At 69.4% G+C, this 114,813-nt stretch carries 100 protein-coding genes and 3 tRNA genes (1 of these 103 only partly in view); 65 read left to right on the top strand and 38 right to left on the bottom strand.

Annotated features, from left to right (window positions below; genetic code table 11):
* Positions 1-204 precede the first annotated feature (204 nt).
* Together ACIA03_RS22505 and ACIA03_RS22510 are read right to left on the bottom strand one after the other, a co-directional pair.
* Positions 205-1,020: an ABC transporter permease gene (locus ACIA03_RS22505; RefSeq protein ID WP_396986664.1), complete on the bottom strand. Its 816-nt coding sequence runs from the start codon at positions 1,018-1,020 to the stop codon at positions 205-207.
* Positions 1,017-1,934 (bottom strand): ABC transporter ATP-binding protein, encoded by a 918-nt coding sequence (locus ACIA03_RS22510; RefSeq protein WP_396986666.1) that lies wholly within the window; start codon positions 1,932-1,934, stop codon positions 1,017-1,019. The genes ACIA03_RS22505 and ACIA03_RS22510 overlap by 4 nt, the downstream gene beginning before the upstream one ends.
* A gap of 159 nt (positions 1,935-2,093) precedes the next feature.
* Between ACIA03_RS22510 and ACIA03_RS22515 the strand changes: the two genes are divergently transcribed.
* From ACIA03_RS22515 to efeB, 4 genes are all read left to right on the top strand, one after another.
* Positions 2,094-2,789 carry a DsbA family oxidoreductase gene (locus ACIA03_RS22515; protein WP_396986668.1) on the top strand — a complete coding sequence of 232 codons (696 nt, stop codon included), beginning with the start codon at positions 2,094-2,096 and terminating at the stop codon, positions 2,787-2,789.
* Positions 2,790-2,881: 92 nt separating this feature from the next.
* Positions 2,882-4,426: an iron uptake transporter permease EfeU gene (efeU, locus tag ACIA03_RS22520; protein ID WP_396986670.1), complete on the top strand. Its 1,545-nt coding sequence runs from the start codon at positions 2,882-2,884 to the stop codon at positions 4,424-4,426.
* Entirely contained in the window at positions 4,416-5,621 is a 1,206-nt protein-coding gene (efeO, locus tag ACIA03_RS22525; protein ID WP_396986672.1) for an iron uptake system protein EfeO, read from the top strand. The genes efeU and efeO overlap by 11 nt, the downstream gene beginning before the upstream one ends.
* Positions 5,621-6,871, top strand: a complete 1,251-nt coding sequence (gene efeB / locus ACIA03_RS22530) for an iron uptake transporter deferrochelatase/peroxidase subunit (RefSeq protein WP_396986674.1) — start codon at positions 5,621-5,623, stop codon at positions 6,869-6,871. The genes efeO and efeB overlap by 1 nt, the downstream gene beginning before the upstream one ends.
* Positions 6,872-6,979: 108 nt before the next feature.
* On the opposite strand, the gene ACIA03_RS22535 is transcribed toward efeB, so the two are convergent.
* Entirely contained in the window at positions 6,980-7,549 is a 570-nt protein-coding gene (locus tag ACIA03_RS22535; RefSeq protein WP_396986676.1) for an O-methyltransferase, read from the bottom strand.
* A gap of 267 nt (positions 7,550-7,816) precedes the next feature.
* Here ACIA03_RS22535 and ACIA03_RS22540 point away from each other — a divergent pair, with 267 nt between their 5' ends.
* The 8 genes from ACIA03_RS22540 to ACIA03_RS22575 all read left to right on the top strand — a co-directional run bounded on the left by ACIA03_RS22540 (position 7,817) and on the right by ACIA03_RS22575 (position 16,800).
* Positions 7,817-7,987, top strand: coding sequence for a hypothetical protein (locus ACIA03_RS22540; RefSeq protein WP_396986678.1), 171 nt, complete (start codon positions 7,817-7,819; stop codon positions 7,985-7,987).
* 9 nt (positions 7,988-7,996) lie between these two features.
* Complete coding sequence (locus ACIA03_RS22545) at positions 7,997-9,052, top strand: 3-isopropylmalate dehydrogenase (protein WP_396986680.1); 1,056 nt, start codon at positions 7,997-7,999, stop codon at positions 9,050-9,052.
* 119 nt (positions 9,053-9,171) lie between these two features.
* A complete protein-coding gene (locus ACIA03_RS22550) occupies positions 9,172-10,251 on the top strand; it encodes a branched-chain amino acid aminotransferase (RefSeq protein WP_396986682.1) in 1,080 nt (359 codons plus the stop codon).
* 177 nt (positions 10,252-10,428) lie between these two features.
* Positions 10,429-11,934: a protein kinase gene (locus ACIA03_RS22555; RefSeq protein ID WP_396986684.1), complete on the top strand. Its 1,506-nt coding sequence runs from the start codon at positions 10,429-10,431 to the stop codon at positions 11,932-11,934.
* 176 nt (positions 11,935-12,110) lie between these two features.
* A complete protein-coding gene (cimA, locus tag ACIA03_RS22560; protein WP_396986686.1) occupies positions 12,111-13,721 on the top strand; it encodes a citramalate synthase in 1,611 nt (536 codons plus the stop codon).
* 64 nt (positions 13,722-13,785) lie between these two features.
* Positions 13,786-14,325: an NADPH-dependent FMN reductase gene (locus ACIA03_RS22565; RefSeq protein ID WP_396986688.1), complete on the top strand. Its 540-nt coding sequence runs from the start codon at positions 13,786-13,788 to the stop codon at positions 14,323-14,325.
* Between the two features lie 102 nt (positions 14,326-14,427).
* Positions 14,428-15,384, top strand: coding sequence for a GNAT family N-acetyltransferase (locus ACIA03_RS22570; RefSeq protein ID WP_396986690.1), 957 nt, complete (start codon positions 14,428-14,430; stop codon positions 15,382-15,384).
* A 9-nt stretch (positions 15,385-15,393) separates the two neighbouring features.
* Positions 15,394-16,800 carry an amidase gene (locus ACIA03_RS22575; protein WP_396986692.1) on the top strand — a complete coding sequence of 469 codons (1,407 nt, stop codon included), beginning with the start codon at positions 15,394-15,396 and terminating at the stop codon, positions 16,798-16,800.
* Positions 16,801-16,988: 188 nt separating this feature from the next.
* Here ACIA03_RS22575 and ACIA03_RS22580 read toward each other — a convergent pair whose 3' ends face one another.
* The 3 genes from ACIA03_RS22580 to ACIA03_RS22590 are packed head-to-tail and all read right to left on the bottom strand — an operon-like array spanning position 16,989 to position 18,896.
* Positions 16,989-17,594, bottom strand: a complete 606-nt coding sequence (locus ACIA03_RS22580; protein WP_396986694.1) for a CbiQ family ECF transporter T component — start codon at positions 17,592-17,594, stop codon at positions 16,989-16,991.
* Positions 17,591-18,295: an energy-coupling factor ABC transporter ATP-binding protein gene (locus ACIA03_RS22585; RefSeq protein WP_396986696.1), complete on the bottom strand. Its 705-nt coding sequence runs from the start codon at positions 18,293-18,295 to the stop codon at positions 17,591-17,593. The genes ACIA03_RS22580 and ACIA03_RS22585 overlap by 4 nt, the downstream gene beginning before the upstream one ends.
* Positions 18,288-18,896: a biotin transporter BioY gene (locus ACIA03_RS22590; protein WP_396986698.1), complete on the bottom strand. Its 609-nt coding sequence runs from the start codon at positions 18,894-18,896 to the stop codon at positions 18,288-18,290. The genes ACIA03_RS22585 and ACIA03_RS22590 overlap by 8 nt, the downstream gene beginning before the upstream one ends.
* Before the next feature lie 111 nt (positions 18,897-19,007).
* Here ACIA03_RS22590 and ACIA03_RS22595 point away from each other — a divergent pair, with 111 nt between their 5' ends.
* Complete coding sequence (locus ACIA03_RS22595) at positions 19,008-19,577, top strand: TetR/AcrR family transcriptional regulator C-terminal domain-containing protein (protein ID WP_396986700.1); 570 nt, start codon at positions 19,008-19,010, stop codon at positions 19,575-19,577.
* A gap of 127 nt (positions 19,578-19,704) precedes the next feature.
* Here ACIA03_RS22595 and ACIA03_RS22600 read toward each other — a convergent pair whose 3' ends face one another.
* The 6 genes from ACIA03_RS22600 to ACIA03_RS22625 form a co-directional block, all read right to left on the bottom strand.
* Positions 19,705-20,313, bottom strand: a complete 609-nt coding sequence (locus ACIA03_RS22600) for a pentapeptide repeat-containing protein (RefSeq protein ID WP_396986702.1) — start codon at positions 20,311-20,313, stop codon at positions 19,705-19,707.
* A gap of 54 nt (positions 20,314-20,367) precedes the next feature.
* A complete protein-coding gene (locus ACIA03_RS22605; RefSeq protein WP_396986704.1) occupies positions 20,368-21,453 on the bottom strand; it encodes an alpha/beta fold hydrolase in 1,086 nt (361 codons plus the stop codon).
* A gap of 110 nt (positions 21,454-21,563) precedes the next feature.
* Positions 21,564-22,190, bottom strand: a complete 627-nt coding sequence (locus ACIA03_RS22610) for a TetR/AcrR family transcriptional regulator (RefSeq protein WP_396986706.1) — start codon at positions 22,188-22,190, stop codon at positions 21,564-21,566.
* A gap of 74 nt (positions 22,191-22,264) precedes the next feature.
* Positions 22,265-23,056: a hypothetical protein gene (locus ACIA03_RS22615; protein ID WP_396986708.1), complete on the bottom strand. Its 792-nt coding sequence runs from the start codon at positions 23,054-23,056 to the stop codon at positions 22,265-22,267.
* A gap of 31 nt (positions 23,057-23,087) precedes the next feature.
* Positions 23,088-23,948 (bottom strand): alpha/beta fold hydrolase, encoded by an 861-nt coding sequence (locus ACIA03_RS22620; RefSeq protein ID WP_396986710.1) that lies wholly within the window; start codon positions 23,946-23,948, stop codon positions 23,088-23,090.
* 241 nt (positions 23,949-24,189) lie between these two features.
* Entirely contained in the window at positions 24,190-25,059 is an 870-nt protein-coding gene (locus ACIA03_RS22625) for a 3-methyladenine DNA glycosylase (protein ID WP_396986712.1), read from the bottom strand.
* A 61-nt stretch (positions 25,060-25,120) separates the two neighbouring features.
* Here ACIA03_RS22625 and ACIA03_RS22630 point away from each other — a divergent pair, with 61 nt between their 5' ends.
* The 6 genes from ACIA03_RS22630 to ACIA03_RS22655 all read left to right on the top strand — a co-directional run bounded on the left by ACIA03_RS22630 (position 25,121) and on the right by ACIA03_RS22655 (position 29,137).
* Positions 25,121-25,933 (top strand): fumarylacetoacetate hydrolase family protein, encoded by an 813-nt coding sequence (locus ACIA03_RS22630; protein ID WP_396986714.1) that lies wholly within the window; start codon positions 25,121-25,123, stop codon positions 25,931-25,933.
* A gap of 50 nt (positions 25,934-25,983) precedes the next feature.
* Positions 25,984-27,471: a glutamate--tRNA ligase gene (gene gltX / locus ACIA03_RS22635; protein WP_396987035.1), complete on the top strand. Its 1,488-nt coding sequence runs from the start codon at positions 25,984-25,986 to the stop codon at positions 27,469-27,471.
* Between the two features lie 171 nt (positions 27,472-27,642).
* Positions 27,643-28,581 (top strand): lysostaphin resistance A-like protein, encoded by a 939-nt coding sequence (locus tag ACIA03_RS22640; RefSeq protein ID WP_396986716.1) that lies wholly within the window; start codon positions 27,643-27,645, stop codon positions 28,579-28,581.
* Positions 28,582-28,691: 110 nt separating this feature from the next.
* Positions 28,692-28,763, top strand: a tRNA-Gln gene (locus tag ACIA03_RS22645).
* Positions 28,764-28,826: 63 nt separating this feature from the next.
* Positions 28,827-28,899: transfer RNA gene (locus ACIA03_RS22650), tRNA-Glu, on the top strand.
* Between the two features lie 165 nt (positions 28,900-29,064).
* Positions 29,065-29,137: transfer RNA gene (locus ACIA03_RS22655), tRNA-Glu, on the top strand.
* A gap of 21 nt (positions 29,138-29,158) precedes the next feature.
* Here ACIA03_RS22655 and ACIA03_RS22660 read toward each other — a convergent pair.
* Positions 29,159-29,671, bottom strand: coding sequence for a VOC family protein (locus ACIA03_RS22660; protein WP_396986718.1), 513 nt, complete (start codon positions 29,669-29,671; stop codon positions 29,159-29,161).
* Between the two features lie 56 nt (positions 29,672-29,727).
* Here ACIA03_RS22660 and ACIA03_RS22665 point away from each other — a divergent pair, with 56 nt between their 5' ends.
* Positions 29,728-30,357, top strand: coding sequence for a TetR/AcrR family transcriptional regulator (locus tag ACIA03_RS22665; RefSeq protein WP_396986720.1), 630 nt, complete (start codon positions 29,728-29,730; stop codon positions 30,355-30,357).
* Positions 30,358-30,458: 101 nt separating this feature from the next.
* Here ACIA03_RS22665 and ACIA03_RS22670 read toward each other — a convergent pair whose 3' ends face one another.
* Positions 30,459-30,953 carry an arsinothricin resistance N-acetyltransferase ArsN1 family B gene (locus ACIA03_RS22670; RefSeq protein WP_396986722.1) on the bottom strand — a complete coding sequence of 165 codons (495 nt, stop codon included), beginning with the start codon at positions 30,951-30,953 and terminating at the stop codon, positions 30,459-30,461.
* Between the two features lie 18 nt (positions 30,954-30,971).
* Here ACIA03_RS22670 and ACIA03_RS22675 point away from each other — a divergent pair, with 18 nt between their 5' ends.
* A complete protein-coding gene (locus ACIA03_RS22675) occupies positions 30,972-31,544 on the top strand; it encodes a helix-turn-helix domain-containing protein (RefSeq protein ID WP_396986724.1) in 573 nt (190 codons plus the stop codon).
* A 1-nt stretch (position 31,545) separates the two neighbouring features.
* Here ACIA03_RS22675 and hutU read toward each other — a convergent pair whose 3' ends face one another.
* The 3 genes from hutU to ACIA03_RS22690 all read right to left on the bottom strand — a co-directional run bounded on the left by hutU (position 31,546) and on the right by ACIA03_RS22690 (position 36,065).
* Positions 31,546-33,201 carry a urocanate hydratase gene (gene hutU, locus ACIA03_RS22680; RefSeq protein WP_396986726.1) on the bottom strand — a complete coding sequence of 552 codons (1,656 nt, stop codon included), beginning with the start codon at positions 33,199-33,201 and terminating at the stop codon, positions 31,546-31,548.
* A 138-nt stretch (positions 33,202-33,339) separates the two neighbouring features.
* Positions 33,340-34,881, bottom strand: a complete 1,542-nt coding sequence (gene hutH / locus ACIA03_RS22685; protein WP_396986728.1) for a histidine ammonia-lyase — start codon at positions 34,879-34,881, stop codon at positions 33,340-33,342.
* A 17-nt stretch (positions 34,882-34,898) separates the two neighbouring features.
* Positions 34,899-36,065 carry an LCP family protein gene (locus ACIA03_RS22690; protein ID WP_396986730.1) on the bottom strand — a complete coding sequence of 389 codons (1,167 nt, stop codon included), beginning with the start codon at positions 36,063-36,065 and terminating at the stop codon, positions 34,899-34,901.
* A 158-nt stretch (positions 36,066-36,223) separates the two neighbouring features.
* Here ACIA03_RS22690 and ACIA03_RS22695 point away from each other — a divergent pair, with 158 nt between their 5' ends.
* The 3 genes from ACIA03_RS22695 to ACIA03_RS22705 are packed head-to-tail and all read left to right on the top strand — an operon-like array spanning position 36,224 to position 38,630.
* Positions 36,224-37,711: an Ada metal-binding domain-containing protein gene (locus ACIA03_RS22695; RefSeq protein WP_396986732.1), complete on the top strand. Its 1,488-nt coding sequence runs from the start codon at positions 36,224-36,226 to the stop codon at positions 37,709-37,711.
* Complete coding sequence (locus ACIA03_RS22700) at positions 37,711-38,190, top strand: methylated-DNA--[protein]-cysteine S-methyltransferase (protein WP_396986734.1); 480 nt, start codon at positions 37,711-37,713, stop codon at positions 38,188-38,190. The genes ACIA03_RS22695 and ACIA03_RS22700 overlap by 1 nt, the downstream gene beginning before the upstream one ends.
* Positions 38,190-38,630 (top strand): hypothetical protein, encoded by a 441-nt coding sequence (locus ACIA03_RS22705; RefSeq protein WP_396986736.1) that lies wholly within the window; start codon positions 38,190-38,192, stop codon positions 38,628-38,630. The genes ACIA03_RS22700 and ACIA03_RS22705 overlap by 1 nt, the downstream gene beginning before the upstream one ends.
* A 38-nt stretch (positions 38,631-38,668) precedes the next feature.
* Here ACIA03_RS22705 and ACIA03_RS22710 read toward each other — a convergent pair whose 3' ends face one another.
* Positions 38,669-39,391 (bottom strand): IclR family transcriptional regulator, encoded by a 723-nt coding sequence (locus tag ACIA03_RS22710; protein ID WP_008358359.1) that lies wholly within the window; start codon positions 39,389-39,391, stop codon positions 38,669-38,671.
* A 144-nt stretch (positions 39,392-39,535) separates the two neighbouring features.
* Here ACIA03_RS22710 and leuC point away from each other — a divergent pair, with 144 nt between their 5' ends.
* Together leuC and leuD are read left to right on the top strand one after the other, a co-directional pair.
* Positions 39,536-40,948, top strand: coding sequence for a 3-isopropylmalate dehydratase large subunit (leuC, locus tag ACIA03_RS22715; RefSeq protein WP_396986739.1), 1,413 nt, complete (start codon positions 39,536-39,538; stop codon positions 40,946-40,948).
* 5 nt (positions 40,949-40,953) lie between these two features.
* Entirely contained in the window at positions 40,954-41,559 is a 606-nt protein-coding gene (gene leuD, locus ACIA03_RS22720; protein WP_160024554.1) for a 3-isopropylmalate dehydratase small subunit, read from the top strand.
* Positions 41,560-41,645: 86 nt separating this feature from the next.
* On the opposite strand, the gene ACIA03_RS22725 is transcribed toward leuD, so the two are convergent.
* Entirely contained in the window at positions 41,646-42,836 is a 1,191-nt protein-coding gene (locus ACIA03_RS22725; protein ID WP_396986741.1) for a hypothetical protein, read from the bottom strand.
* Positions 42,837-43,087: 251 nt separating this feature from the next.
* Here ACIA03_RS22725 and ACIA03_RS22730 point away from each other — a divergent pair, with 251 nt between their 5' ends.
* Entirely contained in the window at positions 43,088-43,822 is a 735-nt protein-coding gene (locus ACIA03_RS22730; protein WP_396986743.1) for a hypothetical protein, read from the top strand.
* Here ACIA03_RS22730 and cofC read toward each other — a convergent pair.
* On the bottom strand, positions 43,819-44,460 hold the full coding sequence (gene cofC, locus ACIA03_RS22735; protein WP_396986745.1) for a 2-phospho-L-lactate guanylyltransferase: 642 nt from the start codon (positions 44,458-44,460) through the stop codon (positions 43,819-43,821). The genes ACIA03_RS22730 and cofC overlap by 4 nt on opposite strands.
* Positions 44,461-44,520: 60 nt before the next feature.
* On the opposite strand from cofC, the gene ACIA03_RS22740 reads away from it, so the two are divergent.
* On the top strand, positions 44,521-45,279 hold the full coding sequence (locus ACIA03_RS22740; protein WP_396986747.1) for a lysophospholipid acyltransferase family protein: 759 nt from the start codon (positions 44,521-44,523) through the stop codon (positions 45,277-45,279).
* Positions 45,280-45,420: 141 nt separating this feature from the next.
* Positions 45,421-46,455, top strand: a complete 1,035-nt coding sequence (locus tag ACIA03_RS22745; RefSeq protein ID WP_396986749.1) for an NAD(P)H-dependent glycerol-3-phosphate dehydrogenase — start codon at positions 45,421-45,423, stop codon at positions 46,453-46,455.
* Between the two features lie 100 nt (positions 46,456-46,555).
* Here the strand turns inward: ACIA03_RS22745 and ACIA03_RS22750 are convergent, their stop codons facing one another.
* A complete protein-coding gene (locus ACIA03_RS22750; protein ID WP_396986751.1) occupies positions 46,556-48,190 on the bottom strand; it encodes a glycosyl hydrolase family 18 protein in 1,635 nt (544 codons plus the stop codon).
* Between the two features lie 173 nt (positions 48,191-48,363).
* Between ACIA03_RS22750 and ggt the strand changes: the two genes are divergently transcribed.
* Complete coding sequence (ggt, locus tag ACIA03_RS22755; protein WP_396986753.1) at positions 48,364-50,190, top strand: gamma-glutamyltransferase; 1,827 nt, start codon at positions 48,364-48,366, stop codon at positions 50,188-50,190.
* Here the strand turns inward: ggt and ACIA03_RS22760 are convergent.
* Positions 50,187-51,254 carry a trans-sulfuration enzyme family protein gene (locus ACIA03_RS22760; protein WP_396986755.1) on the bottom strand — a complete coding sequence of 356 codons (1,068 nt, stop codon included), beginning with the start codon at positions 51,252-51,254 and terminating at the stop codon, positions 50,187-50,189. The genes ggt and ACIA03_RS22760 overlap by 4 nt on opposite strands.
* Before the next feature lie 156 nt (positions 51,255-51,410).
* On the opposite strand from ACIA03_RS22760, the gene ACIA03_RS22765 reads away from it, so the two are divergent.
* The 3 genes from ACIA03_RS22765 to ACIA03_RS22775 are packed head-to-tail and all read left to right on the top strand — an operon-like array spanning position 51,411 to position 54,827.
* Positions 51,411-52,148 (top strand): alpha/beta fold hydrolase, encoded by a 738-nt coding sequence (locus ACIA03_RS22765; RefSeq protein WP_396986757.1) that lies wholly within the window; start codon positions 51,411-51,413, stop codon positions 52,146-52,148.
* A 23-nt stretch (positions 52,149-52,171) separates the two neighbouring features.
* Positions 52,172-53,692: a Mur ligase family protein gene (locus ACIA03_RS22770; RefSeq protein ID WP_396986759.1), complete on the top strand. Its 1,521-nt coding sequence runs from the start codon at positions 52,172-52,174 to the stop codon at positions 53,690-53,692.
* 19 nt (positions 53,693-53,711) lie between these two features.
* Positions 53,712-54,827, top strand: coding sequence for a hypothetical protein (locus tag ACIA03_RS22775; protein WP_396986761.1), 1,116 nt, complete (start codon positions 53,712-53,714; stop codon positions 54,825-54,827).
* Positions 54,828-54,930: 103 nt separating this feature from the next.
* On the opposite strand, the gene ACIA03_RS22780 is transcribed toward ACIA03_RS22775, so the two are convergent.
* Positions 54,931-55,887 (bottom strand): D-alanine--D-alanine ligase, encoded by a 957-nt coding sequence (locus ACIA03_RS22780; RefSeq protein WP_396986763.1) that lies wholly within the window; start codon positions 55,885-55,887, stop codon positions 54,931-54,933.
* A gap of 139 nt (positions 55,888-56,026) precedes the next feature.
* Positions 56,027-56,263 carry an Lrp/AsnC family transcriptional regulator gene (locus ACIA03_RS22785; RefSeq protein WP_008358330.1) on the bottom strand — a complete coding sequence of 79 codons (237 nt, stop codon included), beginning with the start codon at positions 56,261-56,263 and terminating at the stop codon, positions 56,027-56,029.
* Between the two features lie 233 nt (positions 56,264-56,496).
* Here ACIA03_RS22785 and ACIA03_RS22790 point away from each other — a divergent pair, with 233 nt between their 5' ends.
* Complete coding sequence (locus ACIA03_RS22790; RefSeq protein WP_396986765.1) at positions 56,497-57,453, top strand: thiamine-phosphate kinase; 957 nt, start codon at positions 56,497-56,499, stop codon at positions 57,451-57,453.
* Between the two features lie 201 nt (positions 57,454-57,654).
* Here the strand turns inward: ACIA03_RS22790 and rpmB are convergent, their stop codons facing one another.
* Together rpmB and ACIA03_RS22800 are read right to left on the bottom strand one after the other, a co-directional pair.
* A complete protein-coding gene (gene rpmB, locus ACIA03_RS22795; protein ID WP_008358326.1) occupies positions 57,655-57,840 on the bottom strand; it encodes a 50S ribosomal protein L28 in 186 nt (61 codons plus the stop codon).
* 125 nt (positions 57,841-57,965) lie between these two features.
* Entirely contained in the window at positions 57,966-58,994 is a 1,029-nt protein-coding gene (locus tag ACIA03_RS22800; protein WP_396986768.1) for a methyltransferase domain-containing protein, read from the bottom strand.
* 237 nt (positions 58,995-59,231) lie between these two features.
* On the opposite strand from ACIA03_RS22800, the gene ACIA03_RS22805 reads away from it, so the two are divergent.
* From ACIA03_RS22805 to ACIA03_RS22830, 6 genes are all read left to right on the top strand, one after another.
* Complete coding sequence (locus tag ACIA03_RS22805) at positions 59,232-60,866, top strand: DAK2 domain-containing protein (protein WP_396986770.1); 1,635 nt, start codon at positions 59,232-59,234, stop codon at positions 60,864-60,866.
* A gap of 13 nt (positions 60,867-60,879) precedes the next feature.
* Positions 60,880-63,144, top strand: coding sequence for an ATP-dependent DNA helicase RecG (locus ACIA03_RS22810; protein WP_396986772.1), 2,265 nt, complete (start codon positions 60,880-60,882; stop codon positions 63,142-63,144).
* A gap of 9 nt (positions 63,145-63,153) precedes the next feature.
* The gene (gene rsmD, locus ACIA03_RS22815; RefSeq protein WP_396986774.1) at positions 63,154-63,717 is read left to right on the top strand and encodes a 16S rRNA (guanine(966)-N(2))-methyltransferase RsmD; all 564 of its coding nucleotides are present in this window, start codon (positions 63,154-63,156) and stop codon (positions 63,715-63,717) included.
* A 27-nt stretch (positions 63,718-63,744) separates the two neighbouring features.
* Complete coding sequence (coaD, locus tag ACIA03_RS22820; RefSeq protein WP_396986776.1) at positions 63,745-64,236, top strand: pantetheine-phosphate adenylyltransferase; 492 nt, start codon at positions 63,745-63,747, stop codon at positions 64,234-64,236.
* Between the two features lie 90 nt (positions 64,237-64,326).
* The gene (locus ACIA03_RS22825; protein WP_396986778.1) at positions 64,327-65,025 is read left to right on the top strand and encodes a class I SAM-dependent methyltransferase; all 699 of its coding nucleotides are present in this window, start codon (positions 64,327-64,329) and stop codon (positions 65,023-65,025) included.
* A 15-nt stretch (positions 65,026-65,040) separates the two neighbouring features.
* The gene (locus ACIA03_RS22830) at positions 65,041-66,762 is read left to right on the top strand and encodes a hypothetical protein (protein WP_396986780.1); all 1,722 of its coding nucleotides are present in this window, start codon (positions 65,041-65,043) and stop codon (positions 66,760-66,762) included.
* A gap of 3 nt (positions 66,763-66,765) precedes the next feature.
* Here the strand turns inward: ACIA03_RS22830 and ACIA03_RS22835 are convergent, their stop codons facing one another.
* On the bottom strand, positions 66,766-67,941 hold the full coding sequence (locus ACIA03_RS22835; protein ID WP_396986782.1) for an acyl-CoA dehydrogenase family protein: 1,176 nt from the start codon (positions 67,939-67,941) through the stop codon (positions 66,766-66,768).
* 88 nt (positions 67,942-68,029) lie between these two features.
* Here ACIA03_RS22835 and ACIA03_RS22840 point away from each other — a divergent pair, with 88 nt between their 5' ends.
* Complete coding sequence (locus tag ACIA03_RS22840; RefSeq protein ID WP_396986784.1) at positions 68,030-68,629, top strand: TetR/AcrR family transcriptional regulator; 600 nt, start codon at positions 68,030-68,032, stop codon at positions 68,627-68,629.
* Between the two features lie 105 nt (positions 68,630-68,734).
* Positions 68,735-70,279: a phospholipid carrier-dependent glycosyltransferase gene (locus ACIA03_RS22845; RefSeq protein WP_396986786.1), complete on the top strand. Its 1,545-nt coding sequence runs from the start codon at positions 68,735-68,737 to the stop codon at positions 70,277-70,279.
* On the opposite strand, the gene ACIA03_RS22850 is transcribed toward ACIA03_RS22845, so the two are convergent.
* Together ACIA03_RS22850 and ACIA03_RS22855 are read right to left on the bottom strand one after the other, a co-directional pair.
* Complete coding sequence (locus ACIA03_RS22850; RefSeq protein WP_396986788.1) at positions 70,188-71,144, bottom strand: hypothetical protein; 957 nt, start codon at positions 71,142-71,144, stop codon at positions 70,188-70,190. The genes ACIA03_RS22845 and ACIA03_RS22850 overlap by 92 nt on opposite strands.
* Positions 71,141-72,181 carry a glycosyltransferase family 2 protein gene (locus ACIA03_RS22855; RefSeq protein ID WP_396986790.1) on the bottom strand — a complete coding sequence of 347 codons (1,041 nt, stop codon included), beginning with the start codon at positions 72,179-72,181 and terminating at the stop codon, positions 71,141-71,143. The genes ACIA03_RS22850 and ACIA03_RS22855 overlap by 4 nt, the downstream gene beginning before the upstream one ends.
* A gap of 538 nt (positions 72,182-72,719) precedes the next feature.
* Here ACIA03_RS22855 and ACIA03_RS22860 point away from each other — a divergent pair.
* A complete protein-coding gene (locus ACIA03_RS22860) occupies positions 72,720-73,028 on the top strand; it encodes a hypothetical protein (protein ID WP_396986792.1) in 309 nt (102 codons plus the stop codon).
* Between the two features lie 668 nt (positions 73,029-73,696).
* Positions 73,697-74,299: a HEAT repeat domain-containing protein gene (locus ACIA03_RS22865; protein WP_396986794.1), complete on the top strand. Its 603-nt coding sequence runs from the start codon at positions 73,697-73,699 to the stop codon at positions 74,297-74,299.
* Between the two features lie 311 nt (positions 74,300-74,610).
* On the opposite strand, the gene ACIA03_RS22870 is transcribed toward ACIA03_RS22865, so the two are convergent.
* Positions 74,611-77,364 carry a YfhO family protein gene (locus ACIA03_RS22870; RefSeq protein ID WP_396986796.1) on the bottom strand — a complete coding sequence of 918 codons (2,754 nt, stop codon included), beginning with the start codon at positions 77,362-77,364 and terminating at the stop codon, positions 74,611-74,613.
* Positions 77,365-77,542: 178 nt separating this feature from the next.
* Between ACIA03_RS22870 and ACIA03_RS22875 the strand changes: the two genes are divergently transcribed.
* Positions 77,543-78,940 carry a hypothetical protein gene (locus ACIA03_RS22875; protein WP_396986798.1) on the top strand — a complete coding sequence of 466 codons (1,398 nt, stop codon included), beginning with the start codon at positions 77,543-77,545 and terminating at the stop codon, positions 78,938-78,940.
* On the opposite strand, the gene ACIA03_RS22880 is transcribed toward ACIA03_RS22875, so the two are convergent.
* The 4 genes from ACIA03_RS22880 to ACIA03_RS22895 all read right to left on the bottom strand — a co-directional run bounded on the left by ACIA03_RS22880 (position 78,887) and on the right by ACIA03_RS22895 (position 83,479).
* Positions 78,887-79,642, bottom strand: coding sequence for a class I SAM-dependent methyltransferase (locus ACIA03_RS22880; RefSeq protein ID WP_396986800.1), 756 nt, complete (start codon positions 79,640-79,642; stop codon positions 78,887-78,889). The two genes, ACIA03_RS22875 and ACIA03_RS22880, sit on opposite strands and share 54 nt — an antisense overlap.
* Before the next feature lie 29 nt (positions 79,643-79,671).
* The gene (locus tag ACIA03_RS22885; RefSeq protein WP_396986802.1) at positions 79,672-80,649 is read right to left on the bottom strand and encodes a glycosyltransferase; all 978 of its coding nucleotides are present in this window, start codon (positions 80,647-80,649) and stop codon (positions 79,672-79,674) included.
* 263 nt (positions 80,650-80,912) lie between these two features.
* Positions 80,913-81,842, bottom strand: a complete 930-nt coding sequence (locus ACIA03_RS22890; RefSeq protein WP_396986804.1) for a lysylphosphatidylglycerol synthase domain-containing protein — start codon at positions 81,840-81,842, stop codon at positions 80,913-80,915.
* A gap of 23 nt (positions 81,843-81,865) precedes the next feature.
* The gene (locus tag ACIA03_RS22895; RefSeq protein ID WP_396986806.1) at positions 81,866-83,479 is read right to left on the bottom strand and encodes a hypothetical protein; all 1,614 of its coding nucleotides are present in this window, start codon (positions 83,477-83,479) and stop codon (positions 81,866-81,868) included.
* Positions 83,480-83,666: 187 nt separating this feature from the next.
* On the opposite strand from ACIA03_RS22895, the gene ACIA03_RS22900 reads away from it, so the two are divergent.
* The 13 genes from ACIA03_RS22900 to smc all read left to right on the top strand — a co-directional run bounded on the left by ACIA03_RS22900 (position 83,667) and on the right by smc (position 102,408).
* Positions 83,667-84,221 (top strand): YceD family protein, encoded by a 555-nt coding sequence (locus ACIA03_RS22900; protein ID WP_396986808.1) that lies wholly within the window; start codon positions 83,667-83,669, stop codon positions 84,219-84,221.
* Between the two features lie 68 nt (positions 84,222-84,289).
* Complete coding sequence (rpmF, locus tag ACIA03_RS22905) at positions 84,290-84,475, top strand: 50S ribosomal protein L32 (RefSeq protein ID WP_008358292.1); 186 nt, start codon at positions 84,290-84,292, stop codon at positions 84,473-84,475.
* A gap of 20 nt (positions 84,476-84,495) precedes the next feature.
* A complete protein-coding gene (gene rnc / locus ACIA03_RS22910; RefSeq protein ID WP_045548395.1) occupies positions 84,496-85,194 on the top strand; it encodes a ribonuclease III in 699 nt (232 codons plus the stop codon).
* Positions 85,195-86,064: a bifunctional DNA-formamidopyrimidine glycosylase/DNA-(apurinic or apyrimidinic site) lyase gene (gene mutM / locus ACIA03_RS22915; RefSeq protein WP_396986810.1), complete on the top strand. Its 870-nt coding sequence runs from the start codon at positions 85,195-85,197 to the stop codon at positions 86,062-86,064.
* Between the two features lie 437 nt (positions 86,065-86,501).
* Positions 86,502-87,575, top strand: a complete 1,074-nt coding sequence (locus tag ACIA03_RS22920; RefSeq protein WP_396986812.1) for a glycosyltransferase family 8 protein — start codon at positions 86,502-86,504, stop codon at positions 87,573-87,575.
* A 90-nt stretch (positions 87,576-87,665) separates the two neighbouring features.
* Positions 87,666-91,802 (top strand): glycosyltransferase, encoded by a 4,137-nt coding sequence (locus ACIA03_RS22925; protein ID WP_396986814.1) that lies wholly within the window; start codon positions 87,666-87,668, stop codon positions 91,800-91,802.
* A 33-nt stretch (positions 91,803-91,835) separates the two neighbouring features.
* A complete protein-coding gene (locus ACIA03_RS22930) occupies positions 91,836-93,944 on the top strand; it encodes an acyltransferase family protein (protein ID WP_396986816.1) in 2,109 nt (702 codons plus the stop codon).
* Between the two features lie 89 nt (positions 93,945-94,033).
* A complete protein-coding gene (locus tag ACIA03_RS22935; protein WP_396986818.1) occupies positions 94,034-94,828 on the top strand; it encodes an FkbM family methyltransferase in 795 nt (264 codons plus the stop codon).
* Complete coding sequence (locus tag ACIA03_RS22940) at positions 94,825-96,060, top strand: glycosyltransferase family 2 protein (RefSeq protein WP_396986820.1); 1,236 nt, start codon at positions 94,825-94,827, stop codon at positions 96,058-96,060. The genes ACIA03_RS22935 and ACIA03_RS22940 overlap by 4 nt, the downstream gene beginning before the upstream one ends.
* 85 nt (positions 96,061-96,145) lie before the next feature.
* On the top strand, positions 96,146-96,943 hold the full coding sequence (locus ACIA03_RS22945) for a DUF6576 domain-containing protein (protein WP_396986822.1): 798 nt from the start codon (positions 96,146-96,148) through the stop codon (positions 96,941-96,943).
* A gap of 192 nt (positions 96,944-97,135) precedes the next feature.
* The gene (locus tag ACIA03_RS22950) at positions 97,136-97,333 is read left to right on the top strand and encodes a hypothetical protein (protein ID WP_045548398.1); all 198 of its coding nucleotides are present in this window, start codon (positions 97,136-97,138) and stop codon (positions 97,331-97,333) included.
* A gap of 237 nt (positions 97,334-97,570) precedes the next feature.
* On the top strand, positions 97,571-98,686 hold the full coding sequence (locus ACIA03_RS22955) for a polysaccharide pyruvyl transferase family protein (RefSeq protein ID WP_396986824.1): 1,116 nt from the start codon (positions 97,571-97,573) through the stop codon (positions 98,684-98,686).
* A 182-nt stretch (positions 98,687-98,868) separates the two neighbouring features.
* Entirely contained in the window at positions 98,869-102,408 is a 3,540-nt protein-coding gene (smc, locus tag ACIA03_RS22960; RefSeq protein WP_396986826.1) for a chromosome segregation protein SMC, read from the top strand.
* Positions 102,409-102,450: 42 nt separating this feature from the next.
* On the opposite strand, the gene ACIA03_RS22965 is transcribed toward smc, so the two are convergent.
* Genes ACIA03_RS22965 through ACIA03_RS22980 form a run of 4 tightly spaced genes read right to left on the bottom strand, consistent with a single transcriptional unit; the run spans position 102,451 to position 105,565 of the window.
* Positions 102,451-103,125, bottom strand: a complete 675-nt coding sequence (locus ACIA03_RS22965) for a hypothetical protein (RefSeq protein WP_396986828.1) — start codon at positions 103,123-103,125, stop codon at positions 102,451-102,453.
* A gap of 51 nt (positions 103,126-103,176) precedes the next feature.
* Complete coding sequence (locus ACIA03_RS22970) at positions 103,177-103,935, bottom strand: ABC transporter permease (protein WP_396986830.1); 759 nt, start codon at positions 103,933-103,935, stop codon at positions 103,177-103,179.
* Positions 103,932-104,846, bottom strand: coding sequence for an ATP-binding cassette domain-containing protein (locus tag ACIA03_RS22975; RefSeq protein ID WP_396986832.1), 915 nt, complete (start codon positions 104,844-104,846; stop codon positions 103,932-103,934). Before ACIA03_RS22975 ends, ACIA03_RS22970 begins: the two co-directional genes overlap by 4 nt.
* Positions 104,843-105,565, bottom strand: coding sequence for a hypothetical protein (locus ACIA03_RS22980; protein ID WP_396986834.1), 723 nt, complete (start codon positions 105,563-105,565; stop codon positions 104,843-104,845). Before ACIA03_RS22980 ends, ACIA03_RS22975 begins: the two co-directional genes overlap by 4 nt.
* Positions 105,566-105,700: 135 nt before the next feature.
* Here ACIA03_RS22980 and ACIA03_RS22985 point away from each other — a divergent pair, with 135 nt between their 5' ends.
* The 7 genes from ACIA03_RS22985 to ACIA03_RS23015 all read left to right on the top strand — a co-directional run.
* Positions 105,701-107,656 (top strand): sensor histidine kinase, encoded by a 1,956-nt coding sequence (locus ACIA03_RS22985; protein ID WP_396986836.1) that lies wholly within the window; start codon positions 105,701-105,703, stop codon positions 107,654-107,656.
* Positions 107,644-108,294, top strand: a complete 651-nt coding sequence (locus ACIA03_RS22990) for a response regulator transcription factor (RefSeq protein ID WP_396986838.1) — start codon at positions 107,644-107,646, stop codon at positions 108,292-108,294. The genes ACIA03_RS22985 and ACIA03_RS22990 overlap by 13 nt, the downstream gene beginning before the upstream one ends.
* Before the next feature lie 292 nt (positions 108,295-108,586).
* Positions 108,587-109,663, top strand: a complete 1,077-nt coding sequence (locus tag ACIA03_RS22995) for a glycosyltransferase (protein ID WP_396986840.1) — start codon at positions 108,587-108,589, stop codon at positions 109,661-109,663.
* A complete protein-coding gene (locus tag ACIA03_RS23000; RefSeq protein WP_396986842.1) occupies positions 109,660-111,387 on the top strand; it encodes a glycosyltransferase family 2 protein in 1,728 nt (575 codons plus the stop codon). The genes ACIA03_RS22995 and ACIA03_RS23000 overlap by 4 nt, the downstream gene beginning before the upstream one ends.
* Positions 111,384-113,447, top strand: a complete 2,064-nt coding sequence (locus ACIA03_RS23005) for an acyltransferase family protein (protein WP_396986844.1) — start codon at positions 111,384-111,386, stop codon at positions 113,445-113,447. The genes ACIA03_RS23000 and ACIA03_RS23005 overlap by 4 nt, the downstream gene beginning before the upstream one ends.
* 11 nt (positions 113,448-113,458) lie before the next feature.
* Entirely contained in the window at positions 113,459-113,911 is a 453-nt protein-coding gene (locus tag ACIA03_RS23010; protein ID WP_396986846.1) for an acyl-CoA thioesterase, read from the top strand.
* A 118-nt stretch (positions 113,912-114,029) separates the two neighbouring features.
* Positions 114,030-114,813, top strand: the beginning of a protein-coding gene (locus ACIA03_RS23015) for a glycosyltransferase (RefSeq protein WP_396986848.1). The gene runs 2,354 nt beyond the window's last position; 784 of the gene's 3,138 nt are visible here — the first part of the coding sequence; its start codon is at positions 114,030-114,032; its stop codon lies off the right edge, out of view.

Here is a 114,813-nt window from a genome sequence, read left to right on the forward strand (position 1 = left end):
CGACTCGGCCGTTGTGGGTGGGACAGTCGCGCCGACTCGGCCGTTGTGGGTGGGACAGTCGCGCCGACTCGGCCGTTGTGGGTGGGACAGTCGCGCCGACTCGGCCGTTGTGGGTGGGACAGTCGCGTCGACTCGGCCGTTGTGGGTGGGACAGTCGCGCCGACTCGGCCGTTGTGGGTGGGACGGTCGCGCCGACTCGGCGGGTTATTTGACCTCGGAGCGCAGGACGAGGCGGAGGCCTACGAGCATCGGGATCACTAGCCAGATCAGGCCCGCCACTCCGAGCTGGGCCCACATCTTGTCGGTCATCTCGGAGTAGAGGTTCATGGTCGCCCAGTTGAGGTCGAACCAGGTGGCGTGCTCGGCCCACCAGGTGTTCGTCGAGGCCAGTGCCGAGGAGACGCCGGGCAGGACGAGGGCGTAGACGAAGTAGGCCACGATCGCTCCCGGCGAGCTGCGGAACACCGTGCCGAGCATGAAGCCCATGAACATGCCGATCTCGCTGGCCAGGGTGACCTGGGCGAGCTCGGTGAACGAGATGTTCCACACCGGGTCGAGATCCATGACGGCAGCCACGCCGAGGTAGCCGAGGGCTCCGACGGCCGCCGCGACCGCGATGGCGACGACGCCCACCACGGCGGTGACCAGCGCCTTCGCGGCGATCACGCGGCCCCGGCCGGAGACCAGGGTGAACGTGGTCAGGGCGCTGCGTGCGCTCCACTCGCTGGTGACCGCGAGCACCGCGATCATCGGCAGGAGCACCGACATCGGCATGCCCCAGGCGCTGGCGAAGCCCTCGTAGTCGAGGTTGTCGGCGTCGACGAAGATGATCGTCACCGCGGTCGCGGCCAGGGAGAGCACGACCAGGCTGGCCATCAGCCAGAACCCCGAGCGGGTGTCGAACATCTTGCGCAGCTCGACGCCGGCGATGCGGCCGAAGGGGATGGGGGCCGGTACGGCCCGCTCGCGGCGCACTATGGCCGGGTTGACCGGCTCCGGGGCGAGGGTCGTGGTGGTCATGCTGCATCCCTTTCCGGGGTCTGGAGGTGGTCACGCTGGGTCTCGGCGGTCAGCTGGAGGAACATCTCCTCCAGGCCGGCGCCGTCGGCGGCGCGGAGCTCGGTCAGCACGAGTCCGGCGTCGAAGGCGATCTGGCCGACGGAGGTGAGGTCCGCGTCGCTGACGACGGCGCCCTCGGTGGTGATCTCGGCGGTGTGGCCGGCCCGCTGGAGCGCTCGGCCGAGCGAGGTGGCGTCACTGGAACGGGCGTATGTCTCGCCGCTGGCGAGCAGCTCGTGCTTGGTGCCCTGCGCCACGATCCGGCCGTTGCCGATGACCACGATGTCATCGGCGATGACCTCGATCTCGTGCAGCAGGTGGGAGGAGAGCAGGACGGTGCCGCCGTCGTCGGCGAAGCCGCGCAGCAGGTCGCGCATCCAGCGGATGCCGGCCGGGTCGAGGCCGTTGGCCGGCTCGTCGAGGATCAGCACCTCGGGGTCGCCGATCAGGGCCGTCGCGATCCCGAGCCGCTGCCGCATCCCGAGGGAGTAGTTGCGTACCCGGCGTCCGGCCTCCTCCTCGGTCAGGCTGACCCGCTCCAGGGTTTCGGTGACACTCGACGTCGGCAGCCCCATCGTGCGGGCGGCCAGAGTGAGGATCTCGCGGCCGGTGCGGCCGCCGTGCTGGGCGGAGGCGTCCAGGAGCACCCCGACCTCGCGACCGGGGTTGGGCAGCTGGGAGAAGTGGCGGCCGAGGAGGTGCGCGCTGCCGGAGGACGGATCGGTGAGTCCGACCAGGATGCGCATGGTCGTGGACTTACCGGCGCCATTGGGGCCGAGGAAGCCGGTCACCCGGCCGGGCTCGGCTGTGAAGGTCACGTTGTCGACGGCCGTGAACCTGCCGTACCTCTTGGTGAGGGCATCGATCTGGATCATGCTCCGAGCCTCGCGCCCCGGCGGCCTCGCGCGCTTCGGGCAGATCCCTGGCAGATCCCTGGCGGTCTCCGGGGCCTTCCCCTGACCTCCCCTGAGACCATCTCGGGGTAGATCGGTCCGTTGCGGAATGTTTCGTACCGAATCAAACGTTCCGACGGCATGCGTATTGATGTCTGGTCCGACGTCGTCTGTCCGTGGTGCTACATCGGCAAGCGCCACCTCGAGGAAGCCCTGGAGCGCTTCGCGCACAGCGACGACGTCGAGATCGTCTACCACTCTTTCGAGCTCGACCCGACCGCTCCGCAGGTGCCGGTCGAGACCACCGTCGAGGCCCTGGCCAAGAAGTTCGGTGCCTCCGTCGACCAGGCCCGCGAGCTGATGAAGCAGGCCAACGTTCCCGCCGCCGCGGCCGGGCTCGAGTTCCGTCACGAGGACACCCCGCACGCGCGCACCATCGACGCCCACCGGCTGCTCCACCTGGCCAAGACCGAGGGCAAGCAGGCCGTGCTCAAGGAGGAGCTGCTCGCTGCGTACTTCACCCGTGGCGAGTCGATGGGCGACCACGCCATCCTGAAGCAGTCCGCCGTGGCCGTCGGTCTCGACGCCGACCGGGTGGACGAGGTGCTCGCGAGCGAGGAGTTCGCCGGCGACGTCCAGGCCGACATCGACCAGGCTCGCGCCTACGGCGCCACCGGGGTGCCGTTCTACGTCGTCGAGGGGAAGTACGGTGTCTCCGGCGCCCAGCCGACCGACCTGTTCAGCCAGCTGCTGGAGAAGGTGCACGCCGAGACCAGGCCGGCACTCACGATCCTCGGCGACGGTGACGCCTGCGGTCCCGACGGCTGCGCGATCTGACCACGCCTGAGCACCGGGGGCGGACGGGACCCAGAGCAAAGTTCTGGGTCCCGGTCTACAAGGTGAGCCTTACCTAAGGTTACGCTGCGAGCATGCTGCCAACGTTCGTCATCGGTCTCCGTGAGGGCCTCGAGGCGGCGCTGATCGTGTCGATCATCGCCACCTTCCTGCGCCGCAACGGCGCCCCGCTGCGCGGACTGTGGGTCGGCGTCGGTGCCGGCATCGGGCTGAGCATCGCCGTCGGGGTCGCGCTGCGACTCCTCGAGCAGGCGCTGCCGCAGCGGCAGCAGGAGATGCTCGAGTGCGTGATCGGTGTGATCGCGATCGTCTTCGTGACCGGGATGATCCGCTGGATGCACACCCACGCCCGCAGCCTCAAGGGCGAGCTCGAGAAGGCGGCCGCCGCCGCGCTCGGCGCCGGCACGCTGACCGCGATGGCGCTGATGGGCTTCCTGGCCGTGCTGCGCGAGGGTTTCGAGACCTCCGTGTTCCTGCTCGCCACGATCCAGAACGCCACCAGCGCGCCCGCCGCGATCGTCGGCGCACTGCTCGGGCTGGCGATCGCCATCGGCCTCGGCTGGGGCATCTACGCCGGCGGGCTGCGGCTCAACCTGAAGATGTTCTTCCAGGTCACCGGCGTGTTCCTGGTGTTCGTCGCGGCCGGGCTGGTGATGTTCGCGCTGCGTACGGGCCACGAGGCGGGCTGGGTGACCGTCGGTCAGGGCCGCACCGTCGACCTGTCCTGGCTCATCCCCAACGGCTCGGTGCGCTCGGCGGTGATCACTGGCATCCTCGGCGTTCCCGCCGACCCGCGGGTGATCGAGGTGCTCGGCTGGATCGCCTACCTGGTGCCGATGCTCGCGATGCTCGTCCTGCCTGCCAGTCTCCGTCCCGGCACCGCACTGGCGCGACGACTGCGGATCGGCGGCGCCGTCGCCGCCGTGGCGGGAGCCGCCGCGCTCTTCGTCCTCGTCCCGCTGCCGAGCGTCGACGTGCCCCGCGACGCACCGCTGGCGGACGGGCGTACGGCAGTGCTGGCCGTCGCCGGCGACCGAGCGACCCTGACCGCGGACAGCGACAAGATCGAGCTCGCAGATCCCACCGGCCACACCGGCATCGCCGACACCGCCTGGCACGCGAAGGGCTCCGGCGACCTGCCGGCCACCCTCACCGCCCAGGATCTGCTGACCTACACCGGCAACCGCGTCCCGGTCGGCCTCAACCTCGCCACCGCTCCGGGCCCGTACGAGGCCCGTTGGACCGACACCATCCGGCACACGGTGCTGAGCCGTGACGGCGGTCTGGTCGACGTACGCACCACCGGCAGGCTCCTGCTCACGATCGAAGGCGGCGGCCTGACCTCGCCGCGCACCTTCACCGTGGACGGCTCCGCGCTGCAGGTCGAGAAGACCTACGCGACGGACCTGTCCGCGAAGATCGCCGAGGCGGACAGAGCCGCCCACGATCGGCTGCTGTGGAAGCACTGGGTGCCGGTCGCCCTCATCGTCCTCGCCGGGCTGCTCCTGTGGCTGTCCCTGCGCAGGCCCGGCCGCGCCACCGAACCGCGCGCCGTCAACGACCCCGGCCGCGACGCGCGCCAGGAGTCACCAGTGGAAGGAACCACCCATGTCGCGTAAGGCGATCTCCGTTGCAGCACTCACCGCGCTGTGCCTGACCGGCCTCGCTGCCTGTGGCAGCGACTCCGACGACTCGGCGGCGCCAAAGAAGAAGGGCGCGAGCCAGGTCGCGGTGACCCTGGTCAGCGGCGCCGACGGTGATGTCTGCGAGCTCGACACCGACACCGCCGCGGCGGGACCGGTGACCTTCACGGTCACCAACGAGTCGGCGGCCGGTCTCACCGAGGTCGAGCTGATGGACGGCCAGAAGATCCTCGGCGAGAAGGAGAACCTCGCCCCGGGCCTTCCGGGTGCCTCCTTCACGCTCACCCTCGGTGGTGGCGACTACGAGATCTACTGCCCGGGCGCCTCCGCCGAGCGGGTTCCCTTCGAGGTCACGGGTGAGGCCGCGGCCGAGCCGACCGGCGACGCCGCCGAGCTGCTCGCCTCCGGGTCCGAGGAGTACACCACGTACGTGCGCACGCAGATCGACGCGATGGTCGTCGGTGTCCAGAAGCTGCAGAAGGCCGTCGACAGCGGCGATGTCGCCGCTGCACAGAAGGCCTACGCCGACGCCCGGCCCTTCTACGAGAAGATCGAGTCCGACGTCGAGGGCTTCGTGATGGAGGGCTTCGAGCCCACCGACAACAAGGGCAACCTCGACTACCTGATCGACATGCGCGCCTCCAACCTCGACGAGGCGGTCGGCTGGAGCGGCTTCCACGCCGTGGAGCGCGACCTGTTCCAGGCGAAGAAGATCACCGACCAGACCAAGAAGTACGCCGCCGACCTGGTCACCAACGTCACCGAGCTCGCCAAGGTCGGCAAGACCCTGGAGTTCAAGCCCGAGGACCTCGCCAACGGCGCCGCCGCGCTGCTCGAGGAGGTCCAGTCGGGCAAGATCACCGGCGAGGAGGAGGCCTACAGCCACATCGACCTGGTCGACTTCGCCAACAACGTCGAGGGCGCCCAGCAGGCCTATGCCGCGCTCCGCCCGGGTCTGGAGAAGATCGACGCCGAGCTGGTCAAGACCATCGACGAGCGGTTCACCGCCGTCACCGACGACCTCGAGGGCTACAAGGACCCCGAGGCGCTGGGCGGCTACCGTCCCTACACCGCCGAGCTGAAGGCCTCCGACGGCAAGAAGCTGTCGGCGACCGTGCAGTCGCTCCAGGACGTCCTCGGCCGCCTGGCGGAGAAGGCGGCGACGGCCTGATGACCACCGAAGGCAAGGGTCTCTCCCGGCGCCGGCTCCTCGCCGGCGCCGGCGGTGGCGCCGCGGCCGGGGCGGCGGTCGGCTTCCTCGGCGGTCGCGCCGTCTCGCCTGCCGAAGCAGCGGTCTCCGATGGGCTCGACCTCTCCCAGGCGTACGACTTCTACACCGGCGACCACCAGGTCGGCATCGCCACGCCGCCGCAGCGGCACCTGGTCTTCATGTCCCTCGACGTCGTCGAGGGCACCACCGCCGAGCAGCTGAAGGTGCTCTTCGCGCGCTGGTCGGCGGCCATGGCGACGATGATGAAGGGCAACCCGGTCGGCTCCGTCGAGCCGACGCGGAGCAACGGCGTACCGCAGGATACGGGGGAGGCGTACGACCTCTCGCCGGCCTCGCTCACCCTCACCCTCGGTCTCGGGCCCGGACTCTTCGACGACCGGTTCGGCCTGGCCGGCCGCGGCCCGAAGCTGCTCGCCGAGATCCCGCGGCTGCCTTCCGACGAGCTCAAGCCCGAGCTGTGCGGCGGCGACCTGGCCCTGCAGGCCTGCGCCGACGACCCGCAGGTGGCCTACCACGCCATCCGCGACCTGATCCGGATCGGACGTGGCCTGGTCACCACCCGCTGGACCGTGCTCGGCTTCGGTCGCGCCTCCGCGGGCAAGGGGCAGAAGACGCCGCGCAACCTGATGGGCCTCAAGGACGGCACCCGCAACATCAAGTCCGAGGAGGACCTCGACGAGTTCGTCTGGGTCGCCGACCCCGACGAGCCGGCGTGGATGCGGGGCGGCAGCTACCTGGTCACCCGCAAGATCAACATGGACATCGAGGTCTGGGACGGCACGACCATCGACACCCAGCACCTCACCATCGGCCGCGACAAGGCCGAGGGTGCGCCGCTGAGCGGCGAGAAGGAGTTCGACACCCCGGACTTCAAGGCCGTACGCGACGGCCAGCCGGTCATCGACCCCACCTCCCACGTCGCCCTGGCGGCCTCGGAGAACAACGGGGGAGCCAAGATCCTGCGCCGCGGCTACAACTTCACCGACGGGCTCAACTCGCTCGGTCAGCTCGACGCCGGGCTGTTCTTCATCGCCTTCATGAAGGACCCCGCGACCTTCGTCGACCTGCAGCGCAAGCTCGGCCGCGTCGATCTGCTCAACGAGTACATCGCCCACGTCGGGTCGGCGATCTTCGCCGTCCCGCGCGCGCCGAAGACCGGCCACTTCCTGGCTCAGGAGCTCTTCGACTGAGGGTGACTGTTCGTCAAGGTATGCAGAAAAAGGCGCACATCCCGTGCGGAACTCCACACGGTATGTGCGCCTTGGCCTGCATACCTTGACGAAGGAACAGCGAGCCGCTCAGCGCTTCGTGGCGATCAGGACGCTGGTGTCGGGAGCTACCATGACCTCGACGGTGGTGAAGCGCTCGTCGGTGAGCCAGGACTCGCGCAGGCTGTCGACGCGGCCGTAGACGATCGGCGGCCACAGGTCGGTGGGGATGAGGTCGTCGATGACGACGATGCCGCCCTCCTCGACGAGGTCGGCGAGCTGGTCGGGGGAGACCCCGCCGGGGGTCTCGGCGTCGAGGAAGAGCAGCGCGAACGGGCCGCGGTCGCGGAGGATGGCCCAGTCGGCGGCGATCACCTCGACCTGCTCGTCGTCGGCGAAGATCTCCGAGGCTTCCTTGGCGAGGTGCTCGTCGAGCTCGGCGGAGACGATGTGGGCGGCCTCGCCGCGTACGCCGCTGCGCAGCCAGGCGGTGCCGACCCCGCATCCGGTGCCGAACTCGGCCATGGTGCCGCTCCGGGTCGCAGCCAGGGTCGCCAGCAGCCGTCCGGTCTCGTTGCGACAGAACGACACATAGCCCGCGCGACGGGAGACGTCGAAGGCGCGGGTCACGATGTCCGGCAGCTCTGGAGGTGCACTCACAGGAACAGTCTTCCCGATGTTCGGGCGTCTTGCCCGCATGTGTGTCTCGGATGTCGGACCTTTGGTCCAGATTCGATGACGCGACGGACATCTCGGGTTACCGTCAGTTCACCATGCGGAGCATTTTTCTCGTACTCGAGTGCCGCGACGGGGCCCAGCGGTAACGACCGCAGGAGAAGCCACCTCGTCGCGGTGGCTTCCGTCTTCCAAAGACCCCCGGCTTCTCTCCCACACCCTCTGTTTCCCTGACGTGTGAAGGAAGAAGCCATGTACGCGATGTACCCAGAGAGCCCCGCCGATTTCAATGAGCGTGGCCGCGAGTGGGGCCCGGCGAGCCACGACCCGGACAACCCGCACAGCGTCGAGAACACCATCGCCGCGGTCCAGCAGGCGCTCGATCTGCGGGACAACGGCGGCCAGCGGCCCGACGACAACTAGTCTCGCCGTATGTCTACGACCAACCTCGCAGTGATCCCCGGCGACGGCATCGGACCGGAGGTGACCGCCGAGGCGCTGAAGGTGCTCGAGATCGCCTCTCCGGTGAAGTTCGAGCAGACCCGCTACGACCTCGGCGCCGAGCGCTATCTCGCCACCGGTGAGGTGCTCCCCGAGTCCGTTCTCGCCGAGATCAAGGAGCAGGACGCCATCCTGCTCGGCGCGATCGGCGGCAAGCCGAACGACCCGAACCTGCCTCCCGGCATCCTGGAGCGCGGGCTGCTGCTCAAGCTCCGTTTCGAGCTCGACCACTACGTCAACCTGCGCCCGTCGCGGCTCTTCCCGGGGGCGATCTCCCCGCTGTCGCCGGCCGTGCTCGACAAGGGCGAGATCGACTTCGTCGTGGTGCGCGAGGGCACCGAGGGCCTCTACACCGGCAACGGTGGCGCGATGCGGGTCGGAACCCCGCACGAGGTCGCCACCGAGACCTCGGTCAACACCGCCTACGGCGTGGAGCGAGTCGTACGCGACGCCTTCGCCCGTGCCCAGGCGCGCCCGCGCAAGAAGCTGACCCTGGTCCACAAGACCAACGTGCTCGTCAACGCCGGGTCGCTGTGGTGGCGGATCACCCAGCAGGTCGCCGAGGAGTTCCCCGACGTCACCGTGGACTACCTCCACATCGACGCGGTGATGATCTTCCTCGCCACCGACCCCTCGCGCTTCGACGTGATCGTCACCGACAACATCTTCGGCGACATCATCACCGACCTGGCCGCTGCCATCACCGGCGGCATCGGCCTGGCCGCCTCCGGCAACATCAACTCCTCGCGGGAGTTCCCCTCGATGTTCGAGCCGGTCCACGGCTCCGCCCCCGACATCGCCGGCCAGCAGAAGGCCGACCCCACCGCGGCCATCCTGTCCGGGGCCCTTCTGCTCGAGCACCTCGGCTACCCCGAGGCTGCCGCCGTCATCGACGCCGCCGTGCTCGCCGACCTCTCCGAGCGCGGCACCGAGCCACGTACGACCTCCGAGGTCGGCGACGCGATCGCCGCCCGCGTAGCCGGCTAGACGCTCATCCCTGAAGGGGCCGGGCGCAGAGATTCTGCGCCCGGCCCTTCGTCTGTCCCCATCACTTACCCCTCCCGCAAAAAGCACAGCTCTCGCAGAACAGGACTAATCTCATGGTCATGGAGATCAGCACCACATTGTCGACCCACCCGGCCACCGACAAGCAGCTCGCGGAAGTCCTGGCGAACCCAGGCTTCGGCAACTATTTCACCGACCACATGCTCACCGTCGAGTGGACGCCCGAACAGGGCTGGCACAACGGTCGCATCGAGGCGTACGCGCCGATCAGCCTGGACCCGTCGGCAGCCGTGCTGCACTACGCCCAGGAGATCTTCGAAGGCATGAAGGCCTACAGGCACGCCGACGGCTCGATCTGGGCGTTCCGGCCCGAGGCCAACGCCGCCCGGATGGCCCGCTCCAGCGAGCGGCTCGCGCTGCCCGTCCTCGAGATCGAGGACTTCGTGCAGACCGTCTTCGACCTCGTCAAGGTCGACAGGCGCTGGGTGCCCGAGGCATCCGAGACCGACGAGAAGAGCCTCTACCTGCGGCCCTTCATGTTCGCCTCGGAGTCGTTCCTCGGGGTGCGCCCGGCCCAGCACGTGACCTACATGGTCATCGCCTCGCCCGCCGGCTCCTACTTCAAGGGCGGCGTGAAGCCGGTGCGGATCTGGCTCACCGAGGAATACACCCGCGCCGGTCGCGGCGGCATGGGCGCCGCGAAGACCGGTGGCAACTACGCCTCCTCGCTGGTCGCCCAGGCCGAGGCGTCGGCCAACGGCTGCGACCAGGTGGTGTTCCTGGACGCGCAGGAGGGCAAGTACGTCGAGGAGCTCGGCGGCATGAACCTCTACTTCGTCCACGCCGACGGCCGGATCGTCACCCCGGAGACCGGCACGATCCTCGAGGGCATCACCCGCTCCTCCATCATCGAGCTCGCGGGCAAGCTCGGCTACACCGTCGAGGAGCGCAAGTTCGCCATCGACGAGTGGAAGACCGGTGTCGAGTCCGGCGAGATCACCGAGGTCTTCGCCTGTGGCACCGCCGCCGTCGTCACCCCGGTCGGTGAGCTCGTCTACAACGGCGGCTCCATCGCCTCCGCGGGCGAGGGCGAGGTCTGGAAGACCATCCGCAAGCAGCTCGTCGACATCCAGTTCGGTCGAGCCGAGGACACCTTCGGCTGGATGCGCAAGATCGTCTGACCCTCCGAGGCCGAGAAGTCGCTCGCGTCGGTCGAAGCGTCAGGTACGCAGGTCGAAGCGTCACTCCGGTCGGCCGAGGTGGCACGCCGGTGCCATCTCGGCCGACGTAGGTGACGCCTCGGCCGACGTAAGTGACGTCTGGGCGGGGTGTCGACTGCGGCCGATAAGGTTTGTCGGGTGACGACAGCCCCACGCCGGTCGCCGGCGAACCAACGGGAGACCGTTGGTGACTACGACCTGATCTCACTGCTGGGGCAGGGTGGGATGGGGCGGGTCCACCTGGCCAGCCACCGCACGAGCGGTGAGCGGGTGGCGCTGAAGGTGCTGCGTACCCAGTTCGTGGGGGACGAGGAGGGCCGCCAGCGGCTCGCGCGCGAGGTCTCCTCGCTGCAACGGGTGCGGAGCAGGTGGGTCGCCGGGGTGGTCGGTGCCGACCCGTGGGGCGAGGTGCCGTGGTTGGCGACACGCTACGTCCCGGGCCCGACGCTGCACGACAAGATCATCAACGACGGGCCGCTCACCCGTGACGAGGTCGAGCAGCTGGCCAGCGACCTCGCCGAAGGCATCGCCGACTGCCACGCCGTGGGTGTCCTTCATCGCGACATCAAGCCCGCGAACATCATCGTCGAGGGGCGCACCCCGATCCTGATCGACTTCGGGCTGGCCCGCGTCGCCGACGACCCGAAGATCACCGTGACCGGCCTGCTGATCGGCACACCCGGCTACCTCCCGCCCGAGATCGCGGTCGGCGACCCGGCCACCCCGGCCTCGGACGTGCACTCGTGGGCCTCCGTGGTGGCGTACGCAGCGACCGGCCGCCCGCCCTTCGGCGAGGGCAACTCGATGAAGCTGATGGACCGCGCCCGGCGCGGTGAGTACGACCTGGCGGGCGTGCCGCAGCCGCTGCGCGGGCTGCTCGGCCAGGCGCTCTCACCCGAACCCGCCGACCGTCCGACGCTGGACGAGGTCCGCGAGTGGCTGCGTACGCCGCGCCGGCCGTTCGTGCACAAGCCGGTCGAGCAGCTCTCGCTGAGCGACCGGGCCGAGCGGGAGAGGGCCACCACCCCGGCAGCGCCGTTCCCGCTGGCCGCTCCGTTCGGCCCCCGCCACGACCCGCGGCTGGAGAAGCTGCGCCGTGCGGCCGTCTGGCTCGGGCTGCTGGCCTTCGCCGTCGGCGTGATCGCGGCGTTCCCGAGCGTCGGTTTCCTGACCGTGCTCGGTGCCGCCTGGCTGATCCGCGCCGGCACCCTGGCTGCCGGTGACCTGCGCCGCTGGCGCTGGTATCGCGGCCGTAAGTGGCACGACGCGCCCCGGCTCCTGATCGGCGCGCCCTGGCGGCTGGTCCGCTCCCTCCCGAAGACCTTCGTGGTCGGGGTGTGGGGCTTCGGGTTCGTCGTGGCCGCGGTGCTGATCGGCTACGCCTTGCAGCTCTCGCTGGAGGCCGCGCTGAGCCTCGCCGGGGCGGCCTTCGTGACCGCGCTGTGGACCGGCTCCGGCCGCGACCGACTGCGCGACCCGGTGACCAGGGTGGTGCACCGGATCTCGGCGCGCTGGGTGCCGTGGATCCTCGGGTTCGCCGTGGTCCTCACCCTGGCGCTCTTCCCGATCCAGACCCTCGCCGAGGAGGGCTCGCAGTTCTCCGGCGGCGACGAGCCGTGGTGGGTCGAGCTCCTCGGCTGGTGAGACGCTCGTCCCACGGATGAAGATTTCGTGGCAGTATCAGGGCTATGACGAACCACGTCATCATCATTCGCTAGCGCGTCGAGCCCTGCCCGACGCGCCACCCTCTCGTTCCCGAGAGGGTTTTTTGTTGCCCAGCCCCAGACCCCAGATTCAGCCCAGCCCGAGGACACAGCCCCATGGAATTCCACGTCTACGACACCACTCTGCGCGACGGTGCGCAGCAGGAGGGCCTCAATCTCAGCGTCGCCGACAAGCTCGCGATCGCGCGGCACCTCGACGGTCTGGGTGTCGGGTTCATCGAGGGCGGCTGGCCCGGCGCGAACCCGAAGGACACCGAGTTCTTCCGCCGAGCGGTCGACGAGCTCGACCTCAAGCACGCCCGGCTGGCGGCCTTCGGGTCGACCCGCCGGGCCGGGGTGCGGGCGGCCGACGACCCCCAGGTGGCGGCCCTGCGGGACTCGGGCGCGAGCGTCGTCACCCTGGTCGCGAAGTCCCACGACCGTCACGTCGAGCTCGCGCTGCGCACCACGCTCGAGGAGAACCTCGCGATGATCCGCGACACCGTCTCCCACCTGCGCGAGGAGGGCCAGCAGGTCTTCCTCGACGCCGAGCACTTCTTCGACGGCTACCGGGCCAACCGCGACTACGCGATGGAGGTCCTCAAGACCGCCTACGAGGCGGGTGCCGAGGTGGTCGCGCTGTGCGACACCAACGGCGGGATGCTCCCGTCCTGGGTGGCCGACGTCGTCCACGACGTCCGCGAGCACACCCGCGGCGCGGTCGGGATCCACTGCCACAACGACACCGGGTGTGCCGTCGCCAACTCGCTGGCCGCCGTGGACGCCGGCGCGATGCACGTCCAGGGCTGCATCAACGGCTACGGGGAGCGTACGGGCAATGCCGACCTCGTCTCCGTGGTCGCCAACCTGCAGCTCAAGCTGGGCCGTGAGGTGCTGCCGACGGGGCTGCTGGGCGAGGCGACCCGGGTCGCCCATGCGGTCGCCGAGGTGACCAACGTGCCGCCCGCGGGCCGGCAGCCGTACGTGGGCGCCTCTGCGTTCACCCACAAGGCCGGGCTGCACGCCTCGGCGATCAAGGTCGACCCCAACCTCTACCAGCACATGGACCCGGCCGGCGTCGGTAACGACATGCGGCTGCTGGTCTCCGACATGGCCGGACGGGCCTCGATCGAGCTGAAGGGGCGCGAGCTCGGCTACGACCTCTCCGACGACCGTGACCTGGTGACCCGGGTGACCGGCCGGGTGAAGGCGCTCGAGGAGCAGGGTTACACCTTCGAGGCGGCCGACGCCTCCTTCGAGCTGCTCCTGATCGAGGAGGTGGAGGGCTCGCGTCCCTCCTACTTCGACGTCGAGTCCTGGCGGGTCATCTCCGAGGCTCGTGGCGGCGGCCCGGAGACAGCTTCGACCACCGAGGCGATCGTGAAGATCCACGCCGCCGGCGTACGGCACGTCGAGACCGGCGAGGGCAACGGCCCGGTCAACGCGCTCGACCAGGCGCTGCGGGCCGCGATCACCCGCGCCTTCCCGGTGGTCGCCGACTTCGACCTGATCGACTTCAAGGTGCGGATCTTCGACCAGGGGCACGGCACCGACGCGAAGACGCGGGTGCTGATCGAGACCTCCGACGGCACGACGTCCTGGACGACGGTCGGGGTCGGCTCGAACGTGATCGAGGCGTCCTGGGAGGCGCTGGTCGACGGCCTGACCTTCGGGCTGCGCCGGCATGTGGGCGAGACCACACGCCCGGAGGCGCCCGACACGGAATGAATCTCCGCGAGGACGACGTTGGACACTTCAACATTGAACTATCCGCGTCCCACGAGGAGAACCCGTGACCGACACCCGCATCGCCGTACTCGTTGGCAGCCTCCGCGCCGACTCCATCAACCGCAAGCTCGCCGAGAAGCTCGTCGCCGAGGCGCCTGAGGGTGTCGTGCTGGAGATCGTCGACGGCCTCGCGGAGCTGCCGTTCTTCAACGAGGACCTCGAGGCCGACCCGGGCGAGGCCGTGACCCAGTTCCGCAAGGTGATCGACGCGGCCGACCGCGTGCTCATCGTGACGCCCGAGTACAACGGCACCATGCCTGCCGTGATCAACAACGCGATCGACTGGCTCTCCCGTCCGTACGCCGCCGGCGTGCTCAAGGGCAAGATCCTCTCCGTCGTCGGCGTCGCCCCGACCCCCTACGGTGCCAAGTGGTCCCACGCCGACGCCGCCCGCTCGGCCGGCATCGGCGGCGCCATCGTCGTCGAGGACGCGATCGTCTCCCAGCCGGTCCACGAGATCGACGTCTTCACCGACGCCGACGCGCAGGCCCGGTTCAAGGAGGCCGTCGAGAAGCTCGCGGGCTTCCAGGCGGCAGCCGCCTGAGTCCCCATCCAGGCGGCACCACGAGGTCAGGTTTCCGGGGGGAGACCTGACCTTCGTCATTTATCGCGTGCGTGATGGGACATTCGGCTTTAGGTTGCGGGCATGAGTGGACCCGTGAAGCAGCTCCGGTTGGTGGTCGAGGCGAAGGACTACGAGCAGGCGGTGGCGTTCTACCGCGACACCCTCGGCCTTCCGGAGCAGGCCGCGATCGTAGGCCCCGGCGAGGCTCATGTGACCATCCTCGACGCCGGCCGGGCGACGCTCGAGCTCGCCAACCCGGCCCAGCACGCCTACATCGACGAGGTCGAGGTCGGGCGCCCGGTGGCCGGGCACATGCGGGTGGCGTTCGAGGTCGCCGACGCCACCACCTTGGCCGACCGGCTCGTGGACGGCGGTGCCGCGCTCGTCGCAGCGCCGACCCGAACCCCGTGGGACTCGCTCAATGCGCGCCTGGACGGGCCAGGTGACGTACATCTGACGGTCTTCGAGGAGCTTGCCGAGCCTGTGCTCGCGCCGGACTATCCGATCGCCACCGAGCGGTTGCTGCTGCGCCCGATCGATGTCGCTCGCGACCTGGAGGATCTGCACGCCTACCTCTCGCGCGAGGACGTGTGCCGTTACATTCCGCCGGTGCCGAAGGACCGCGACGCGCTGCGGGAGTCCTATGCGGCGTGGAAGCGGCCCTCGGTGCTGCGCATGGAGGGTGACGTACTCTCGCTCGCCGTCGAACACCGGGACAGCGGGCGGCTGATCGGCGACGTGGTGCTGTTCTGGCACAGCAAGAAGCAGCGGTCGGGGGAGATCGGGTACGCCTTCAACCCGGAGTTCCACGGGCAGGGCTTCGCCACCGAGACCGCACGGGCGCTGCTGGGGCTGGCGTTCGACGGGCTCGGCCTGCACCGGGTGACCGCCCGGATCGACGAGCGCAACGAGGCCTCGGCGCGGGTGGTCGAGCGGCTCGGGATGCGGAAGGAGGCGGTCGAGCGGGACGCCGAGTGGTTCAAGGGGGAGTGGACGACATTGGTGCACTACGCGATGCTCGAGGACGAGTGGCGTTAGCCTGCAGGGGTGGCCGAGCTTCATGACCTGACCGCCCTGGAACAGGGAGAGCTGCTGCATCGATGCGAGGTCTCCCCGGGGGAGCTCGCCGAGCACTATCTCGACAGGATCGCCCGGCTCGACGACGTCGGCGCCTTCGTCACCGTGGCGGAGGAGCGGATCTCGACGTGCGCTCGGGAGCTCGCGGTCAAGCCGGTCGGTGCCTCACCGCTGTGGGGCGTACCCACCGCGATCAAGGACCTCAACCTCACCCGTGGGGTGCGTACGACCTTCGGGTCGGCGGTCTTCGCCGACTTCGTCCCCGACGTGTCCGACAACGTGACGCTCTCGATCGAGGCGGCCGGGATGATCTCGCTCGGAAAGACCAACACCCCCGAGTTCGGCTCGCCCTGCTACACCGAGCCGGATGTCGCTCCGCCCGCCGTCACCCCCTGGGACCGTACGCGGATCGCCGGTGGCTCCTCCGGAGGTGCTGCCGCGGCGGTGGCCGCCGGGCTCGTCCCGGTCGCGCAGGGCTCCGACGGCGGCGGCTCGATCCGCATCCCGGCCTCGTGCTGCGGGCTGGTCGGCCTGAAGCCCACCCGCGGGCGGATCTCGCCATCGCCGATGTACGGCGACGCGGCGGGGCTCGCCACCGCCGGTCCGATCGCTCGGTCGGTGCGGGACGCGGCGGCCTTCCTCGATGTGCTCGCGGGGCGGCGTACGGGTGATCCGTTCTGGGCTCCCGAGGAGCCCTTGCCGTTCCTGGACGCCTGCGAGCGGCCGCCGGGGCGGTTGCGGATCGCCCGGTTCATCGAGCCGCTGATCGCGCCGACCACGGTCGACGCCGAGTGCGTCGCGGCCTGGGAGAACGCCTCGGCGTTGTTGGAGTCGCTGGGGCACGAGATCGTCGACATCCCGCGGCCGTTGCCGGCGGAGGCGGTCGCGGTCTTCGAGACGGTCTGGGCCGTCGGCACCGCCATGTCGGTGGTCAATCTGACCCCTGAGCAACGGTCTCAGATCCGGCCCCTGACCCGTTGGCTCACCGAGTGCGGCGAGGCGGTCAGCGGGCCCGAGTTCGGGCTGGCGATCGCGGAGCTGCGCCGCTTCGCCGCCGGAGCGCTCGAGGCGCTGGCCCCCTACGACGCCGTGCTCACCCCGACCCTCGCCACGCCGCCGCCGAAGGTCGGCGCGATCCGCGACGACGCCGACCCCGCGGGCGACTTCCAGGCGCAGAAGGAGTTCACCCCCTGGACCTCCGCCTGGAACGTCACCGGCATGCCCGCCATCTCCCTGCCCCTCCACTGGACCCCGTCCGGCCTCCCGGTGGGCGTCATGCTCGCCGCCCGCCCCGCCGAGGAGTCCCTCCTGCTCTCCCTCTCGGCCCAGATCGAGGACGCCGCTCTCTGGGACCACCGCCTCCCTCCCGGCTGGTAAGTCCTCGCCGAGCCGGCGCCCCCGTCGGCCGAGGCGTCAGGTACGTCGGTCGAGCCGTCACTTGCGTCGGCCGAGCCGTCACTTGCGTCGGCCGAGATGTCACCGAGGTGCCACTTCGGGCGACCGGAGTGACGCCTCGACCGACCGGGGTGACGCCTCGGCCGACGTACGTGACGCCTCGGGAGGGGTCAGTCGCCGAGGCCGCGGGCTTTGAGGGAGTCGCCGGTCTCGTGGGCGCGGGCGACGACGCGGATGACGAAGGGGGTGAGGTAGGCGCGGGGGGAGCGGCCGAGGCCGCGGGCGCGGGCGGCGTCGCGGGTCTCCTGGGCGAGAGTCAGCGTGCCGGGGAGGGCCTGGATGGCCATCGCGATCGTGAGTGCGACCCGCTCGGGGTCGATCCCGACGCGGTGCAGCGGACGGATCCAGCGGACCACGGCGTCGAGCGTCTCGGTGGTCGGTGTGGTCACGGTCAGCGTGAGCGCGACCAGGGCGAGGGAGACGAGATCGAGCAGGGACTCCACCGCCCGAGGCAAGGTGAACAGCCACCACTGCAGCACCGCGACGAACACGGCGATGACCAGCACCGTGCGCAGCGCCCGCGCGGTGGCCACCAGGTCGAGCCGACCGACGAGCGCGAGCGCGACAGCAAGCACGAGGAAGCCGACCGCGAGGATCGGTCCGCGCAGCGCCACGATCGCGACGCTGATGACGGCCAGGCCGAGCAGCTTGGCGCCCACCGGAAGCCGGTGGAGCACGGTGTTGCCCGGGCGGTAGAGCCCGACCGTCATGCTCATCCCCGGCTCACCGCCCCCACATAGTGCGCCACCGCGGCCTCGGCGTCGCCGTCGTAGCAGACCAGGCCGTCCTCGACGACGAGGACGCGGTCGCAGCGGCGTACGAGGTCGAGGTCGTGGGTGACGAGGACCAGCTGCTGCGGCAGGGAGAAGAGCAGGTCGCCGACCATCCGGGTGTTGCGCAGGTCGAGGAGCGTCGTCGGCTCGTCGGCGACCAGCACCTCCGGCGAGGTGGCGAGCACCCCGGCCAGGGCGAGCAGCTGGCGCTGGCCGCCGGAGAGCGCGTGCACGCTGACCTCGGCCCGCTCGGAGAGCCCGAAGCGGGCCAGGGTCTCGAGGGCGACCTGCCTGCGGCGTACGCGGTCCTTCACGGTCCGGCGCAGCGACAGCTCGACGTCCTCGACGCAGGTCGGCATCACCAGCTGGGCGGCCGGATCGGTGAAGGTGAAACCGACCCGGCGGCGCACCGCAGCGCCCTGCCGGGCGACGTCGAGGCCGCCCACGGTGACGCTCCCGGCGCTCGGCAGCACCAGCCCGTTGATGAGACGGGCGAGGGTCGATTTGCCCGAGCCGTTGCTGCCGATGACCCCGATCCGCTGCTCGGTCATGGACAGCGTGGTGGGCTGCAGGATGGCGCGTGAGCCGCCGAGATCCGAGGACTCGACCCGGACCTCGGCGGCCTCGAAGCGGATCTCAGGCACGTCGGGCGAGCAGCTTCGGGAAGGCTCGGTGGACCTGGGAGGCGACGACCGCGGCGACGGCGGCCTTGATGAGGTCACCGATCCAGTAGGGAGCGTCGAACCCGGCCGCCTGGGGCAGGCCGACGTGGAGCACGATGGCCATCCCGATGATCCCGCCGATGTGGTTGATCACGACACCGACGACTCCGGCGGCGAAGACGAGGACGGGGTTGGTGCGGCGGGCGCGCAGGACGTACTTCACCAGAAGCCCGACGGTGAGCACCATGACCGGGAACGACCACAGGTAGCCACCGGTGACGCCGACGAGGACGCCGGGACCGGAGGAGTGGCCCGCGAAGACCGGGAGGCCGGCAACGCCGAGGAGCAGGTAGAGCACGACCGCGGCGGTGCCGCGCAGCGGGCCCAGCAGGGCGCCGGTCAGCAGGAGCGCGAAACCCTGCAGCGTCAGCGGTACGCCGGCGCCGCCGATCGGGATGGCAGCGAGGTAGGAGCAGACCGCGATCAGCGCCGCGAACGCAGCGATCAGCGCGAGGTCGGTGGTGTCGAGCCGCGACGTCTTCGCCGCCGGGGTCTCGTCGGTGCTCGTGGGGGACTCGGTCATACTCGCTCCTGCGTACTCAGACCTGAACCTTGGTCAGGTGAACGGTGTTCAGGTTAAGGTCGACGTACGCCTTCGTCCACTTCGTCCCACCAACCGGCCCCTGGGAGCAACATGCGATACCGCCGCGAGGACGTCGTCGCCCGCGCGCTGCAGGTCCTCGACGACTACGGTCTCGCCGACCTGACCATGCGCCGCCTCGGCACCGAGCTCGGCGTACGCCCCAGCGCGCTCTACCACCACTTCGCCAACAAGCAGTCGCTGCTGGCCGCGGTGGCCGACGAGATCCTGCTCCGCGGCCGGCACGAGCCGTCGGGGGCCTGGGACGTACGCCTCACCGGCATCTGCACCGACCTGCGCGACTCGCTGCTGGCCTACCGTGATGGCGCCGAGGTCGTCGCCACCGTGTGGGCCTTCGGGCTCGGCGCGACCCAGCCCTACGACGACCTCGTCGCCGCCCTGAACGACGGCGGCCTCGGCGATCTCGCCCCCGTCGCCGCCCGCACCCTGCTCCACTTCGTCTACGGCCACGCCGTCGACGAGCAGACGCACCTCCAGGCCGCCGCGGCGGGTGCGATCGAGGACGACGTACGCGACACCGACGACTTCGTCACCGGCCTCGGCCTGATCGCCGCAGGCATCTCCATGGCCAAGGCCGTCCGCGAGGCCTCGCTCGACCACTGAGGTCCGGCGCCTGCGACCGGGTCGCGGAACCGCGCCGTGCGCACCGTGAGCGCCGACCCTGGGAGCGCGAGGCGTACCTGGTGCGCGTGGCGCTCCCAGGGTTCACGTTGCCGCGGCTGATCTGGGCTCAGCTGGGGTCGACCTGTGCGCCGTAGAGTTCGGCGAGCAGCACAGCGCCGGCGACGTCCAGCCGAGTGTCCCGCAGCGAGGCCACGGCGAGATCGACGCGGTCGAGGTCGGCGCCGCGGAGATCGGCGCCGTGCAGCGTCGTCTCCTGGAGCGTGGCCCCGCTGATCCGGGCGTCTCGCAGCACCGCGTCGGTGAGGTCGGCCAGCGACAGGTCGGCGTCGCGCAGGTCCAGCCCGGACAGGTCGAGCCGAGCGAGGTTCGCGCCGCGCAGCGAGACACCACGCCAGACGCCGCCGATCACCTTCAGCGGCCGCAGCGTGCAGCCCGAGAACTCCGTGCCGCTGAGCTTGCAGCCCTCGAAGGTCGCGTCGAAGAAGTTCGTACGCCGGAAGTCGCAGCCGACGAACGCCGAGCCGACGTGCGTCGAGGCGTTGAACCGGCCGCCGTGGAAGGTGCAGCGCTCGAAGAGCGCCGCGGACGTCGTCGCCTCGGTGAGGTCGACGTCGGTGAAGACGCAGTCGACGAACCGCGCCCCGGCGAGGTCGGCTGCGTACCAGTCCTCGTTGTGGAAGTGCTCGTCGGTCGCCTCGGCGGCTGGGTTCGGCATGGCGCACACCCTGCCATCAGCCACCGACACTTCAGGCGCTCCGGCCGGCCCGGCTCAGTCGTGCCGGGTGAACCAATCGTCGAGGAGCGGCCAGGTGGTGTCGCGGGCGGCGCGGCCGGTGAGCAGGCCGAGGTGGCCGCCAGGAACGACCTCGAAGCGGAGCTCGCCGGCGCCGCTGAGGAGGTCGACCAGCGGCCTGACCGCGGCGACGGGACCGATGCCGTCGCCTGAGCCCGCGACGACGAGGGTGGGCTGTTTGACGTCGCGCAGGTGGACGGTATGGGTGCCCAGGTCGATCTTCCCGCTGAACAGGGCGTTGGTGCGGAAGAAGTGGTGATAGAGCTGCCCGAACGTGCGCCCCGGATAGGCGATCATGTTGTCGCCGAACCTGTCGACCGCCTCGAGCTGGGCGAGGAACTCGCGGTCGGCCAGGTTGGACAGCTTCGCGACCGGCTTGGTGATCATCTTGTCGACCGAGGAGAGCTGAAAAGCCCACTTGACCAGCGGCTTCGGTGCGCCGCCGAAGGCCTGGTAGGCAGTGGTGACCAGGTTGCCGGGCGGCAGGTTGAGCAGCGGCCGCAGCGGCGCGATCAGGGGCACCTGACGTACGTCGCAGGGGGAGCCGAGCACTGCGAGCGAGGCGATCGGGAGGTCAGGGGAGTCGGCGGCGGTGAGCATCGTGAAGATCCCGCCCAGCGACCAGCCGGCCACGTGCACCGGCCGGCCGCCGGCGTGCTCGGAGACCGACCGGATCGCCTCCGGCACGACGTGTGCGATCCAGTGCTCGATGCCGAGGCTGCGGTCGGCGAAGTTCACCTCGCCGTACTCGACCAGATAGGTCGGCCGGTTGGTCTCCACCAGGTGCTCGACGAGCGAGCAGCCGCGCCGCAGGTCGTAGCAGATCGCCGGCGCCGCCAGCGGCGTCACCAGCAGCACTGGGTCGCCGTCGGGGGTCGTCCCGGCTGCGGGCCGGTAGTGGTAGAGCTCGCGTCGGGTGCCGTCGTCGATCAACGTACGCGGCATCGGCCGCAGATCGGCGAGGCCGCCGTAGAGCAGCGAGTGTGCGACGTTCCCCGCCGCGGCGCTGACCGTGGTGGCGATCGAGGCGGCGGTACGTCCGGGGCGGGGAAGAATGGCCATTGTGGGATTAACGTATCCCGCCGATCGAGGTCACGGTGGGAGCCGAGCGCGCCGCGTGTGACGTCCGTTACCCGCGGCTGTTCAGGGCTGCAGGCCCCGGGGCCGAGCCGCTAGTCCGGTAGGAGGACTCTGACCTGGTCGCGGATCTTCTGGACGACGTCGTCGACCGGGCTGGCGACGTTGAAGGGTGTGGTCATGGTGAGGAACACGATGGCGGAGACGATCCGTGCACGTTCCGCGGCGTCCTGCGCGGTGGTGCTCCCGTCGCGCTGCAGAACGGCGGCGATCGCCTCCTCGGTCTGCAGGCTCAGGCCGAGGGCTTCGCGGTGGTGGGGTTCGGTAGGGTCGCCGAAGACGATCTCGCGCAGGTAGGTGCGCCCGTTGTCGACGTGCTTGCGGTTGCACTCCGCCACGGGGCAGACGATCGCCATCACCGCTTCGAGCGGGTCCGTGATCTCCTCGGCTGCCTGCTTGCCCCGGACGAGGGCATCGGCGTAGGTGGAGTTCTGCACGAGCAACAGGAGCTCGCTCTTGGTCTTCGCGTAGAGGAACAGCGTCCCGGCGCCGATGTCGGCCTTGTCGGCGATCTCCTGGGTGGTGACTTCGTCGACGCCGCGCTCGGCGAAGAGCTCGGTGGCGGCAGCCACGATGCGTTCGAGCTTCTCCTGTTTGTTCCGCTCGCGCCTGCTGGGTGGCTTGGGCGGCGATGTGGACGGCGACCTGGGGGAGAGTGGCATGGCTGCCCTCCTTCATTGCTGGGTGGCCCGGACCGGCCGTTCATTCTTCCATGGCGCCCCGGGCGTCGGCGTCGTCATCGCTGGTAGTGCGGAAGCACCCTGCCGTCCTTCACATAGGTCAGTGCGTCCGTCACGGCGTAGGCATGGGCGGCGGAGGCGTACGGAGCGAGCGCGCCGGACAGACTCGCCAGCTCGGGGCTATCGAAGAACGCGGCCCTGGCTGCCGGATCAGCGAAGCCCAGGATGAGCGACGCGTGGAACCGCTGGTCGACCGGGTTGTCGTGCGCGACGTTCGGGGTGTCCCAGAGCTTCTCGTTCCAGGGCATGAAGACCTGGGTCCGCAGCTCGCGCAGCTTGCCCGTGTCGGCCAGTGTCGAGGCGAGCTCGTTGACGTGCCTGCGGAAGTCGCGGGTGCGCACGCCTTCCCTTCGCCGGAGGTAGACCAGGGCTCTGGCGCCGACCTGCTGCCCCGGTTCGGCGACGTCGTACCAGCGTGCCGAGCTCGGCGGGCCGGCGTAGAGCAGGGTGCGCCGGAAGACGTTGACCTCGTCCTGGTAGGCGAGCTTGGTCTGCTTGCGGCCCAGCAGCGGGGACAGCACCGACCGGAAGGTGACCTCGGCGAGCCCATCGATCCGGCGGTCGCCAGGGATGGTGGTCTCGATGCCAGGGGTGACCGGCCACATACCGGCGTTGTGCTCGGCAAGGTGGATCTGGCGGTACTCCTCGAAGCCCGGGGTGGCGGAGATGATCTTCGAGTGCGGGCCCTTCCAGTAGTCCATGCCCTTCTGGCGCGGCTGGTCGGTGCGTATCCACAGCGGGATCGAGGAGACGAACGCCTTCTTCCTCGACGGGTGTGTGGTGGTCATGATCTTGCCTTCGGTCGGTCGGACGGGGCGGTCAGGCGGCGAGGAACTCGGCCGCGACGGGGGCGAACTTCTCGTGGAACTGGAAGATGCCGCCGTGCCCGGAGTCCGGGTAGATGATCAGCGTGGAGTCCTTGATGCGGCGGTGCAGGTCCTCGGACAGGACGGAGGGCACCATCCGGTCGTGGTCGCCGTTGGCGATCAGGGTGGGCTGGGTGAACGTCGAGAGGTCGGACGGCGCCGAGCGCCCGTACTTCTGGATCGCCTTGAGCTGCGCACGGAACCCCTTCTGCGAGATGTCCTTGTCGCGGTCGATCGTGCGCTCCTTGAGGCGGTTGACGAACGCGCGAGCGGCGGGCTTCCCGGTGGCGTTCCGGTTGAAGAACAGGAACTCCTTCGGGTCCTTCCGGGTCAGGATCGAGCGCAGGATGTCGTAGTAGGTGACGGCGACGACCTTGTCCATGTCCTTGCCGCCCCGGGGTCCGGTGCCGGTCAGGACGAGCTTGCGGACCAGCTCGGGGTGCTTGACCACCAGGTCCTGGGCGATCATCCCGCCCATGGAGAAGGAGAAGACGTCGATCGTGTCGAAGCCGAGAGCCTTGATGAACGTGTAGGCGTCGTCGGCCATCGCCTCGATGCTGTCCGGGACGTCGCCGGTCGAGGCCCCGACGCCTCGGTTGTCGAAAGTGATGACGTGGCGGTTCTGTGCGATGGCGTCGACGATCCGGGGGTCCCAGTTGTCCAGGGTCGCGGCGAGGTGAACGAAGAAGACGACGGGGATGCCGCCCTTGGGGCCGAGCTCCCGGTAGGCGTAGGTGACTCCGCCGGCGTCGATCGTGCGGGTCGGGGCCAGTGCGTAGGACGTGATGACGTTCGGTGTGTCGTTGGTGCTCATGAGGTTCTCCTGCTTTCCAGTGTTGCGATGGGGGCGGCTTCGGATGCCGCAACTGAGTACACTCAATTATGAGCACGCTCATAAAAATTGTCAAGGGGAGACCGCATGGAGCGCCCAGGGCCGATCTCCGCACTCAGAACAGGGCGGGCCGAGAACTCAGGTCGACGGGTGCGACGGCATCCCCGCGTCGCCCGGCGCGCACCCTCCGAATGGAGACATCACCGAGCTCGAGAGAGAGCTGTCAGGAGTCGCGTACCCCGATGCCGAGCAGGCGTTCGCACTCGGCGATCAGTCGCTCCCGCAGCGGAGCGGCGCGCTCGGCGAAGCCGCGCTGGGCGGCGGCGTACTCCTGCTTCCCGGCGGCGGTCTCGATGCGGATCGGGTCGAGACCGAGCTCCGCGAGGTCGTACGGAGCGGCCTTCATGTCCATCGTGCGGATCTCCCAGGCGAGCTCGAAGCAGTCGGCGACGAGGTCGGAGGAGATCAGTGGCGAGAGCCGGAATGCGTGCTTGTAGAGGTCCATGTTGCCGTGCAGGCACCCCGGCTGCTCGAAGGCCGCCCGGTCGTCCGATCGCGGGGAGAGGGTGTTGAGCGGCGCCGCCGGGGGAGTGAAGAAGCGGTACGCATCGAAGTGGCTGCACGCGATGCGGTGGGACTCCACCACGCGGTCGGTCCCAGCAGCACCCAACCGCAAGGGCCAGTCGGCGTGGCGTACCTGTTCCGGGGTCAACCGGTAGACCATCGCCCACTCGTGGAGCCCGAAGCAGCCGAAGTTCGCGTCGCGCCCGGCGGTGGCTCGAAGCAGCTTCAGGAGGGTCTCGATGAGCAGGCGCTTGTCGGCGAGGAAGTCGGAGGAGACCGTGCCGTTCGAATAGCCGCGCAGATCCGCGTACTCCGCGGCGTCCGACAGGGTCACCCCGAACCCCGGGTGCCAGCGCAGCAGCTGAGCGGGCCGGTAGGAGTAGTAGGTGAACAGGAAGTCGTTGACCGGGTGCTTGACCCGGGCGCCGCGGCGGGCGAGATGGGGCTCGACGTAAGGGGCCAGGCGCGCGCGGTGAGCGGCCGCGCGAGCGGTCCACTCCGAACGCGACAGCACCTCCACGACGTACAAGGGTAGGTAATGCCAAGATACGGAAGTGAATCCCGGTCGCACCTGCGGATAGGCTCAGCGTGTGCGCATCGCCAGATTCACGACCAAGGGTGGCGAGCCCCAGTTCGGCGTCGTCATGGGGGACCTAGACGGCTACGGCCAGCTCAGCGAGGACGCGACCGTGGTCGCGCTCCAGGGCGACCCGCTGTTCTCGGGTGTCAACATCACCGACCAGGTCCACAAGTTCGAAGACGTCAAGCTGCTCGCGCCGGTGATCCCGCGCAGCAAGGTGGTCGCGGTCGCCCGCAACTACGCCAAGCATGCCGAGGAGCTGGGCAACGAGGTCCCGGCCGAGCCGCTCTTCTTCATCAAGCCCAACACCGCGGTCTGCGGCCCCGACGACGCGATCCAGCGCCCTGCGGGGGTCGAGGACCTGCACTACGAGGGCGAGCTCGCGATCGTGATCGGCCGGATCTGCCGCGACGTCCCCGAGGAGAAGGTGAAGGACGTCATCTACGGGATGACGGTCGCCAACGACGTCACCGCGCGCGACGTCCAGCGCCGGCTCAAGCACTTCTCCCAGGCGAAGGGCTACGACACCTTCTGCCCGCTCGGTCCCTGGATCGAGACCGACGTCGAGCCGGAGCAGCTCGCTGCCGGCGTACGCATCCAGACATTCCTCAACGGTGACGTCGTCCAGGACGGGTCCACGAAGGACCTCGTCCACGACATCCCCAAGCTGATCGCCCACATCAGCAGCGTCATGACGCTGCTGCCGGGCGATGTGATCCTCACCGGCACCCCCGAGGGTGTCGGTCCCATGGAGCCCGGCGACGAGATCGAGATCTTCGTCGAGGGGCTCGGAGCTCTGACCAACAAGGTGGCACAGCGTTGACTGACAGCGGGTTGAACAACACTCTCGAGCCGAAGGACTACCGGGTCCGGATGGCGCCCTCGCCGACCGGCTCGCCCCACGTCGGCCTGGTCCGTACCGCCCTGTTCAACTGGGCCTTCGCGCGCCACCACGGCGGCACCTTCGTCTTCCGCATCGAAGACACCGACAAGGCGCGCAACACGCAGGAGTCCTACGACGGGCTCATCGACCTGATGCGCTGGCTCGGCCTCGACTGGGACGAGGGCGTCGAGGTCGGCGGGCCCTACGGCCCCTACCGTCAGTCGGAGCGCTCGGAGATCTACGCCGACGCGCTCGGCCGGCTGCGCGCCTCCTCCTACGTCTACGAGTGCTACTGCACCGGCGAGGAGACCACCGCCCGCTACGAGCAGCGCCTCGCCGCCTACAAGGCCGCGAAGGCCGAGGGCATCAAGGGCGAGGCGCCCGCCCAGGGTTACGACAACCACTGCCGTGACCTGAGCGAGGACCAGATCAAGGCGTACGAGGCGGAGGGCCGTTCCTCGGTCCCGCGCTTCCGCATGCCCGACGGCTCGATCACCTTCAACGACCTCGTCCGCGGTGAGGTGACCTTCGAGACCAAGCACGTCCCCGACTACGCGCTCGCGCGCGCCAACGGCGACCCGCTCTACACGCTCACCGCGCCCGTGGACGACGCCACCATGAACATCACCCACGTCTTCCGCGGCGAGGACCTGCTCTCCTCGACCCCTCGGCAGATCGCGCTCTTCGACGCGTTCGTCGAGATCGGCCTGGCCGACCGGGCGCCGGCCTACGGGCACCTGCCGTACGTCATGGGCCAGGGCAACAAGAAGCTCTCCAAGCGCGACCCGGAGGCGCACGCGCTGAAGTACCGTGAGGAGGGGTTCCTGCCCGAGGGGCTGCTCAACTACGTGGCGCTGCTCGGCTGGGCGATCGCGGCCGACCGCGACATCTTCACCATGGAGGAGATGGTCGAGGCCTTCGAGATCCACGACGTGGTCAAGAACCCGGCCCGCTTCGACATCAAGAAGGCCGAGGCGATCAACGCTTCCCACATGCGGCTGCTGCCGGTCGAGGAGATCACCCACCGGGTGATTCCCTACCTCAAGGCCGACGGTGTCGTGTCGGACCCGATCTCGGATCCCGACGCGCAGATGCTGGAGCAGGCGATGCCACTGGTCGCCGAGCGGATCAACAAGCTCGGCGAGGCCTCCGACATGCTGCGGTTCCTCTTCGTGCCCGAGGCCGACTTCGCGCTCGACAAGGAGGACGCCGCCAAGCTTCTCGACGAGGAGGGCGTGGGTGTCGTCAAGGCTTCCTACGACGCGCTGGCCGGTCTCTCCACATGGTCGACGGCCGAGATCCAGGACGCGCTGACCGCGGCCCTGATCGACGGCCTCGGGCTCAAGCCGCGCAAGGCGTACGGCCCGGTGCGGGTCTCGGTGACCGGCAAGCGGATCAGCCCGCCACTGTTCGAATCCATGGAGCTGCTGGGCCGGGAGCGTACGCTGGGCCGCCTGAAGGCGGTTCTCGGGAAGTAGGGGTCTGACGGTGAATTATGAGCACCCCCTGCGCCGCCATGGCACGCACTCGGCTGCGTTGCCCCGCCTCGACGTACCCCGGTATGCCTTCGGCGGGGCGCCTGGCCGAGTACGCACCCTGACGACGCAGAGTGCACACCTAATTCACCGGCAGACCCCAGGTCGGACAGGATGAGTACGGTCGTGGAGCCGCCCTCGGGACTGGAGTACTACCAGGTGCAGCGCAGCGGGCGCAGCGGCTGGGGGCGGCCCCTGGTCGGACTCATCCTCATCGGACTGTGTGTCTTCTTCGTCTCGCCGGCGGTGGTGCTGGTCGGGTTCGAGCTCTTCTTCATGCTCACCGGCAACGATGTCGCCGGCGGGATGGCTGCGGTCGCCGACGTGGAGAACGTCACCCCGGAGTCGCTGGCGTTCCTGCTGCTCTCGCTGGCCGGGGCGATCCCGGCGGCGATGCTGCTGTGCTGGGCTCTGCACGGCCTGCGGCCGGGGTGGCTGGCCTCGGTCGAGCGCCGGATCCGCTGGCCGTGGCTGCTGCAGTGCCTCGGGATTGCCGCGGTCACGATGGTGGTCACCATCGTCATCGCCTCCCGGCTGCCGATCCCGGGTGACGACCTCGGGCCGAGCACGCTCAACCCCTACACGAGCACGATGCGCGACTTCGTGCTCGTGATCGTGCTGCTCACCCCGCTGCAGGCGGCGGGGGAGGAGTATCTCTTCCGCGGCTACATCTTCCAGACCTTCGGATCCTTGTTCGGAGGGATGGCCTGGGCGCGGACCGTCTCGGTGACGATCACCGCGCTGCTGTTCGCCTTCGCCCACGGCTCCCAGGACCTGCCGCTGTTCCTGGACCGGTTCGCCTTCGGGATCGTCGCGGGCATCTGCGTGATCGCCACCGGCGGCATCGAGGCCGGCATCGCGATGCACGTCCTCAACAACTTCGTCAGCCTCGGCATGGCGGTGGCCTTCGGCGACATCTCGACGGTGCTCAACACCTCCGAGGGATCGTGGTGGCGGATCCCGGTCACCCTGGTCCAGTCGGGCGTCTTCCTCGCCCTGACCGTGTGGGCCGCCCGATCGGCGGGTCTCTCGACCACGACGAAGAGCGTTTAGGGCGTGCCGATTTCGTCGCCGGGGGACCTCGCCGGTAATGTTTCCTCTCGGTTCGAGGGAGAAATCCTGAGGGCCGGGTCGTTCTTCTGGAGCTAAGTCCAGCAAGGCGATGGGCTATGGTGTAATTGGCAACACGACTGGTTCTGGTCCAGTTATTCTAGGTTCGAGTCCTAGTAGCCCAGCGGATCCTCTCCGGAGGATTTGGGAGTCACCGAAGCGGTTCGCTAAGGTTTCACCCGCTGCAAGCCCCCGTCGTCTAGCGGCCTAGGACGTCGCCCTCTCACGGCGGTAACGCCGGTTCAAATCCGGTCGGGGGTACAACGCAGGAAGAGCCCGAGTCTGTGACTCGGGCTCTTCGTCATTTCCGGCAACGGGCGCTGATATGGCCGGTGCGAAGGGGTGGTGCCGATGTGGGGGATCGGCAGGTCGTCCGGTAATGTTTCTCCTGCCCGCGAGGCCGAAAGGTCATCGCGGGAGGTGCAAGCCCCCGTCGTCTAGCGGCCTAGGACGTCGCCCTCTCACGGCGGTAACGCCGGTTCAAATCCGGTCGGGGGTACAAGTACCGAAGCGGTCCTTCTCAGCCAGCGCTGGGAGGGGCCGCTTTCGCGTTGTGGGCTCGCTCGCGGTCGGTCTCGGTGCCGACCGGGTCGTCCACCACCAGGGGCAGGTCGCCGTCGGGGGCCTGGGTGTGATGGTCGTTGGTGTAGAAGCGGACCTCGTGGCCGTCGGGGTCATGCGTGCCTGGCAGGATCCAGCCGATGGTGGCGAAGTGGATGCCCGCGTTCTCCTCGCCGAGCGCGGCGAGCCGCTCGGCCAGGACCTCGAGATCCGCCTTGTTCCGCACCCCGATCGAGAAGTAGTCGAAGCCACTGGCCCGCTCGGCGAGTTCCGGGTTGAGGACGAACCCGATCATCGGCCCACCGTTGGGGTGGCGCATGGTGATGCCTGTCGTGCGACCGGCTTTCGTGAACTCGATCAGCGAGACGTAGCCGAGCCGGGATTCGTACCACGCGCGCGAGCGCTCCAGGTCGCTGACCGGCAGCTTCACGTGGTGCACCCCGTCCAGGGCGGGAGCGTCGGTGGAGATCATGAAACGCCTCTCTTTCGATGCAGTCACACTGCAATCATGCAGTTATACTGCATCTTGTGGACACCTCAGTCAAGGGACTCCGTGCCGCGAAGGTTGCCGAGACCCAGGAGCGCATCCTCGACGCCGCACGAGCGCTGTTCGTCCGCGACGGCTACCACGCGACGACGCTGACGGCGGTCGCCGAGCGGGCCAAGGTCGGGCACCGGACCGTCTACGTCCGGTTCGGCACGAAGGCGGCACTGCTGCGCGGCGTCGTCGACGTGGCGGTCGGGGGAGACGCCGAGCGGCGGACCGTCGGTGAGCGGGAGTGGTTCCAGGTGGCCCTGACCGGCCAGGCGCTTGTGGACCGGGTCGACGCGCTCGTCGGAGGCACCGCCGACCTGATGGCGCGAGCCGGCGACCTCTTCGAGGTCGTCCTGCAGGCGCAGGCGTCGGAACCGGAGCTGGCCGAAGCCTTCCAGGCGGGCCGCGCCGACACCCGTGAGCTGCTTCGACGGTTCGTCCGCACTGCCCGGGCTGACGGCCTGCTCGCGGAGGTGTCCGACCCGGTGTGGCAGGAGGAGACGGTGGCCCTGGCCGGGCAGGCGGAGACCTACCTGCTGTTGCGGCGTACGACGGGGTGGGGGGACGGCGAGTATCGGGACTGGCTGCGGCGCACCTTGGTGGAGGTGCTCGCTCCCGCCTGATCCTCTGTCGTAGATCTCGACCCGCTTCGCGGCTTCGCAGGCTCAGCCGCTGCGCTCGCTCGATCTCTTCGCGTTCGGCCGGCGCAAGCGCCGTCCGAGGCTCAGAGGTCCAGCTGCATCCAGGCGACGTCGTGCCAGGCGTCGAGCTTCCAGCCGATGCGGCGGTAGACGCCGACATCGGTGAACCCGAAGGAACGGTGGAGGCCGATGCTCGCCTCGTTGGGGAGCGCGATCCCGGCCAGTGCTCGGCGGTAGCCGCGCTCGCGGAGGAGCGGGAGGAGGGCGGCGTACAGGGCCTTGCCGGCGCCGCTGCGGCGGCGGCCGGTCTCCAGGTAGATCGACACGTCGCACGCCCACTGGTAGGCGGCGCGGGTGCGGTGGCTGGTGGCGTACGCGTAGCCGATCACCCGGTCGTCGGCCTCCAGGACGAGCCAGGCGTGCTCGGCTTGGGCTGCCTTGATGCGGGCGGCCATCTCCTCAGTGGGCGGCGGCTCGGTCTCGAAGGAGATGACGGTGTCGCGGACGTACGGTTCGTAGATCGCAGCGCAGGCCGCGGCATCGTCGGGCGTCGCGTCGCGGATGGTCCAGGAGGGCATGTCTCCTATAGTAGTCACATGGCTGACGATAGTGACACGTTTGGTGATGCTCTGGCGTCCAACATCAGGTCGGCGCGGGAGTCGGCCGGGATGACCGTCGCGGCTCTCGCGGAGGCCTCCGGAGTCTCGCGGGCGATGATCTCCAAGATCGAGCGGGGCGAGGCGCAGCCGACGGCGGTGCTGCTCGCCCGCCTCTCCGGTGCTCTGGAGCTGACCCTGTCCGAGCTGATCGCGCGGGTCGAGGGGGACGCCGTGCGCGTGGCCAGGCGCGCCGATCAGCCCGAGTGGAAGGACCCCGAGACCGGTTACGTACGCCGCGCCGTCTCCCCGCCCGCGCGCGGGATCCTGGAGCTGGTCGAGGTGGAGTTCCCGCCCGGGGCGTCGGTGGCCGCGCCGGCGTCGGCGTACGCCTTCAAGGAGCAGCAGATCTGGGTGCTCTCGGGGCACCTGCGGTTCGTCGAGGGCGACCTCGTCCACGAGCTCGACGCGGGCGACTGCCTGCAGCTGGGGCCGCCGGCCGACTGCGTCTTCGTCAACCCGACCGACGAGCCGTGCCGCTACCTGGTCGTGCTCGGCAAGCGGCGCGGGTGAGTCAGGCGTCCAGCATCGGGATGTTGAGACCGCGCTCGCGAGCGACCTCGCGCGCGTGCTCGTAACCGGCGTCGACGTGGCGCATGACACCGGTGCCGGGGTCGTTGGTCAGGACGCGCTCGATCTTCTCCGCGGCCAGAGGAGTGCCGTCGGCGACGCAGACCTGGCCGGCGTGGATGGAGCGGCCGATGCCGACGCCGCCACCGTGATGGATGGAGACCCATGACGCGCCGGAGGCGGTGTTGAGGAGCGCGTTGAGAAGCGGCCAGTCGGCGATCGCGTCGGACCCGTCCAGCATCGCCTCGGTCTCGCGGTAGGGCGAGGCCACCGAGCCGGAGTCGAGGTGGTCGCGGCCGATCACGACCGGCGCCGAGAGCTCCCCGGACGCGACCATCTCGTTGAACTTCAGCCCGGCGAGGTGACGCTCCTTGTAGCCCAGCCAGCAGATCCGCGCCGGCAGGCCCTCGAAGTGCACCTTCTCGCCGGCCTGGGTGATCCAGCGCTTGAGGCCCTCGTTGTCGGGGAAGAGCTCCACGATCGCCCGGTCGGTCCTGGCGATGTCCTCGGGGTCGCCCGAGAGCGCCACCCAGCGGAACGGGCCGAGACCTTCCTCGAAGAGCGGGCGGATGTAGGCCGGCACGAAGCCGGGGAAGGCGAAGGCGTTCGCGAAACCACCCAGCCGGGCTCCCTCGCGCAGCGAGTTGCCGTAGTCGAACACCTCGGCGCCACGCTCCATGAAGCCGACCATCGCCTCGACGTGCTTGGCCATCGAGGCCTGCGCCTTCTCGGTGAAGTCGTCGGGGTCCTCCTCGGCTCGCGAGGCCCACTCCTCGACGCCGTATTCCAGCGGGAGGTAGGAGAGCGGGTCGTGGGCCGAGGTCTGGTCGGTGACGATGTCGACGTCGACGCCCCGCGCCAGGATCTCGGGGAAGACCGCGGCACAGTTGCCGACGAGGCCGATGGAGCGCGGCGTACGAGCCTGCTTGGCCTCCTCTGCCTGGGCCAGCGCGTCCTCGAGGGAGGTGGCGACGGTGTCCAGGTAGCCGTGGTCGACCCGGCGCTGGAGACGGGTGGCGTCGACGTCGACGACGATCACGACGCCCTCGTTGAGGGTCACCGCGAGCGGCTGGGCGCCGCCCATGCCGCCGCAGCCACCGGTCAGCGTCAGCGTCCCGGCCAGGGTGCCCCCGAACCTCTTGCGCGCGATGGCGGCGAAGCACTCGTAGGTGCCCTGGAGGATGCCCTGGGTGCCGATGTAGATCCACGAGCCGGCGGTCATCTGGCCGTACATGGTCAGGCCGAGCGACTCCAGCCGCCGGAACTCCGGCCAGGTCGCCCAGTCGCCGACGAGGTTGGAGTTGGCGATCAGGACCCGGGGTGCCCACTCATGGGTGCGGAAGACACCGACGGGCTTGCCGGACTGCACCAGCAGGGTCTCGTCGGCCTCGAGCTCGTCGAGGGTGCGGACGATGGCGTCGTACGCCTCCCAGGAGCGTGCGGCGCGGCCGGTGCCGCCGTAGACGACCAGGTCGTCGGGGCGCTCGGCCACCTCGGGGTCGAGGTTGTTCATCAGCATGCGCTTGGCGGCCTCGGTCTGCCAGGTCTTGGCGGTGATCTCGGGGCCGCGCGCTGCGCGGACGGTGCGTGGTTCGCTCATGTGGTCCATCTCACCTCATCGAAGGATCGGGCGTCAGCCCGCCCCGGCGAAATGTTTGTGCCGGGGCGGACCGTCGATGCATCTTCCCGTGTCGACGGGAATCTGTCGCGAGATCTTCAGACTCGGGGTCTGCGTCGGTCAGCGGATGTCGACGAGCTCGCGCGCCCTGCCCAGGAGCGCGCCGGTGGCGACGAGCTCCACGACGGCCTTGATGTCGGGAGCCAGGAAGCGGTCGGGACCGGGGGCCGGGACCAGCGTGCGGATCTCCTCGACCAGGGCAGCGCCGACGGCGCCGGGGCGCTCGGGGGCGCGCATGTCGATGGCGCGGGCGGCGGTGAGGATCTCGATGGCGACGACCTGCCGCGCCCCGGAGATCGCTCGGCGGAGCTTGCGGGCCGCGTTCCAGCCCATCGAGACGTGGTCCTCCTGCATCGCGGAGGTGGGGATGGAGTCGACGCTCGCCGGCACGGCGAGACGCTTGAGGTCGGAGACGATCCCGGCCTGCGTGTACTGCGCGATCATGTGGCCCGAGTCGACGCCGGGGTCGTGGGCGAGGAACGGCGGCAGCCCGTGGTTGCGGGCCTTGTCGAGGAACCGGTCGGTGCGGCGCTCCGAGATCGAGGCGAGGTCGGCGGTGGCGATGGCCAGGAAGTCGAGTACGTAGCCGATCGGTGCCCCGTGGAAGTTGCCGTTGGACTCGACCCGGCCGTCAAGGGTGATCACCGGGTTGTCGACGGCGCTGGCGAGCTCGACCTCGGCGACCCGCGCGGCGTGGGCCATCGTGTCGCGCACCGCGCCGTGGACCTGGGGTGCGCAGCGCAGCGAGTAGGCGTCCTGGACCCGGGTGAAGCCGGTGCCGCGGTGGTCGGCGACGATGCCGCTGCCCGCGAGGACGGCGCGGATGTTGGCGGCCGAGGTCGCCTGGCCGGCGTGCGGGCGCAGCGCCTGGAGGTCCTCGGCGAAGACGCTGTCGGTGCCCTGGAGCCCCTCGATGCTGAGCGCTCCGGCGATGTCGGCGGTGGCCACCAGGTCGTCCAGGTCGGCGAGCGCGAGGACCAGCATGGCCAGCATCCCGTCGGTGCCGTTGATCAGCGCCAGACCCTCCTTCTCGCGCAGCGCGACCGGGGTGATCCCGGCGGCCGCCAGCGCGTCGGCCGCGGGCACCAGGTCGCCGTCGGCGTTGCGTACGTCGCCCTCGCCCATCGCGGCGAGCGCGCAGTGGGCCAGCGGGGCCAGGTCACCGGAGCAGCCGAGCGAGCCGTACTCGCCGATCACCGGTGTGATCTGGGCGTTCAGGAGCGCGGCGTAGGTCTGGGCGACCTCGGGGCGCACCCCGGTCCGCCCCGTGGCGAGGGTCGAGAGGCGCAGCAGCATGAGGCCGCGTACGACCTCCTTCTCGATCTCCGCGCCGGAGGAGGCCGCGTGCGAGCGGACCAGCGAGGCCTGCAGCTGAGCCCGGTGCTCGGGCGGGATCGAGGTGTTGGCGAGCGCCCCGAAACCGGTGGAGATCCCGTAGTGGGGCCGGGCGTCGTGGGCGAGGTCCTCGATGAGCGCGCGGCTGGTGGCCATCGCGGTCAGCGACTCGTCGGTGAGGGTGATGGGGGCGTTGTGACGGGCGACGGCGACGACCTGGTCGAAGGTGAGGGCGCCGACCCCGACGGGAACCGTGGTGTTGGTCATGGGGTGAGTGGATCACATCACATTCGGGCGGGCGAGCACAGGCCGTTGTCTGCGGCGTCCTTCTCCTGCTCCTCGGGGGTCACGGACTCGGCCGGGACCTCGTCCGGTGTGGCGCTGACCTCGGGATTTCCGGGGGTGGCGGAGGTGGTGGGTGAGGTCGTCGGCGTGGGTGCGGAGGTCGGGTCGTGGAGCGGGCGGTCCTCGAGCATCCGCTGCCACAGCTCGTCGGCCTTCGGGAGGATCTCGAGGCGGCCCCAGTTGGGATCGCCTTCGGGGAAGGCCCTGTTGGGGACGGTCTCGAACTCGATGCTTCCCGGGTCGAGGTCGCGCATCTCGCCGGCCAGGGCGGCCAGCCCGGCGACCGAGCCGACATCGGTGGTGAGCGAGCGGGAGAGCTCGGTGGCGAACGTGGCCAGCCGGCGTGGGCGGGTCAGGGTGCCGGCGGAGAGGACCTTGGTGGCGAGGGCGGTGAGGAAGTACTGCTGTCGTCGCATCCGACCCAGGTCGGCGTTGGGGGTGGAGGAGCGGTTGCGGACGTAGTCGAGGGCCTGCTTCCCGCGCAGGTTGTGGGTGCCGGCGGGCAGGAAGATGTGGTGCTCCTCGTCGTCGATCGCCTCCGGGATGCAGATCGTGACGCCGCCGACGGCGTCGACCATGCCGCGGAACCCGGCGAAGTCGAGGGCGAGATAGTGGTCGATCGCGATCCCGGTGAGCAGCTCGGTCTGACGAACGGTGCAGGTCGGGCCGCCCAGCGAGTAGGCCTGGTTCCACATCACGCCGCTCGCCTCGGGGATCGTGGTGCCGTCGGGCGCGGTGCACTCGGGCCTGTCGACGAGCGCGTCTCGGGGGATCGAGACGCCGTAGGCCGAGGTCCGGTCGGCGGAGACGTGGAGCAGGATCGTGCTGTCGGAGCCGCCGGAGCCACCCTCGCCGTCGATCGAGCAGCCGTCGCAGTCACGCGCGTCGGTGCCGAGGATCAAGATGTCGAGCGGCTGCTTGGGGCCCTCGTCCTCGGTCTCCGGCTCGTCGACGAGATGGTGGATGTCACCGCCCGAGCCGAGGTTGCGGTTGAGGTGGTCGTAGAACACCCAGGTGCCGATCCCGGTGCCGACCGCCAGCAACAACATCGTGATCACGACGGTGAGCACGACCGTACGCGTGCCCGACCTGGCTTCGGTCCTCATCGCCCTCCCTCGCCCGACTGCGTACGCAGCCCACACAGGTTCTACGCGCCAGTGAGCCGAGAGGTTGCTGCTTCAGGTAACGGCATTGTGAAACCATGAGGAAGGCACTGTCCGAAAACCGCGCGTAATTTCGTTCCTGACACGGCAACATGGAGGACATGGATGGGACGACGAGCCTGAACGGACTCGACTTCGAGTCGTGCTACCGCGCTGTTCGTTCGCGCGACCGGCGCTTCGACGGGATCTTCTACACCGCGGTGGCCTCGACCGGGATCTACTGCCGTCCTTCGTGCCCGGCCCGCACCCCAGCCCTGATCAATGTCTCCTTCCACCGCACCGCGGCCGCGGCCCAGGCGGCCGGCTACCGGGCTTGCAAGCGCTGCCGTCCCGACGCCACCCCGGGCAGCCCCGAGTGGGACGTGGCCGCGACCCTGGCCGGGCGGGCGATGCGGCTGATCGCCGACGGTGTCGTCGACCGCGAAGGCGTCGAGGGGCTGGCCCGACGGGTCGGCTACTCGCCGCGCCACCTGACCCGGCTGCTGACCACCGAGCTCGGCGCCGGCCCCCTGGCCCTGGCGCGCGCCCGGCGCGCGCAGACCGCCCGGACGCTGGTCGAGACCACCGAGCTCGGCTTCGCCGACATCGCCTTCGCGGCGGGTTTCTCGAGCGTACGTCAGTTCAACGACACCGTTCGCGAGGTCTATGCGGCCTCGCCGACCGAGCTCCGCGGACGCCGCGGCTCGCGGCGCCGGGCCGACGGGACGATCGCGCTGCGGCTCGCTGTCCGTACGCCGTTCGCCGGCCGTGCCCTGTACGCCTTCCTGCGTGACCATCTGGTGCCCGGCGTCGAGGTGGCCGGGATCGACGACGGGCGACGGTGGTTCGCCCGGACGCTCGACCTGCCCAACGGGCCGGGCACGCTGCGCCTCGAGCTCGCCGACATCCCCGAGGGTGAGACCGGCTTCGTGCACGCGACCTTCAAGCTCGCCGACCTGCGTGACACCACCGCGGCCGTCGAGCGCGCCCGCCGGCTGCTCGACGCCGACTGCGACCCGCGTGCGGTCGGCGACGTCTTCGCCGGCGACCCGGTGATCGGCCCGCTGGCCCGGGTGCTGCCCGGGTTGCGGGTGCCCGGCACCGTCGACGGGGGCGAGCTGGCGCTGCGTACGATCGTGGGGCAGCAGGTCTCCGTCGCCGGCGCGCGCACCGTCCTGGCGGGGATCGTCGCCGAGCACGGCCACCCGGTCGCGACCGACATCCCGGGCCTCACCCACCTCTTCCCCTCCGCGGACACGCTCGCCGCCGCCGACCCGGCCGGCATGCCCATGCCGCGCTCGCGTGGCCGGGCGGTCACCGGACTGGCCGCGGCGCTCGCCTCCGGCGAGCTCCAGCTCGACCGCGGCACCGACCGCGACGTCGTGCACGAGCAGCTGCTCGGCCTGCCCGGCGTCGGCCCCTGGACCGCCGACTACGTCGCGCTGCGGGCTCTCGGCCATCCCGATGTCTTCCTGCCGACCGATGTCGGCATCAAACGAGCGCTGGAAGTGCTCGGTGCGCCCGCGGCGGATGTCGCCGCCTGGCGGCCGTGGCGCTCGTACGCCCTGCTCTACCTGTGGACTTCACTGACTGCCTTGGAGGAACTCTGATGTGGACCATCATCGACTCGCCCGTCGGCGAGCTCCGGCTGGTCGCGCACGACGGCGCGATCACCGCGATCGACTTCATGCCGGCCGACTATGCCAAGGGCCGGGTGCTCGGGGACCGGTCCGACTCGGATCCGCTGTTGCTGGAATGTGCCCGGCAGCTCGCCGAGTACTTCAAGGGTGACCGGACGAGCTTCGACCTCCCGCTGGCGCCCTCGGGCACCGCGTTCCAGACGCGCGTGTGGGAGCAGCTGCAGCAGATCGAGTACGGCACGACCGCCTCCTACGGCCAGATCGCCGGCCGCCTCTCGCTGACCGGCCACGGTGCCCGTGCCGTCGGCCTCGCCAACGGCAAGAACCCCATCCCGATCGTCATCCCGTGTCACCGCGTCGTCGGCGCCGACGGTTCCCTGACCGGCTACGCCGGTGGCCTGGACCGCAAGACGACGCTGCTGGGCCTGGAAAGCGGTGCGCTCTTCTGATGGAGAGACTGCAGAGGTGGCGTACGCCGCTGGTGGCTGCCGTGCTCGTGGCTGGTCTCGCCGGGTGCGGTGCGGAAGCGCCGGCCGAGCCCGCGGCGCCCGGGACCGGTGTGACCGGCGCGACCGGGGCGAGCCGGAGCGGGGGAGAGCGAGAGCTGTTGCTCAACGGCGAGGTGACGTGTGACCAGGACGTGTCGAGCGAGGAGGCGAAGAACACCATCGAACGAGTCGGTGGGCTCCAGCAGCCGACCTGGTCGGTGCGGTTCGCCGAGAGCACCGCGGCCGGGGTCGTCGTGCTGGTCGCCGGGGATCTCGAGGATGCCGAGCCGCGGCTCTTCGACGACTATCACGTGGCCGTGATCGTCGGGTTGTCCGAGGATCAGACGCGCGCGGAGGACTTCAAGGCCGTGCGCGAGGCGGTTCGGGAGATCTGCGGCTGAATGCTCACCGAGCTACCTCGGTGAGCATCCCGGAGCTGCTACTCCGCAGCCGCCCGCCGCAGCGACTCGGAAAGCCGGTCGGCGGCGGCGAGGACGGCGGGCGCGTGCATCTTCCCGGGCTGGCGGGTGAGGCGCTCGAGGGGGCCGGAGACGGAGACGGCGGCGATGACCTTGCCGCCGGGGGAGCGGACGGGGGCGGAGACCGACGCGACGCCGGCCTCACGCTCGCCGATCGACTGCGCCCAACCGCGCCGGCGGATGCCGGAGAGGGCGGCCGCGGAGAAGGCGGCGTTCTGCAGGCCGCGGTGGAGGCGCTCGGGGTCCTCCCAGGCAATCAGTATTTGAGCGGCCGACCCGGCGCGCATCGTCAGCTGTGAGCCGACGGGGATCGTGTCGCGCAGCCCGGAGGGACGCTCGGCGGCCGCGACGCAGACGCGGAAGTCGCCCTGGCGCCGCCACAGCTGGGCCGACTCGCCGGTGATGTCGCGCAGGCGCGCCAGGACGGGCCCGGCGGTCGCCAGCAGCCGGTCCTCGCCGGCGGCGGCGGAGAGCTCGGCCAGGCGCGGTCCGAGGACGAAGCGTCCCTGCATGTCGCGGGCGACCAGACGGTGGTGCTCGAGGGCGACTGCCAGACGGTGTGCCGTCGGACGGGCGAGACCCGTGCCTGCCACCAGGCCCGCCAGGGTCGCCGGGCCGGATTCGAGAGCTGTGAGCACAAGGGCGGCCTTGTCAAGCACGCCCACACCGCTGGAACTGTCCATATCGCAAGACTAACTTCTCATAACCTGAGATGCAACGTTACGCTCGGAGAAGCAGACTGGAAGTGGCGGATCTGACATTGCGACTCAGCGCGCGAAACCCGCCACCGGCCACTACAGACCAAAGATGCCAGATGGAGAAGTGTCATGGGCAGGACCTTGTCGGAGAAGGTGTGGGACGAGCATGTCGTCCGGTCGACCGCGGGAGAGCCTGATCTCCTTTACATCGACCTTCACCTCATCCACGAGGTGACGAGTCCGCAGGCCTTCGAGGGCCTGCGCCTGTCCAACCGGAAGGTTCGTCGTCCCGACCTCACCATCGCCACCGAGGACCACAACGTCCCGACCCTCGACTGGGACAAGCCGATCGCCGACCCGGTGAGCCGCACCCAGGTCGAGACGCTGCGCAAGAACGCCGAGGAGTTCGGCGTACGTCTCCACCCGCTCGGCGACGCAGAGCAGGGGATCGTGCACGTGGTCGGCCCGCAGCTGGGGCTCACCCAGCCCGGCATGACGATCGTGTGCGGTGACTCCCACACGAGCACGCACGGTGCGTTCGGCGCGATCGCGTTCGGTATCGGCACCTCCGAGGTCGAGCACGTCCTCGCGACCCAGACGCTGATGCAGGACAAGCCGAAGACCATGGCTGTCACGGTCAACGGCACCCTGCCCGAGGGCGTCAGCGCCAAGGACCTGATCCTCACCCTGATCTCCAAGACCGGCACCGGCGGTGGCCAGGGCTACATCGTCGAGTATCGCGGCGAGGCCATCCGGGAGCTCTCCATGGAGGCTCGGATGACGATCTGCAACATGTCGATCGAGTGGGGCGCCAAGGCCGGCATGATCGCTCCCGACGAGACCACCTTCGCCTACATCAAGGACAAGCCCGAGGCCCCCAAGGGTGCCGACTGGGACCAGGCCGTCGCGCACTGGAAGTCCCTGGTCACCGACGAGGACGCGACCTTCGACAAGGAGATCGTCCTCGACGCCGCCGAGGTCACCCCGTTCGTCACCTGGGGCACCAACCCGGGCCAGGGCGTCCCGCTGGGCGCCGCCGTCCCGAGCCCCGACGACTTCGAGGACGCCGACGAGAAGATCGCCGCCGAGAAGGCCCTGACCTACATGGGTCTCGAGGCCGGCACCCCGATGCGCGAGGTGCACATCGACACCGTCTTCCTCGGCTCCTGCACCAACGGGCGCATGGAGGACCTGCGTACGGCCGCCGACATCATCCAGGGCCACAAGGTCGCCGAGGGCACCCGATTCCTGGTCGTCCCGGGCTCGGCCAAGGTGCGTCTCCAGGCCGAGGAGGAGGGTCTGCACAAGATCTTCCTCGACGCCGGCGCCGAGTGGCGCGGCGCGGGCTGCTCGATGTGCCTGGGCATGAACCCCGACACCCTCGCCCCCGGCGAGCGTTCGGCCTCCACGTCCAACCGCAACTTCGAGGGTCGCCAGGGCAAGGGCGGTCGCACCCACCTGGTCTCGCCGGAGGTGGCCGCTGCCACCGCCGTACGCGGCACCCTCTCCTCGCCCGCCGACCTGACTCTCGTGGAGGCCTGAGAACCATGGACAAGTTCACCACCCACACCGGTGCCGGCGTGCCGCTGCGCCGCAGCAACGTCGACACCGACCAGATCATCCCCGCGGTCTACCTCAAGCGCGTGACCCGTACCGGTTTCGAGGACGGCCTCTTCGCCGCCTGGCGCAACGACCCGACGTTCGTCCTCAACAACGAGGCGTACGCCGGGGCCTCGGTCCTCGTCGCCGGCCCCGACTTCGGCACCGGCTCTTCGCGTGAGCACGCCGTCTGGGCGCTGATGGACTACGGCTTCCGCGTGGTCATCTCGAGCCGCTTCGGCGACATCTTCCGCGGCAACTCCGGCAAGGCCGGCCTGCTCGCGGCGAAGGTCGACGAGAAGGTCGTCCAGAAGCTGTGGGACTACCTCGACGACAACCCGGGCGCCCAGATCACCGTCGACCTGGAGTCGCGCACCGTACGCGCCGGCGAGGGCCCCGACGCCATCGAGGACTCCTTCGACATCGACGACTACACCCGCTGGCGCCTCCTCGAGGGCCTCGACGACATCGGCATCACGCTGTCCCACGAGGACGACATCGCGACGTACGAGGCGACCCGGCCCTCCTTCAAGCCGGTCACCCTGCACGCCTAGATCGAATCGTCAGTTGTGGGCGACGAGAGTGCACTCTCGTCGCCCACACCTGCGTTTTCGGCCGACGGAACTGACGTCTCGGCTGGCTAGGGGAGGCGGATCTGGCGGCCGTCGGCGTCGCGTTGGGAGCCGGTGATGCGGTCGCAGGAGCCGGTGTCGACCCAGCAGCGGAGATACCAGGAGTCGGTGGGGGCCGCGGTGTAGAGGACGACGCTGCGGTCGGACTCGAAACCGGCGACGTAGACCTTCTCGACGGAGTCGGGTACGCGCAGGTCGATGTGCTCGGAGGTGCTCATGTCGACCGCGATGCCGCGCTCCGCGCCGTAGTTGATCATGCCGGGGTCGCCGGGGTTGCGGGCGATGACGACGATCGAGCCGTCGGGGGAGTCGGCGACCGAGCCGGGCAACGGCGCGTGCACGCCGGGCTGGGTGAGGCTGCCATCGGCCTCGATGGCGGCGAAGCGGGCCTCCCACTCGTCGGGGTTGTGGAGGAGTACGCCGCGGCGCAGCGGGATCAGCTGCTGATAGCCGAGCGGTAGGGAGATCCGCTGCGTCGCGTGGCCGGGATCCCACGCCGTCACCGGCGGCCTGGAGACGGTCAGCTCGCCGTAGTTGCCGGGTGCGGCCGGAGGGGCCGGCACGATGCCGGTGCGGAAGTAGGCGCGGGTGCGGTCGGTACCGAGGATCGCCGTAGCGACCGGAGTGCCCTCGAGGTCGAGCCGATCGGTCTCCTCGCCGGTCGCGGCGTCCACCGCGACCAGGGCGGAGGTCTCGTCGCCGGTCTGCTGCAGGGCGAAGAGCTGGTTGCCGTCCTTGCTCAGGACCGGCTGGATCCACAGGCCGGGGACCTGGATGGTCTTCCCGCGTCGCGCGATCCACACCGGACCGGGCTTGTCGGCGCGCTCGTACATCAGCACCGTCCACCCCGCGACGCTCATCCGGGAGCCGAAGACCTTCTGCGGCTGCGCGCCGAGCTGGAGCCGCCCGGCCCGGTCGACGAACGGCAGGGTCGTCGCGGGACCGACGGGCAGATCAGCGTACGTCGCGGGGATGGCGGGCGCGCTGTTGCGGACCGTCGGTGCGGGCGGTGCGGGCGTCGGAACGTTGGCGCCGGTGCGGCCCTCGGCGAGTCGAGTCGTGTGGACGGCCAGCCAGGCCACGGAGGCGATCAGGGCGAGGACGATGCAGGCCGAGAAGAGGATCCCGGCGCGGCTGTGCCTCACCGTGGTCGGCTGCTCCTCGAGCACCACGGGCGGCTGTTTCTCGTCGATGTGCACGTCGGTGATGGTCGTACCTTCCTCGTCCTGTCACCCGTTGGCCTGTGATGTCGAAGCGGTGCTGCCGACGTGCCCCGAGTCTCTCCACGGTAACCACACCGGGACGTCGGAATCAGGAGAGTTCAGGTGAACAGTCCGTTTTCACATGCCGTCGGTATGTCCGGAACGTGCGGGGATGGCCTAAGGTCGAACGCGTGGTGAGAAAACGAGTAGCTGATGCACGCAAACAGGCCGGGCACGTAGTCGACGCGGTGAAGGAGACGGCGGGCAGGCTGGTCGCCGATGTGGTGAGCGGCAAGGTCAAGCTCCCCTCCGTCCCGAAGGTCAAGGTGCCGAGGCCCGGACGCAAGGCGCCGGCCAAGGCTGCTGAGCCGATCGTGAAGCTGGTGGCCGAGCCCAAGCCCTTCGTCAAGCCGGTCGCGGAGCCGGTGGTCGAGCCCGTCGAGGCCACCCCGGCGGAGGCCGCCGCCCCGGCCGAGAAGCCCGCGCCGGCGAAGACGACCACGGCCAAGACGGCCGCGTCCCCGACGAGCGCGGCCAAGAAGACTACGGCCAGGAAGACCGCCGCGAAGAAGACGACCACGGCCAAGAAGACCACCGCAGCCAAGAAGACCACCGCAGCCAAGAAGACCACGACGGCCACGGCCAAGAAGACCGCGGCCAAGAAGACGACTGCGAAGAAGGCTCCCGCGGCGAAGAAGGCCTCCGCCCCGGCGGCAACCCCGGCGACGGCGACTCCGGCAACGGCGACTCCGGCAACGGAGACCCAGTCGAAAGCGACCCCGGCGACGACGACGGCCGCTAAGAAGACGACCGCGGCGAAGAAGACGACGGCCAAGAAGGCCACCGCGAAGAAGACGACCACGGCGAAGAAGACCCCGGCGAAGAAGACCCCGGCGAAGAAGACCCCGGCGAAGAAGGCCCCCGCGAACGGGACCCCAGCGACCCCGCCCGCCGGGCCCGAGACGCCGTCCGCCGACTCCTAGCCGAGACTCCCGACCCGCACGGTCGCGAGAGCCGTACGCGGCCCGAGCCCCAACCTGCGTACGGCCTCGAGATCCTCGAGGGTGTCGACGTCGTGACGCAGCGAGCGGAGCTCGCCCGCCAGCGGTTGGGCGCCGCCGTCACGGTGCGCTGCGGCGGACCCGGGCCCGAACGCAGGCCGGAACAGGTCGTGGGGCGCGGTGTAGAGGGTGGTGCCCCCACCCGCCGCGTCCTCGACGTACGCAGCCCTCGAACCGGTCGCGGCGGCCAGCGCCGCGTCCAGGTCGGCCGAGCGGAGCGCGGGCAGGTCCCCGCACAGGGCAGCGGGGCGGAGCCCCGGCCAGCGGCGCCGGGCCTCGAGCGCACCCTGGACGAGGGTCTCGTTGAGGTCACCGCTGACCCCGTCGGGGATGACCGCGGCGCCGAGGCGGGCGACGTCGGCGGCGAGGTAGGAGTCGTCGGTGATCACCAGCACCGCTCCGACGCGGGCAGCGGCCAAGCACGCCTCGGCGGTGTCGAGGGCGAACGAGCGCGCCAGATCGGCCCGCTGGTGCGACTCGATGCCGACCAGCCGGGACTTGCCGCGCGCCGGAGGCTTGACGGGCAGCAGGACGACGTAACCGGGTGCAGGTGCAGGCACAAGGTAGATCCTGACAGGTATCTCACAACGTCGAGGTGACGGCCCGGTAGCCTGCCCTGCGTGGGTAAGTACCGAAAGTTCCAGGAGGGCAAGCTCGGCTGGCCGTGGGTCGTGGCCGTCGGCATCGTCAAGCCCGTCCTTCTCGCCACCACCAGGCACCAGTGGGACGGCGGCGAGAAGATCCCGGAGAGCGGGGGAGCGGTGATCGCGCTCAACCATGTCTCCGAGATCGACCCGTTCACCGCCGCGCACATCGTGTGGGACTACGGCAGGCGACCGAGCTACCTGGCGAAGGCCGGGCTGTTCAAGGGTGCGCTGGGTAAGTACCTGCGTGCCGCCGGGCAGATCCCGGTGGACCGGACGGCCGGCGCCTCGGCGTTCGACGAGGCCGTCAAGGCCGTCAACGAGGGCAGCATCGTGGTCGTCTACGTCGAGGGGTCCATCACCAAGGACCCGACCGGCTGGCCGATGCGCGGCAAGTCCGGTGCGGCCCGGATCGCGCTCGCGACCGGTGCCCCGGTCTACCCGGTGGGACAATGGGGAGCCCAGGAGCTGCTTCCGGCGTACTCTCTCAAGCCGCACCTGATCGGTCGCAAGATGATCCAGATGAAGATCGGTGACCCGGTCGACCTGAAGGATCTCGAGGTCAAGGAGCACACGTCGGCGGTCGTCAACGAGGCGACCGACCGGATCATGAAGGCGATCGTCGGCCTGGTGGCCGACATCCGGCAGGAGGAGCCGCCCAGCGAGCTCTTCGACCCGAAGAAGGCCGGTGTGAAGGCGACCGGGAACCCCGACAAGAAGAGGAACACCAAGTGAGCGAGCGTCAGCGAGCGAACCATTGGGGCAACACGCCGCCGCGTCCGTATTCTGGCGCTTGCGCTACGGAGGTGACGGCGTGAGCGAGCGTCAGCGAGCGAACCATTGGGGCAACACGCCGCCGCGTCCGTATTCTGGCGCATGCGTCACGGAGGTGGGGGCGTGAGCGGAGCATCGGGCAAGGTTGCGGTCTTCGGCGCGGGGTCATGGGGCACCGCGTTCTCGGTCATCCTCGCTGACGCGGGCAACGACGTGACCATGTGGGCGCGGCGTGCGGAGGTCGCGGCGGCGATCAACGACACCCACGAGAACCCCGACTACCACCCGGGCACCGAGCTGCCGCACAACATCAGTGCTACCCACGACATCGAGAAGGCGGCGTACGGAGCCGACCTGGTCGTCCTGGCGGCGCCGTCGCAGACGTTGCGCGCCAACCTCACCGACTGGGCGCCGTTCCTGCCCAAGGACGTGCCGCTGGTCTCGCTGATGAAGGGCGTCGAGCTCGGCACCCTGGAGCGGATGAGCGAGGTCATCGCCCACGTCACCGGGGCGGGGCCGGAGCGGATCGCCGTGGTCAGCGGCCCCAACCTGTCCAAGGAGATCATCCGTCGCGAGCCTGCCGCCGGTGTGGTGGCGTGCGCCGACGAGGAGGTCGCCAAGGCGATCCAGGCGCGCGTGCACTCGCCCGCGTTCCGCCCCTACACCTCGACCGACGTCGTCGGCTGCGAGATCGGTGGGGCCTACAAGAACGTGGTCGCCATCTCCACCGGGATGGCCGCCGGGATGGGGTTCGGCGACAACACCCAGGCCTCGCTGATCACCCGTGGCCTCGCCGAGACCGCGCGGCTGGCGATGAAGCTGGGTGCCAACCCGATGACGCTGATGGGTCTTGCCGGTCTGGGCGACCTGGCCGCGACCTGCTCCTCGCCGCTGTCCCGCAACCGTACGTTCGGGGAGAAGCTCGGCAAGGGCATGACCACCGCCGACATCCTCGCCTCCAGCCACCAGGTCGCCGAGGGCGCCAAGTCGTCCCACTCGCTGCGCGAGCTGGCGGCGAAGGTGGGAGTGGACGTGCCGTTGGCGCAGTACGTCGACGACGTCGTCTCCGGCGCCAAGACCGTCAGCGAGATCATGGACGAGATGCTCGAGCGGCCGACGAAGGCGGAGACCGAGTAGGTCCCTCCGTCACGGTATGCAGCCGAAGGCCCGCTTCCCGTGCGGAACTCCGCGCGGGAAGCGGGCCTTTCTCTGCATACCTTGATGGAGGATCAGCGGCTCAGGTGGTGCCGAGGTCCTTCCACGGACCCCACTCCTCGGTGCCCGGAGTGTTGCCCTGGGTCCACCACTTGGCCTCCCACAGGTGACCGCCGTACGTGACGCGGTCGCCGGCGACGTACACCGCGGTGGCCGACCAGGCCGCCGCGCCCGCAGGCGGATCGGTGGGCGTGGGCGTGGGGGTGGGCGAGGCGGTGGGGTCCGGCTCCTCGACCGGGCCACCGGTGCCGTTGCGCATGGCGTCGGCGAAGGTGCCGATCAGCTCACCCTGACGGTCGCCGGACAGCTCCCACCACATGCCGCCGCCGAGACGCTTGGCGATGGCGTAGGAAGCCTTCTGGGAGATCGTCCGGGTGTTGTCGTAGCTCCACCACTGGTTGCCGTCGTAGCGCCAGGCGGCACCGGTCGCGGCGTCGTAGTGGTCGGTGCCGCGGGTCTTGAGCTTGTCGTAGTCCTCGTTGCCCGCTTCGTACGTCCCAGGTGCCGCGGCGGTCGCCGGCCCCCACGGATCGGCGGAGGTGGCGCCCTGCCAGCCGCGGCCGTACGCCGCCATGCCGAGGCCGAGCTGGGCCGGTGAGACGCCGGCGTCGAGGTACTTCCGGACCGACTCGTCCACGCTGAACCGCTTGCCGTCGGGGCGCGGGTCGGCGGGGTCGGCGTAGAGGTTGCCCTGGTGGCCGGTCAGCGTCGGGTCCCAGGCGCCCCACAGGTCATAGCCCTGGATGTTGCCGAAGTCGAGCGAGTTGAAGATCGCCGGGTCGTTCCAGCCGCCGGCCTCGATGTCCTGCGGGTTGGCAGGGAGGAACGCGGAGAGCTGGTAGTCCTTGCCGGTGGTCGAGCCGAGGGCGTCCAGCTGGGAGCGGAACTCGGCCAGGAGCGCCTTGAAGTTGGCGCGGTCGTTGGCCGGGTCGACGTGGTTGCCGGTGTTGCCGTTGGGCGAGCCCGGCCACTCCCAGTCGATGTCGAAGCCGTCGAAGACACCCGCCGCGGCACCCGGGCCACCGCGACCGTCGATGACCGGCAGATTGCCCTTGATGTAGAGGTCGATGCAGGAGGAGACGAACGTACGGCGCGACTCCGGGGTCGCCGCGGCCAGGGAGAAGTTCTTCGACCAGGTCCAGCCCCCGATCGACAGGAGCACCTTCAGGCCGGGGTGCTTGGCCTTGAGCTGCTTGAGCTGGTTGAAGGAGCCGGCCAGGGGCTGGTCCCAGGTGTCGGCCGTGCCGGAGACGGATGCGTCGGCTGCGTACGACATCCCGTAGTCGGCGTAGGCGTCACCGGCGCCGTCGGAGCCGTTGGGCCCCTCGCCCTGGGCCTTGTTGGCTTCGAAGCAGGTCAGCGTCTGGTGGTGGATGTTGCCGAAGGCGTAGTTGAGGTGGGTGAGGTCGTCGGCGACCCCGGACGTCTCCAGCTGCTTGAGCTTGAAGGCACGGCCGTAGACGCCCCACTGCACGAAGTAGCCGACGTTGCGGTAGCCGTTGATCGCGGTCGACTCCGCGGCGGCCGTCGTCAGCGATGCGCTGGACGGGGTGCTGGTGAGGACGAGGGTGCCGGTGAGGGCGAGTGCTCCGGCGAGCGCGCCGATGAGAAGGCCGGCTATCCGGCGTGATCTTCGTGGGGGCAAGGCGACATGCATGGTGACACCTCCGAGGTGATGGCTTGCTCGGGCACCAAGCGCCCGATCGCCTCTCGATGGTGGCAGTCCTCGTATTTGTAAGCAACCCTTACTAATTAAGGAATTTCAGAACGTAATTCGAGGTGGGCGCGGAAGTAGTACGTTCGACGGGCCGCCAATTCTGGGAGATCGCCATGCTCGGACGCCGCTCTGCAGTCGTTGCCACGTTGACCGGAGGCGCGCTCGCGCTGGCCACTCTGGTCCCGTACGCCGGGGCGGCCGCCGCCCCGGAGGACAGGCTCGCGCCGCCACCGAAGGTGCCTACCGCGGTGGGCTACGGAGGTGCGGTGGCCAGTGTCGACGCCGATGCGAGCCGGATCGGGCTCGAGGTGCTGCGCAAGGGCGGCAACGCGGTCGACGCGGCGGTCGCGACGGCTGCCGCCCTCGGCGTCACCGAGCCCTACTCGGCCGGGATCGGCGGTGGCGGCTTCTTCGTGCACTACTCCGCGCGCACCGGCGAGGTCGAGACGATCGACGGACGGGAGAAGGCGCCAGCTGCGATGCCGCACGACGCGTTCATCGATCCGGAGACCGGGAAGGAGTATCCGTTCTTCCCCGACATGGTCACCAGCGGCGCGTCGGTCGGCGTGCCCGGCACCCCGCTGACCTGGGACAAGGCGCTGCGGAAGTGGGGGACGCGCTCGCTCGCCCAGTCGCTCGAACCGGCCGCGAGGCTGGCCCGGCAGGGATTCGTCGTCGACGAGACCTTCCGGCAGCAGACCGTCGACAACGCGGAACGTTTCGCAGCGATCGATTCCACTGCGGAACTATTTCTTCCCGGAGGATCCGCGCCCGAGGTCGGCAGCCGGTTCCGCAACCCCGACCTCGCCTCGACCTACGACCTGCTTGGACGCAAGGGCGTGAGGGCCTTCTACCGCGGCCGGCTGGCCGAGGAGGTCGCCGCGACGGTGGCCGAGCCGCCGAAGACCGACGAGACGGATCTGCCGGTTCCGCCGGGCTGGGTGACCACCGAGGACCTCGCCGCCTACACCGCCCCCGATCGCGAACCGACCCACTCGACCTACCAGGACCTGGACGTCTACGGGATGGCGCCGCCGTCCTCCGGCGGCACCTCGGTGGGCGAGGCGCTCAACATCCTGGAACGCTACGACCTGGCCGGGATGAGCGACACCGAGGCCTACCATCACCTGATCGAGTCGAGCGCGATCGCCTTCGCCGACCGGGGTGCCTACCTGGGTGACCCCGACCATGTCGACGTGCCCGTCGACGCCCTCCTCGACGACACCTTCGCCGCCGAGCGGGCCTGCGGGATCGACCCGGCGGCGGCCCGGCCGAAGCCGGTGGTGGCCGGGGACGCGTACGACTACGACGGCGTCTGCGACGCTCCGGCCGGCACCGGTGAGACCGCCAAGGACACCGAGAACCTGGAGACCACCAACCTGACCGTGGTCGACCGCTGGGGCGACGTCGTCGAATACACCCTGACCATCGAGCAGACCGGAGGATCCGGGATCACCGTGCCCGGCCGCGGCTTCCTCCTCAACAACGAGCTGACCGACTTCTCGACGATCTACCGGCCCGACGACCCCAACCGGATCGAGCCCAACAAGCGTCCGCGCAGCTCGATGTCCCCAACGATCGTCCTCTCCGACGGCCGCCCGGTGCTGGCGGTCGGCTCACCCGGCGGCTCGACGATCATCACCACGGTGCTCCAGATCCTCGTCGAGCGGCTCGCGCGCGACCGGACCCTGCCCGAGGCGATGGCGGCGCCCCGGGTCTCCCAACGAAATGCCGTGAACACCGGCGCCGAGCCGGCGTTCATCGAGGCGTACGGCGGGCCGCTGACGTCGCTCGGGCACCGCTTCGCCTCGACCGCCGAGCTCGGCGCGGCGACCGCGATCGAGATCGGCCCGGACGGGCTGCTGACCTCGACGGCGGAGCCGTGGCGCCGCGGCGGCGGCTCCGCGCTGGTGGTGAGCCCGGTGGTACCGACCGACTAGCCCCCGATGCGGTCCAGGGCCTGCCGCAGGTCGTCCCAGAGGTCGTCGACGTCCTCGATCCCGACCGACATCCGCACCAGCCCGTCGGGCACCGTAGCCGACTCGGTCTTCCAACGGCGCCGGCGCTCGAAGGTGGACTCGACGCCGCCGAGCGAGGTCGCGTGGACCCACAGATCTGTGGAGTGGGTCAGGACGTCGGCCTGCTCCGCGGTCGGCAGGACGGCCGCGAGCATGCCGCCGAACCCCGGATAGCGGACCTCAGCGACCGCCGGGTGGGCGGCCAGACGCTCGGCGAGGATGGCCGCGTTGGCTGCGGAGCGCTCGACGCGCAGGTGCAGCGTACGGAGCCCGCGAAGCGCCAGCCACGCCTCGAACGGGCCGGGGATCGCACCGAGCAGGTCGCGACGGGCCTTGAGTACGTCCCACAGCGTGTCGTCGGAGACCACGACCGCGCCCATGACGACATCGGAGTGGCCCGCGATGAACTTGGTGGCCGAGTGGACGACGATGTCCGCACCGAGCGCGAGCGGCTGCTGGAGCAGGGGAGTGGCGAAGGTGTTGTCGACCACGACCCGCGCGCCGGCCTCGTGGGCGGCGGCGATGACCGCCGGGAGATCGGCGAGCTGCATCCCCGGGTTGGTCGGGGTCTCGATCCACACCAGCGCGACCTCACCGTCGAGCTTCTTCAGCAGCTTCACGACCGCGGCGGTGTCGGAGAAGTCCGCGAGGCGCGCGGTCAGCCGGCCGCGCCCCTCGAGATCGGCCAGCTGACCGATCGTCCCCAGATAGCTCTGCTCGGTCGCCACGACCACCGAGTCGTTGACCAGGTCGAGCAGCGTCGCGATCGCCGCGAGCCCCGACGCGAACGACAGCGCCCGCCCGCCCTCGAGCCTCCCGAGGGCCTCCTCGAACGCCACCCACGCGTCGTTCGTGTAGCGCCCGTACTCCTTGTCCCCGCCGGCCACATAGGTCGAGGCCATCGTGATCGGTACGTTGAGCGGCTGGTCGGGCTCGTGGGCCGGCCGCCCGGCGTGGACGGCGATCGTGGCGGGCTTGTGATCCATGCGGCTGAGCCTAGTCAGCGACCCGTGTAACACGTCGTTCGTAGCACTATCCGGTCGTTCTGATAGGGCGAGTAGTACTACGAACGGCGTGTTACACGTGGCTGAGGCGGCTGCGCGGTTACGGGTCAGGGCATGGTCCCGGATAAGGTTGCGGCCGTGTTGACGACCCTGCTGGATGGACGTGCCTTCGGTGAGAAGCACGGCAAGGACGCTGCCACCGTCGTGGCCCTGCACGGCTGGGCGCGCAACCGCAGCGACTGGGGCTCGACGCTCCAGGGTCTGGACGCGCTCGCGCTCGACCAGCCCGGATTCGGCGCCACGCCGGCTCCGGAGGAGGTCTGGGGGTCCGAGAACTACGCCGAATGGCTGGCCCAGATCCTCGAGACCCTCGATCGCCCCGTGCTCGTCGGTCACAGCTTCGGCGGCCGGGTGGCCATCCAGCTCGCCGCGACCCGTCCGGAGCTCGTCCGCGGCGTCGTCCTCACCGGGGTGCCGCTGTTCCGTCCGAAGACCGGCGGGAAGCCCAAGCTCGCCTACCGGATCGGCCGCTGGCTCCACGGCAAGGGGCTGATCCCGGAGGCCCGGATGGAGGCGCTGCGCGAGAAGTACGGCTCGACCGACTACCGCAACGCCAAGGGCATCGTCCGCGACATCTTCGTGAAGGTCGTCAACGAGTCCTACGGCGACCAGCTGGCGGCCATCCCGAAGGACCTCCCGGTCCGCCTGATCTGGGGCGAGAACGACACCGCCGCCCCGGTCTGGATGCCCGGTGAGGCGATGGAGATCCTGGGGGACAACGCGACCCTGGAGATCGTCCCGGGCTCCGCACACCTGCTCGACGCCGGGCTGGTCAAGAGCCTTCGAGGCGCCATCGACGAACTTCGTACGAACTGAATCTGAGGGGCTGAAGAAGAAGCATGTGGATCGTCCTGGTCACCTCCGCGCTGACCCTGGTCTCCTACTACCGATGGCTGCGGGTCGCTCAGCGTGAGCACTACGAGCCGACGCGGCTGTTCGCGATCGAGTGGATCTGGATCAAGGCACGCCCGGTCGAGGCGATCCTGCTCGGCGCGGTCGTCGTGGTCTGCCTGGCCTCGTTCGTGCTGCCCTACGGCGCGATCGTGGGGGCGCTGCTGTTCCTCGGCTGGCCCGTGGGCATGTCGTTCACCGGCGCGAAGCGGCTGGTGTGGACCGACCGCGTCAAGCGCCTGGCCGGTGTGCTCTTCGTGCTGCACGCTGTCGTCACCGTCGTGATCGCGCTCGTGGCGCCGGTCGCCGCCGGCCTGCTCCCGATCCTCGCGGTCCCGCTCGCCGAGGCGGCGCTGGCGATCATGTGGCCGATCGAGAAGGCGATGGCGAAGAAGTGGCAGGTGCAGGCCGCCGCCACGATCCGCAAGGTCGACCCGCGCATCGTTGCGATCACCGGCTCCTACGGCAAGACCTCGACGAAGAACTACGCCACCCACCTGATGCAGGGGCGCTGGTCCACGCTCGCGAGTCCGGCGAGCTTCAACAACGCGATGGGCCTCTCCCGCGCGGTCAACGACCGCCTCCAGCCCGGCACCGACATCTTCGTGGCCGAGATGGGCACCTACGGTCCCGGCGAGATCGCCGAGCTGACCGAGATCTTCCCGCCCGAGGTCGCCGCGATCACCACCATCGGTGAGGCCCACCTGGAGCGAATGAAGTCGCGCGAGACGATCGTGAAGGCCAAGTCGGAGATCCTCCCGAAGGCCTCGACCGTCGTGCTCAACATCGACGTCCCAGAGCTCGCCCTCATCGCCGAGAACCTCCGGGCCAGCAAGCGGGTCATCGCCTGCTCCGCGATCCCCGGCACCGCCGCCGAGGTCATCGTGGCCGACGGCACAGATCCGACCGTCTCGGGCTCCGCTTCGACAATCACGATCAACAATGAGACGTACGCCGTCGAGCTTCCCGACGAGGTCGGTCACCCGATCAACGTGGCGATCGCAGTCGGCCTCGCGCTCGCGGTCGAGGTCCCGATCGAGACGATCACCCAGCGGCTGGCCTCGATCCCCGGCACGCCCCACCGCGCCGAGGCCAACAAGACGCCCGGCGGCGTCTGGGTCGTCGACGACACCTTCAACTCCAACCCGACCGGCGCCGCCGCCGCGCTCGCGAAGGCCAAGCGCCTGGCAGGGGAGTCGGGCACGGTGTGGACGATCACGCCCGGTATGGTCGAGCTGGGCACCGAGCAGGCCGCGCGCAACGTGGAGTTCGCGCAGGCTGCCACGGCCTCCGACAAGATGCGCCTGTGCATCGTCGGTCGCACCAACCGAAAAGCGCTGCGGGCGGGGGAGCCTGCGCGAACCATTGCGTTCGAGAGCCGTAAGGCGGCAGCGGATCATGCGTTGACCGCGGCCAAGGAGGGCGACGTGGTGCTGTACGAGAACGACCTCCCCGACCACTACGCGTAGGACCCCAGGAGCTTTCACCATGAGCGTAACCAAGGCCACCATCGTCTTCGGCGGTCCCAGCGCCGAGCACGACATCAGCATCCTCACCGGCCTGCAGGCCGAGCGGGTCCTCTCCGGTGCGGGCGTCGAGGTGACGTGCCTCTACTGGGCGCGCTCGGACAAGTGGTTCCTGGTGCCCGCCAAGCAGGAGGCGCGTGACTTCCTCGGCGGCGAGCCGAAGGGCTCGAAGGCCGTGGAGTTCCGTCTCGGCACCGAGAAGGGCGACGGCTTCTACACCGTCGGCGGCTTCGGCGGCGGCAAGCGCCTGGAGACCGGCCCGATCCTCTCCGCCTTCCACGGTGGCGCGGGCGAGGCCGGCGGCATCCAGTGGCTCTTCGAGCTCGCCGGGCTGAAGGCGACGGGCGCCACCCCGGCCTCGGCCGCCCTCGGCATGGACAAGCTCGCCTTCGGCGCGGTCATGCTCAACGCCGGCCTGCCCTCGCTCCAGCGTGAGCTGCTCTCGCGCTACGCCGCCCCGTCGTTCGAGGGCCCCTACATCGTCAAGCCGCGCTTCGGTGGCTCCTCGATCGGCATCGAGGTCGTCGACGACTACGAGACCGGCCTCGCGCTCCTCAACACCTCGCCGCACCTGCGTGCCGGCGCGGTCGTCGAGCCGTACCGTCCTGACCTCTTCGACCTCAACGCCTCGGTGCGCACCGCGCCCGAGATCGCGGTGAGCGACGTCGAGCGCCCGCTGCGCTCGGACGAGGCGAAGATGTACGACTACTCCGCCAAGTACGTCCACACCGACGGTCTCTCCTCCTCCCCGCGCGAGTTCCCCGCTCAGGTCGAGGAGTCGATCACCAAGCAGATCAAGGACCTGGCCGTACGCGTCGTGGAGCTGACCGGCCTGACCGGCATCCTCCGCATCGACTTCCTCTCCGACGGCAAGGGCGAGGTCTTCATCAACGAGGTCAACTCGATCCCCGGTGCCCTCTCGCTCTACCTGTGGCCCGACACCCCGGCCTCCGAGGTGCTCACCAGCGCCATCGCCGAGGCCGAGAAGCACGTCCCTCAGGTCACCCGGAACTTCGAGGAGGGCGTCGCCCTCAAGGCCGCCGGCGGCATCGCCGGCAAGCTCACCGGCCTGAGCTGAGGCCGAGTCGGCGCGAGCTGCCAAAGATTCACGCCGGGTCGGCGCGTTCCAACGCGCCGACCCGGCGTGGTTTTACGTCAGGATGAGCCGACTCGGCAGGGGGTCAGCGGGACAGGGCACGCTTGAGGAGGGCGAGAGTGACCTCGCCCATCGAGGTGCCGTCGTACTTGGCGGCGAAGGGGAAGACGCTGGTCTCGGTGGCGCCGGGGGTGATGGCGACCTCGAGGACGACGAAGCTGCCGTCGGGGGTGACCATGAAGTCGGTGCGGGAGATGTCGCGCATGCCGAGCAGCTCGTGGGCGCGGACGGCGGTCTCGCCGAGCTCGGTGAGCAGTGCGTCGGGGAGGTCGGGGCGGCCGAAGCCGACGAACTCGGCGGTGTAGCGTGCCGCGAAGTCGAACTCGTGGCCCTTGCTGAAGTCGATGGCGATCGGCGTCAGCGGCTTGACGCCCTCGTCGGTCTCGTGGACCACCACGGAGACGTCGATGCCGGCGTAGAAGCGCTCGATGAGCGCCTCGTCGCAGTAGGCGTAGGTCTTGACCAGGGCGGCGGGGAGGGCGGAGAGGCCGTCGACGCCGGTGACGCCGAGCGCCGAGCCGCCGCGCGAGGGCTTGACCACGACCCGCTCACCCAACCGCGAGATGACGTGCTCCATCAGCACCGGCGCCCCGACGTCGCGGAACGTCGTGGACGACAGCGAGACCGAGTCGGGCACCGGGATGCCCCCGCGGCGCAGGAGCTCACGGGCAGCCGTCTTGTCGAACGCGACCCGGCAGGAGGTGGAGACGGTGCCGACGTACGGGATCCCGATCAGCTCCAGGAGCGTCTGGATCTCGCCGTCCTCACCGAACTGGCCGTGCAGAGCCGGCAGCGCCACGACCGCCTTGTCGCGTTCGAGGTTGTGCAGCAGCGCCCGGTCGAAGTCGTACGCCGCCACTTCCACTCCCAGCGCCGACAGCTCGCGCACGAGGTTGCGGCCCGAGGCCAGCGACACGTCGCGCTCGTGGCTCAGCCCGCCGGCGATGACGGCGACGGGTCCGGAAAGAGGAGGTGTGCTCATGGGTTCGTTCTAACAGACGGTGGAAGAGTTACTGGAAATGCGGGTCTCGACCCGCAGTCGCGGCTTCGCAAGCTCAGCCGCGCGCTCGCTCGACCTCCTCGCGTTTGTCCGGAGCAAGCTCCGGACAAGGCTCGGAGTCTCAGATGTGGACGACCGGGCAGGTCAGGGTTCGGGTGATGCCTTCGAGGCTCTGGACGCGGGCCACGACCATCTTGCCGAGCTCGTCGACATTGCGGGCCTCGGCACGGACGATCACGTCGTACGGACCGGTGACGTCCTCAGCCAGGGTCACGCCCTGGATCTTGCCGATCTCGGTGGCGACCTCTGCGGCCTTGCCGACGTCGGTCTGGATGAGGATGTACGCCTGTACGACCATGGTGCTGCTCCTGTTCTCCGTGCCTTCCTTGGCACAACGTCAGGCATGTAACCTATCGCGTTATCTGTCGCTCGACCTACACCGACCCTGGGGATAAGACGACCGGAGTGAGGTCGAACGGCGAGCTTGCTCGTCTGTTCGCGCCGAACGAGGGAGTGACCGCGCGAAGCGCGGAGACACGGTGATGCGTGTCCCGGTATCTCCGCGCACGGCGAGGAGGGTTGGATACAGGTATGGCTTTTCCGAGGGACACGACACTCGCCGACGTCGGTGAGTTCGGGCTGATCACCGAGATGACCAAGCACTTCGCCCAGGGGGAGCACGTGCTGGTCGGCCCCGGCGACGACGCGGCGCTGCTGCGGGTCAAGCAGGGTCACGTCGTGGTCTCGACCGACCTGCTCGTCGAGGGCCGCCACTTCCGGCGCGACTGGGCCGAGGCGTCCCACATCGGCCATCGCGCGGCGGGCCAGAACCTCGCCGACATCGCCGCGATGGGCGGCGTGGCGCACTCGATGACCCTCGGGCTCGCCCTTCCCTCGGATCTCCCCGTCGAATGGGCCGTCGACTTCGCGGAGGGGTTCGCCGCGGAGTGCTCGCTGGTCGGCGCCTCCGTCGTCGGCGGCGACGTCACCGGCGCCGACCAGATCGTCATCTCGGTGACCGCCATCGGCGCGGTCGCCCAGGCTCCCGTCCTCCGCTCGGGGGCGGAGCCCGGCGACGTACTCGCGCTGTGCGGACGCCAGGGATGGGCCGCGGCGGGCCTGGCGATCCTCAAGCGCGGGTTCCGCTCACCGCGCGTGCTCGTCGACGCCTACCGCCGCCCGCAACCGCCGTACGCCGCCGGCCCCGCCGCCGCGGCAGCCGGTGCCTCGGCGCTGATCGACGTCTCCGACGGTCTCCTGTCCGAGGCCCGGCACATCGCCGAGGCCTCGGAGGTCTCCATCGACGTGCACACCGCGGCGCTGACCATCCCCGACGAGCTCAACGCGGTCGCCTCGGCGACCGGTGCCGACGCGCTCGCGTTCGTGCTGGGTGGGGGAGAGGACCACTCCCTGCTCGCCGCGTTCCCGCCTGACGTCGAGCTGCCGCAGGGGTGGACGGTCATCGGGACGATCGGTGAGGCTGGTGGGGAGCCGGTCACGGTCGACGGGGAGGTTTATGAGGGGCCGGCGGGGTGGACGCACTTCTGAACCGGCGGGTATTCGTGACCGGGTTCGATTTTCGGTCTGGCTTGCGTCGGGTTTTGCGCCGAGTCGGCGCAACCGCACGCCTCGCTCGCTTCGCTTCGCTCCAAGGCGTGCAGTTGCGCCGACTCGGCGCCTTTCAAGTCAAAGCAGAAGGGCCCCGCTCAGCGCTTGCGCGCTGCCGCGGGGCCCTTCGTGCTTTGATGACTACCTTGCGACCTTGCCGGCCTTGATGCAGGTCGTGCAGACATTCATACGCTTCGGGGTGCCGTTGATGACGGCGCGGACGCGCTGGATGTTGGGGTCGAAGCGGCGCTTGGTCGCCTTCTTGGACCACGGCCGGTTGTTGCCGAAGCCCGGCTTCTTGTCGCAGATGTCGCAGACGGCAGCCACCGTGAACTCCTGATGTTGAATAGATGATCGAGGTCGAATAGATATTGCCGGCGAGCGCGATGAACGGCTGCCCAGCCGAGACAACCGAACAAGCGTAGCCCGTTCGGCTGTGCCCGGCGAAATCGTCACTCGCCCGAGCGGCGATCCCGCCATCTGTCCAGCGGGGAGGCCAGCGCGGTGGCCAGCTTCCACCGCTTCGATCCGCGCAGATCGTCGATCTCGGCGCGCTGGCCGGCGAGCTGCTTGCGCTGCGACTCGAGTCGCCGCCGCTGGTCCGCGACGACCTCCCGGAGCTTGGCGACCTCGTCGCGCAGCTCGAGACCCTCCTCGACCCAGTCCGGGACGGCGGGCACGGAGGGGAGGTCGGGGGAGAGGCCGCGGCGCAGGACGACGTAGAACTCGATGTCGGTCTCGGGCACGGGCAGGATCTTCTCGACCGACCAGCCGGTCAGCCCCAGGCGGCGCAGCTCCGCGATGATCTCGGGGAACGAGCGGTCGGTGTAGGTCCAGACGTGGCAGTCGACGTACTCGCCGCGGCGGGCGCGCTCGACCTGGCTCGTGGTGTAGCCGAGGTCGTGGATGCAGGTCTCGGCCTCGCTGGGCCCACGGTGGTGGAGCCGCTTGGGGTCGTGGTTGACCGCCGACCGGTGGTGGTCGAAGACGGCGCGTACGGACGGGGTGGTGTCGCCGGCCTCGTGGGCCTGGAGGATCTGGCCCATCGTCGTGGGCGGGCGGTGGGCGTCGAAGGTGTAGCGCCGGTCGGGGACGACCAGGACGAGGGCCGCGTCGGGCGCGGTGATCGCCTCGACCTGCCCCAGCCAGCCGACCAGGTCGGGCACATGCTCGACGACGTGGCTGGCCAGCGCCCAGTCGAACGGAGCGCCCGGCGCGGCGGCCTCCTCGAGCGTACGCATCCTGGTGCCGTCCCACATCGGATAGTCGATCTCGGGAATGGCCTCGCGGGTCACGTTGGGGTTGTCGGTGTTGGTCTCGTAGAGCCGGTCGCGGTCGTAGAGGTCGAGATAGGACACGTCGGCCGCATCACGGGGGACGAGCGGCTTGTGCAGCGGTCCGATCTCCAGGCCGCGGCCGGCGGAGAAGTCGAAGATTTCGGCGACGCGACGGGCGCGTGGGGTCGTGGTCGGAATCGACATCCGGGAGTCCTTCGGCGTAGGGAAGTCTCCACACTAGGGATGGATCGTCACCCGCGCGGGGCGTGACTCGGCAGAACCTGTTACTCGCTCGTGTCTTTGCTGCAGCCTTGGATTTGTTCACCCGTCGTTTACCGCATGCCCAGGCACCGCCTAACCTTGGGGCCGCGATGCCGGACAATGTGTCCGTCGTCACGGTGTCTGGCTGTGTGTCGGGGTGTCGAGGAGTAGGAGGGCCGCGTGGCCGAGGTCAAGCTCGATCTGTTCCGCCGGTTCGGCGACCTGGCGACCGACGCGCTCGCGTCGCACCGCGAGGAGATCGACGCGCTCAACGTCTTCCCGGTGCCCGACAGCGACACCGGGACCAACCTCTACCTGACCATCGCCGCGGCCCGTGACCGGCTGCATGAGTTCGCCGGCACCGACTGGCGCGAGGGGCTGCGCGCCTTCTCCCGCGGAGCGCTGCTGGACGCCCGGGGAAATTCGGGCGTGATCCTGGCCGAGATGATCGGCGCCCTGCTGCGCCGCCTGATCCAGGCCACCGAGGAGGAGCGCACCTCCAAGGTCTTCGCCGACGCCCTCCGCAAGGCCGCCAACGCCGCGTACGCCGCGGTGGGGGAGCCCCAGGAGGGCACCATGCTCAGCGTGCTCCGTGCCGCCGCGGACGCGGCCGAGGCGTGCGTCGAGATCGACGAGACCGCCCGCACCCGCGACGTCATGTCGGTGGCCGCCAGCGCGGCCCGCGCCGCGCTCGCTCGTACGCAGGAGCAGCTGCCCGCGCTCGCCGCCGCCGGGGTCGTCGATGCCGGCGGCCGCGGGATCTGCGTGCTCCTCGACGCCTTCGACACCGCTCTGACCGGGCGCCGCCCGAGCCCGCAGGAGCCGACCCCGCACATCCCGATCCCCATCACTGCGGGCCTGGGCGCTGCCGACGGGCATGCGCTGGAGCCTGGTGGCCCGGCCTACGAGGTGATGTACCTGCTCGACGCCGAGGACGCCGCGATCCCCGACCTGCGCAAGCGGCTCCAGCCGCTGGGCGACTCGCTGGTCGTCGTCGGTGGCGAGGGCATCTGGAACGTGCACGTCCACGTCGACGACGTCGGCGCCGCCATCGAGGCCGGGATCAGCGCCGGACGGCCGCACCGGATCCACGTGACCCACTTCGCCGAGCAGATCGCCGGCCAGGCCAACCGGCACGCCACCCGCAGCGGCCGGGCGGTGATCGCGTTCGCGGCCGGGCCTGGTCTGGCCGAGCTCTTCCGTGGAGCCGGCGCGATCGTGATCGAGGGCGGCCCCCACCGGCGTCCGACGACCTCCGAGCTGCTCGAGGCGATCACCGCCTCCGGCGCGTCCGAGGTGATCGTGCTCCCCAACGACGCCCCGACCCGGCAGTCGGCCGAGGCCGCCGCCCGCACCGCCGAGGGCGACCTCGACATCAACGTCGCGGTGATCCCGACCCGCAGCCAGGTGCAGGGGCTGGCGGCGATCGCGGTCCACGAGCCCGGGCGGAAGTTCGACAAGGACGTGCTGGAGATGACCGCCACCGCGCGACACGCGCGGCACGGTGCGGTCACCATCTCGAACACCCGAGCGATTACGATGGCGGGGCCGTGCATGCCGGGTGACGCGCTCGGGGTGCTCGACGGAGACTTCGTCAAGGTCGGCCAGGACCTGGAGAAATGCGCGACCTACGTCCTCGCCCGGCTCATCGGCGGTGGTGGCGAGCTGGTCACGCTGGTCTCTGGCCTCGAGGACCCCACCGGCGAGCTCGCCCGGGGCGTCGCGGCGTGGCTGGCTGCGAACCATCCGGCCGTTGATGTGATGGTGTACGACGGAGGCCAGGAGCGTTACCCCCTCCTGATGTCGGTCGAGTAGAGGAGAAGAGACGGTGCCGATCACCCTCGAGTCCCCGATCGAGGCCGTGCTGGGCAACAGCAAGCACGCCACGAAGTTCACCAAGGGTCTCGGGCTGCGCACCGTCGGCGACCTGCTCTACCACTTCCCGCGGCGCTACCTGCGCACCGCCGACCTCAGCCAGACGCCGCAGCTGCACGAGGGTGAGATGCTCACCGTGCTCGGCGAGGTGGTCCGGAGCGTGGTCCGCCAGCACACCGACCGCCGCACCGGCCGGCCCGCCTACCGGGTCGAGACCCAGCTCCGGGCCGGCGACGCCGACCTGCAGCTCACCTTCTTCTCCAAGTCGCAGCGGATCGCCGAGTGGCGTCGCGGCGTGCTCGCCCCCGGCGTCCGCGGCGTCTTCGTCGGCAAGGCCGGATCGTTCCGCGGCGAGTGGCAGCTGGCCAACCCGCAGATGGTGGTCTTCGGTGACCCCTCCGACTCCGAGAACGCCGCCGAGGCCGCCGACAACCAGATGGCCGTCGAGGAGCTGACCGAGCTCTTCCCGATCTACCCCCTCACCGCCGGGCTCCAGCACTGGGACGTGATGCGCGCGGTGCGGTTCGCCCGGCAGGTCGTCGAGGACGTCACCGACGTGCTCCCCGAGCAGCTCCGCGAGACGTACGCCGTCCCGGGGCTGCGCGACGCCCTCGACATGATCCACGCGCCCCATGAGCTCAAGGACGTCCAGCGCGCCCAGCACCGGTTCCGGTTCGAGGAGGCGCTCGGGCTGCAGCTGGTCCTCGGCCGGAGGAGGAGGGCGCTCCAGGCGCTGGGCACCACCGCCCGCACCGGCGGGACCCATCACCTGCTCGAGGCCTTCGACGCGCGGCTGCCGTTCACCCTCACCAAGGGACAGCAGGAGATCGGGGAGGAGCTCGAGGCGGCGCTCGCCCGGCCCCACCCGATGAACCGCCTGCTCCAGGGCGAGGTCGGCTCGGGCAAGACGCTGGTGGCGCTGCGCGCCATGCTCAAGGTCGTCGACTCCGGCGGCCAGGCAGCGCTGCTGGCGCCGACCGAGGTGCTCGCCCAGCAGCACTACCGCTCCATCACCGCGATGCTCGGCGACCTGGCCGCCAGCGGCCTGGCCGGAGGGCTCTTCGCCGGCGATCAGGAGCAGACCCACGTCGAGCTGCTCACCGGGTCGATGACCAAGACCCAGCGCAAGGGGCCGCTGAGCCGGATCACCACCGGCGAGGCCGGGATCGTCGTCGGCACCCACGCCCTGCTGCAGGACCAGGTGATGTTCGACGACCTCGGTCTGGTGGTCGTCGACGAGCAGCACCGCTTCGGCGTCGAGCAGCGGGCCGCCCTGACCGACAAGGCCGGCACCCCACCACACCTGCTGGTGATGACCGCGACACCGATCCCGCGCACGGTCGCGATGACCGTCTTCGGCGACCTCGAGGTCTCCACGCTGACCGAGCTCCCGGCCGGTCGCGCCGAGATCCAGACCAACCTGGTCTCGCTCGTCGACCATCCCGCCTGGATCGCCCGGGTGTGGGAGCGCGTCAGGGAAGAGGTGGAGAAGGGCCATCAGGTCTACGTCGTCGCCCCGCGGATCAGCGGCGACGAGTCCGAGCAGGGCGAGAGCGACCAGCGCGACTTCGATGCCGACGGCAACGAGGTCGCCTCCGTCAAGGGCCAGCTCTCCGCCGTCGACGAGGTCACCGAGGAGCTGACCAGCGGTCCGCTGCAGGGGCTGAGCGTCGCCAAGCTCCACGGCAAGCTCCCCGCCGAGGAGAAGGAGCGCACCATGAGCGCCTTCGCCGCCGGCGACATCGACGTGCTGATCGCCACGACCGTGATCGAGGTCGGCGTGGACGTACCCAACGCCACCACCATGGTCGTCCTCGACGCCGACCGCTTCGGCGTCTCCCAGCTCCACCAGCTCCGCGGCCGGGTCGGCCGTGGTGGGCTGCACGGGCTGTGCCTGCTGGTCTCCCACGCCGAGGCCGGCACCCCGGCCCGGACCCGCCTCGACGCGGTCGCCGCGACCACCGACGGGTTCGCCCTCTCCCGCGTCGACCTCGACCAGCGCCGCGAGGGAGACGTGCTCGGTGCCTCCCAGTCGGGGCGGCGATCGAGCCTGGAGAGCCTGCGCGTGCTCCGCGACGAGGAGACCATCCTGCAGGCCCGCGAGGCGGCCGAGTCCCTCCTGGAGCAGGACGGCGACCTGACCACCGCGCCGCTCCTGGCCGAGCGGGTCGCCGAGATCGAGGAGTCCGCCTCTGCCGACTACCTCGAGAAGTCCTAAGGTGTCCCAATGACTCGGATCATCGGAGGCGTCGCAGGAGGGCGACGCCTACTCGCTCCCAAAGGGGTGCGGACCCGTCCCACCACCGACCGGGTCCGCGAGGCGCTCTTCTCGGCGATCGAGTCCGCCTACGGCTCGCTGGCCGGGCTGCGCTTCCTCGACCTCTACGCCGGCACCGGCGCGGTCGGGCTGGAGGCATGGTCCCGCGGCGCCGGCGTCGTGACGCTGGTCGAGTCGGACCGGCGTACGGCCGGGGTGATCCGTTCCAACGCGAAAGAGCTCGGCTTCCCGCGGGCCAACGTGGTGGCCGCCACCGTGGCGAGCACCCTGGTGACACCGCCGGCGGCGCCTTACGACATGGTCTTCCTCGACCCGCCCTACCCGCTCTCGGACGACGCGGTCGCCGAGGACATCGCGCTGCTGGTCAAGCACGGCTGGTTGGTGCCCGGCGCGCTCGTCGTCGTCGAACGGTCCGCGCGCAGCCCCGAGCCCGTGTGGCCCGACGGGTTCACCGACCAGAAGTCGAAGAAGTACGGCGAGACCACGCTCTGGTACGGCAGCGCGCCGGAGTGACCGGACCGAACAAGGAGAGATGAAGCAATGACGCGTCGCGCGGTGTGCCCGGGGTCGTTCGACCCGCCCACGTTCGGCCACCTCGACATCTTCACCCGCGCCTCGGCGATGTTCGACGAGGTCGTCGTCGCCGTCGGGGTCAACCCGTCGAAGTCGAAGCGTCTGTTCACGCCCGAGGAGCGGATGGAGATGATCTCCGAGATGACCGCTTCGCTGGGCAACGTACGGGTCCAGGGGTTCACCGGTCTGGTCACCGACTTCTGCGTCGAGATCGACGCCCAGGCGATCGTGAAGGGCCTGCGCGGCGCGCCCGATCTGGAGTACGAGGCGCCGATGGCGCAGATGAACGCCCACATGACCGGCGTCGAGACCGTCTTCCTGCTCAACGACCCCCGCTGGGCGGCGGTCTCCTCCTCGCTGATCAAGGAGATGGCCCATTTCGGTGGGGATGTGTCGGCTTTCCTGCCGCCAGATGTTCTCGCACGACTCACCAAGCGTTTGGCAGAGCGTTCCGAGTAACGGGCACGGTTCGCCGGTATCGTCTATCAGCGCTGCCCGTCATTCTTTGTCTGGAGACCAATGTCCACCTCAGGCCGTTCCCCTCTTTCCTTGGCCAAGCAGTCCTACGCCGCTTCCCTCAAGGCCGTCGGTCGCGGGCTGACGAAGACGGGGCTCGCGAAGGAGACCGCTCCGCCGGTCGAGCAGCGCTGGCGCCACTGGACCCACTCGCTGACCAAGGTCTACGACTCCCTGGCGATGGCGAAGCTGGACGTGCCGTGGTGGACCTACGACGCGATCACCGCCGTCGACGCCTGGCTGAGCGAGCGTGAGCGTCCGATCCGGGTCTACGAGTACGGCTCCGGCGCCTCCACCATCTGGCTCTCCCGCCGTGCCGACGAGATCCACTCCGTCGAGCACCACAAGGGCTTCGGCGAGATGATGCAGGCCGAGCTCGCCGGCGAGGAGAAGATCTCGCTGCGGGTGATCGAGCCGGTCGCCAGCGACAACCCCGTCGTCCCCTCCCAGAAGGAGGGCCACGCGGGGCTCGACTTCGAGGCGTACGTCAACTCCATCGACGACGTCGACGGCGAGTTCGACCTGGTGGTGATCGACGGGCGTGCCCGCGAGGCCTGCCTGGAGAAGGCGAAGGACCGGCTCGCTCCCGGCGGGATCATCGTCTTCGACAACAGCCGCCGCAAGCGCTACGTCGACGCGATCGCGGCCTCGGGGATGAAGGAGACCATCCACGCCGGCCTCACCCCGACCCTGCCCTACCCGGAGCGCACGTCGGTCCTGACCAAGGGGTGATCTAGGGTCCTCCTCATGGCGACATCGGGGGAGCAGACCGTAGGTGTGGGGATCGTGCGCTGGGCGACTTTCGCCGGGGTGTGCGTGCTGGCGCTGGTCTGGTCGGCCTACTCGGTCGGCGCCCAGAACGGCACCTTCCTGACCCAGGACTTCGGCGCCCAGTACCACCTCGCCGAGATCACCGCCCACGGCGCGATCCCGCTGGTCGACTTCGAGCACGGCTGGAACGCCGGCTCCTTCTGGGTCTCCGCGGTCCTCTATGCGGTCGCCTCGGGGTCCCCGACGATCTGGTACTTCCTCTGGGGCCGCCTCCTCGGCGCCGGCCTCGGCGCGGTCCTCGCCGCCGCCATCGGGCTCCGGCTGCGACTGCACCCGGCCGTGATGGTCGCGCTCGCGCTCGGGGTGCTCCTGCTGGCGACGCCGCTGCACATCAAATACACGATCTGCCTGCTGTGGGTCTTCGTCCTGCTGCCGACCGGTCGGCTCGAGTCGCGTCCGCGCCTGGCTGCGATCGCCCGGGTGCTGCTCCCGGCGCTGGTCTTCTGGCAGTACGTCGAGCTGGCCGTGCTCCTCACCGGCGCCTCGGGGCTCTTCGAGCTCTTCGCGCGCCGGGACGTCGCCTGGCGCACCCGGATCCTCAACTGCGTCCAGCTGGCCGGCGGGTTCGTGCTCGGCCTGGTCGTCCAGGCAGTGGCGTACAAGGTCGTGTGGGGGCTCTCCTTCGCCGACTTCAACCGGCAGGTGATCCTCGGCCAGACAGCGACGCACGAGGGTTCCCAGTACGCGGTCTGGAACTTCTTCGACCTGCCGACCGAGTCGGGGCGCTACTTCATCCTGGCCATCTACCCGTTCGTGCTGCTGCTGCCGTTCGTGCCGCTGATCTGGCAGCGCGTCTCCGACTCCACCCGGCTGATCGCACTGGCCGGGCTGGTCCTCGTCGTCGTCCCGATCCGGCGCGTCGACAACCCGCACACCACCACCGTCTCCGCCCTCGTCCTCCTCGCCGTCGTCCTGGCGGTGGCCGAGCTCTACGAGCGCCGTACGTCCCTGGCGGCCGGGGTGCGAGCGCCGGCGATCGCGCTACCTCTCGCCGCGGTCGGCGCCGTCTGGGCGGCCGCCACCCTCTGGATCGGCTTCGGCCTGCAGAGCATGGCCGGCGCCGTGCTCCTGGTGGCACTGGCCGTCGCGGGGGCGGTCCTCGGAGGAACGTTCCTCCGCGGTGCCACGGCCGCCGTCTCCGCCGGTGCGCTGGTCGTCCTCGGCTGCGTACCCGCCCTCGCCTCCGTCGACCACCTGAACGACATGCGCCGCGACGCGAAGTCGTTCCAGGTGAGCGACGCGATCACTCGCTGGGCGGGCCCGGAGTACGACCGCTGCAGCGGCGGCAGCCGTGAGGCGCTGGTGATGCCCAACTACCTCCAGCTCTACGACACCCTCGACATCACCAACCCGACGCCCTACTACCTGTTCCACTACGACTTCGCGCAGTACGAGGACGTGCTGGTGCCGCAGCTCGAGGACGGCTCGATCCCGGTGATCATCGAGACGATGCCGCTGCACACTCCCCAGCCGTGGCTCACCGACGCCATCCACGCCGACTACGTCCCCTGCTCGATCGTGCGGATCGAGAAGCAGGCCACGACCGTCACGATCTGGACCCACAAGTCCCGTGGACGGGTCGAGCAGCGCGATCTCACCGTCCGTGGCGGTGCTGTGACGCCGACCGGTCGAGGCTGAGCGTCATCGGGAGAGGGTGCCGCCGGAGCCTCGCTTGAGGTGCCGGGAGATCACCAGGCGCTGGATCTGGTTGGTGCCCTCGAAGATCTGCATCACCTTCGCCTCGCGCATGTAGCGCTCGACCGGGAAGTCTCGGGTGTAGCCCGCTCCGCCCAGGACCTGGACCGCGTCCGTGGTGACCTTCATGGCGTTGTCGGTGCAGACCAGCTTGGCGATGCTCGCCTCCTTGCCGAAGGGGTGACCGGCGTCCTTGAGACGGGCGGCGTGGAGGTAGGTGGCGCGTCCGCTCTGCACGGCCGCCTCCATGTCGGCCAGCACGAACGCCAGCCCCTGGTGATCGATGATCGCCTCGCCGAAGGTCTCGCGCTCCCGGGCGTAGGCGACCGCCTGGTCGAGAGCGCCCTGAGCGAGGCCGGTCGCGACCGCGGCGATCCCGAGCCGGCCGGCGTCGAGGCCGGCGAGCGCGATCTTGAGGCCCTCGCCCTCCGCGCCGAGCCGCCGCTCGACCGGCACCCGCACGTCGTTGAACCGCATGGTCGCGGTGGCGGAACCGGTGAGCCCCATCTTGCGCTCGGGCGGGTCCGCGGAGAGGCCGGCGGCATCGGCGGGGACCAGGAAGCAGGAGATGCCTCCACCTCGCGACGCGGTGTCGTCCGACGTACGCGCCATCACCTTGTAGAAGTCGGCGTGGCCGCCGTGGGTCGTCCATGCCTTCGCGCCGTTGAGGACGTACTCGTCGCCGTCCCGGCGCGCGGTCGTCCGCATCGCGGCCGGGTCGGAGCCGGCGTGCGCCTCGGAGAGGCAGTAGGCGCCCAGCATCTCGCCGCCCAGCATGTCGGGGAGCCACCGCTGCTGCTGCTCCTCGGTGCCGAACGTCGCGAGGCCGAAGCACGACAGCGCGTGCACCGAGGTCCCGACGCCGACGCTCGACCAGACCGCCCCCATCTCCTCGAGCACCTGGAGGTAGACCTCGTAGGGCTGGCCGCCGCCACCGAGCTCCTCGGGGTAGGGGAGTCCGAGCAGGCCGGCCCGGCCGAGCATCCGGAAGACGTCCCTCGGGAAGGTCTCGGTCGCCTCGGCCTCGGCGCTGCGGGGCGCGAGCTCTTTGGCCGCGATGTCGCGGACGAGCTTGATCAGCTCGACGGCCTCGTCGGTGGGGAGGGTGCGGCTCGCGGGCATCGATTCTCCTGGGTGTAGCGGGCTCTTCGTGGAAACGATACTGTAGTCCAATCGTCAGTATCATTACTAGTACGGATCAGGAGCGCCGATGGCCCTCGACCGGCACGTCATGAACAGCACGCCGAGACGGCGGCGTACGGCGCGGCAGCAGGACCTGCTGGACCGCCTCGTCGCCTTGCTGGAGGCCGAGGGGTTCTCCCAGTTCACGCTCGACGACCTGGCCGGCCGGCTGCGCTGCTCGAAGACGACGCTCTACGCGCTGGCGGGCTCCAAGCAGGAGCTGGTCGTGGAGGTCGTCAAGGAGTACTTCCGCAACTCCGTCCCGCACGTCGAGGCGCGCGTCGAGGCCGCGGCGCCGGGCGAGCAGGTCGCGGCGTACCTGCTCGCGGTCGCCGATTACCTGCGCCCGCTCTCGCGCGACTTCATCGACGACCTGCTGGACTTCGGTCCGACCCACGAGATCTACCGGCAGAACACCGTCGCGGCGGCCGGTCGCGTCCGTGCGCTGATCACCGAGGGCATCGATGCGGGCGCGTTCCGTTCGGTCAACCCCGTGTTCGTCGCCGACGTGGTCGCCGCGACCATGGACCACATCCAGCGCGGGGAGACGTTCGCCCGGACCGGGATGGAGGACGCCGAGGCCTACGCCGAGCTCGCCTCGTTCGTCGCGCTGGCGCTGCGGGGATGAGATGACGTCGGGACAGCTCGCGGGACACGGCGGAACGCTGACGCCGCCCGGGGCAGGGCTGTCGTAGGCTCGACATCGTCCCGCCGAGCCCACCTGAGAGACGCGATGCCTCACGTCACGCAAGCGGATCGTGCCGAGGTACGTCTCCCGGGGCGGCTGCTGGCCGCGATGGTGCTGGTCGCGATCTTCGCACTGAGCCTGAGCAGCTACGTCGCCCTGACCCGCGCGCTGCAGTATCAGACCCGTGACGAGGGTCCGAACGCCGGCTACGCGGTGGAGCTGGCCTCAGGACGGCTGCCGACGATCGATACGCCCGTGACCACGGACGCACAGCGCTATCCGCTGGTGGTCGAGGGGCTGGGGACGATGGTGGACGAGCCGCATCGCGACATCTGGACGGCCAACCACCCGCCGCTCTTCTACGTGATGTCGCTGCCGTTCGTCGCCGCGGCCGACGCGCTCGACGCACCTCAGGTGATGATCGTGGGGATGCGGCTGATCAACGCCGTCGGCTCCGCGCTCTGCGTGCTGCTGGTGGGGCTGATCGCCTTCGAAGTGACCCGGCGGTCGACCGTCGCCTTCCTCGCCACCGGGATCAGCGCCTCGTGCGCCGTGCTGGTGACCGCCGGCGGGCACATCGCCAACGACGGGGTGGCGGTCGCGGCGTCGTCGCTGACCCTGCTGGCCACGATCCGGATCCTGAACCGTGGCCTGTCTCCGAGGCGCCTGACACTGGTCGCGCTGGCCGGGACCGCCGCGGCGGGGGCGAAGGCGCCGGGGGTGCTGACCGTCGTGCTGTGCGGAGCGGCCATCGCCGTGGCTCTGCTCGCGGAGGACCGTTCCCGTCGTGGGGTGGTCCGGGCGCTGGCGGCCTCGGCTGTCGCCACCGGAGTTCCGGGACTGGCCACCGGCTGGTTCTACGTCCGCAACATCGTCCTCTACGGTGACCCGACCGCCACCGGGGCGCTCCTCGACAAGTTCGACCGGCAGCCGAACGGGACCTGGTGGCAGGTCCTGACGGACGGCTCGCTCTGGGTGGACTGGTACGAGCGGCTGTGGGTGCCGCTGGTGGCCGAGGGATATGTCGTGGTCGCCGACCTGCTTGCCGTCGTCGCGGTCATCGGCCTCCTCGTGCTGGTCGTCCGCCGGGGTGGCACCGGGCCGACGGATCACCCCTCGTCACGGCCGGGATGGCTTCTGCTCGCGGTCCACGCGGCGGTCGTCCTGGCGAACCTGGTCGGCTTCGTCGCGGCCGGCGGAAATCCCAACGACCGCTACCTGCTACCGCTGATGCCGCTGCTGGCGACCGTGCTCGCGGTCGGGGTGATGGCGGTCGTCGACGTCATCCCGGTCGGCTCCCGCGAGTCACGGGCCGACCTGGCGGCAGCCGCGACCACGCTCGCGCTGGGCGTCTACGCGCTCCTGATCTTCCGCTGGTTCGTCGGCTCGGCGACCTACGCGGGCCGACTTCCGAACTCAGACGCACGCGGCGCCGAGCTGGTGGTGGCCGTGGGCGTGGTGTGCGGTGTGGTCGCCGTCTGCCTCGTGGCCTGGCCCGCTAGGACGTACGCCGCCCGGCAACCGTTCCGAGACCAGCCAGCACGACGTCGGCAAGGAGCAGGAGGACCCGCGAGGCGAGCGCCACGGTGAGCGCCTCCGGGACCCCGATGATCGGGCCGAGGGTGAGGGCGAGCAGGCCCTCGCGGATCCCGGCGCCGGCCGGGGCGGGGATGAACGCGATCCCGGCGGCCCACGCCAGGGCCATCCCACCGGTCGCGGCGGCGACCTCGAGCAGTCCCACCGAGGCGTACGACTGCATCATCACGGCCAGGTGGAGGCCGAAGGCGACCCAGGCGAGCACCGCCCAACCGATCGCGGTGAAGAGCCCGCGCGCGCTGAGGCGTACGCCGAGGGGTTCCCGGCCGAGCCGGGCGAAGAGCCAGTCGAGCATGCCGGGGACGACCCGCGGGTGCAGGCAGACGGCCAGCGGCACCAGCAGGAGCATTAGCCACCAGTAGCGGCTCAGGCCTTCGGAGGAGGACCAGGGGAGCAGGAGCGCGCCGACGCCGATGCCGCTGGCGACCACGACGCCCATGAAGAGGATGTTGGCGCCCAGCATGGTCCGGCGGGCGACGCCCCAGCGCAGCCCGAACTGCATCTGCGCGACCACCGGCCACACCGAGCCGGGCAGGTATTTGCCGAGCTGGGAGACGTAGAAGACCGAGTGGGAGTCGCGCAGCGAGGGCCGGATGCCCATGCCGTGCAGGAGGGCGACCCAGATCTGGCCGATCAGCATGGTCCCGACGATCGCGAGGACCCCGGCGATCGCGAAGCGGCCGAGGCTCAGCTCCTGGACGGCGGTGGCCAGATCGGCGCGCTGGCCCCAGACCAGGTAGGCGCCGCCGAGCACGACCACGAGGGCGAGACCGATCTTGAGCAGTCGCTTCTTCAGGCTCGGCGTAGCCGACGACCCGGCCCCCGTGGCGGAGACCGGGTCGGATTGGGTCGCTGTCACAGGCTCGTCGTCCACGTCTCGCCGGCGGCACGTGTCTGGGTGTGGGGCAGGTCGAACTCGGCGACCGAGGTCTGGTCGCGGAGCATCTCGGTGCCGGACTTCCCGAAGCGGGCCTTCTTGGTGTGCTCCAGGTCGTCCTCGATGAGCACGCGGTTGGTGCGGATCAGGTCGGAGATGACGCCGAGCATCGCGGACATGAAGGCCAGGTTGATCAGCACGCCGCCGAGCAGCAGCGACTGGATGTGGTTGCCGTTGTCGCCGCTGAGCCACAGCACGAGGTAGCGGAAGAACGGGATCGCGCCGAGGACGAAGAAGAAGGCGGTGAGCCAGACGAAGATGGCGTACGGCTTGTACATCATGTAGGAGCGCACGATCGCCGCTCCCGACTTCATGATGTGCTCGGGCATCGACTTGAACAGCCGCGACTCACGCGTCTTGGCATTGGTCTCGATCGGCACCGAGGCGATCTTCATCCGCTTGTTGCCCGCCTGGATGATCGTCTCCATGCAGTAGGAGAAGCGGGTCACGGTGTTGAGCAGCATCAGCGACTCGCGCGAGTAGGCGCGGAAGCCGCTGGCCGCGTCGGGCAGGTCGGTCTCGGCGGCCATGTTGACCACCTTGGAGCCGACCTTCTGCAGCTTCTTCTTCAGCCCGGAGAAGTGCTCGATCTGGTCGACCTGCCGGTCGCCGATGACGATGTCGGCCTGGCCGTTGATGATCGGCTGGACCAGGTCGGTGATGCGGTCCTGCGGGTACTGGTTGTCGCCGTCGGTGTTGACCACGATGTCAGCACCCAGCTCCAGCGCGCGGACCACGCCGTCGTGGAAGCTCCGGCCGAGGCCCTGGTTGCGGGAGTGGTGCACGAACTCGCGCACCCCGTGCTCCTTGGCCACCTCGACCGTCCGGTCGGTGCACCCGTCGTCGACGATCAGGATCACGATCTCGTCGATGCCGGGGATCTGCTTCGGGATCGACTCCAGGACGGACGGGAGCGTCTCCTCCTCGTTGAGGCAGGGGACTTGAACGACAAGCTTCACAGGGACCTCAGGGCAAGTAGTGGGACCGAACAGAGAAATTCGGGGTTCGTGAGGGGCTTCTGAGCGGCCACATTACCGCGTGGATTCCGCGTCCCCACGCCCCCTCGCGGGTGTCATCCGGCGTATGTACCAAGGAAACCTGGCGTTCAGGACGTGTCAATATGCCGTCTGCGAACCTCGTCGACAGGCGCAGGCAGCGCGGCGTCGACGAGGTGCCGGTGCGATCCACACGTACGTCGCCCTCCACTTGGTCGCTTACCGGTCGTCACAACCTGCGGGGTCGCAGTTATGGCGATCGGTCCGACTAGCAGTGGCCCGCTGCCTATGCGGCGCTAGGTCACTAGTTCCTGTGACGACGTTTTCGAATTTCGCTGGCGGGCTTATGCTCGAAGAGCTATCTGTCCAGGTATGGCTTCAGGACATCGGGTCGTGTTACTCAGCGCCGGACGCCTGGGCTCTGAGGAAAGGAAAGCTCTACTATGTTGGCATCCAAACGGCGAACGGAATCCGCCCGCCTCCGTCCCCGTGGTAGACGCCTATGAAGTTCATACTCGTCCTGCAATGGCCCGGAACCTCAGAGGCGGACTACAACACGCTGTTGGAGACGGAAGAGAAGTTGGAGGTTGCACTGGATGGTCACAGCGACGTCGATGGGCACGACTTCGGCTCAGGCGAAATGAGCATTTTTGTCAAGACCGACGACCCTAACTTGGCTCTTATTCAAGTCAAGTCGCTTCTCGGCGAATCAGACACCTGGAATAACCTTCGGGCCGCGTATCGTGCGGCTGACGGGGAAGCTTACACCGTCATCTGGCCGCGTTCGGTTAGTGGATTTTCGGTCAAATGAGTACGTCTTCAACGCTCGTTTCAGATCATCCTCGTTAGAAGCTGATGTGATCGGGCCTCCCAGGTCTTTCCTGGGCGCCGGCCTTGCACAGTGGTGTTCCGCGCAGACTAGACGTTGCGCACCGCGAGAGTCGGTTTTTCGCGATGCCGGAGAAGGCGCATCGGTCTCTGAGCGACGTTGAACACCAACAGACGAATTGGGGTCGCGTCGAAGAAGGCGTCGACTACTACGACGCCCTAACTCTCAAAGGTCACACCCTTTACGACGATTGCATGGTCCGTCCGGACCGAGCGACCGGGGTACCAGATGTGTTGGCATGAGAAGGAAGTCGGTGTCTTCTCTGAACTTGAGCTAACCCTTGGGGCCTTGCTCCGGGAACTCCAGGATGCACCCGACAGTGAGTACATGAGCAGTCCGCGCTGGTGATCCGTCACGGCTGCAGCTGACAAGGCGCTGGCTGTGATGCAGCGGGTCGACGGTGCCCACTCGTGAGATGAGTTACGGCGGCTGAACAGGCATCGGGCGCCCGTGCCGACGCTGGCGACCATGTCTCGTACATCGGCTGCCGTTCGACCGCTACGCCACCGGGTCAATGATTCCTCAGCGTCGCCCCAGGGATAATCGATGGCGAACGAGTCAATGTCGTGAAAGTTCCGGGGACCTAGATGATGACCAACCAGAAGGTGCTGGACCGTTTGGCACAGGTGGGGTATCCCGTTGCCTCGCTACATGAACTCCGGGAATCTGGAACCCGGTACAAGTCCGCTGTACCGGTGCTGGTCGATGCCTTGGCGACGCCAGAGGACCTCGGGGAGCTTGAAGCGATCGTTCGAGCGCTGTCCGTTCCGTGGGCGAAGAAGGAAGCACTAGCCCCGCTCATAGATCGCTTCCGGTCGCTGCCGAATACGGGGGACCGACGTGTCGAGAGTGTTCGCTGGGCCATCGGCAATGCGATCGAGGTGCTGTGGGATGACACCCTGTACGACGAACTGGTGGGGCTTCTCAGCGACCGGCGCTACGGGCGTGCTCGCGAAATGATCGTAGAGGGGACCCGGAAGTCGAAGCGACCGGAGATAGTCGACACCTTGGTGTCGTTGCTTACGGACCCTGACGTGAATGGGCACGCAGTGCTGGCGCTGGCGCGAGTCAAGGTTCCGATCACGGGAGCACGTCCCGGTCTGGAGACCATGCTCAATGACGACCGGAGTTGGGTCAGGACGGCCACGGTCCGCGCTCTCGCGAGGGCGGCTGAATCTGAGCAGCAACGATGAGGACCGGCCGCCTTCATCGTGGATTCCGGGTGGCACCATGACCAACTCCAGAATTCTGGAGGAGTTCCTCGCTCACGGGGCTGACGGCTTCGTCCGTCGGCAGCTAGTTGACGTTGGGCCTCGTGTCCTTCGCCGACCGGCTCCGCGAGGTAGACGAGGGCTGACATCCCAATTCGTGATACGGGCGCCGCACTTAGTGACCCTGCTGTTCGCAGTTGGCGACTCGTATGTGTGGTCGTCGGTGACACGTACGCTGAGGGCGTCCTGGCGGGCAGCGAGGCGAGAGACATCGTGAGCAACAAGGCCGCGGATCATGCCTTTCGCCTGCGGCTGATGCGCGAGAGGACTCGAGGCACGAGTAGCAGACCGAGCGTCACCAGGGCGCCGAGGAGCGAGACCACCGCACCCGTACGCAGCCCCGGGGCCTGGTAGCGGAGCGTGACCGTGTGGGTGCCGTCGGGGACGGGCACGGCGGCGAAGGCGTGGTTGCCAGGGACGATCGGGGCCTCCTGGCCGTCGACCGTGGCCGACCAGCCCGGGCGGGCGATCGAGTCGGCGACGACCAGGTAGCCGGCTCCGTCCGCGGTGACCTTCGTCTGGATCGTCTCGGGCTCGTCGCGGCGTATCTCGACCTGGGCGGTCGAGCCGGACGCCGCGGGCGTGGAGTCGTCGTCGAGGAGCACGGTGCCGGGGGCGATGCCCTGGGTCAGCCGCCGCACCCGCGTGGGGCCGTCGGGGACGACCTCGCTGGTGCCGGCCCAGCGGATCCGGGGCAGTGCGCTCCCGCGCTCGTAGACGACAGCGCCGGCCGAGGCGTGCACCACCCGGAGTCCGTCGCCATTCTCTGGCCGGACGGGTGCGCACATCACCGAGCCGTCGGTGCGGCCGGCCAGCTGGACGGGCTTCCGCTTCCCCTTGAAAGTGATCGTGATCGGCACCGGTCCGGTGGTGAAGCGGTGGTCGGGCAGCGCGACGCGCAGCTTCTCACCACGCTTGAGCGGCCGGTTCACCGCGATGGCTCGCTCGGAGGTGACCTTCTCGGCGCCGGCTCCGGCGCTCAACCGGACGACCGTCGGCGTCTGCGCCCGCGGCTTCAGGCCGTGAGGCACCGCGACCTCGATCCCGCGCAGGTCGCCCTTCGGCACCTGACAGGTGGCCTCCTGGCCGGGCATCACGGTCAGCAGCTGCCGCTGAGCGGCCGGCACCGGCGCCGGCTCGACGGCCCCGATGACCTCCATGGGCTGGGTCACCCAGTAGCGCACCGAGAGCTGATCGAGCACCGGCAGACGCCCCGGCGTGGGCACGCCGGTCGGGAAGTCGCTGTAGGTCGTCGACAGCTGGGCGTCCGGGCTGACCGCGGCGATCAGCGCCTTCCACTCCGGCGAGGTGAACTCGTGGCCCGTCGGCGTACGCAGCCGGTAGTGGTCGGCGACCGCGGAGTGCTCCCAGCCCGAGGCGCCGTAGCGGTCGTCGCCCAGGTGCTCCTTCAGGAACGCGTGGGCGGGGGTGACCGGGTAGAAGTCGTCGCGGTCGGACAGCGGCAGCACCTCACGCGCGAACATCGTGCTCTGCGCCAGCACCGCCAGCACGAGCACCAGCGGACCCAGCAGCCGCAGCCGCCCGCGCAGCAGCAGCGTCGCCGCCACGGCGAGCACCGAGACGACTCCCAGCAGCGCCGGCACCCGCAGCTTCCCGGTCACGTCCGGGATCGGCCGCGGCGCGTCCTCGATGAAGGCGTACGCCGCATAGAGGAAGTACGCAGCCACCCCCGCGGCCGCCAGCAGCACGACCAGCGACACCATCAGGCGCGGACGCCAGGACCGAGCCTCTCCGTCAGGAGACCGCGTCTCCTCGGCCCGCTGGACCAGCCGCTCCAGCCCGATCCCGGCCAGGACCGCGCACAGGAACCCGAAGATCGAGTTCGCCCGCCCGAAGCTGTTGGAGCTGTAGCCGGGCAGCTTCTGGAGCAGCTCGAGCGGCAGCCCGCCGACCCACAGCAGCCAGACGATGGCGGCAAGGACGACGGCGAGCAGCGTCGGCGTCGACGGACGGCGGCCGCCGGGCAGCCGGACGACCAGCGCACAGAGCACGAGGATCAGCGCCGCGACACCGATGAACGCGATCGACTCGATCGGGTTGTCCTCGCCCGCCCAGAGCCCGTCGACACACGTGCCGTAGATGTCGGGGGCGACGGTGGTCAGCACGAGACTGGCGGGCTTGACCTGGTTGGGGACCCGCCCGTCGAGCCCGAGAGCGCTCATGTTGAGCGCGAAGGGGAGCAGCTGGACCGCGGAGAGCGCGACCCCGAGCCCGACCCCGCCGACGGCGATCCCGCCCGCGACCAGCGTGCGCCGACGGTCCCGGAGCGCGAGCGCCCGGACGACCACGTAGATCGCCCCCAGGGTCAGCGCGAACATCGTCACCGCGGGGAACCCACCGAGCAGCATCGAGGCGACGACCAGGCCGACGGCGGCGAGGTCGCGTGCGCCGCGCTCGTGGACGGCCCGGTCCAGCGCCCAGAGCAGCAGCGGGACCAGGCAGGCGACCTTGGTGTGCGGCCAGTTGGTCCACATCATCATGAACCCGGAGGTGAAGAAGACCAGCCCGGCGACCAGCGCGATGCTGCGGCGTACGCCGAGGCGGCCGAGGAAGAGCACCATCCCGGCCAGCACCAGGACCAGCTCGGTCAGCTTCACCCAGGCCGGGGCCAGCCACATCGGCATCACCCAGTAGGGCCACGAGACCGGGCTCAGCACCGCGTGGTTCGGCAGCGAGGCCAGCGGCGCACCGCCCACCTCGTAGGGCGCCCATGTCTGCCAGTTGCCGTGGCGTACGCCCTCGACGATGTTCTCGACGCCGGGCAGGTAGTAGTCCCAGGTGTCGCCGCGGCACCACAGCGTCCCCTGCGGGATCGGGCCGTCGGCGGCGTACGGCATCAACGCGTGCAGCCAGCCGGTGTCCAGCAGCATCCCGTGACCCACGAGCGCGGGACCGAAGGTCACCGCGACGAAGAGGACGAGCAGCGCCAGCACGGCGCCCGAGCGCCACCGATCGGATGCAGTCACAACAGGGGAGGGCACAAGCCGAAAATCTATGAGTCGCCGGTGCCCGGAGCGCGCACCGGGGGCGGTACGTCGCGAGAGAAGTCGGAGATTCGGCGTGCGAATGCACGCGTGGAGTGGTTTGCTTCGGAACACGTCAAGATGCTTGGCAGCCCGCCTCGTCCTGTTCAGGAGATCGCTCGTGTCGAAGACCAGCCGGCTCTGGGCCGTGGGTCTGGTCGCGAACGTCGTGGCCTGCGCGGCCGTGTGTGCGGCGTACGCACTTTCGCAACCGCTCTATGGCACGGCCGACGAGTCCGCACATGCCGACCACGCCTATCGACTCTGGCACGGCGAACTCATGCGGATCGGTGATCCGATGCAGATGCCGCAGCTGTGGGGGTTTCACCCGCCCTTCGACTGGACCGGGCAGCACCCGCCGCTCTACTACCTCTTCCAGGCCCCGGTCATCGGGCCGCTGACCGACGCCGATCACCTGCTGATCGCCGGGCTGGCCGGTCGGGCGGTGACGGTGGGCGTGACGTGCCTGCTCGTCATGGCCGTCATGTGGGTGGCGTACGTCATCGCGCCCACCCGGCCGGCGGTCGCGGTCGCGGCGGGTGCGGTGACCGCGGTGACCCCGGGCGTCGCCTCGCTGGGCGGCATGATCCTCAACGACACCATGTTCGCGCTCTGGGTCACGCTCATGGTCGGGGTGACCGTCCGGATGCTGAGGCGCGGTATCGGCACGGCCTCGGCCGCCGCCTTCGCGATCTGCGCCGCGGCAGCCCTCGCGACCCGCCTACCTGGAGCGGTCGTCATCGCCGTGTGCATGGCCGTGCTCGGGGTGCGGTGGCTGCTCGAGGACCGTCGCTGGGCGACGCTGGCGCGGCTGGGTGGCGCAGCGCTGTTCCCCGTCGTGGTCAACGCCTGGTTCTACCTCCGGAACCTCCGCGCCACCGGCAACCTCTCCGGAGCCCAGACCGAGCTCGTCGGCCAGCCCGGCCCGTTGCAGAACCGCGCCGTTCGGCCGGTGTACGAGGCCGCCTTAGACCCGGAGGTCTGGCGCCAGCTGCTCACCCCGCTCGCTCTCGAGGCACATCCGTTCCTCGGCGTGCTGCTGACGACCGTGCCGGTCGTCGCCGGTGTCGTGGTGATCCTGCGGCGGATTCAACTGCGGGCGTCGGCAGAGATGTGGGTGGGGCTGCTTGCGATCGCCCTTGTGGTGGCCATCGTGGGGCTCCAGTTGACCTATGTCGCGCAAGGGGGTGGTGCGTCCTGGCGCTATCTGGTGCCGTTGACGGTCGTGTCGGCGCTCCTGAGCGGGATCGGGCTGACCGCTGTGCCCAGGCTTTCCGGGGTCGTCGTGGGGCTGTGGCTCGTGGCCACGTACGCGCTCATGATCGGCTACGTCGTGCCGCCCAACGCCGGTGCCGGCGATGTGATGGCGCCGACCTTCCCCTCGGCGGCGGCCGCGGCCGTGGTCCTCGCCGGGGTCGCTCTGGCCGGAGCTCTGGTGTCGGTCGCCGGGCTCGCCGGACCCGACTCACCCACGCTTGGTCGCGACCGCCACCAAGCCGGTGCCGAGGCGAGGACATAGTCGCTGCAGCGCCATGAACGGCGCCGTCGCCGCGGCGATCGCCTGACCGCTGAGCCGGTGACTCGGTTGGAAGGTTCTTCCGGTCGATCTGGTGAGCTCCTCCGGTGTGAGGTATGCCACCTTCGTGAGCTTCTTGGCGTCGATCCGGTTTCGTACCGCCTCCAGGGCGTAGCCGAGCGGCCATCCGTAGACCGTGATCTCGATTTCGCTCATCCCCGCCTCGGCCAGCCGTGCGGTGAGCTCCTCAGGGCTGTAGCGCCGGAAGTGGCCGGCATGCCTGTCCATCGGCCCGAAGCGCTCCTGGAAGGCCGGCACGGAGAGCACCAGGTGCCCGCCCGACCGCAGGTGGGTGACCCACTCGGCCAGCGCGCCCTTGTCGTCCTCGATGTGCTCGAGCACCTCGAAGGCACAGACCAGGTCGTACGTCCCCGGGTCGAGGTCGGAGGACAACGCGTTCAGCACCCTGCCGCCGGCTGCGGTGATGCGCTCGTGAGCCACTACGAAGGAGTCGAAGTCGGGCTCGACCCCGAGATAGTCGGCGCACCGGGCCAGACGAGCCCCGAACGCGCCCTGGCCGCAGCCGATCTCTAGCGCGGTCGTGGGAGCCAGGCGGTCCAGGATTCGGCGGACGACGTCGTATCGAAGCCATGCGCGCGGAGCGAGCGGCGGCATCGGGGTGGTGGCTTTGGGGGTGAGAGGCATGGGTTCCCTTTGTTGTCGCCGGCGCGAGATCATGCCGCGGTGATCCGGTCCATCAAGGGCGCTACGACAGCGCCCGGGAGGTAGCGCCCTCCGGCGTGCGCGTGGGCTGCGCGCCGGAGCTGGTGGGTCACGTCGGGGTCTCCAGCGAGCTTTCTCAGCGCCGCCGCCAACTCGATGGCGCTGCCCGGCGCGGCGAGCAGGGCCGCACCGTCCAGCGCGCGTCGTTGCGGCTCTGTCTCCGAGGTGACTATCACGCATCCGGCGGCAGCACCCTGGAACGCCTTGGTGGGCACGACGTTCAGCGCCTGCGGCACGGTGCCGAAGATTCCGAGGCTGACGTCGAACCCGGCCACGAATGTGGGCAGCTCTTCGGGGGCGACCCAGTCGACCCAGGTCACGTGGGGGTTTCGGGCCGCGAGGAGCCGGGTGACGGAGTACTCCTGGCCTCGACCGACCATCGTCACCTGGATCCTCGCGTCGTCGCTGAGCATGTCGAGCGCCTCGCCGATCACCGGGGTGCCGTGAGCCGGTGAGAACAGACCGACAAAGACGACCCGGAGGACATCATCGGTCGGCTCGCGTAGGGCATCCGCGCCCGCCTCGAGCCAGGCACGGGTCGCCCCCACAGGACACACCACGGAGCGCGTTCGAACGTGTTCGGGCAGTGCTTTCTGATGCTCGTCGGTATCGACGATGACGATGTCTGCGCGGCTGAGTGCGGCGGTGTCTATCGCCTTCAGCAATCGGTGCTTGAGCCCGCCCGCCGACGCCAGGTGCCGGTTGGCGCCAACCCCAGCGGCCGAGACCATATGGTCGAGGAGAATCGTGGCACGGGGATAGAGAATCCGTGCGAGATGAATGTCGAAGTGGCCCATATAGCCGACGAGAACGGCATCCGGTGCTCCCGACCGCTGAGCCTGGATCGAGCCCATGACCAAAGCGATCCAGCAGGCGAGCAGGCGAAGCGCGAACAGCGGCAACCGCCATGGATGTCGCAGGATCGCCACCCGGTCGGCGGTGTCGAGTCCGAGTGGACGGTTCACCTCGGTTACCTCTGCCTCGGCGCGCAGGCCCTCGATCAGGACCGCTACCCGAGGATGAGATCCTTTGTCGTACGTCCCGAAAGCAAAGATTCGCATTATCGAAACGTTACCAACATACGCGTCTAAATGGAGGAGGTTGCAGGCAACAAGCCGTGTTTATTGCGTTTCGATTGTTTCAATGCGGCATCGTATTTCAATGCGCTTATCAGGCATCTGGCGGGCGCAAATTACCTCGTCAGGTATTCGTCACGTCTAATCGCCGGAATTGCGATGACCATCGTCGCCAACAGCAGATCCGAGAGACTGGTCAGCACCCTCGCGGTGACCGTGACGAGCAGGGCCGGCGCCAGGCCGATGGTCGGCGCCATCGTCAGGACCAGCACCCCGTCCCGTACGCCGAGACCGGCCGGCACCGGAAGCGCGAGCACCCCAACGCACACCGCGAGCGAGATCGCGCCGACGGACATGATCAGCACAACGGCCCGCCCGCCACCCAGCGCACCGACCATGACGGCGATGTGCGAACCCAGGAAGAGGTACGAGACCGAGGCCCAGGCGCCGCTACGCACGGTGTAGCGCACCGGCAGCCGGCTGGTGATCGGGGCCCGCCGAAGGAATCGCAGGAGAACGTTGAGGGCCCGGGGCATCGTCGCCGGGTGGAGCATGGCGAGAAGCACCGGTAGGGCGAGCAGGGCCCACCAATAGTGGGTGAAGGCGCCCGGCGCGGCGAACGGCAGCGTCACGCAGGCGATGATCAGGCCGACCGTGCAGCCGACGACGAGGGTGAAGAGATTGGCGGCCACCATCGTCGCGCGCGACGCACCGCGCGCTCGGCCTGCTTCCATCTGCATCACCACCGGCCAGATGGAGCCGGGGAGGTACTTGCCGAGCTGGCTGAGGAAGAACACCCGAGCACCTTGGGCGAGGGGCAACGTGACGCCGAGCCCGCGAAGCACCTCGCGCCACTCGAGGTAGGTGAATGCTGTCCCGATCGTGGCGAGCGCACAGCTCATGATGATGGGCCACGGTCCGAGCTCGACCAGGGACTCGCCCAGCTGGCCGCGCTGTGTCCAGATCGTCCAGACGGCCACGAGGAACACGACGACCAGGAAGATGACCCCGACCACGGTGCGGGTCTGGGTGCGCGTGGGTGCCATGGGATCTCCTGGTCGCAGGCGGGTCAGCCGGCTCGGTGGGTGCCACGACGGTGTGACGTGGCGGCCGACCGTCGAAGGACGCGTGCCCGAGACTCACCGTTCCGTCGGCGGTCGGCGCCGCTGGTTGCGGCATGTTCGGGGTCGTGCACGGAATGGCGGCCGGCTGCCGGCTCGTGCGACAGCCCGATCAGCGCCGCCGTCTGCAACCCCAGGCCGGCGACCGCGACCGCGAGCAGCATCCCGGTGAGCAGGTGCGGGACGGGTACGTCGCTCATGCTCATTCCGCCGGCGATCGTGTCGAACCAGGAGAGTCTCTCCAGCTCGTTGTTCCATCGCAGCGTGGACACGAGCAGGGTCAGATAGCCGAGGGCTCCGGTGAAGGTGATGAGGGTGACGGCGCACGGCCCAGCGCGTCGCCCGAACGTGTAGGCGAGGCCGGCCGCGGCGATGGCCCATACGCTGACGGCGTTGAGCAGATAGCGCGCATTGGGCCAACCCTTGTGGGTGACGTGCAACGCCATCTCCAGGCAGATGGCGACCGCGACCAGGGCCAGTGCCACCAGGCACCATGTGCCGATGGTGTCGGTGGCCGGCGGGTGACCCTCCACCCGGCGCAACAGCCTGACCAGGATTCCGACGACCATCACGGCGACGACGGCGATGACGAGCACGGTATTGAAGAGCGGAAGGGGCTCTCGGACGCTCGACGCGTTCACGCCTGCGTACTGCTGCATCTGCTCCCACCACGAGTCGGGCTCGAGCAGGTAGAGGACCGGTCCATGTGCGGCGGCGGGGTCGAGGGTGCGGTCGGCCGCGACGGGGAGGTCCTTGCCACCAGCTCCACCGGTGATGTCTCCGTAGCGGCTGAGGTTGAGCGCATAGAACCATCCTGCACCGGCGACGGGCGCCGCTACGACGACGGCCATGTGGGCCAGCGCTCTGCGCCATGGCGACGTACGCAGCGGAGCGAGGTTCAGCCCCGGCCACAGGGTGAGGGTGAAGACCGCGCCGACCGCGAGCAGCCACACCGGTGCGAACGAGATCCTGGTGAGCATTCCCAGCGTGCACAGCAGCGCCACCAGCCCGACAGTGCGCCAGCGCAGGCCGCTGCGTGCGGCGTGGACTATGGCCAGCAGCGTTCCGGTGACCAGGGCGACCGCCAAGGGGTCGTTCAACATGCGCCCGGACGTCGTCAGCAATGCCGGGAACCCGGCGGCCACGGCGCTGGCTGCCAGGACGACCGCGGCGCGGTATCGGGTCGTGCCAGAGGTGACCAGCCATGCGATCCTGCCGACCAGGAGCACCGTCAGTGCGCTGATCGCCAAGTTGAGGAGCCGGGTCAGAAGCAACAACGGGTAGTCCGCGCCGGACTCCATGGCAAGCCGTTGGATCGGCCCGCTCAGCACGTAGTAGAGGGGCGGATGGAACGACTGGATCTGGAGCACCTCGGCCGGGTTGATCTCGGGAAACTGGCTCGCCGAGGTCTCGCCGACGAGTGGTATCCGTCCCTGGGTCAGCGAGATCCCGTAGTGGACGTGCCCGGCCTCGTCGGGGGCGAAGATCGGTTGCGCCAGGACCCCCAGCAGAACCAGTGCGACGTACGTTGCGAGCACGCCGTAGAGGCCGAGTCGCATCATCCGGTGATCCTGTGTGCCAGGCCGAGCCGAGTCTTCGTGCACGCACACCCCATGAGTCGCATCCGAGTTGCTACTGTTTGGCACCTTAACCTTGAGGGGGCGCTGTCACCACCGTCCTTTTGGTCGTGTCTGCATCGGGCCATTAAGATCATTCCGATCTGTCGTGCCCTCATCCGAAGGTGAAACGTTGACCAGCCTGGACCCGAGAGCGCCGCTCGTGCTCGATACCCGCGAGCTCGGCCGCCGCCCGGGGTCCGAGCGTCACGTGGAGCTGACGGTGCCGGCGCCGGCAGATCTTGGTATCGAAGTCCTCTCTGTCCCCGAGGGATCGCCGGTCGAGCTCGACCTGCGGCTCGAGGCGGTCATGGAGGGTGTGCTGGTCACGGGGACGGCTTTCGCCGGCCTCGAGGGCGAGTGCGTGCGGTGCCTGGCGCCGATCGACGACGAGGTCGAGGTCGACATCCAGGAGCTGTACGTCTACAACGACTCTCGTGACGGCCAGGCCCCTGACGAGGACGACGAGACCAGCCGGACCGAGGGCGATCTGATCGACCTCGAGCCGGTGCTCAGGGATGCGGTGGTGCTCGCGCTGCCGTTCCAGCCGATGTGCCAGGACGACTGTCCGGGACTGTGCCCCGATTGCGGGGCGCGGCTCGCGGACGATCCCGGGCACGACCACGGCGACAAGGTCGACCCGCGCTGGGCGGGGCTGGCTTCGTTGAAAGACGACTCCAGCAACTAAGATCACCCAGCACAACAGGCTTCAGTAGCCGGTCGAGATCCGGCCGGTCGAATTATGAGGAGATAACAGTGGCTGTTCCGAAGCGGAAGATGTCGCGCAGCAACACCCGCCACCGCCGCTCGGCCTGGAAGGCCGTTGCGCCGACCCTGGTGACGTGCGCGAACCCCGCCTGCGGCGCCAAGCACATCCCGCACCGTGCGTGCGGCGAGTGCGGCCAGTACGGCGCTCGCGCCGAGCGTCGCCAGGTCCTCTGATCTGACACGCGGTTAGTCTCCTGACCAACTACGCCGAGCTACGCAAAGCGCTCGGGGATCCGATCCTGGACCCCGAGCTGCTTGAGCGTTCGCTGACTCACCGGTCCTACGCCTACGAGAACGGTGGCCTGCCCACCAACGAGCGCCTGGAGTTCCTGGGCGACTCGGTGCTCGGCGTCGTGGTCACCGAGACCCTCTATCGCACCCACCCCGACCTGCCCGAGGGCAAGTTGGCCAAGCTGCGGGCGGCGGTTGTGAACGCCCGCGCCCTGGCCGAGGTCGGACAGGCCATCGGCCTCGGCCAGCACATCAAGCTGGGCCGCGGCGAGGAGGCCACCGGTGGGCGCGAGAAGGCGTCGATCGTCTCCGACACCGTCGAAGCGGTGATCGGAGCGGTCCACCTCTCCGGGGGCATCGAGGTCTCCACGGTCCTCGTCCACCGGCTCTTCGACCCGCTCATCGAGGCGGCCTCCGATCTGGGTGCCGGGCTCGACTGGAAGACCTCCCTGCAGGAGCTCGCCGCCGAGCGGGCCCTGGGTGTGCCCGAATACGTCATCACCGACGAGGGCCCCGACCACATGAAGACCTTCACCGCGAAGGTCCGCGTCGGCGACCAGCTCTACGGCAACGGCGTCGGCCGCTCCAAGAAAGAGGCCGAGCAGGCCGCCGCGGAGACGGCCTACGGCGAGATCCAGGCCTCCGCCTCTTCGTCCGCCTAGATGCCCGAGCTCCCCGAGGTCGAGGTCGTACGCGCCGGCCTCGAGCGCCACGTTCTCGGCGCGAGGATCGTCGGCGTCGACGTCCTGCACCCCCGCCCCGTTCGCCGCCACCTGGCCGGCGCCTCGGCCTTCGCCGACGAGCTGCAGGGCCGGGTGCTCACCGGCGCCCGCCGCCGCGGCAAGTACCTGTGGCTGCCGCTCGACTCCGGCGATGCCCTGATGGCCCATCTGGGCATGAGCGGCCAGATGCTCGTCCAGCCTCCTTCGTCGCCGGACGAGAGGCACCTGCGCGTCCGCATCCGCCTCGAGGGCGCTGCCGAGGGCCGCGAGCTCCGCTTCGTCGACCAGCGCATGTTCGGCGGCCTCTCGATCAGTCCCGGGGGAGCCGAGCTCCCGCCCGAGATCGCCCACATCGCTCCCGACCCGCTCGAGGCCGCCTACGACGCCGAGGCGGTCGTGAGACGGGTCCGGAGATCAGCCAGCGGCATCAAGCGCATCCTGCTCAACCAGACCGTGATCAGCGGCGTCGGCAACATCTACGCCGACGAGGCGCTGTGGCGCGCGAAGCTGCACGGCGAACGGCCGGGGGAGCGGTTGACCGCCCCGAAGGTGCGCGAGCTGCTCGGCCACGTACGTGACGTGATGACCGAGGCGCTCGCCCAGGGCGGCACCTCCTTCGACGCGCTCTACGTCAACGTGAACGGCGAGTCCGGCTACTTCGACCGGTCGCTGGCGGCGTACGGACGTGAGGGTGAGCCGTGCGACCGATGCGGTGCCCCGATGCGCCGCGTCGCCTTCATGAACCGCTCCTCCTACTTCTGTCCGAAGTGCCAGCCCGCCCCTCGTGTACGGAGAATCACGGCCGGATAGTCCGTTCGGGCTATTGCCTACGGCCCCTTCGGGCTGCCCGAATGTTGCGGGCACATGTCAGTTCGCGTTTCCTCGTCGTTCGTTAAAGATTCAGGATTCGGGTGGGTTAAAGTTCGGGTCGTTCGTCCTGGGTGCAGCGATCTGCACCGGCCGGAAGGCAGACGACACACCGCTGCGTTCGGGCCGGCGGTTCAAGCAGGGTGGCGACGTGGTCACCCGGATCTCGGGATGAAAACCAAGGCTCTCCTCCACCGGCCCAGGCGTGAACCACACGTCGAGCCACCGGGGTGGTCAAAGCTCGACAAGGACAACAGGTGGCTCCCCACAAGCTCGCCGTATCCGATCAAGCGCCCACAAAGCGCCCGCAGGATCTGGACTTACCGCAACCCCGTGCTGACGCCGGCCAGGCCGAGAAGACCCGCACCATCCCGGTCGCCATGGCCGCCGACCTCAACTACGCCAAGCCGATGTCGGTGACGATCACGTCGCTGCTGGAGAACTCGGGGACCGACACCAGGTATGACCTCAAGATCCTGGTCGCGGAGGCGTTTCCGACAGACGTACGCGACCAGTTCCGCTCCTTCGAGAGCCGCTATCCGGGCAACACGATCTCGTTCGTCGTGGTCGACGGCTTCACCGACGTCAAGGTCAGCACCTCGCACCTGACGGCCCCCGCGTACTTCCGGCTCAAGCTGCCGGACCTCTTCCCGGACGTCGACAGGATCATCTATCTCGACGTCGACACCGTCATCGAGAGCGATCTGTCGCCGCTCTACACGCAGGACGTGGATGACGTCTTCGTCGCCGCGGTGCCCGCAGCCGCCTACCACCTCCGCTCGGCGGAGGCTGCGCGGGCGATGGGCCTCCCGTCCTTCGACCGCTACGTCAACTCCGGCGTCATGCTGATGAACCTGAAGCGGATGCGTGAGCACGGTCTGGTCGAGGAGTTCCTCGAGCTCTCCTCCAAGGAGTTCGACTCCGACGACCAGGACATCATCAACATCGTGTGCTACGACGGCATCCGCCATCTTCCGCTCCGCTTCAATCTGATGACGAAGTACGGCCCGAAGAACGTCGAGGAGTTCTGGAGCAGGCCGGCCGTCCAGCGGGTCTGGTCCCGGGACGAGTATGACGAGGCGATGAGCTCGCCGGTCGTCATCCATTTCGCCGACAAGCGCAAGCCGTGGATGGACGTCTCGGCCGACTTCGCGGATCGGTGGTGGCAGTACGCCGCGATGAGCCCGATGTGTGGCGAGATCGTGGCTGTCTACCTCGCCGACGCGGTCGCGGCGGCAGCCGGCGTCACCTCTGCGGTCCGCAAGCGGCTCAGGAGCCGGGTGGTCAGCCTCGAGCAGGAGCTCCAGGGCCGTGACCAGGAGCTCGCCGCCACCCGCAGGTCGGTCTCGTTCAGGATCGGCTCCTTGATGACCTCCGGACCTCGCGTCATCCGCGACTCGCTCAAGCGGGATGTCCGCCCGTCACCACCACGGACCCGCGTCATCGAGAAGTAGCCCGCACCGCCGCGAGCCAGCTCGATCACCACCAGAACAACCGCGGGACGACCCCGCACTTTCGTCACCCCAGTAACACAAGGAGGAACCATGCCTGCCGGTATGGGCGAGCAGCCGACCAACAAGCTCGGGCTGCGCCATCGGATGGTGCGCGTCGCAGAGGTGGACGGTGAGCACAAGCTGGTGCTGTTCGGTCGACCGACCAGCGGCGGTCCGGTCGTGTCCCGCTACACCCGCCTCCTGGACCGGCAGTCGGGTCTGAACGCGAGGATCGAGCGCCTCCGTGCCCGCCTCGGAGAGACCGCGGGCGAAGAGCTGGAGACCGGGCGGCCCTACTACCTCAAGCCCGACAGCACCGAGCGGCTCAGCGTCGAGGAGATGACCGAGAAGCTGGCTGCGTACGACGTGGTCTCGTTCGACGTCTTCGACACGGCGCTGTATCGAGCCGTGGAGTTTCCGAAGGATGTCTTCCGGATCATGGGGTCGAGGCTCGGCATCGACAGGTACCCGAGCATCCGCAGGCAGGCCGAGGATCACGCGCGCCGGGAGAACGACAACCACAAGGGCTCCCGCGAGGTCACTCTGCGTGACATCTACTCGGTGATGGTGGAGCGGTACGGTGCGGATCCGGCATGGGAGGAGCTCGAGCAGAACCTCGAGATCGAGCTGGCCGAGGCGAACCCCTACATCAAGGAGGTCTTCGACCGGCTCCTCGCCAAGGGCAAGACCATCGTGTTCACCTCGGACATGTACCTCTCCCGGGACGTCATCGAGGAGATGCTCGTCAGCAACGGGTACGCGGGCTACGAGAAGATCTACCTGTCGAACGAGTACCTTCGCCGCAAGGGCGATGGGACGTTGCAGCAGGTTCTCCTGGAGTACTACGGCAGCGAGACGTCGATCGTGCACGTCGGCGACAACCTCGAGGCGGATGTCGAGCAGTCCGAGCGGGTTGGTCTCCCGGCGGTGTACAACCAGGACCAGCGTCGGCTGGTTCGCGAGCCCTACATGGAGACTCTGGCCGGCAGCTTCTACGGGGCGGTCCTGAACAACACCATCGGTTCCGGCACGTGGACCGAAGCCCTGCACTACACGCACGGCTACCGCGTCGGCGGCGTCCTGGCCGCGGGTTTCTGCGAGTTCCTCGAGACGGTCGTTCGGGAGAAGGCGATCGACCGGATCCTGTTCTGCGGGCGGGACTGCGACGTGATCTCGCGTGTCTACGAGCGCTTCTACGGCAGCGCCGACAGCGCCTATATCGACGTCTCGCGCTATGCGGCTTCCGGGATCACCCTCGATCTGAACTTCGACGACTTCGTCGGGCGTTCCTTCTTCCGCTGGTTCAAGGAGTCCAACAACACCAAGACCATCGAGCAGCTGCTGATCGACACCGGGTTCGACTACCTGCTGCCCTACCTGGACGAAGCGGACATCGAACGGTTCCTGTTCCCGGCGAGCGCCACCAGGCGGCGTTTGGAGCGGTTCTTCTGGGACCACAAGCACGTCATCGAGGAGCACAACCGCACCAGCGTCGACGCGGCGAAGGCGTACTTCACCGAGGCCGTCGGCGATGCCCGGCGGGTTCTGATCGTCGACATCGGCTGGAGCGGCACCTGCATCACCACCCTCCGCCACTTCTTCCGCACGGCGTTGGCCGACCGCGAGATCGAGGTCTCCGGTGCGCTCATGTGCACGAGCCGCACCGAACAGGTCACCGACATGGTGTCCGACGGCTTCATCAGCGCGTACGCATACTCGCCGATGGCAAACCTGGACCTGGCGAGGTTCATGATGCCCGGCGGACCGAAGGCGGCACGCAGGACGGATCTGCTGCATCACCCGCTCGAGTATCTGTTCACCCAGGTTGCCTCCAGCGTCGTCGGCTATGGGTTCGAGGACGGCCGGCCCGTCGCGCTCCGGGGGAACAACGCTCCGCGCAACGTCGAGCAGATCACCGAGATGCAGCGCGGGATCATCGACTTCGTCGAGGCGTACCAGGCGCGGACGAGGCGCTACCAGGACATCCGTCCGATCTCCCCGTACGTCGCGTTCAACCCGCTCAAGGCCGCGATCGAGAACGAGTCGTACTCCCACGAGGTCTACAAGGACTTCCTCTACGACGCGACACCGGCTCTGTTCGGTGAGGAGACGCACACCGAACGCTTCGGCGACCTGTTCGACCTGAGCGGGCCGATCCAGGCACTCGAGCCGGCGGCCGCGGCGAACGACGCCGCTCCGGTCTCGCGGCCGCGACGCATCGTGTTCGTCTCGCCCGAGATGACTTACACCGGCACGCCCAGAAGCCTTCACCGGATGTGCAAGGTGGCGATGTCGCTGGGGTACGAGCCGGTGGTCTGGACCGCGAAGCCCGGTCCTTTCTCGAAGGAGTTCGCAGCACTCGGCATCGCCGTGAAGCTGGTGCGTGCCGGCCAGCTGGGCCCGAAGCGGGTCAACAAGCTCATCGAGAGCGGTGTCGAGCTCGTCGTCTGCAACACCGTGGCGACGGACGACTACGTACGCGCCCTGGAGGGTCGGATCCCGCTCGTCTGGTACGTGCGTGAGGCGACCAACCTGCCGGACTTCTTCGCCGCAGCCCAAGAGCGCCAGGAGACGCTTCGCCAGAGCCGCAGCATCTGCGTGGTCAGCGAGTACGCCGCAGCGGCGGTTGCCGAGCACGCCGACGGTCCCGTTGAGGTCGTGCGCAACAGTGTCGTGGACGTGTCCGAGTACGCACAGCCGTACGAGATCGCGGCCGGCGGCAGGTTCAGGTTCGTCCAGCTCGGCACCATCGAGCACCGCAAGGGATACGACGTCTTCATCGCTGCCTTCAAGGCGATGCCGGAGGAGTATCGGGCTCGCGCAGAGCTGCACTTCGCGGGCGGGTTCATCAACAGCGGCACGTCGGTCACCTCCTACGCGTTCGGTCAGATCGCGGGCGAGGAGAACATCCACTACCACGGCGTGATCTCCGACGAGCGCAAGAAGATCGAGCTGCTCTCGCAGATGGACACCGTGGTCGTCGCCTCCCGCGATGAGTCGTGCTCCCTGGTCGCTCTCGAGGGAGCGATGCTGTCCAAGCCCCTGATCGTGACGGAGAACGTCGGCGCCAAGTACATGGTCAGCGACGCCAACGGGCTGGTGGTCGACACCGGTGACGTGATGTCGCTGCGCGACGCGTTCATGGCCATGATGGACAAGGACGCCGCGACGCTCGAGAAGATGGGCATCGCGTCCCGCAGGGCGTATGACGAACAGGCCAGCATGGATGCGTACGCCAAGGACCTCGGGGCCCTGTTCGAGCGTCGGATCGCCGCCGGCGCCGGCCGAAGGATCCAGCCGGCCAGGTCGACGACCGAGCGCGCACGCGGGCGAGCTTCGTCAGGCACGCGGGAGGTGGTGGTGTCGCTCACCTCGATTCCTCACCGCATGCTCAGCATCGGTCAGTGCATCGACTCCCTCATGGAGCAGACGAGGCGGCCAGACAAGGTGCTGCTGTGGCTCTCCACCGAGAACTTCCCCAACCGAGAGGCCGATGTGCCGGCCGAGGTTCTCGAACGTCAGGACGCCCGCTTCCAGATCCGCTGGGTGGACGGCGACCTCGCTCCGCACAAGAAGTACTTCTACGCCGTGCAGGAGCATCCCGAGGCACTCGTCGTCACCGTCGACGACGACGTCGTCTACGACGACAACCTCGTCGAGACGCTGTACGAGGGCCACCTGGCGAATCCGCACGCCATCATTTGTCAGCGGGCGAACCTGGCCCTGTTCCGCCCCGACGGCACCCTTCGTTCCTACGACGGGTGGGTCTATGACTGCAACTATCTGCGTGGCAAGGCGAGCTATCAGCTGCTCCCCACCGGGATCGGTGGCGTGCTCTACCCGCCGCACTCGCTGCCCGCGGCCACCTTCGACGTCGACGCGATCTCCCAGACCTCGCTGTACGCCGACGACCTGTGGCTCAAGGCCATGGCGACCGCCAACGGCTACCCGGTCTGGATGCCGCGCGAGCGCGCGGGCTACGAGCAGATCCAGGAGGCACAAGCTGTCGCGCTGTGGCGCCGCAACGCGTTCCAGGGCAACAACGACCTCGTGCTGGACAAGGTGCTCGACCACGTCGAGAACGGCGTCGGGGTCTCCCGGGATGCCCTGCTGCAGCGAATCCGTGGTGTGGCCGAAGACGGTCACGTGATCGGCCCGGACGACATCGACACAGCGTCGCTTCTCTGACGCCATGACGGTGCACATGGGCGAGGGGTTTTCATGACGACCGCGACGAGTACGCGGTCTGACGACGTGCGTACGGCGAGTGCACCGGCGCGGGAAGGTGCGTTCCGGCCAGACATCCAAGCGCTGCGCGCAATCGCAGTCCTGTCTGTGTTCGCCTACCACCTCGCTCCGGGACGACTGAGTGGTGGGTACATCGGTGTTGACGTCTTCTTCGTCATCTCGGGGTTCCTCATCGGAAGTCACCTGCTCCGTGAGCTGGAGACGACCGGACGCATTCGCTTGGGCGCGTTCTGGGCCCGGCGCGCGAAACGGCTTCTGCCGGCTTCGCTCCTGGTCCTCCTTGTGAGTGCCGTCGCGACGTTCATCTGGGTGCCGCGAAGTCTCTGGTCGCAGTTCCTGACCGAGGTTGCCGCCTCGAGCCTGTACGTCGAGAACTGGCGGCTCGCCTGGGCGAGCGTGGACTACCTCGCCGCCGACAACAAGCCCTCCGCGGTCCAGCACTTCTGGAGCCTCTCCGTCGAAGAGCAGTTCTACCTGTTCACGCCGCTCCTGCTGCTCTTCGTGATGCTGCTTTCCCGGGCGGTCGGCCGCGGGTCGTACGTCACCACCCGGCGACTCGCCGGATCGCTGTTCGCGCTCACCGTCTGCGCCTCCTTCACCTACGGCATCTGGCTCACTGCGAACACCCCGGAGGCATACTTCTCCACCTTCACCCGGGCCTGGGAGTTCGCCGTCGGAGTTCTCATCGGGTTCTTGCCGATGATCACGTCGAGAACGGCACGCGCTCTGGGGGTGGCGCTCGGCCTCGCCCTGATCGCGGCGGCGGCGACGCTCTACACCAGCGCCACGCCGTTTCCCGGGGTCGCCGCCCTCGTTCCGGTGGGCGGCGCCGCACTCGCCATCTGGCTCGGCCGAGGAACGTTCCTCGCGCGAGTCGGGGCGTCGCGACCCGTGTCCATCGTCGGAGACACCTCGTATGCCATCTACCTCTGGCACTGGCCGCTCATCATCCTGGTGCCGTACGTCACCGGCGCGCCCCTGGACGTCGAAACGAAGCTGCTGATCCTCGGCGTGACGTTCCCGCTCGCGTGGCTCAGTACGACCCAGTGGGAGAACCGTGTGCGTTTCTCCGCGAGGCTTCTTGGCGGACGTTCTCCGGTTTCGGTCGGTCTGTGGAGTGCTGCGGCGATGGCGGTCATCCTGGCCGTCGCTGCTACCGGACTGGCAGCACAGATGATCAGCGCAGCGGAGTCGGAACGGAAGGCGAACGCCCTGCTGGCCCGGAACCTGCCATGTCTTGGCGCAGCCGAGCTCGCCGATCCGACCTGCGAGAACCCAGATCTGGAGGGCGTTCTCGTCCCGAACCCGGCCGACCTCGCGACGGACCAGGCAAACCGCGGCGAGTGCTGGTCGAGTTCGGCCGCCACGACCGGGGATGTCGTCATGTGCCAACTCGGTCCGAAGACGGGCTACAGCAGACGACTGCTTGCGGTCGGCGACTCCCACAACGATCAGCTGGTCGGGGCGTACGAGGACATCGCGCACGAGTTCGGGTGGCGGATCGATGTCGCTGGCCGAGTCGGTTGTTACTGGACGGAGTCGGACCTCCAGAAGAACAGCACCGCAGACCACCGGATGTGCCAGGAGTGGCGGCGTGGCATCACCGCGTACGTCGAGAATGCCGATGACCTGGACGCGATCCTCACCTCCAAGGCGCGATACTCCGCTCCGATCGTGGCCGGTGACGATGTGACGACCTCGATGGATGCGACCGCTGACGGGCTGGCCCGCGCGTGGGCGCACCGGCCGACCCCTCGAAAGGTGCCCGTGATCGCGATCGAGGACAACCCGGCGATGCCGGAAGGAACCATGGCCTGCGTGGAGGCGCAGCGGCTCGACGCAGCGTCAGCGTGTGCACAGCACCGCAGAAAGGTCCTTCCGCCGTCGGGACTGGCAGAGGCGGTGGCCATCGACCCGAACGCGGTGTTGCTGGACTTGACGGACCTCTACTGCGAACCGACGTTCTGCCGGCCGGTCGTCGGTCACGTCATCGTCTACCGTGATGACGGTGAACACCTGACCCTCACCTACACGCGAACCCTTGCGCCGTACCTGGGCCGCGCCATCGAGGATGCCTTGTGACCAACAAGGCATCGCGGACGCAGTTCCGTTCCATCCTTGCGCTGCGAAAGTGATCACGAATGACTGACAGCACGACATCCCCGCCCCGCATGACCACGATCGACGTGGACGGTCGTGGCTACGCGGTCTGCGTTCCGCACGCAGAGACCGACTACATCCAGTCGAACCTGGTGCGCACCGGCCGTCCCTACGAGGAGCGCATGCTCGAGGCGATGGCGGCTGCGCTCGAGCCGGGAGATCTCGTGGTCGACGTCGGGGCGAACATCGGCAACCACACCCTGTACCTGGCGGTGGTCGGCGAGCTCCGCGTCGTCGCGTACGAGCCCAACCCCGAGCTGGTCGCGGGAATCCGCGCCAGTGTCGAGGCCAACGGCCTCGGTGAGCGTGTCGTGGTCCGTGACGTCGGGGTCCACGCACGGTCCGCGCGTGGCGTACTGGCCGACCTGGACGCGACCAACCTGGGCGCCCAGTCGGTCGCGGTCGCCGAGATCGAGGGTGACTTCGCAGTGGTCGCGCTGGACGAGGAGACCTTCCCCGGCCGGGTCGCGGCGGTGAAGATCGACGTCGAGGGTGCCGAGCTCGAGGTGCTCCGCGGTGCACAGGAGCTCATCACCCGAGATCGGCCCCGGCTCTTCATCGAGTCGGGCACGCTCGCCGGGTTCCAGGACGTACGCGCGTTCCTGGACGACCTCGGCTACGTGCTCACCGGCACCTACAACCTCACCCCGACCCACTCCTACCGTCCTGCGGTGGGCTCACCGGAGGAGGCCGAGCTCGTCGCATCGCTGGTCGCGGCGACCGAGGAGGTCTACCGCTTGAACTCGCTGAAGGTCGATCTGCGGGCACGGCTCGCAGAGCGGGGCTCGGAAAGCAGATCGGCGTGACGGACTGGCGTCAGCGGACGGACGCCGGGGTGCGTCGGGCGAAAGGACTGCTGCGGGGCAGGCCGACGCTCAGCGTGGTCGTGCCGGTCTACAACGTCGCGGAGTACGTCGAGACGAGCCTGCGCAGCATCCTGGACCAGCCACGGCGCGAGATCTCGAGGCTCGAGGTGATCGTCGTCGACGACGGCTCGACGGACGGGTCGGCACAGATCCTGCGGCGGGTCGCCGAGGAGGACCCGTGCATCACCGTCATCACGCAGCCGAACTCGGGGGTGTCGAGAGCACGTCACACCGGGATCGACGCGGCGACCGGCGACCTGCTGACCTTCGTCGACCCTGACGACACCCTGCCCGGCGACGCGTGGTCGGCGATGGTCCGGTCGCTGCGGCGTACGGGCTCGGACTTCGCGGTCGGAGCGGCGGAGCGGGTCGCGGTCGAAGGTGGCGCGGAGCGGAGGTTCATGACGCCGCTGATGCGTCGCAACCACGCGGAGGAGCGGCTGCGGTGCCGGATCGAGGACGCGCCCTTGATGCTGGCCGACATCTTCGTGTGGAACAAGATCTTCCGGCGCTCGTTCTGGACGGAGAACGCGATCGCCTTCCCTGAGCGCACCCGCTACCAGGACCAGGTCGCGCTCACGCAGGTGTTCCTCGCCGCCGATTTCTTCGACGTCATGACGGAGGTCGTCTACGACTGGCAGGTGCGCGCCGACCGGTCCTCGGCGACGCAGAAGCGGGCGCAGCTGGCCAATCTCGTCGAGCGGATCGACACCAAGCGTCAGACCATCGAGCTGGTGCGTGCGGCCGGGTCGGCGCACCTGATGCAGACGCTCCTGGTCGAGGTCCTGCCGATCGACATGTGGGAGCACTTCCGTGCTGCGGTCCACCCCGACACCGAGGATCCGCTCCGCTACTGGGAGCTGTTGCGCGGCGCGGTCCTGGAGTTCTGGTACGACGCGGGCGTGCCGTTCGAGGACACGACGGTGCCGGCCGTCCAGCGGCTGATGGCGTGGCTGGTCGCCCAGGACCGGGCCGAGGACCTCGCCGCGCTGATCGCGATGATCGACAGGTACGGCGCCGGCAAGGCCGTTCTGCGGCATCCGTGGCGCGAGGATCCGGCGCTGCCTCCTGATCTGCGCGACATCGACCGCGACATCGACCGCAACATCGACCGCAACATCGGCAAAGTCGGTCGGGGTGCCCTGCTGACGCGGCAACCAATGCGTGGATAGGCTCGGCCCCGTGCGAGAACGTTTCCGGTTGACCCCAGGCGGCCGTTACCCCCACGAGCCTTGGTTCCACATCGGGTCCCTGGGGGTGACCACGACATGGCTCGTGGTCTTCGCGAGCATCGTCGGCCTGGTGCTCTTCGCCATCCTCGGTGGTGCGGGCGTGATCGGGCTGGCCCTGGTCCAGCCCAACGTCGCCGAGCTCAAGCTGTGGACGCTGTTGACCTGGCCGTTCGCCTATCCGCAGTTCGGCATCTTCGACGTACTCGCGATCTTCTTCTTCTGGTACTTCGGCTCGGACCTCGAGCGCAACGAGCTCGGCCGGGTCCGGTTCGCCTGGCTGCTGGTGGCCTTCACCGCGGTGCTCTCGGTCCTGGCCGTCTTCTTCGGCGCGGTGCTCGACCCCTCCTACGCCCTCTTCGGCCTGGGCATGCTCGAGATGATGGTGGTGCTGCTGTGGATCGCGCAGTGGCCCGACCGGATGTTCATGTTCAACATCCCGGCCTGGCTCTTCGGTGTGATCCTGGTCGGCATCCAGCTGATCCAGTACCTCGGCTACCGCAGCTGGGTGATGCTGCTCGTCTTCGTCATCGGACTGGCTGTCAACGCGTTCGTCGCGCGCCAGTTCGGGCTGCTCGACCGGTTCGCCTGGATCCCGCAGGTGGCCGGCTCCGGACAGCCGAAGGCGGCCAAGCCGGCCAAGGCCAAGAAGCGCAAGTCCGGCCCGACCGTGGTCACTGGCCCCTGGGAGTCCTCCACGGTCTCCAAGGACGAGCAGCGGATGGACGAGCTCCTCGAGAAGATCCACGCCGAGGGCGCCGACTCGCTGACCAGCAAGGAGAAGAAGGAGCTCATGCAGCTGCGTGAGCGCCGCCGCCGCAGCTGAGGCGACGTCGAGCCGAAGTTGAGTGCGATACGCTCAAGTTTTGGCCGAAATGCGGCGGAATCCGCGGCATCGCATGGTCGGAGGTCCCGGCTTTGGACGCGTGACGTTGACGCTCGCCGATTACGGTGTCACTCTTGTAGACGGCCCGGTATCGCGGGAACTTCTAGTGATTCCAACGAAGGAAACGTATTCATGGCGAAGGCGCTGATCGGTTACATGAGCAGCGACCTGCGGACTCCCGCCCACCTCACGGCCGAGAATGCTCGGCTTCGTGCGCGTGTGCGTGAGCTCGAGGATCTCGTTCTGTCGCTGAAGACGGAGAACGACGCACTGGTCGCGGCCCACACCGCGGACCTCGACACCTCGATGCAGGAGATGCAGCCCGCCTGACCTGCGGGCAACTCTGCAACACCACGAGCGAGAGCTATTTCAAGCCTGGCCTCGTTCAGGGGGAACCGACTCTGTATTCAGGGTCGGTTTCGACCTTTTTGGGGACCATACGGATTGGTCGCCGAGCGTTCACCTGAGGTTCGGTCGCAGGGCGTCGAGGACTTCCCGGTGTCGCTACGCTCGCGCGGTTCGCCGCCGACGGCGGCCCGTCTCGTGATCCCCCCCAGGAGCTCTGCGTTGTCCTCGTTGCGCCACCACCCGGTCCTGCGGTCCGCGGCCCGCCGCCTGCCCGACCCCCTCAAGCAGCAGATCAGGGCCGCCCTGGCCCGCCGCGAGCGACGCGGTCGCAAGCCGGTCATCGGCCTCGCCGGGTTCTTCGGCGCGGGCAACTACGGCGACGAGCTGTTCCTCTCGGTCTACGAGCAGTACTTCGGCGAGGAGTTCGAGCTGCGGGTGCTCGCCGACAACATGACCAAGCCCTACTACGACCGGCCGCTGGCCGAGATCGTGGACGAGGTGGACGCCATCCTCATCGGCGGCGGGGACATCCTGCAGCCGTGGCAGGCCGATCCGCGCTACTTCAACCACAAGATGCTGGCCAAGCCCGTCTTCGTGGTCGGCATCGGGGTGCCGATCTACCGCAACACCGAGATCAAGCCCCACATCATCGAGAGGCACAAGGCGTTCCTCGAGCACCCGAACGTGAAGTTCATCGGTGTCCGTGACCAGCCGACCGCCGACTGGATCCTCGCGAACATCTCCGCGGACCTGGACATCGAGGTCGCCCCCGACATGGTCTGCTCGCTGGACCTCCCCGAGGCGACCAAGCCCGAGGGGGCGCCGATCCTCGGCGTGGTCACCCGCTACCGCCCCAACCTCGACCAGCCCGACGACTACTCGCGTGTCGAGGAGATGGCCGGCAAGGCGATCGCGGAGGGATGGCGCGTACGTCACCTCATCCTCGGCACGATGGACGTCGGTCGCCGCGACGTGGCCAACGCCGACGACCTCGACATCCCGGGCAAGGAGGTCGTCTACACCGAGTCGCTCGACGACCTGACCCGCGCGATCGGGGAGTGCACCGCGTTCGCGAGCATGAAGTTCCACGGCTCGGTGGTGGCCACGATGTACGGCGTGCCGTCGATCGTGATGATCCCGACCAACAAGAACCGCAACTACATGTTGCGCATCGGCCTGGACGCCAACGTCTCCGCCTTCGACGCCGCCGACCTTGCCGAGCGGTTCACCGAGCGGGTCGTCCCCGACCCTGAGGCGGTCGCGGGCCTGCGTACGGCTGCGGACGCCCACCTGCGGGAGCTGCGGGCCGAGGTGAAGCGGACGCTGGGGCTCTGACTCCGCCCGTCCTCCGCCCGTCGTGGCGGCCGAGGTCCCCGGATCGCGACGCCTGGCGGGTTATCCTCTACCCGCTGGGGTTCCCCTGAGCAGCGGCGATTAGATTTGCTGGCTCACCTCAGCCACGCTGATGTGTTGCGAACTGTGTACGACCACGTGGTCCTGAGCCGGGGGAGAAGCCGATGTACCTCAAGCGTCTGACGCTGAAGGGTTTCAAGTCGTTCGCCTCTGCCACGACCCTCGAGCTCGAACCGGGGATCACCTGCATCGTCGGCCCCAACGGCTCGGGCAAGTCCAACGTGGTCGACGCGCTCGCCTGGGTCATGGGTGAGCAGGGCGCCAAGAGTCTGCGCGGCGGCAAGATGGAGGACGTCATCTTCGCCGGCACGTCCGGGCGGGCCCCGCTGGGGCGGGCCGAGGTGTCGCTGACGATCGACAACACCGACGGCGCGCTGCCGATCGAGTACGCCGAGGTCACCATCTCGCGCACGATGTTCCGCAACGGCGGCTCGGAGTACGCCATCAACGGGAGCCCGTGCCGGCTGCTCGACGTCCAGGACCTGCTCTCGGACTCCGGCATCGGCCGTGAGATGCACGTCATCGTCGGCCAGGGCCAGCTCGACACCATCCTGCGCGCCACCCCCGAGGACCGCCGCGGCTTCATCGAGGAGGCCGCCGGCGTCCTCAAGCACCGCAAGCGCAAGGAGAAGGCGCTGCGCAAGCTCGACTCCACGCAGGTCAACCTGGACCGGCTCCAGGACCTGCTTGTCGAGATCCGCCGCCAGCTCAAGCCGCTCGGCCGCCAGGCGGAGGTCGCCCGGCAGGCGCAGACGGTGCAGATGGACGTACGCGACGCGAAGTCGCGCATCTACGCCGACGACCTGGTCACCGCCAAGACCGAGCTCGACAAGGAGCTCGCCGACGAGGGCGCGCTGCTGGCCCGGCGCGCCGAGGTCGAGGAGACCATCGCGGAGGGTCGCGAGCAGGAGGCGGTGCTCGAGGCCGCGCTGCGCGAGGACCTGCCGGCGCTGGCCGCCGCGCAGGAGACCTGGTTCGCGCTGAACTCGCTGCGCGAGCGGCTGCGCGGCACCCAGTCGCTGGCCTCCGAGCGGGTGCGCAATGCGGCCGGCTCCGAGGACCTGGAGGTGCGTCAGGGGCGCGACCCCGAGGAGCTCGAGGCTCAGGCCGAGGTGGCCCGCGAGCAGGAGGAGACCGCCGACGCCGAGGTCGAGGAGCTTCGCTACTCCCTCGAGGAGGCGGTCGAGGCCCGCAAGTCGGCTGAAGATGCTGCCGCCGAGGAGGAGCGCCGGGTCAAGGGGCTCGAGCGTGCCGCCGCCGACCGGCGCGAGGGGCTGGCCCGGCTGACCGGTCAGGTCAACGCGCTCAAGTCGCGGGCCGCTGCCGCCGACGACGAGGTCGGGCGCCTGACCGCTGCTCGCGAGGAGGCGCTGGCGCGCGCCGAGCGGGCCCAGCGTGACTTCACCGCCCTGGAGACCAAGGTCGCCGGGCTGGACGCGGGGGAGGAGGGCCTCGATGCCGAGCACGAGGCCGCTGCCGCCGCGCTCGAGGACATCGAGGAGCGACTGGCCAAGCTCCAGGCCGAGGCACAGCAGGCAGACCGGGACCGGTCGACGCTGGCCGCCCGCAAGGACGCGCTGGAGATGGGGCTGAACCGCAAGGACGGCGCCGGTGCGCTGCTCGCGTCCTCGCTGCCCGGGGTGCTGGGGTCGGTCGCGTCGCTGCTCGCCGTGCGCTCCGGCTACGAGGCCGCGGTCGCCGCGGCGCTCGGGAACGCGTCGGACGCGGTCGTCGTCTCCTCTTCCGAGGAGGCCATCGGGGCGATCGAGCATCTCAAGACCGAGGACCTCGGCCGGGCCGGGCTGCTCCTGGGCGGGTCGCCCGAGGAGACCGGCGGCTGGCCCGCGCTGCCTGCCGGCGCCGAGTACGCCCTGGACGTGGTGGAGTGCCAGCCGGTGCTGCGGCCCGCGGTGGCGCGGCTGCTCGAGAAGGTCGCGGTGGTCGAGGACCTCGCCGAGGCCCAGGCGCTGGTCGCCGGCGCGCCGGAGGTCACCGCGGTGACCCGTGAGGGCGACGTGATCGGCGCCCACTTCGCGGCCGGCGGGTCCTCCAGCGTACCCAGCCTGATCGAGGTGCAGGCCGCGGTCGACGAGGCCACCGCCCAGCTCGCCGAGGCCCACGCGGTCTCCGAGCGGGCCACCTTCGAGACCTCTCGCCTGGAGGCGGAGCGGCTGGCCGCGCAGAAGCGGGTCGATGTCGCGCTGGCCAAGCTGCACGAGTCCGACGCCACTCTGGCCGCGGTCGCCGAGGAGCTCGGCCAGTTCGGCGCGCAGTCGCGCGCGGCCCGTGGTGAGGCCGAGCGGCTGCTCGCCGCGGTCGAGCAGGCTCAGGAGGCGCGCGAGAACGCCGTCGCCGGGCTCGCCGAGCTCGAGGAGCGCCTCGCGATGGCCGAGGAGGACCCCGAGGACGAGCCCGACGTCAGCGCCCGCGACGAGCTGGCCCAGGCTGCCCGCGACGCGCGACAGCGCGAGATGGACGCGCGGTTGGCGCTGCGTACCTCCGAGGAGCGCGCCCGCGCGCTCGCCGGACGTGCCGAGGGGCTGCTCCGTGCGGCCCGGCAGGAGCGGGAGCAGCGCGCCAAAGCGGCCGCCCGCCGTGAGCAGATGCGCCGCGAGGGCGAGGCCGCGCGAGCGGTCGGGACCGCGGTGGCGTACGCGCTGGACCGGCTGGAGGTCTCGGTGCAGCAGGCCGCCAAGGCGCGCACGGAGATCGAGGAGTCCCGGGCCGGGCGCGAGCAGGCGCTGCGCGAGTGCCGCTCGCTGCTGCGCAACCTCGGCAAGGAGCTCGAGGAGCTGGTCAACTCCGTCCACCGCGACGAGATGGCCCGCGCCCAGCAGCGGATGCGGATCGAGCAGCTCGAGGAGCGGATCCTCGAGGAGCTCGGCCTCGACGCCGAGGCGATCGTGAAGGACTACGGCCCCGACCAGCTGGTCCCGCAGCACCCCGACGAGGATGGCAACGAGCGCGAGCCGATCCCGTACGTCCGCGCCGAGCAGGCCAAGCGGCTCAAGATCGCCGAGAAGAACCTGCGTGCGCTGGGCAAGGTCAACCCGCTCGCCCTCGAAGAGTTCGCGGCCATGGAGGAGCGTCACAAGTTCCTCACCGAGCAGCTCGAGGACCTCAAGCAGACCCGCAAGGATCTCCTCGACATCGTCAAGGAGGTCGACAACCGCGTCGAGCAGGTCTTCACCGAGGCCTGGGAGGACGTACGCGTCGCCTTCGACCACGTCTTCGCGCGGCTGTTCCCGGGCGGTGAGGGTCGCCTGGTCCTCACCGATCCCGAGAACATGCTCACCACCGGCATCGAGGTCGAGGCCCGGCCGCCGGGCAAGAAGGTCAAGCGGCTCTCCCTGCTCTCCGGTGGCGAGCGGTCGCTGGTCGCGGTCGCCTTCCTGGTGTCCTTGTTCAAGGCGCGGCCGAGCCCGTTCTACATCCTCGACGAGGTCGAGGCCGCGCTCGACGACACCAACCTCGGCCGGCTCCTGGAGATCTACGAGGAGCTGCGCGAGAACTCCCAGCTGATGGTGATCACCCACCAGAAGCGCACCATGGAGGTCGGCGACGCGCTCTACGGGGTGACCATGCGGGGCGACGGTGTCACCACCGTCATCTCGCAGCGGCTCCGTGACGCCCAGCCTGCCTGAGAACCAAGCACCCGGTCGGCTCACCTCGGCGGGCGGCGTACCTCATCGTCGTCGAGGGCGGCGATCCGCAGGCACCGTTTCGAGGGTGTCGGCACGCGCTCGGATCCGTGGCACCGACGGCTGCCGGTGCGGGATCGCGGCGGCGACCATGAACACGGCCAAGAAGGTGTAGTAGTACACCGCGACCCACAGCCCACGTGGCGTCGTGACAGCAAGCTCCGGCCCAGCGAAGGACTCGACCGTCAGCGCCCAGATCGGGATGGCGGTCAGCGACAGGAGCCCGCAGGCGAGCCGGGCAAGGAACGGGCCGCGTCCCGACATGGCGTACCCGCCGGCCATGGCGTAGAGCGGTACGCCGATTGCGGCTCCGCCCACACCGTCCTCGAGGATCCCCAGCCATCCCAGGAGGCCCTCGCTGAACAGGACCGCCGTGAACAGGAGCGGCGACAACGCAAGCCAGCGCCAGCCCCGAGGGCCACCCAGACTGCGCAGATGCTCCGCCCAACCGAGCAGCAGGCCGATGCACAGCCCGGGCAGAAGGATGTAGCCGAAGGTTCCCGACCAGCTCACGGTCGAGTCCTCCTGCCCGATCTGGGCCATGAAGCCTCGCAGGCCGGCCGCCCAGGCCAGTCCACACAGGCCACCGACCATGACCCGCGCGACGCCACGCCTTCGCTGCCGGGCTCGTTCGGGCGATGTCACATCGGCATTCGACATCGACGCCACATCCTCTCGGTCATGTACGTGCGCTCCGCGGGTGCCGGCGCATCAGACGACGTCTCTCTTCGGTGTCACGACGACCGCGAGCGAGACCAGGACGGCGGCGTACCCCAACAGCACGAGGCCGCCCACGGCAGCGGGCAGCGCATCGTCCAGGCCGTTTGCCACGCCCTGCTGCATGACGGACCAGGTCGCCCCGCCCGGCATCCAGCGCCCCCATGCGGGAAGCGCCGGGATGACGACATGCTCGACGACGGTCATCCAGACGAGCACGCCGACGACCGCGGTGATCTGGTGTCGGATGAGTGCGCCGATCGCCACGCCGATCGCAGCCGAGGCCGCCAGCACGACGAATCCGGCCCCCAGGACCTGCCAGAACTGCGGACCGACGGCGATCTCGCCGCCTCGGGAACCGATGATGACGGCGCTCGGCGGCACCACTGCGACGAGCGTCGCGAGCACGACGACCGCACTGACGAGCGTTGCCCCCACGAGCTTCGCGAACATGATTCGCGACCGCCGCGGTTCGATCAGATAGGTCGAGGTGATCGACCCGTAGCGGAACTCCTGGGTGAAGGCCATCACGCCGAACACGGTCACCACCACCTGCGAGATCAGCAGGCCCGTGCCGAGCGTCGCAGCCAGCAGCCCCGGGTCGTCGAGCGGTACCAGAGCGTCCGGGGTGCCCCGCTTCGGAATGCTGAACGCAACCATCAGCCCCTCCACGAGGAGTGTCGCCAGCAGCAACCACCCGGTGGTCCGCGTCGTACGGAGCTTGAGCATCTCGGCGAGGACGAGCGCAGTCATGAGCGCACCTCCGTGGGCTGCGCAGCCGTGGCCGACCGCTCGATGAGGTGGAAGAAGGCCTGCTCGAGGCCGCCGGTCCCGGCCAGCGCATGCAGCACGATCCCGTGGACGGCCGCGAGCTCCCCCACCTGCTCGGGGGCGGCGTCGACCACGAGCTCCGCCTCGGCAAGGCGGTAGGCATGGCCGGCCGCGGCAAGCACGGTGCACAGCCGGTCCGGCTCCGGCGTACGGACCCGGGAACCGACGCCGGCCTCGGTGCGCAGCTCGTCCAGGCGCGCGGACCGGACGAGGCGACCACGGGCCAGCACGAGCACGTGGTCGGCGGTGAGCTCCACCTCGCTCAAAGCATGGCTGGACAGCAGCACCGTTCGGCCTTCGTCGGCGAGCTGCCGTACGTATCCGCGGAGCCATCGCACCCCCGGAGGGTCGAGGCCGTTGGTCGGCTCGTCCAGGACGACCACCGATGGGTCGCCGAGCATCGCCGCGGCCAGGCCGAGCCGTTGGCGCATCCCGAGCGAGAACTCCCCGACGCGCTTTCGCGCATCCGCGGCGAGCCCGGTCTCCTCCAGGACGCGCCCCGGCGTCTGCTGTGGCAGCCGGGCGGCGGTCGCGAGGATGCGCAGGTGGGCCAGTGCCGTGCGCCCGGGGTGGAAGCCGGACGCCTCGAGCAGGGCGCCTACCGTTCGGGTCGGGTCGCGCAGCTCGGCGTACCGCTGTCCGTCGAAAGTGGCGGTCCCGCCGGTCGGAGCGACCAGCCCGAGCAGCATCCGCAGCGTGGTGGTCTTGCCGGCTCCGTTGGGCCCGAGCAGCGCCGTCACCTGCCCGGGGAGCGCGACGGCGCTGACGTCGTCGACCGCGCGGACGCCGCCGAAGGTCTTGGTGAGCTCGTTCAGCTCGACCTTGATGTTCATCTGGCCCCCTCGTCAGGGGCGTGCACGTGGCGGCTCACCGACTGGGAGCGCGTCACCAGCACGACGCTCGTCGTGGCGATCCACGCGAGCCAGAGGAGGAACGCGATCATGCCGATGGTCGCCCAAAGATCGGCCGTGCTCGCGGCGCCGGCACCGCCGACCAACCAGAGTGCAGCGTCGACGAGCGCGCCGATTCCGAGCCATCCGGGAAGCGGGCGCGTGCGGAGGATGACGATCCCGGCAGCGGACATCGTCGTCGCGACGGTGAAGGAGCTCATCCCCAGGACCAGGAAGCAGAGCACCCAGGCGAAAGTCACCACGTCGGAGCCGAGCTGATCGCCACGAACAGCGAGCACCGTCATCAGGCTGATATGGATGCCGAGGAGGGCCACGGTGCCGATCGCGCCGGCGACGGCTACGAGCGACAGGCGGGCCGGCCCGTGCTCAGCGGCTCGCAGACGGCCGAAGAGGCTGGCGTGGAACCACAGGAAGGCGACCATCGCAAGGCCCTGGAGGTAGGCGCCGAGCTGGATCTCGGGCTGCTTGTCGGTGACGTAGCGGACGATGTCGTTCGCCGGCGCACCGATGGAGGGCAGCCCGTCGAGGGCGATCACGGCGTGGGCGAGGACGAGGACGACGAAGGTCACCCCGCTCAGCGGGGCGAGGCGGGAGATCTTCGACATGGGGGGCGCGGTGGCGATCAAGGTGGTGGTGGTCATGTGATCGACGCTAGGAGCGACGACGCCCGCCGTCGTCGGAGCTCGGACCACAATGGGTCTACGTGCCAGCACCACCATGCGCGTTGGTGCCAGCGCGATTGCAAGCGTTGTCGCGCGGCTGCGAGAATCGTACGGGTGAGGGCTCTCCGTCTCCGCCCCGTTTCGAGCGCAGCACTTGCGGTGATCACCGCGGTTGTGATCACCGCGGTCGAGATCGTCGCGGTGGTGCTCTCCTGGGGGCGCGAGCCCGCGTGGGACACGCTCGTCTACGGGGCCAATACGCTGGTGCTCGCGTCGGTCGGTGCCCTCGTCGCGGCGAGGCAGCCGCGGAACCCGATCGGCTGGCTGATCCTGGGGGCGGCGGTGGTCAGCGCCTGCTTCGCCGATCTCGCCCAAGGGTGGGCTCTGCGAGGCTGGCCCGGGGCCGACCTCGCGGAGACGTTCGCCAACACGAGCGTGACCCCCCAGGCTGCCGCGACGGTCGTCTGCTTCCTGCTGTTCCCGTCAGGCACGCTGATGTCACCCCGATGGCGAGTCGTGGGCGCAGCCGGAGTGATCGGGGCCGTGCTCGCCGTACCGACGTTCGTCCTCGCTCCCGAGGCGGGAAGCTATTTCGTCGACGGCGTGAACCCCTACGCTGCCGATGGTTCACTCTGGTGGGGGCTGTACGTCTCCGCAACCGCTGTCTTGCTCGGGTCGTTCGTGCTCTCGGTCGTCGCGCTGGGTCTCCGCTTTCGCCGCTCGGTCGGGGACGAGCGGCAGCAGATGAAGTGGTTGGCCCTCGCCGCCGGCATCGCAGCCGTCGTGATGCCCGTCGGTGCCTTGCTGTGGAACACCGTGCCGTCCGTACGGATCGCGGTCGCCGTGGCCGCGGCGTTGATGCCGGTGGCGATGGGCGCGGGCATCCTGCGTTACCGGCTCTACGACATCGACCTCGCGATCAGCGGCACCGTCGTCTACGGGACCATCACCGCGCTCCTGGCGGGAACGTATGCCCTCGTAGCTGTCACCGTCGGGGCTGTGGGCGGCCGCGGCTCGATCTGGGCCACTGCGGTCGTGACCCTGGTCGCGGGCTTCGGTGCGCGCCCGTTGCGCGACCGTCTCCAACGCGTGGTGGACCGCCGATTCAACCGATCCCAGTACGAGGCGACCGAACGTGTGAACACGTTCCTCGAGGAGCTCCGCGCAGGTCGCGCAGCGCCCGAGGGAATCGAGCAGGTGCTCCGCGATGCGGTGGGAGACCCGACGCTCGCCCTGGGTTTCCGCCTACCAGGGGCCACCGGCAACGTCGACCTCAACGGCGACGCCGTGCCTGAGCCTCCTGAGCACCTACCCATCCGGTTGTATGGCGAGGACGTCGGTATCGTCACCGTCGGCTCGGCCTCGGCCCGAGCCCTGCTGCCCGAGCTCCTCGCCACCGGCGGGCTTGCTCTCGAGATCGTCCGCCTCCGCGTCGAGCTCCGGCGTCAGCTCGACGAGGTCGCGGCTTCCCGTGCCCGCATCGCCCTCGCCGCCGACGACGAACGGCGCCGCATCGAGCGTGACCTGCACGACGGTCATCAACAGCGGCTCGTCTCGATCGGCCTCTCCTTGCGGCATGCTCAGCATGCCCTTCGTGGCACAGCCCCCGACGCTCACGCGCTCATCCAGCGCGCCGTCGACGAGATCACCCAGTCGATCGAGGAGCTGCGCGAGCTCGCACGTGGCCTCCGGCCGACTCAGCTCGATGCCGGCCTCACGCCGGCCCTGCGGGACCTGGCACGACGGGCCCCGCTGCCGGTCGAGGTGCATGGGTCCTCCGGACGATTCCCGACAGAGATAGAGGCGGCGGCCTACTTCACCGCCTGCGAAGGCGTCACCAACGCGGTGAAGCACTCCGGCGCCAGTCAGGTCACGCTCCGTACGACGTGTGACGGGACCACGTTGGTCCTCCTGGTGACCGACAACGGTGTCGGCGGAGCGGCGCCCGGCGCGGGAACCGGCCTGACAGGCATCCGAGACCGGGTGGCTGCCCATGGCGGCACGCTGGAGATCACCAGCCCACGCGGGCAGGGCACGACCTTGACGGCGGTGTTCTCATGCGCGTCCTGATCGCCGAGGACCAGGCTCTGCTTCGTGAGGGTCTGGGGATGCTCTTCGAGAACGGCGGCCATCACGTCGTCGCGCTGCTTGCCGATGCCCAGGACATCTCCGCCGTCGTCGACGCCGAGCAGCCCGACCTCGTCATCCTCGACGTACGCATGCCTCCCACGTTCACCGACGAGGGCGTCCGAGCAGCCCGAACGATCAAGACCGAGCACCCCGAGACGGCTGTTCTCGTGCTGTCCCAGCACATCGAGACCACCCACGCGGTCTCACTGGTCACGCTCGGCGGCTTCGGATACCTGCTCAAGGACAGGGTCCTCGAGGTCGAGGAGTTCCTCGCCACCGCCCAACGCGTGGCCGCCGGCGGATCCGCGCTCGACCCCGAAGTCGTCGCGAGCCTCGTGGCGCCCGCCACCGCCAGCGCAGTCTCCAGACTCACCGAGCGAGAGCGCGAGGTGCTCGAGCTCATGGCACAAGGACAGACCAACGCCGCCATCGCGGCGCGCCTGGTGATCACCGAGCGCACGGTGGAGGCCCACGTCGGACGCATCCTGACCAAGCTCGACATCACCGAGACCACCGGCCACCGCCGCGTCCTGGCAGTCCTCAGGTATCTCCATGAGGCCGAGGCCGCCGACATCTAGACCAGCGCTCCGCTCCCGTCGGGGACATCGGAACCCAGGCCGGCTGACTCCGTCGGCGTGGTGAACCCGGTCGGAGGACCGGTCTCGGCAGGCTCGACCACCAGCAGGGGTGAGTTCGATGAATCATCGATGAATCCGTGATGAAGGCATCCCGGAAAGCCTTCTGAGTGGTCAAAGTGGGGTCCTTTGCCTGCCTAGAATCCAGCGGTCACCGGCCGGGCCGGGGCACCGGCGAGGCGTTGTCTCGGCCTTCGGGGGATCGTCACGGTTACAGAACTTCAAGGACCCCCACATGCCTTCGACCCTGCTGTCGTTCCCCTACTACCGGAGCAATCCGTATCTCACGATGCTCACCGTGGCGCCGCGGGCGGCGGGCTGGGACGTGGTCGAGGGAGTGCAGGGGCTGCACCGGCTCGAGGCCCGCGCGGAGCACTTGGGGCGGGGCGACGTACTCCATGTGCACTGGACCTCGCCGGTGACCGCAGGCTGCGAGAGCGCCGAGGAGGCCTGGGCCAACGCGGCCCGGTTCGAGGACGTGCTGAGCGGGCTGCGCGACCGGGGCGCGGATGTGCTCTGGACCGTGCACAACTCGATCGCCCACGAGGCCGACTACGTCGATGTCGAGCTCACGGTCGCCAAGGCGCTGGCGAGCTACGCGACCCGGATCATCCAGCTCAACCCGGCCACCGTCGAGGAGACCGCGGCCTACTACACGCTCCCTCCCGACAAGGTCGTCGACCTGCCGCACTCGTCCTACCTCGGCGTCTATCCCGACGGCGGCGACGACGCCGCGTCGCGTGAGCGCATCGGGGTCCCGCAAGGCGTGCCCACGGTCGGCTTCATCGGCCAGATCCGGGCCTACAAGGGCCTCGATGTCCTGTGCCGGGCGGTCGAGATCGCCGCCGAGCAGGTGGCCGACCTGACCTTCGTCGTGGCCGGCAAGGTGGTGCCCGCAACCGACCTGGAGACGGTCGAGGAGATGCTCTCCGCGCCCAACGTCGTCAAGCGCCTCGGGTTCGTCGAGACCGCCGACTTCTCCGACTGGCTGCGGGCCAGCGACGTGGTCGCGCTGCCCTACCGGCGGATCCTCAACTCGGGCTCGCTGCTGGCCGCCGGCACCTTCGGCCGCACGGCGCTCATCCCCGAGGACACCCCGGTCGCGCGGCAGTTCGCCGACCAGCCGTGGGTGGTGACGTACGCGCCGGAGCCGGACGAGCCGGTGGCGCTTGCGGCGGCGATCCTGGAGGCCCTCGAAGGGCAGGAGTCGCGGCATCGGGCCGCGCACGAGTTCACGCGTGCGTACACGCCCTACGACATGTCCCGCGACTACCTGCGGCTGCTCGACGGGCTGAAGGAGCAGACCCGATGACCACGCCTGAGCTCTCCGTCGTCGTCCCGACCCACAACGTCGGCCTCTGGGTCGGCGAGCTGCTCTCCTCGATCCTGGAGGACCAGTCGTCCGAGCAGGAGCCGGTGGACCTGGAGGTCATCGTCGTCGACGACGCCTCAACCGACGACACGGTCGAGATCGCCGAGGCGTACGCCGCCCGGGACCCACGCCTGACGGTGGTCCGATCACCCGGCAAGGGCGGGGGACAGGCGCGCAACCACGGTGTCTCGCTGGCGCGGGGCCGCTTCCTCGCCTTCGCGGACGGCGACGACCTCGTGCCTCGCGGGGCGTACGCCACGATGCTGCGCAAGACCCGGGAGACCGGGTCGGACATGGTGGTCGGCCGGTTCTTCAAGCTCTTCAGCGACCGGGTCTGGTGGCCGGTGCGGCCTTGGCCCGCGTTCGAGGAGGAGCGCACCCTGGTGAGGCTGGCCGAGGCGCCGTCCGCCCTGCGCAACCGGGCCTGCTGGAACCGGCTCTTCCGGCGTGACTTCTGGGACTCCGCCCGGATCGAGTTCCCCGACGCCTCGCGCTCCAACGACATCGAGCCGATGGTGCATGCGCTGACCACGGCCCGCTTCGACATCGTCACCGAGACGGTCTACGTCTACCGCGACCGGCCCGGCCCGGGGTCGATGACGGCGAAGTCCCACTCGCCGGCGGGGATCATCAGCTATCTGGAGCAGGAGCTGCGCTGCGCCCGCCGGATCATCGCGCTCGGCGACCCGCAGGTGCGGGCGGAGTACGCCTCGCTCATCTTCGACGCCGACGGCTGGATGGCCATCGTGCGGGCGCTCCGTGGCATGTCCGTGATCGACCCGGTCGCGCTCGAGCCGGCGCGGGCACTGATCGCCGAGCTGGTCGGGCTCTTCGACGACGGCGTCATCGACGACCTCGAGCGCGACAAGCGGTGGGGCTGGCGGCTCGTCGCCGCGGGCCAGTGGGCCACCGCGGACCGGCTGATCGGCGACGATGTCCGCTGGGGCGACCGGAGGGTCGCCGACATCCTGGAGACGCTGCAGCTCGTCGCCGACAGCGGCGTGGTGCCGCTGCGTACGCTCCAGCGGCCGCTGGTCAACACCGTCGCGTCGATCTCGCTGGGCGACGAGACGCTGGTCGGGGACGACCTCGCCGACCTGGTGCTCAAGCACCGCGACCTGTTCACCGCGGTCGCTGAGGCGGTCGCGGCAGAGGACGAGGAGCCCGGCTGGCGGCTCGGCCGGATCATGGCCGCGCTCGACAGTCCCGAGCTGCTGCGCCAGGTGGTCTCGGGCGCCACCGACCCGGTGACCGCCACCTCGCTCTCGCTCGTGGACGGGCGTGCGCATCTGCACCTGGCACACACGATGGTGGGCGCCGAGCGGCTCCGCGTGGTGTTCCTCCACGACCGCCGACGCCGGGCCCTGGACTACACCGCTGCCGAGCTCGCCTCCGGCCGGCTCGAGGTGGCGTTGCCGACCGCGGCCCTCTCGGGCGGTCGCTGGCGGGTCCGGTTCGAGGGCCGCGACGCGCTGAGTGACTTCGACGGGCCGGTGGTCATCCACGAGGCCGTCATCGGCGAGCGGTTCGGCGAGCGGGCCCAGATCGTCCAGCTCGACGGCCGGCCGCGGCACGGGATCGAGGTCCCGCTGACCTTCGGTGAACGGGGCGTCCGCAAGGCCCGCCGGGTGGCGGGCAGGATCGTCCGCCGGGTGCGCCGGTGACCGCTACCGCCGTCGCACCTGCCACGGCCGACCACGCCACGCCGGTGCGGGACAAGCGGCTGGAGATCCAGGCGCTGCGTACGGCGGCGGTGCTCGGTGTCGTGCTCTTCCACCTGTGGCCGGGGGCGATCCGCGGCGGGTACGCCGGCGTCGACGTCTTCTTCGTCATCTCGGGCTTCCTGATCACCTCCCACCTGGTGCGGGAGGCCGCCAAGCCCGGCGGGGTGCGGCTGGGTGCCTTCTGGGCCCGCCGGATCCGGCGGCTGCTCCCTGCGGCGCTGCTGGTCCTGGTGTGCGGCGCCGGCGCGACGTACGTCCTGGTGCCGGAGGCCCTGTGGCCGCAGTTCCTGCGGGAGACGGTCGCGGCCGCGTTCTACGTGGAGAACTGGCAGCTGTCCTGGGCGGCGGTCGACTACCTGGCCGCCGAGGACCCACCTTCGCCCGCCCAGCACTACTGGTCGCTCTCGGTGGAGGAGCAGTTCTACGTCCTGTGGCCGCTGCTGATCCTCGCGGCCGCGTTCCTCACCCGGCGCCGGCCCGAGCGGCGGCTCCCGGCGATCCGGGCGGTCATCGCGGCGGTCCTCGTGGCCAGCTTCGCGGCGTCGGTCGTGATCACCGCGACCGACGGCGCCGCGGCGTACTTCGTCACCCATACCCGCGCGTGGGAGTTCGCCGTCGGCGGCCTCGTGGCCGTGCTGCCGGCCGCCTCGAGCCGAGCGCCGGCGCGGTGGGCGTCGCCTGTCGCCGTCGTCGGCTGGGCCGGCCTCCTCGGAGCGCTGATCCTCTTCCGCGAGTCGCTGCCCTTCCCGGGCTGGGTGGCGCTGCTGCCGGTCGCCGGCACCGCGCTGGTCATCTGGGCGGGCGCGGTGCGTGGCGCGGGTGCTGCCATCGTCGGCAACCCGGTCGTGCAGTGGATCGGGACGGTCTCCTACTCGCTCTACCTGTGGCACTGGCCGCTCGTCGTCGTGGTCCCATCGACCGGGCCGGTGCTCGGCAGCTGGCTGCGTGAGCCGTTGATCCTGCTCGTCACGATCGGGCTCTCGGCGCTCTCCTACCGGTTCGTGGAGACGCCGTTCCGCACCGGGCGGATCCTGGGGACCTCGCCGCGGGCCTACCTCTTCGCGGCTCTGGGGATGGCGCTGGTCGCCGCGGTCGCCGTGCCCGGGATCGTGCACGGGCGTCACCTGGTCGAGCAGAGCCGGGAGCAGGCGAACGCGCTGGCGTCGGGCGACGTCGAGTGCTTCGGGGCGTCGGCGCTGCTGGAGTCCTGCGACAACCCCGAGCTCGACGGCGTCCTGCTCCCCGCGTCGATCGCCCGCAAGGACGACACCGGCAACGCCTACGACTGCTACCTCACCGAGCGCCGAACCTACGCCGCCGACGCCCGTCCCAAGGTCTGCCATCTCGGCTCGACCGCGCCCGACGCGCTCCGAGTCGCGCTGGTCGGCGACTCCCACGCCGCCTCGCTGGTCCCCGGGCTGTCCCGGGTCGCGAAGCGCTCGGGATGGTCGGTCGACGTCATGGTCGCCAACGGCGGCGGCCTGCTCGCGCCCGAGGCCGGTGACGAGCGCCGTGCCTACCGGGAGGCGCTGCTGTCCCGGCTGACCGGCGGGGAGGCGTACGACGTCGTGCTGGTCACCCAGCGGCGCAGCCCGTCCCTGGCGGCGGGGGAGCGTGACCCGGTGGTCGACCGGCTCGTCGAGGCCTGGCGGCCGGTGATGAGGCGGGGGACGAAGGTCGTCGCGCTCGCCGACAACCCGATGCTCACGTCCTCGGCCCTGGGGTGCCTCGACGGTGCGGAGTCGCTTGCGGAGGCGTCGGCGTGCGAGATGCCCCGCGAGGAGGCGTACGCCACCTCCGACCCGCTCCCCGAAGCCGTCCGTCGCGCCGGCGCCGGTGCCTCGCTGGTCGACCTCTCGGCCGCCTACTGCACGGACGACCGGTGCCCGCTGGTGGTCGGCCACGTGCTGGCCTACCGCGACCAGACCCACATCACCGCGACGTTCTCCAAGACGCTGGCGCCCTACCTGGTCAGGTCCGTCGAGGAGGCCCTCTCCTAAGATCGGCCGCGATGAGCACTCCTGACCGCAAGGCCCCGACCCGCGCCGACTACGTGCACTGGCGCACGATCACCACCCGCTGGCGCGACGACGACGCCTACGGTCACCTCAACAACGCGACCTACTACGAGTACTTCGACACCGCGGTCAACGCCTACCTGTTCGAGACGACCGGTGTGAACGTGCGGAAGCTGCCGAAGATCGGGATCGTCGCCGAGACGTCGTGCCGCTACCTGCGCGAGATCGGATTCCCCGAGCCGGTCGAGGCCGGGCTGGTCGTCGACAAGGTCGGGAGCTCGTCGGTCATCTACCGGATCGGGCTCTTCCAGGGGCCGGGCGACGAAGCCGCCGCCGAGGGCCGGTTCGTGCACGTCTACGTCGACAACACCGACCCGTCGCGTCCGGTCACGCCGATGCCCGACGAGATCCGGGAGGCGGTCCTGCCGCTGTGGCGGCAGAATTGACCTTGACAGTTCGGTGAACGTGCGTGGCGCCGTTCACCGCCACTCGGCACTGTGACAGTCTGACCCACTGCCGAAGCACGATCTGGAGCGTCTTGGGGGACCTTTAGTGGACGAAGAGTTGAAGCGCATCGCACGTGGCGGCCTGCGCAGAGGGCGAGACCTGGCTCGCAAGGTCTACAACGACTCGCCCCTCTACAGCCGGGCCGACGACGTGCGGCTGCTCGTCGACTGCCCGCTGTTCGACCACGAGTGGTACGCCGAGCAGGTCGGTCAGCGCCTCGACCGCAAACGCGCCGCCCGGCACTATCTCGAGCAGGACCGGAGCAAGCCGCTGGCCCAGCCCAGCCCGCTCTTCGATCCCGAGTTCTTCCTCGCGAAGCTCACCCCGCGGCTGCGCAAGCAGATGGGCGACCAGGACCCGTTCCTCTACTGGCTGCGCGCCGAGCTGTGGCTGCAGCCGACCCACCCGCTCTTCGACACCGACGGCTACACCGAGCGACGCAAGACCGAGAACTTCTACGGCGGTGCGATCGGGCACTACGTCGACCGCGGCGCCCGCAACGGACGCCGCGCCAACGACTGGATGGAGCAGGTCGACGGGAAGTTCCCCGACCTGCGCGACTGGATCCGCGCCCGGCGCGCGGAGTGGCAGGCCCGGCAGGGCGGCCCGCAGACCTGGCGAGCGACGATCGAGCCCGTTCGCGGCGTTCCGGCCGGTCGTGAACCCATCGGCACCGTCAGCGTCGTCGTCGACCTCGGTGCCTCCGACGAGCTCGCCCGGGCGACGCTGGACAGCGTCGCCGCGCAGACCGGCGTGCGCACCGAGATCGTCGTCGTCGACCGCGGCCTGACCCCGTCGGTCACCGAGTCGATCGCCGACGTCGTCCCCGGCGGGCTGGTCG

Origin of the sequence: Nocardioides sp. NPDC051685, assembly GCF_044453405.1 — a bacterium.
Classification (GTDB): Bacteria; Actinomycetota; Actinomycetes; order Propionibacteriales; family Nocardioidaceae; genus Nocardioides.

What these genes read in the sequence shown, in the direction of transcription:
- ACIA03_RS22700 (WP_396986734.1), top strand. Translation starts at nt 37,711, where the DNA reads ATGTGGACCATCATCGACTCGCCCGTCGGCGAGCTCCGGCTGGTCGCG.
- gltX (WP_396987035.1), top strand. Translation starts at nt 25,984, where the DNA reads ATGGCGCCCTCGCCGACCGGCTCGCCCCACGTCGGCCTGGTCCGTACC.
- ACIA03_RS22835 (WP_396986782.1), bottom strand. Translation starts at nt 67,941, where the DNA reads ATGCCCGCGAGCCGCACCCTCCCCACCGACGAGGCCGTCGAGCTGATC.
- ACIA03_RS22925 (WP_396986814.1), top strand. Translation starts at nt 87,666, where the DNA reads ATGCCTGCCGGTATGGGCGAGCAGCCGACCAACAAGCTCGGGCTGCGC.
- ACIA03_RS22705 (WP_396986736.1), top strand. Translation starts at nt 38,190, where the DNA reads ATGGAGAGACTGCAGAGGTGGCGTACGCCGCTGGTGGCTGCCGTGCTC.
- ACIA03_RS22600 (WP_396986702.1), bottom strand. Translation starts at nt 20,313, where the DNA reads ATGCCGAACCCAGCCGCCGAGGCGACCGACGAGCACTTCCACAACGAG.
- ACIA03_RS22975 (WP_396986832.1), bottom strand. Translation starts at nt 104,846, where the DNA reads ATGAACATCAAGGTCGAGCTGAACGAGCTCACCAAGACCTTCGGCGGC.
- ACIA03_RS22580 (WP_396986694.1), bottom strand. Translation starts at nt 17,594, where the DNA reads ATGAGCATGACGGTCGGGCTCTACCGCCCGGGCAACACCGTGCTCCAC.
- leuD (WP_160024554.1), top strand. Translation starts at nt 40,954, where the DNA reads ATGGACAAGTTCACCACCCACACCGGTGCCGGCGTGCCGCTGCGCCGC.
- mutM (WP_396986810.1), top strand. Translation starts at nt 85,195, where the DNA reads ATGCCCGAGCTCCCCGAGGTCGAGGTCGTACGCGCCGGCCTCGAGCGC.
- hutU (WP_396986726.1), bottom strand. Translation starts at nt 33,201, where the DNA reads ATGAGCGAACCACGCACCGTCCGCGCAGCGCGCGGCCCCGAGATCACC.
- efeU (WP_396986670.1), top strand. Translation starts at nt 2,882, where the DNA reads ATGCTGCCAACGTTCGTCATCGGTCTCCGTGAGGGCCTCGAGGCGGCG.
- ACIA03_RS22980 (WP_396986834.1), bottom strand. Translation starts at nt 105,565, where the DNA reads ATGACCACCACCACCTTGATCGCCACCGCGCCCCCCATGTCGAAGATC.
- ACIA03_RS22950 (WP_045548398.1), top strand. Translation starts at nt 97,136, where the DNA reads ATGGCGAAGGCGCTGATCGGTTACATGAGCAGCGACCTGCGGACTCCC.
- ACIA03_RS22990 (WP_396986838.1), top strand. Translation starts at nt 107,644, where the DNA reads ATGCGCGTCCTGATCGCCGAGGACCAGGCTCTGCTTCGTGAGGGTCTG.
- ACIA03_RS22895 (WP_396986806.1), bottom strand. Translation starts at nt 83,479, where the DNA reads ATGATGCGACTCGGCCTCTACGGCGTGCTCGCAACGTACGTCGCACTG.
- ACIA03_RS22675 (WP_396986724.1), top strand. Translation starts at nt 30,972, where the DNA reads ATGGCTGACGATAGTGACACGTTTGGTGATGCTCTGGCGTCCAACATC.
- ACIA03_RS22775 (WP_396986761.1), top strand. Translation starts at nt 53,712, where the DNA reads ATGAGCGTAACCAAGGCCACCATCGTCTTCGGCGGTCCCAGCGCCGAG.
- ACIA03_RS22750 (WP_396986751.1), bottom strand. Translation starts at nt 48,190, where the DNA reads ATGCATGTCGCCTTGCCCCCACGAAGATCACGCCGGATAGCCGGCCTT.
- ACIA03_RS22640 (WP_396986716.1), top strand. Translation starts at nt 27,643, where the DNA reads ATGAGTACGGTCGTGGAGCCGCCCTCGGGACTGGAGTACTACCAGGTG.
- ACIA03_RS22660 (WP_396986718.1), bottom strand. Translation starts at nt 29,671, where the DNA reads ATGATCTCCACCGACGCTCCCGCCCTGGACGGGGTGCACCACGTGAAG.
- cimA (WP_396986686.1), top strand. Translation starts at nt 12,111, where the DNA reads ATGGAATTCCACGTCTACGACACCACTCTGCGCGACGGTGCGCAGCAG.
- ACIA03_RS22595 (WP_396986700.1), top strand. Translation starts at nt 19,008, where the DNA reads ATGCGATACCGCCGCGAGGACGTCGTCGCCCGCGCGCTGCAGGTCCTC.
- ACIA03_RS22510 (WP_396986666.1), bottom strand. Translation starts at nt 1,934, where the DNA reads ATGATCCAGATCGATGCCCTCACCAAGAGGTACGGCAGGTTCACGGCC.
- ACIA03_RS22590 (WP_396986698.1), bottom strand. Translation starts at nt 18,896, where the DNA reads ATGACCGAGTCCCCCACGAGCACCGACGAGACCCCGGCGGCGAAGACG.
- ACIA03_RS22620 (WP_396986710.1), bottom strand. Translation starts at nt 23,948, where the DNA reads ATGAGCACCAACGACACACCGAACGTCATCACGTCCTACGCACTGGCC.
- ACIA03_RS22790 (WP_396986765.1), top strand. Translation starts at nt 56,497, where the DNA reads ATGGCTTTTCCGAGGGACACGACACTCGCCGACGTCGGTGAGTTCGGG.
- ACIA03_RS22965 (WP_396986828.1), bottom strand. Translation starts at nt 103,125, where the DNA reads ATGTCGAATGCCGATGTGACATCGCCCGAACGAGCCCGGCAGCGAAGG.
- coaD (WP_396986776.1), top strand. Translation starts at nt 63,745, where the DNA reads ATGACGCGTCGCGCGGTGTGCCCGGGGTCGTTCGACCCGCCCACGTTC.
- ACIA03_RS22890 (WP_396986804.1), bottom strand. Translation starts at nt 81,842, where the DNA reads ATGGCACCCACGCGCACCCAGACCCGCACCGTGGTCGGGGTCATCTTC.
- ACIA03_RS22995 (WP_396986840.1), top strand. Translation starts at nt 108,587, where the DNA reads ATGCCTTCGACCCTGCTGTCGTTCCCCTACTACCGGAGCAATCCGTAT.
- ACIA03_RS22780 (WP_396986763.1), bottom strand. Translation starts at nt 55,887, where the DNA reads ATGAGCACACCTCCTCTTTCCGGACCCGTCGCCGTCATCGCCGGCGGG.
- ACIA03_RS22935 (WP_396986818.1), top strand. Translation starts at nt 94,034, where the DNA reads ATGACCACGATCGACGTGGACGGTCGTGGCTACGCGGTCTGCGTTCCG.
- ACIA03_RS22550 (WP_396986682.1), top strand. Translation starts at nt 9,172, where the DNA reads ATGGAGATCAGCACCACATTGTCGACCCACCCGGCCACCGACAAGCAG.
- ACIA03_RS22800 (WP_396986768.1), bottom strand. Translation starts at nt 58,994, where the DNA reads ATGTCGATTCCGACCACGACCCCACGCGCCCGTCGCGTCGCCGAAATC.
- ACIA03_RS22610 (WP_396986706.1), bottom strand. Translation starts at nt 22,190, where the DNA reads ATGCCACTCTCCCCCAGGTCGCCGTCCACATCGCCGCCCAAGCCACCC.
- ACIA03_RS22690 (WP_396986730.1), bottom strand. Translation starts at nt 36,065, where the DNA reads ATGAGGACCGAAGCCAGGTCGGGCACGCGTACGGTCGTGCTCACCGTC.
- ACIA03_RS22515 (WP_396986668.1), top strand. Translation starts at nt 2,094, where the DNA reads ATGCGTATTGATGTCTGGTCCGACGTCGTCTGTCCGTGGTGCTACATC.
- efeB (WP_396986674.1), top strand. Translation starts at nt 5,621, where the DNA reads ATGACCACCGAAGGCAAGGGTCTCTCCCGGCGCCGGCTCCTCGCCGGC.
- ACIA03_RS22670 (WP_396986722.1), bottom strand. Translation starts at nt 30,953, where the DNA reads ATGCCCTCCTGGACCATCCGCGACGCGACGCCCGACGATGCCGCGGCC.
- ACIA03_RS22605 (WP_396986704.1), bottom strand. Translation starts at nt 21,453, where the DNA reads ATGGCCATTCTTCCCCGCCCCGGACGTACCGCCGCCTCGATCGCCACC.
- ACIA03_RS23000 (WP_396986842.1), top strand. Translation starts at nt 109,660, where the DNA reads ATGACCACGCCTGAGCTCTCCGTCGTCGTCCCGACCCACAACGTCGGC.
- ACIA03_RS22505 (WP_396986664.1), bottom strand. Translation starts at nt 1,020, where the DNA reads ATGACCACCACGACCCTCGCCCCGGAGCCGGTCAACCCGGCCATAGTG.
- ACIA03_RS22845 (WP_396986786.1), top strand. Translation starts at nt 68,735, where the DNA reads ATGCCTCACGTCACGCAAGCGGATCGTGCCGAGGTACGTCTCCCGGGG.
- ACIA03_RS22760 (WP_396986755.1), bottom strand. Translation starts at nt 51,254, where the DNA reads ATGGATCACAAGCCCGCCACGATCGCCGTCCACGCCGGGCGGCCGGCC.
- leuC (WP_396986739.1), top strand. Translation starts at nt 39,536, where the DNA reads ATGGGCAGGACCTTGTCGGAGAAGGTGTGGGACGAGCATGTCGTCCGG.
- ACIA03_RS22970 (WP_396986830.1), bottom strand. Translation starts at nt 103,935, where the DNA reads ATGACTGCGCTCGTCCTCGCCGAGATGCTCAAGCTCCGTACGACGCGG.
- efeO (WP_396986672.1), top strand. Translation starts at nt 4,416, where the DNA reads ATGTCGCGTAAGGCGATCTCCGTTGCAGCACTCACCGCGCTGTGCCTG.
- ACIA03_RS22840 (WP_396986784.1), top strand. Translation starts at nt 68,030, where the DNA reads ATGGCCCTCGACCGGCACGTCATGAACAGCACGCCGAGACGGCGGCGT.
- ACIA03_RS22860 (WP_396986792.1), top strand. Translation starts at nt 72,720, where the DNA reads ATGAAGTTCATACTCGTCCTGCAATGGCCCGGAACCTCAGAGGCGGAC.
- ACIA03_RS22865 (WP_396986794.1), top strand. Translation starts at nt 73,697, where the DNA reads ATGACCAACCAGAAGGTGCTGGACCGTTTGGCACAGGTGGGGTATCCC.
- ACIA03_RS23010 (WP_396986846.1), top strand. Translation starts at nt 113,459, where the DNA reads ATGAGCACTCCTGACCGCAAGGCCCCGACCCGCGCCGACTACGTGCAC.
- ACIA03_RS22570 (WP_396986690.1), top strand. Translation starts at nt 14,428, where the DNA reads ATGAGTGGACCCGTGAAGCAGCTCCGGTTGGTGGTCGAGGCGAAGGAC.
- hutH (WP_396986728.1), bottom strand. Translation starts at nt 34,881, where the DNA reads ATGACCAACACCACGGTTCCCGTCGGGGTCGGCGCCCTCACCTTCGAC.
- smc (WP_396986826.1), top strand. Translation starts at nt 98,869, where the DNA reads ATGTACCTCAAGCGTCTGACGCTGAAGGGTTTCAAGTCGTTCGCCTCT.
- ACIA03_RS22930 (WP_396986816.1), top strand. Translation starts at nt 91,836, where the DNA reads ATGACGACCGCGACGAGTACGCGGTCTGACGACGTGCGTACGGCGAGT.
- ACIA03_RS22745 (WP_396986749.1), top strand. Translation starts at nt 45,421, where the DNA reads ATGCGTCACGGAGGTGGGGGCGTGAGCGGAGCATCGGGCAAGGTTGCG.
- ACIA03_RS22770 (WP_396986759.1), top strand. Translation starts at nt 52,172, where the DNA reads ATGTGGATCGTCCTGGTCACCTCCGCGCTGACCCTGGTCTCCTACTAC.
- ACIA03_RS22880 (WP_396986800.1), bottom strand. Translation starts at nt 79,642, where the DNA reads ATGCCTCTCACCCCCAAAGCCACCACCCCGATGCCGCCGCTCGCTCCG.
- ACIA03_RS22830 (WP_396986780.1), top strand. Translation starts at nt 65,041, where the DNA reads ATGGCGACATCGGGGGAGCAGACCGTAGGTGTGGGGATCGTGCGCTGG.
- ACIA03_RS22710 (WP_008358359.1), bottom strand. Translation starts at nt 39,391, where the DNA reads ATGGACAGTTCCAGCGGTGTGGGCGTGCTTGACAAGGCCGCCCTTGTG.
- ACIA03_RS22540 (WP_396986678.1), top strand. Translation starts at nt 7,817, where the DNA reads ATGTACGCGATGTACCCAGAGAGCCCCGCCGATTTCAATGAGCGTGGC.
- ACIA03_RS22920 (WP_396986812.1), top strand. Translation starts at nt 86,502, where the DNA reads ATGGCCGCCGACCTCAACTACGCCAAGCCGATGTCGGTGACGATCACG.
- ACIA03_RS22545 (WP_396986680.1), top strand. Translation starts at nt 7,997, where the DNA reads ATGTCTACGACCAACCTCGCAGTGATCCCCGGCGACGGCATCGGACCG.
- rsmD (WP_396986774.1), top strand. Translation starts at nt 63,154, where the DNA reads ATGACTCGGATCATCGGAGGCGTCGCAGGAGGGCGACGCCTACTCGCT.
- ACIA03_RS22785 (WP_008358330.1), bottom strand. Translation starts at nt 56,263, where the DNA reads ATGGTCGTACAGGCGTACATCCTCATCCAGACCGACGTCGGCAAGGCC.
- ACIA03_RS22695 (WP_396986732.1), top strand. Translation starts at nt 36,224, where the DNA reads ATGGATGGGACGACGAGCCTGAACGGACTCGACTTCGAGTCGTGCTAC.
- ACIA03_RS22615 (WP_396986708.1), bottom strand. Translation starts at nt 23,056, where the DNA reads ATGACCACCACACACCCGTCGAGGAAGAAGGCGTTCGTCTCCTCGATC.
- ggt (WP_396986753.1), top strand. Translation starts at nt 48,364, where the DNA reads ATGCTCGGACGCCGCTCTGCAGTCGTTGCCACGTTGACCGGAGGCGCG.